This is a genomic window from Rhizobium bangladeshense, from assembly GCF_001662075.1.
Lineage (GTDB): Bacteria > Pseudomonadota > Alphaproteobacteria > Rhizobiales > Rhizobiaceae > Rhizobium > Rhizobium bangladeshense_B.
In genome coordinates, this window is record NZ_LYPL01000013.1 from 114,645 (window position 1) to 216,286 (window position 101,642).

Genomic DNA, 101,642 nt, shown 5'->3' on the forward strand with positions numbered 1-101,642 from the left:
CTTCCCGGTCATCCCGCTGATCGGGCCGCGCACCGTCGCGGAGCTGGAGGATAGCCTCTCGGCGCTCGACATCCGGCTGACAGCTGATCAGGTGAAGTGGCTGGAAGGCTGAGAAAAGAAGAAAGGGCGCGGTTGGAAGCCGCGCCCTTTCCATCACTATTTCAACGTTTCGGACGCCTTCTTCTTGGCGGCGTCGTCCATCAGTTCATACCACATGGCGTTGAGGACGGCGAAGGCGGCGGCCAGCGGCAGGCCGAGGATCCACGCGAAATACCACATCGTTTCGTCTCCCTCAGTAGGCGTGACTGTTCTTGTCGGTGACGGATTTCTCGTCGACCTTGCCCCACAAAACCTTGTAGACCCAGGCGGTGTAGGCGACGATGATCGGCAGGAAGATCACAGTCACGACAAGCATGATGAACAGCGTCATATGGCTGGAGGATGCATCCCAGACCGTCAGGCTCGATCGCGGATCGAGCGAGGAGGGCAGGATGAACGGGAACATCGCCAGACCGACCGTGGAGATGATGCCCAGTATCGCCACCTTGCTGAAGATGAGCGTCGTCACCTCGCGTCCTGCCCGCATTGCGAGGAAGGCCAGTGCCGCACCTGCAAAGCCTAGGACGGGCGCCAGGATCGTCCACGGATGGGCGTTGTAATTGGCAAGCCATGCACCATTCTCGATCACCACGCTCTTCAGCAGCGGGTTTGACGGTCCGATTGGGCTGATATCGCTGGTGATGCGATAGCCGCCAACGCCGGTCCATAGGAAGAGGCCGCCGAGGGCAAAGAGCACGATGGCGGCAAGGGCGGCGATGCTGCCATAGCTTCTCGCCCGCTCCGCCACCGGCCCGCTCGCCTTCAAGACCAGCCAAGCGGCGCCGTGCATCGTCAACATGGCGACGGACAAGAGCCCGCAAAGCAGCGCATAGGGGTTGAGCAGGGCGAAGAACGAGCCTTCGTAAAAAATCCGCATGTCGTCGGCAAAGCGGAAGGGCACGCCCTGCAGCACATTACCGACGGCAACGCCGAAGATCAGTGCCGGCACGAAACCGCCGACGAAGAGCGCCCAGTCCCAGCCGTTGCGCCAGCGGGCGCTTTCCCGTTTCGACCGGTATTTGAAGCCGACCGGGCGCAGGATGAGCGCGAGGAGGACCGCGAACATTGCCAGATAGAAGCCCGAGAAAGAGACCGCATAAAGCGGCGGCCAAGCGGCGAAGATGGCACCGCCGCCGAGGATCAGCCAGACCTGATTGCCTTCCCAGGTGGCCCCGATCGTGTTGATCGCCACGCGCCGCTCCGCGTCGGTCCTGGCGACGAAGGGCAGAAGCGTGCCGACGCCGAGATCGAAGCCGTCTGTCGTTGCAAAAGCGATCAATATCACGCCGAGCAGCAGCCACCAGATGAGGCGCAGGGTTTCGTAATCGATGAGTTCGTGAAGGATCATGGCAGGTCACTCCGCGGCCGGGACGAGGGTTTCGGAAATCAGCACCGCTTCCGGCTCGTCGTCCGGTTCCGGCCCCTGGCGGATCGCCTTGATCATCAGGCTCATCTCGATGACGATCAGCACGGTGTAAAGCGCAGCAAAACCGATGATCGTCAAAAGCACGGTGCCGGCGCCGAGGCTGGAGACGGCGGCAGCCGTCGGCAGCACGCCTTCGATCACCCAGGGCTGGCGGCCGAATTCGGCGACGACCCAGCCGAGCTCGATGGCGACCCAGGGTAGGGGGATTGCCAGCACGGCAACCTTCAGCAGCAGCGGATATTTATCGAGATGGCGCCGGGCCGACAGCCAGAAGAAAGTGGCGGTCAAGAGGATGAAGAAAATGCCGAGGCCGACCATGATGCGGAAGGACCAGAAGAGCGTCGGTACATGCGGGATCGTGTCACGCGCCGCCTGGGCGATCTGCGCGTCGGTCGCCTGGCGCGGATCGTCGACATAGCGCTTCAGGAGAAGCGCGTAGCCGAGATCATGGCCGAGATCCTCGAAGGAGCTGCGCACCTCCTGCGCGACCTGGTCCTGCTCCGGCGCCCCACGGATCTGCATCAGCGCCTCGTAAGCCTTGATGCCGTCGCGGATTCGCACCTCGGCCTGCTGTTCGAGCTTGTCGATGCCGGGGATTTCGGTCGTCAGCGACCGTGTGCCGATCAGGCCCATCACCCAGGGAATATGCACGGCGAAATGCGTCTCGCGCGCCTCCTGATCGGGGAAGCCGAAGGCGGTGAAAGCGGCCGGAGCCGCCTCCGTCTTCCACATGCCTTCGATAGCGGCGAGCTTCATCTTCTGGTTTTCGGTCGCGAGATAACCGCTCTCGTCGCCGAGCACGACGACTGAAAGGGCCGAGGCGAGGCCGAAGGCGGCGGCGACCGTCATCGAGCGCTTGGCAAGCTCGATATGGCGGCCCTTCAGCACATACCAGGCCGAGACGCCGAGCACGAAGATCGAGGCGCAGACATAACCCGCCGAGACCGTATGAACGAATTTCGCCTGGGCCACCGGATTGAAGACAACGTCGAAGAAGCTGGTGATCTCCATGCGCATCGTCTGCGGATTGAGCGCCGATCCCACCGGATTCTGCATCCAGCCGTTGGCAATGAGGATCCAAAGTGCGGAGAAGTTCGAACCGAGCGCCACCGCCCAGGTGGCAAGGAGATGGCCGACCTTCGACAGCTTGTCCCAGCCGAAGAAGAACAGGCCGACGAAGGTCGCCTCGAGGAAGAAGGCCATCAGGCCTTCGATCGCCAGCGGCGCGCCGAAGATGTCGCCGACATAATAGCTGTAATAGCTCCAGTTCATGCCGAACTGGAATTCCATGACGATGCCGGTGGCGACGCCGAGCACGAAATTAATGCCGAACAGCGTGCCCCAGAATTTCGTCATCTGCCGCCAGATCTGGCGGCCGGTCATGACATAGACGGTTTCCATGATCGCCAAGAGCACGGACAGGCCGAGCGTCAGCGGCACGAACAGGAAGTGGTAAAGCGCCGTCAGCGCGAATTGGAAGCGCGATAGCGCGACGATGTCTAGTTCCATTGTCTTCTCCCACGGTCCCACGGGGTACGGAGCGTTCCCAAGCGCCGGCCGGCGCTTGAGGGCATGCGATCTCACTCAATCCGGCCGAAGCCGGTCGAGCGCCTTTTCGAACGCCGCTTCTCCACGGCGCGAAATTTCTAAGATGCGGCCACCTTCGATGACGGCGATGCGGTCGGCGATCGCAGCCTCGCGGCGGATGTGAGTCGCGATCACCAGCGAGCGGCCTGCCGCCATCGCCGACAGACGACCGAGCACGTCGCGGGCGGTGGCACCGTCGAGGCCCTCGGTCGGTTCGTCGAGCAGCCAGAGCGGCGTGTCGCGCAGGAAGAGCCGGGCAAGCGCCAGCCGGCGCGACTGGCCGCCGGAAAGGCCAAGCCCGCCTTCGCCGAGCCGTGTATCGATCCCCCGCGGCATGGCCTCGACATCGGCAAGCAGACCGGCGGCAGCAAGCACCTCCCGAAGACGCGCCTCGCTTGCGTTCGGGTCGGCAAGGGTAAGGTTACCCCGCAGGCTATCCTCAAAGAGTTCCGTCCGTTGTGTCAGCAGCGTCGCCGGCGTCGCTGCAATGCTTCCCGTCCTGGCCGGCAACTCCCCGGAAAGCAAAGCAAGCAGGCTCGACTTGCCGGCGCCGCTGCTGCCGATGACGGCGAGGCGTTCGCCCTGGCGGAGCGCAAGATCAATATCCTTGAGCACCACCGCGTTGGAGCCTTCATGGAAGGCGGACACGTCAGCCAGCGAGACGGCGTATCCCGGGAGGGGAGGGGCCACTGGTTCGTATGCGACGGCGACGGCAAGCCGCGGCGCGAGGCGCCTTGCCGCAAGCAGCGTCCTGCCGAGGTCAAGGGCGCCGCGACGCAGCGCCGCAAAGGGTTCGACGGCCGCAAAGGCGACGAGCAGGCCGAGGGCTGCAACCGGCGTGGTAATCGCCTTGGTGTCCGCAAGGGCGGCGACGGCCAGCAGCGACGCCGTCAATAGCAGGGTGGAGACGAGGCCGAAGCCGAATGTCAGGCCGGTTTCGACGCGGTTCAGCTGGTCGTCGGCGCGGCCGGCATAGCGGTCGGCCGCAGCGATCGCGCTCCTCTGTGCGGCAAGCCGGCCGGCCATCAACAGGTCGGTCTGACCGGCGACGAGATCGATCGTCCGCGACCGCAGTGTCTCGATGCCATGGGCGCGCCTGTGGGCATGTTGGCGCGCCGCCCGAGCAGCAATCAAGGGCAGGCCGAGGCCGGCGCCGGCGAGAAAGACGCCGAAGAACAGGCCGAACAGCGGATGCATGAGGCCCAGCACGAGGCTTGCCGCAAGGGCAGCAGCGATCGCCACCGCGGCCGGCACAAGGATTCTGAGATAAAGAGAGTCGAGCGCATCGATATCGGCCGTCAGCCGGAAGAGCAGCCTTGCCGGACGATGCAGGAGCGTGCGTGCGGCACCCGGTTCGGCGAAGCCGCGAAACAATCTTTCGCGAAGAGCGGCCAGCACGCCGAGCGTCGCGTCATGGGTCGCCAGCCTTTCACCATACCGTGCCGCCGTCCTGATGATGGCGAGCAGGCGGATCCCGGCTGACGGTGCGAAGACGTCGAAGGTGACGGCGGCAGCGGTCGAAAGGCCGGCAAGCGACGTGGCGGTGATGAACCAGCCGGACAGGCCGAGCAGAGCAATGCCCGCCGTAACCGTCGCTGCCGAAAGTGCAGCGCCGAGCAGCAGCGCACGCCGGCGCTCGGCAAAGAACAGGCGCAGGATCGGCTTGAGGTCTGCAGTGAATGTGGTCACTCCGCGGCCTCCCTCACAATAAAGTCGGCGTCGATGCGCATGGTACGGTGCATGCGCGCGGCCAACAGCGGATCATGGGTGGCAACGATCAAGGTGCGCCCCTTGGAAAGCGAAAGCAGACTTTCCGTCACTTCGGCGGCGGTGGCGACATCGAGATGCGCGGTCGGCTCGTCAGCCAGGATGATCCTCAGATGCGGATTGCAGGCGGCGCGGGCGATCGCAAGCCGCAGTGCCTCGCCGCCGGAAATGCCGGTGCCGCCTTCGCCGAGCGGTCGGCCGCCATAGGCGGCGGCTACCTTTTCCAGTCTCGCCGCATCAACTGCACCCGTCACATCGCCGCGTGGGATGCCGGGCCTGCCGAGCGTGATGTTGCCTGTAATGGTGCCGGCAAAAATATGCGGCTTCTGGCCGATCCACGCCATGGCGCCGCGCAAGAGCGCGGCGGTGTCATCCGCAAGTTCAACGCCGCCGATGACGATGCGGCCGCCAGTGCAGGGCGCCAGCCCCGCCATCAGTGAAAGAAGCGTCGATTTACCGGAACCGCTGGCGCCGAGAAGCGCCAGATGTTCACCGGCGGCAATATCGAGATCGAAGCCGCAGAGGACCAGCGGCTCATCGGCGGCGTAGCGGAAATCGACATTCTCAAGACGGATGTCCGGCGCTGCGAGAGAAGGCGCTGTCGCGGCTTCGGCCGATCCTCGAATGGACAGACCACCGGCAGCCAAGGCGTCCATGGCTTTCAGCGCCGCTTCGCCGGCGGCCCGATCGTGCCAGACCGCCGAAAGCTCGCGCAGCGGCTCGAAGAAGGCCGGCGCCAGCAGCAGTATGAACAATCCCTCGGTCAGGTCGAGCCGGCCTGCCCAGGTGCCGAAGCGGATCTCGCCAAGCAGGCTGAAACCGACATAGACGGCGATCATCGCCACACCTAACGCGGCGAAAAGTTCGAGCACGGCCGAGGAAAGAAAGGCAATCTTCAGCACCGCCATGGTGCGCGCACGCAGCGACTCCGCCTCGCGGCGCAGCCTGAGCGCGGTCGCATCCACCGCCTCGAGCGCACGGATCGTCGCCAGTCCGCGCAGCCGATCGAGCAGGAAGCCGTTGAGGCCGCCAGTGGCAATAAGCTGTCTTTCGCCGGCCGCCTGAGCACGCCAGCCGATCAGCGCCATGAACATCGGGATCAGCGGCGCGGCGAACAACAGCACCAGCGCGGCAATCCAGGAGACCGGAAGGACAACGGCAAGGATGATGAGCGGCACGAGGCTCGCCTTCACCCGCGCCGGCTGGAAACGGGCGAGATAGGGCACGATGAGTTCAGCCTGCTCGCCCAGCACGCTGGCGGCTTTGCCGGAGGCCGGCCGGCCCCGATCGATCGGCGACGACGTGGAGAGCGCCGCAGCGGCGCTCCGCCGCCTGCGGCTAAGCTCGGCGCGCGCGACATGAAAGGCCAGGCGGCCGCCGGTCGCGTCGAGACAGCTTCTTGCCAGTCCGAGAAGAAGAATGCCGATGGCCGGCGAGACAACGCCTTGCAATCCGCCGCCATCGGCGATGCGGCCGACCGAGACGGCCAGTAACCCGGCCTGCGGAATCCAGATCGCGGCGGCGAGTGCCTGCAGCATCGCCGCTCGGCGCATCCCTCTTTTCGCATCATCCGGACCGGTGATGGGCGAGACATCGCCGTTCAGTGCCGGCTTGGTCTCCCCCCTGTCCTTCACGTCGAAGAAAGCAGTGCCCATGGCGCTAACTTTTGTTCGCAGGATTCGGCCGGCGGCTGCGGCCGAGCGAAACCACCCGGTCCTTGGCCTCCAGAAGCTTCGTCACTTTCGCGCCCAGCGAAAGGAGCGTCGCGAGCCTTTCGGTTTCCAGCTGTTTAACGTCCTCGTACCAATGGGTCAGCTGCTCGATCAGCGTGTGCATTTCGCTCATGCGCTGCTGCGCGTGCCGTTCGGCCTCGCTGGCGGGGCGCTGCATGAGGATCTCGCGCAGAACCGACAGTGTCGGATCCACTTCACGCTTCTTTCGTTCCTCGGCAAGCGTCTGCAAGATCAGCCAGACATCATCGGGCGTCGTGAAGAAATCGCGGCGGTCGTCCGGCTTGTGTTTGAGAAGGACGAGGTTCCATGCCTGAAGTTCGCGCAGGCTCATCGAAACATTGGAGCGCGAGATGCCGAGCGAGTCGGCAATCTCCTCCGCACAGAGCGGCGCCGGCGAGACGAAAAGCAGCGCATAGATCTGGCCGACCGTGCGGTTGATTCCCCAGCGAGATCCCATTTCGCCGAAGTGGAGAACGAAGGACTGGACGAGAGGCGGAAGGTTCATAGTGGTTTCCGTTGCATCTGTGATTTCAGAAATTTCTGAAATCACTATACTGACTCTCGCACCCCACCGACAACCGGCAAGGCGGCCCTGCGTCAATTTGGAAGTCCGTTCGTTGATCGTGCGTCAGCTATAGCCCGACGCGACAGGAGGGGATTTGATTTAGGTCAAGTCCGCCGCACTTTGCCGCGATGACGCAGGAACGCCCGGTTATGCCGCGCAAACCGGGCGTTCTCGTTGGACCATGATGTTTTGGACGCGTTTGCCGCCGGGGCGGCTGCAATGCCGTCAGGCTCAGATCAAGCCGGATAGGATGCCGACGCCCGCGATGGTGGCAATACCGCCGGCCGCGCGAGTTACGAAGACGCCCTGCCGCTCGCCGGCCCGGCCGATGACGTAACCAAGGGAGAGGCCGGCGACGTGAAGCAGTCCCGTGGCAATCATGAACCCAGCGGCATAGGCAGCGCCGGCCGCATCTTCCGGCATTTCGGCGCCATGCGCATGGCCATGAAAGATGGCGAAGAATCCGACCATGCCGAGCGCTGCGGCGAGCGGCGCCCTGACATTGAGGGCAACGACGGCCCCGAGAACGATGACGGAAAGCGCGATGCCGGCTTCAACAAAGGGAACATTGACGCCGGTAACGCCGAGAGCGCCGCCAATCGCCATCACCATGACGAAGGCTGCCGGCAGGAGCCAGAGAGCACGGCCGCCAAGCTGGAAAGCCAAAACGCCGACCATCACCATGGCGAGGACATGATCGAGTCCGGAAAGCGGATGAGCAAAGCCATGGCTGAAGCCGGCGGCTTCGCCAACGGCAGGATGGGCGGAAGCGACTGCCGGGAGCGCTACAGCAGCCAAGGCAAGCAGGCCGCTCTTCAGTGCTGGTTTCATTGTCGATTCCCTCGCGTTCTGGAAAATCCTGTGGCTGCCCAAGACCAGGGCTGGCTCGCGCTCCTCAAGCTAATTCAAGGGATTCGCAGCGTCAACGGAAAAATCATTAAATAACAAGTCAATTCAACTGCTTATCTGATAGGCAAATGCCGCTTTCCATTGCTTCTCGCCCCGCCGGCCGCTCAGGAGCGACGCCATTATACGGATCGCCGCTCTGTATTGCTCTTTGGCGAACTGGAAACAGCCGCAGGCAGGGGCTATTAACCCTTCAGCGAGAAGATGCAAGCCGCCCGCGATGGAGGACACACCCATGACGAATGTCGAACGGCCGCTGGCGATCAGTGCGCCCGAACCGCGCACGCTCGATCTGATCTTCAGCGATCAGGCGCGCGCCGAATTGCATGCGAAATACGACGTGGTCGAAGCCGATCCGGAGAATATCGTCGGGCTTGGCGACGAGATCCTCGGCAGGGCGCGCTATATCATCGGCCAGCCGCCGCTTTCGGCCGAAACGCTCGCCAGAATGCCGGTCCTGCGCTCTATCCTCAATGTCGAAAGCAATCTCCTGAACAACATGCCCTATGACGTGCTCTTCCAGCGCGGCATCCATGTCGTGACAACGGGCCAGGTCTTCGCCGAACCGGTCGCCGAAATCGGTCTCGGTTTCGCGCTGGCCTTGGCGCGCGGCATCGTCGATGCCGATATCGACTTTCGCCACGGCAGCGAACTCTGGGGCGGGGAGGGCAATGCGAGTGCGCGGCTGATCGCCGGTTCCGAGATCGGCATTATCGGCTTCGGCGATCTCGGCAAGGCGCTGCGCCGCGTGCTGTCCGGCTTCAGGGCGCGCATCAGGGTCTTCGATCCCTGGCTGCCCCGCTCGATCCTCGAGGAAAACGGCGTAGAGCCGGCAAGCCTAGAGGATGTTCTGACGAAGAGCGATTTCGTCTTCGTCGTTGCCGCCGTCACCAGTGAAAACAAGGGATTTCTCGGCGCCGAGGCCTTCGCCGGCATGCGCAGGGGTGCAGCCTTCATCCTGCTCAGCCGCGCCGATGTCGTCGATTTCGATGCGCTGATGGCGGCCGTCTCGTCAGGCCATATCGTCGCGGCCAGCGATGTCTACCCCGAGGAGCCGCTGCCGCCAGATCATCCAGTGCGCAGCCTGAAAGGCTTCATCCGCTCGGCGCATCGGGCCGGCGCCCTCGACAGCGCCTTCAAGAAGATGGGCGATATGGTGCTGGAAGATATGGACCTGATGGACCGTGGCTTGCCGCCGATGCGCTGCAAGCGGGCGGAACGCGAGACGGTCTCCCGCATGCGCTCCAAACCGGTCGCGGTGAATTAAGCCAGGGTAAGCGCGCCACCTCAGGCGGCGCGCTGCTCGGTGCCCTGGATCGCGGCGAGCTTCCAGTCAGCGCCCGATTTGCGCACGAAGGTCCATACCTCCGTGCTCTCGCTCGGGTGACGGTCGTCACCGGAAACGACACGGCCGCTTTCGCGTTCGACCATGGCGTCAATCGACGAGTAACGCATGGCGAGCGTCGCATATTCCTGGCCGTCTTCGCGCCAGGCCTCGGCAATATCGCCCTGCAGCAGCTTGACGTCGGAGACGCGGTTGCGCACGCCGTTGGTGGCGTTTTCGCCGAGTTCCTCGGCAAGATAGGACATGGCCTCGGGCGTCGTCAGCCGGCGCAGCGTGCCATAATCCTCAGCGCCGTAAGCGGTCTGAATGCTGGTCAGCAATTCCTCGAACTGGTCGAGATCGGCCTGTGCCAGCCCGATCTCGTCGCTCGGGCGGTTGCCGCGCGACGATTGGCCGAAAGAAGCACCCGAACCGATCGCCGGGATCTGGAAGGACGAATTCTTGGCAGGGGACATATCATAGGAGCGGCTCTGGCCGCTCACCCCGTAGGAGGGCTGGCGGCGATTGGCGAAATAACGCATCGCCAGCATGACGGCGCCGCCGATCAACGCGATCTGCAACAGCATGCCGAGGAAGCCGAAGGCGCCGCCGAAACCGTGGCCGAGCAGCATGCCGAGAAGGCCGCCGGCGATCAGGCCGCCGATCATCGACCGGCCGAAACCGCCGAAGAGGCCCGGGCGCTGGGCGCCGAAGGACTGTTGCGCGGCAGCGGGCGCCGTCGTCTGCGGGCGCGGCGTCATCGACCGTTCGATCGGCGCGGCCGGAGCAGGCGCAGTTTGAGTGACAGGCGGAGCCTGGAAAGTGCGCGTGCCGCGGCTTCCGAAACCGCCGCCGGCACGGCGCGCCTCGGCATCCCCGAGCGAAGCAAAAACAGTAGCGCTCGTCAGTACGGCAATCGCCGCGACCTTGGCAAAACGCGAAACGGCACTCATTCCTGATCTCCTGTCATGCACATCACGGCATGTCGAGATGTCATATAGGTATTCTTTCCCGCGTGTGAAGTTCTTCGGCGCCATTACTGGCAGACATCGACCCAGCTGGCGCCGGTCAACTCCGCCAGCCGTCCTGTGGCGATGCGCACCGCCGAATTGGTCGAGCCGGCCGCCGGGACGACTTCGTCGAAGCGTTTCAGCGAAATATCGCAATAGATCGGCAGCGGCGAGGGCAGGCCGAAGGGGCAGACACCGCCAACCGGATGGCTGGTGACCGCCACGACTTCTTCGGCATCGAGCATGCGCCCCTTGGCCCCGAACGTGTCCTTGAACTTGCGATTGTCGAGGCGGGCCAACCCGCCGGCGACAACCAACATCATCTGCTCGCCGACGCGCAGGCAGATCGTCTTGGCGATCTGGGCGGGCTCGACACCATGGGCCTCGGCGGCAAGGGCAACCGTCGAGGAACTCTCGGCGGTTTCGATGATGTCGATATCAGGGGCATGCGCACGGAGGAAGGCGCGGACGGATTCAAGGCTCATGACGTGATGCTAGCCCAGCATAAGCGCAATTTGAAGCACAAAACATGCCCGCTGAAAACCGTCGCTTGCAAGTCTTTCGGACATCGTCATAATAATTTTGCACACGTGCTCAATTTTGTCATTCGGCCGTTACGTTGAGCCCATAGAGCGGGACATGTCACGTTTTCGTGGGGTTTCGGAACGGCCGTCAAGCGACAGTGCTGACCCGTCAAGAGGCTTCACACTGCTCTTCCAGGGAGACGAAGAAAATGACCATTTTGCCGACGTTGAAATCCCTTACGATCGCGGCCGCCATCCTGGCCTCGACCTCCGCCTTTGCGCTTGCCAAGGACGTTACGATCAGCGTCTGGGCCGGCGGCACCGGCCCGAACGACACCTATCGCCTCGACGCTATCGAGATCGCAGCCCAGCAGTTGCAGCGCGAAGCCGCGCTCAAGGGTGAAGACCTGAAGATCACCATCGAGAAGAAGGCCTATTCCGGCTGGGACGATTTCAAGCAGGCGCTGACGCTTGCCGCGGAAGCCAAGACCGCACCGAACATCGTCGCCAGCGGTCATGAAGATATCGCTCCCTGGTCGCAGGCCGGCCTTATCGTTCCGATCGAGGATCACGTTGATCTCGACGCCTGGCCGCTCAACGGCATCTACGAAAACCTGATGCAGATCGCCTCGTACAACGGCACCGTCTACGGTATTCCGCAGGATGCCGAATCCCGCCCGATGTTCTTCTGGAAGCCTTACATGAAGGCGATCGGCTATAGCGACGCCGATCTCGATGCATTGCCGCAGAACGTTCAGGACGGCAAGTACACCATGAAGAACCTGCTCGAAGACGCCAAGAAGATGCAGGACAAGGGTCTCGTCCAGCCAGGCTACGGCTTCTACCCGCGCCCCAGCAACGGCCCTGACTACTGGCAGTTCTACACGAGCTTCGGCGGCACGATGGAAGAAAACGGCAAGCTCGTCTTCGACAAGGCGGCCATGACCCGCACCTATCAGTTCATCTCCGATGCCGTGAAAACGGGCGTCACCAAGAAGAACCATATCGGCATGCCGGGTGATCAGTGGTGGAAGGAAGTCGCCACCGGCAAGGCCGGTATCTGGGACGCCGGCACCTGGCATTATGCCCGCCTCGTCAACCAGGAGGGCCTGAAGGATTTCTTCGACAACATCGTCTTCACGCTGATCCCGGCCGGCGAGGGCGGCAAGGCCAACACGCTGACGCATCCGCTCGTCTACATGCTGACCGCAGGACATAGCGATGAAGATACGCAGATCGCCGCTCAGCTGATCACGATCGCCTCCGAACCGCGCATCAACGCGCTGCATGCGATCAAATCCGCCCATCTCGGCATCTCCAAAGCTGAAGCCGAAGTGGACTTCTATGCGGACGACCGCTGGGCTCGCGAAGCCACCGAGCGCCTGCTGCCGCATGCCAATGCGATGCCGAACAATTCCGATTTCGGCAAATATTGGAACATCATGTGGAAGAACCTCGAGGCATCCTGGACCGGCGCCAAGACCGTCGACGGCGCCATCGGCGATGCCGAGAGCGAGCTGAAGAACACGCTCGGCGACAAGATCGTCATCCGCTAAAACAGAAGCACTCTTCCGGGCGGCGGAGACCCCGCTGCCCGGTCCGTCCCGCGAGGAAGCTTCCATGAAATCGTCCAGAACGCTCGGACTGGTGATGATCGCGCCTGCGGCGATCATGATCGTCCTGTTCTTCCTGATGCCGGTGGTTCTGACGGCGGTCTTCTCGATGACAAATATGACGACCGCCACCGGCATTTCCGGCGGCGTCTATCAGATCGCACCCAATTCCCTGATCGCACTGAAGTCGGCCATGCCGGACATTGCCGCCGATATGGCCGAACCACGCTACGCGATCGACGAGGCGGGCCTCAAGGCCGTCGAGGACCTCGGCCTTGAGCCTGGTATCGCCGCGGAGCTGCGCGCCAGACATGCCGGCGAGGTCTTCCCGACGCGCCGCGAAGCCGAGCGTATGATCAAGGATCTCGCCGACCGGCCTTCGACGCGCGAGGTCAAACAGATCTCCGAACAGTTCAACCGCTCCGTCGTCAACACCCGCTTCGACAGCAAGGAACAGCTGTTTTCGGCGTTGGACACCCTCGGTCTCAAGCTGACGCAGGAACAGAAGGAAACGGTGGCCGAGGCCACCTATACCGGTTGGACCTGGACATCAGACAATTTCTCCCGCATCGCCACCTCGCCGGATATGGCGCGGGTGCTCTTCAACACTGCGCTCTACGTCGCGCTGGTGCTGACGCTCTTCAATGTCGGCTATGCGCTGCTGCTCGCCATCTGGACGCATTATATGCCGCCGACGCCAGCCTCGATCTTTCGTGGCATCTGGCTTCTGCCGCGCATCACCCCCGTCGTCATCTACGTCATGCTGTGGAAATGGCTCGCCTGGGATACCGGTTTCATTTCGATCCTGATGGGCAAGTTCGGCTATCCCCCGAAGAACTACCTGCTCGACAACGCTTATAATGCCTGGTTCTTTGTCGTGCTGATCAACGGCTTCATCGGCGCCTCGATGGGAATGCTGGTGTTCGCCTCGGCAATGAGGGCCATTCCGAAGAGCCAGTTCTATGCGAGCGAGGTCGATGGCGCCTCGCGCTGGCAGCAGATCCGCTACATCATCCTGCCGCAGATGCGCTGGCCGATCCTCTTCGTCACCTGCTACCAGACGCTGTCGCTGCTCGCCTCCTTCAATGAAATCCTCCTCGCCACCAACGGCGGACCGGGCAATACGACCGAGGTCTGGGCGCTCTCCGCCTATCACACCGCGCTCAGGAATTATGCCGGCAATCTCGAATACGGGCTGGGCGCGGCCATGGCGCTGGTGCTCGTCGTCATCGGCGTGATGCTGTCGCTCCTTTATCTGCGCGTCTTCAACTACGGCACGCTTGTCGCCAAGCCCCTGATCGAGGACTGACCATGGCCGAACAATCGCAGCCCTCGGCAAATTATCGCAGCTGGCCCGTCATAACGGCGCTCACCGTCGTCAGCCTGCCGCTGCTCCTGATGTATGTCTATCTCTTCCTCGACACCGTGACGGTGAAGCCGCCGGATGCGCTGCTGCCCTCCGGCCTGACGTTCAATCACTGGCGTTTTCTGTGGCAGACGACGGCGGGCAAGGCGAATATCTGGCAGGTGACGGTGAATACGCTGCTGTTTTCGGCCTGCACCACCAGCCTCGTGCTCATCGTCTCGTCGATGGCCGGTTATGTGCTGTCGCGGCTGAACGTGCCGGCACGCGGCTTCTTCCTTGCCGGCGTCATGGTGCTGCATGCCTTCCCGTCGGTCACGCTGATCATCGCTATCTTCATCGTGCTGCAGATGATCGGTCTCTACAATTCGCTGATCGGCGTCATCCTGGTGAAGGCGGCGATCGACCTGCCGCTCGGCATCTGGCTGATGAAGGGCTTCTACGACACCGTGCCCTGGGAAATCGAAATGGCCGGCGTCGTCGACGGCGCCTCACGCTTCCGGGTCTGGCGCAGCCTCGTGCTGCCGCAGGTCAAGCCCGGCATCATGGCGCTCGGCCTGTTCTCCTTCCTCTCCGGCTGGGGCGAATTCATCCTGCCGCAGGTCCTGGCGCCGGGCAATGACGTCCAGGTGCTGTCGGTCTATCTCGCCGGCTTCCTCGCCGACGACAACAATTACGATTTCAATATGTTCAAGGCCGTCGGGCTCTTCTACCTCATTCCGGTGCTGATCGCTTACGCGCTCTTCAACAAATATCTGATGAACATCTACGGCGGCGGGAGCAAAGGCTGATGCGCATCCTCCTCGACAATTTTTCGAAGAGCTTCGGCTCCACCAAGGTCATCGAGAACATGCAGCTCGAAGTCCGCGACGGCGAGATGCTGGCGCTGCTCGGGCCTTCCGGCTGCGGCAAATCGACGACGCTTTTCGCGGTCTGCGGCATCCACCGGCCCTCCAGCGGGCGCATCCTCTTCGGCGACCGCGACGTCACCGACCTGCCGAGCCAAGCCCGCAATGTCGGCGTCGTCTTCCAGTCCTATGCGCTTTATCCGCACATGACGGTTGCCGAAAACATCGCTTTTCCCCTCAAGGTGAAGGGCGTCAACGCCGCCGACATCCGCAAGGAGGTCGATCGCATTTCCGGGCTTGTCCATATCGACAATCTCATGGAACGCCGACCGGCGCAGCTTTCCGGCGGCCAGCAGCAGCGCGTGGCGCTGGCCCGCGCCCTGATCCGCAAGCCCGACGTGCTGCTGCTCGACGAACCGCTCGCCAATCTCGACGCCAAGCTGCGCCTCGAAATGCGCTCGGAAATCCGCCGCCTGCAGCGCGAGACCGGCATCACGGCCATTCTCGTCACCCATGACCAGGTGGAGGCGATGAGCATGTGCGACCGCATCGCCATCATGAAGGAAGGCGAGATCGTCCAGATCGCCACCCCGGCCGAAATGTACAATGACCCGAAAACCGCCTTCGTCGCCGGCTTCCTCGGCAATCCGCCGATCACCTTCCTGCGCGGCGTCATGGACAAAGGCGCCTTCATCATCCCCGAGAGCGAGATCCGCGTGCCGCTGCCGGGCACCGTCGGCGCCGCCGAAGGCAGCAAGCTGATGCTTGGCGTCAGACCCGAGCATTTTACACCGGCGGGTGATACCCCCGTCACGGGCAAGATCACCTTCGCCGAGACACAGGGCCGCGAAAACCTCTACGACGTGGCTCTTGCAGGTGGCCCGCTGCTGCGTTCGATTCAGCCGGTGCGCAACGATATCCATGTCGGCGACCATGTCACCTGGGCGATCGACAGCCGTGGCGTGTTCGTCTTCGACGAAAATGGCAGGAGGATTTGATGACCCGCGATTTTTCGGCTTTTTTCGAGCGCTATGGCTGGCCGGCGGCCAAGGGTCAGATCCCCTTCTGCATCGGCCATCGCGGTGCCAGCGGCCATGAACGCGAGAACACGCTCGCCGCCTTCCGCCGCGCTACCGAACTCGGCGCCGAGATGTGGGAGCTCGACACGCAGTTGACCGGCGACGGCGTGGTCGTCGTCTCGCATGACGACCATCTCGAACGCGTCTTCGGCATCGACCGACGCATTTCCGACATGACGGCCGCCGAGCTCGCCGCCCTCGACGGCGTCGACGTGCCGCGTTTTTCGGAGGTCGCCGCTCTCGCCCGGGAGACCGGAACCGGTCTCTATGTCGAGCTGAAGGCGTCCGGGACCGGCCTGCGCTGCTGGCGCCATCTAGCCGAGATGAACCAGCGTTTTGCCTGCCTCGGCTCCTTCGATACGGAGCAGGTGCGCGAACTCAGGGACGCGGGTTGCGACTTCCCGCTTTCGGTGCTGATCCGCGTCGGCCACGACCCGCATGCGCTGGGCGACGAGGCCGGCGCCGATATTCTGCACCTCTGCTGGGAGAGGGCAGTCGAGCGGCCGCAGGACCTGATAAACGACGCGCTGATGCAGCGCGCCTTCGAGGCGGGCCGCGAAATCGTGCTCTGGCACGAGGAGCGGCCGGCCATTCTCGACGACATCATCAAACTTCCGGTTCTCGGCATCTGCACGGATCTGCCCGATCTGATGCGGCCGTCGGCAGAGAGGGAAAACGCAGTTGCCAGACAGGGATAAGGGACCGCGCAAGGTAACCTCCTTCGACGTGGCGCGGGTGGCCGGCGTCTCGCGCGCGGCCGTCTCACGTGCCTTCACGCCGGATGCCAGCGTCTCGCCGAAGACCCGGGAAAAGGTCTATCAGGCCGCCAAGGAGCTCGGCTACCGGGTGAACTACCTTGCCCGAAGCCTCACCAACAAACGTTCCGATCTCGTCGGCGTCGTCGCCGCCGGCCTCGACAATCCGTTCCGCACATTGCAGATCGAGCATCTGGCGAGAGTGCTGCTTGCCCGCAATTTCCGCCCCATCCTGCTGCCGACCTCGCAGGAGGCGGATACCTCGACAGTCATCGGTCAGCTGCTGCACTACGCCGTCTCCGGCGTCATCGTTACCTCGGACGCACCGCCGACCACGATCTGCGAGCAATGTGCGGCCGAAGGCGTGCCGATCGTCTTGATCAACAAGGGCAATGACATTCCCTTTGTCGATCGCATCATCTCGGACGACCGCATGGCCGGCCATCTCGCCGCCACCCACTTGATCGAAAGCGGCGTGCGAAAGCCCGCCGTGATGGCCGCACCCGCCATATCCTATACGGCCCGGCGGCGCAGCGAGGCCTTCATTGCTCGCTGCAAGCAGCTCGGCGCCGAGCCGCAGTTTCTCCAGATCAGGATCAACGATTACCGCAGCGGCTATGATGCGGCCGGCGAACTTGCCGCATCCGGCATTGATGGCTTGTTCTGCGCCAATGACTACATGGCCTGCGGCGTCCTCGACCGCATCACGCAGGGCCGCGGCCGCGACGACGCGCCGCCGCTCTCCATCATCGGCCATGACGATATTCCGCAGGCGAGTTGGACCGCCTATGAGCTAACGACGATCCGCCAGCCTTGCGATATCCAGGCCGAACAGACCGTCGATCTGCTGATGAGCCGGATAGCCGAGCCGGACCTGACGGCGCGCGTCGAATTTACGCCGGTGACACTGATAAGAAGAAGGACTGCCTGATGAATTCCGCATTCGATGCCGCTGCCATCCGGGCCCGGGCGGAAGTCGCGATCGCCGTTGCCCTCGAGACCGGACGGGAAGCGGCCCGGTTTCGGCGCGACTCTGACCCCGGCATCCTCGCCGTCGAAAACAAGGGATTGCAGGACTTCGTCACTGTCGCCGACAAGAGGGCCGAACAGGCGATCCGCGACGGGCTCCTCTCGCGCTTTCCAGACGATACGTTCATGGGGGAGGAAAGCGGCGGACTGTCGGATGGGGTCGGCGTCTGGGTCGTCGATCCGATCGACGGCACGACCAATTACATCAGGGGCTTCCGGCATTGGGGCGTCTCGATCGCCTTCGTCGCCGGCGGCAGGATCGAGATCGGCGTGGTTTACGACGCTGCCGAGGACAAGGTCTTCCATGCCGTGCGCGGCGATGGCGCCTTCAAGGACGGGCTTGCCATTCATGCCGCCGCAACCGACGATCCAGCCAATGCGCTAGTCATCCTCGGGCATTCCCGCAAAACGAGTTTCGACGACTATCTCGCACTCTCCAGACGGCTGCACGAGAGCGGCATCGACTATCGCCGCATGGGCGCGGCTGCCATCGACCTGGTTCGCGTCGCCGAGGGTGCCGCCGACCTCTATTACGAACGCCATCTCAATGCCTGGGACATGCTTGCCGGCGCGCTGATCGCCGAAGAGGCCGGCGCTGTGGTGGCGATGCCGCCGATCGGCAAGCTGCTTGAGTATGGAGGGCCGGTCATCGCCCACGCGCCGGGGCTTGCCGGCGAATTCGCCTTCCTCCTCGAGAGCGAGGGGCTGTCAGTCGGCGGCTAAAAGCCCGTTGCTCAAGGCATGCCATCGTCCGGAACGGCTGCACATTTCCGGGCGGGTCAACCCGCCATGCGGCGGCTCCAGGCGCGTTCGGTCGCCGGCGCCTCGTCGGTGGTGATCTGATCCGGCTTCAGGGCCATCAGCGCCTGGAAGTTCCGCCATTCCGCTTCGCTAAAACCGACCTCGGGATGCTTCAGGGTAAAGGTCCAGGCATCGACGCGTTTGCCTTCGTCCTGGCAGAGCGCGATCATGTCGAAACCCTCATTGGCGGCATCAAGGATCAGCGGCCAGTGGAGATAGACCGTGTCCGGTTCAGTCGGACCGCGCAAATCGGCGCGCAATTCGATCTCGACAGCCTTCCAGCCGCCGGCCTTCCTGATCCCGTAGAGTTTGTCCGTGGGATCGATGCCGCGCAAGAGATGCGGAAGCTTCTCCTTGACCGCGACGATGAGGTCGAGACTGCCGGCGCTGACGATCACCGAGGCGGCGATCTCCTGGAAATGCACGGCAAGATGCGCGATGCCCTGCGCGCCGATCGCCTCGTAGTCGTCCTTCATGTCGAATTGCAGCAGTGCGGCCGGGTGGGCCGCTTGCAGCATGGCGGCGAGGTCTTCACTGAGGATCAGCGGCCGGTCGCCCCCCTGCATCCTGATATCGCGGAGGTCGCCGAGGCGCTTTTCGGCGATCGGTCCATGACCGGTCGTTTCCCCTTCGAGGTCCTCGTCGTGCAGAACGACGAAACCGCCGTCGGCGCGCACGCGCAGATCGAGTTCCATCGAGGCGCCTGCGGCAAATCCCTCCGCCATCACTTCGGCGGAGAACAGCGGATCGGCAAAACGTTTGCGCAGCCGGTGCCATTTCAGGCGGGTGCAATGCCCCTCGTGCAAAATCTCCAGGCCCTGCGCATCCAGCAATTTCGTCATCTGCACCAAATCTCCGCGACGCCACTCTCCTGCCTTGGACAGCCGCGATTTTCAAGGGTCAGATACGTCTCAGCGGCTGTAGGCCGCAGATATCGCCTCTGCAGCGGCGGCGATATCTACGGGACGGCCGGTCTGCCTGAGGGCTGCGCCGTAGCCCACGACATTCGATAGTACTGTCTGGAATGCGGCGCGCGGGCCCGTGTGGTTCAGCCGCACGAGGCGGGCGGGCGCGGTTCCCACGGCCTCCGTCAGCTCGACCCCCAGCCGCCCCGCGGCCGCGATCACCGAAGCAGGTTCCAGTGCCTCCGGCAACGGCACCGCCGTCACCAGGTTCGACGCTTTTGCCGCCGTCACCCAAGCGGGGGCGCCGAGTGCGGCGAGCCCGACCGACGTCGCCGATGCCGCCAGTGCATGGCGGGCAATAACATTCTCCAGGCCCTCGGCCTCGATGCGGTCGAGAGCCGCCTCCAGCGCAAAGAATTCCAGCGGCGCCGGGGTTCCGGGCAGGATGCGCCGACCGTCGTCGATCCAGAGCTTCAGATCGGCCAGGGACAGGATCGAGTCGCGCGGCGCGCCGGCCTTGAGAACGAGATCCCAGGCACGCTGACTGACGGAGAGCGCAGAGACACCCGCCGGACCGCCGATCGCCTTCTGCGGGCCGATCACCGCGATGTCGATGCCGAGATCGTCGACCTCGAGCCGATGCCCGCCGACCGAGGCGACCGCATCGACGACGGTGACGATGCCGCGGGTGCGCGCAAGCGCGAGTATCTCCGGCAGCGGGTTGAGAATGCCGCTCGCAGATTCCGCGTGAACCACGGCGAGTACATCGATATGAGGGCCTGCATCGAGCGCTTTGGCGACAGCGTCGATCTCGATCGGCAGGCCCGGCTCGGCGACGAGATTCCGAACGGTTGCGCTGCCTCGCCGCAGCCATTGCCCGAACCAGCCGCCATAGGAACTGGTGACGAGGTTGAGGGCAGAAAGGCCGGGACGCGCGAGACTGACCGCCACCGCTTCCAGCGCCACCACCGCCTCTGCCTGCACCAGCACGACGTCACCCCGGCATCGCAGAATGCGGCCGATTCTGTCAGCGAGCATGGCGTAGCGCTCCGCGGGGTACAAAGGCGCGCCGAGCAGGGGATTCCAACCGAGATCGAACATGGACGCCTCCTTCACAACGGTTCGGTCACAAGACGAGGAACGGCTGCCACGAGCGCGCGCCCGGCAGCCGATTGCGGGGCGGCAACAACCGCCGCGGCCGGACCGGTCTCGACGATCCGGCCGCCGTCCATGACGGCGATGCGGTGGGAAACCGCGCGCACCACGGCAAGATCGTGCGAAATGAACAGGCAGGCAATGCCGTGCTCCTTCTGCAGCTCGACTAAAAGTTCGAGGATCCTTCCGCGCACGGTGACGTCAAGCGCCGAGACCGCCTCGTCGAGCACCAGCAGCGACGGCCGTGTGGCGATCGCCCGGGCAATCGCCACACGCTGGCGCTGGCCGCCGGAGAGCGCGCGGACCGGCCGGCTGGCATAATCGGCAGGCAGGCCGACACGTTCGAGGAGCATGGCGATCTCGCCGGCACGCCGGTCTTTCGACATGACGCCGTGGATGCGCAAGGGGTCGTCAAGCACCGAGCCGACCGTCGCCAGCGGGTTGAAGGCGGCCAGCGGATCCTGGAACACCATCTGCATGCGCGCCCGCCTGCGGCGCAAGGCAGCACCTCTCAGCGTCAGCCAATCCTCTCCCTCAAAACGGATCGCACCGGCATCACAGGAGAGAAGCCGCAGCAGGATACGCGACAGCGTCGATTTTCCGCTGCCGGAGGCGCCGACCAGACCGAGCGTTTCCCCGGCTGCGATCGTCAGCGAAACATTGTCGAGCGCGGCGACCCGACGGCCCGCGGAGGAAAAGCCCTTCGAGATGTTTTCTATGGACAGCAGAGGATTCATGGCGCCAGCTCTTCGATCAGGGGTGGCGTCGCGAGATCGCGATGGCTGGCGATGAGAGCGGCGGTATAGTTGCTCGCGGGCGCCGAAAGCACCGAACGGACGGGACCTGCCTCGACGAGGCGCGCGTCGCGGAAGACGGCGATCCGGTCGACGAAGCCGGAGGCGAGCGCGATGTCGTGGGTGATGAAAAGCAGCGTCATGCCGTCCTCGCGCACCAGCCCGTCGAGCAGGCGGACGATCTCGGCCTGAACCACGACGTCGAGGGCGCTCGTCGCCTCGTCGGCAATCAGCAGAGCGGGCTTGGCAGCGATCGCTGCCGCGATCGCCACGCGCTGGCGCTGGCCGCCGGAAAGCTGATGCGGAAAGGCCCGCAGCGCCTTGTCGGGCCGCGGTATTCGCACTCGTCCAAGCAGTTCCTCGGCTCGGATAGAAGCCTGTTCCCAGCTGAGGCCGAGATGGCGCCTGGCGCCCTCGGCAATCTGTTCGCCGACCGTCAGGACGGGATTGAGGCTGGTGCCGGGATCCTGCAAGACGAAGCCGAAATCGCGGCCCGGGCGGGGCGGGTGACCCAGGGCGGGCCAGAGCATTTCCCCGGTGACTTTCGCTTCGTCGGGCAGCAGACCGGCGAGCGCCCGGGCGAGCGTGCTCTTGCCGGAGCCGCTTTCGCCGATGATCGCCAGCCTCTCGCCGGTGGCAATATCGAGATCGACACGATCGAGCGCCGCAGCATTGTTCCTGCCGCGCCGATAGGTGACCGAAAGCTGCCGGAGGCTGCAGAAGATGTCGCTCATGCCGCCCTCCCGCCAAGCGCCTTGCCGAGACCTTCGCTGAAGAGATGAACGCCGAGCACGGTGACGGCAAGTGCGGCGCCCGGCAGGACGGAGAGATAGGCGGCCGAGCGCAGCACGCTGCGGCCCTCGGCGATCATCGAACCCCAGGTGGCGATATTCGGATTGCCGAGGCCAAGAAAGGAAAGCGCTGCCTCGGTCAGGATCGCGCCGGCGACGATGGTCGCGGAAAGCGCCAGCACCGGCAGCAGGGCGTTCGGCAGGATCTCGCGAAAGGCGATCTCCGCGGGATGCATGCCGATCACCCTTGCCGAGGCGACGTAATCCTGCTCGCGGATCGCCAGCACCTGGGCGCGCGTCAGCCGCGCCGGATCGGCCCAGGCGCCAAGCGCGATGGCAAGCACGATGATCGGGGTCGACACCCCGATGGTGCTGACAAAGGCGAGGGCAAGCAGGAAGCCCGGCACGATCTGGAAGGCGTCGACCACGCGCATCAACGCCTCGTCGACGAACCCGCCGGAAAATCCGGCCGCCATGCCGACGCACACGCCGAGGACCATGGCCGAAAAGGCTGCCGCGAGGCCAACGGCAAGCGAGGTTCGCGCGCCATAGAGCAAGCCGGCGAGCACATCACGTCCGAGGCGATCCGTGCCAAGTGGAAAGGCCGGGTCGGTGAAGGGCGCAAGCAGCGCCCGCCCGGCGATCCTCAGCGGATCGCCGGGCGAAATGATGGGGGCAAGCAGCCCAGTCGACAGCAGGATGACCAGGATCGCAAATCCGGCCATGCCCTCCCACGTGCCGAGCAGACGCTGGAGACGGCTCATGCGCCACCCTCCGAAGCGCCGATGCGCGGGTCAAGCGCGGCATAGATAAGATCGACGAAGAAATTGACCGAAATGACAAGAACGGCGCTGGTGACGACGATGCCCATCAACAGCGGCGCGTCGCGGCCGTTGACCGCCTCCTGTGCCAAACGCCCGAAACCTGGGACCGCAAAGACGCTCTCGATGACCACGCTGCCGCCGAGCATGGCCGCCGATTGCAGCCCAAGCATGGTGACAAGCGGCAGCAGCGCATTGCGCGCCACATGGCGCAGCACGATGCGGCTGCGCGACAGGCCCTTGGCGCGGGCGAAAAGGACGAAATCCAATTTCCAGGCCTCGGCCATGCCGGCCCGCATCACCCGCAGGAACAAGGCTAGATAGATCAGGGCAAGGGCGCCGACCGGCAGGACCAGATGCTCTGATATGTCGAGGGCACGGGAAAACCCGGTCTTGCCCGAAGCAATCGTCTCGATGCCGGCGATGGGAAACAAGCGCAGCTTCACCGAAAAGGCAATGCTCAGGACCAGGCCGAGCCAGAAGCTCGGAATGGCATAGACGATCAGCGAGCCGATCGACAGCAGCCGGTCGCGCAAGCTTCCCGGCCGCGCCCCGGCGAGGATGCCGAGCGCGGAACCAAGGCCGAAAGAAAGCGCCGTCGCGCTGCCCATCAACAGCAGCGTATTGGGCAGGCGTTCGGCGATGAGCGCGCCGACCGGCCGGTCGAAGGCGACCGACCAGCCGAGATCAAGCTGCGCCAGCGAGGAAAGATAGAGCCAGAGCCGTGCCAGCACGGACCGGTCTAGGCCGTAGCTCTCGCGCAGCACCTGCCTGAGTGCCGCATCGCCGCCGCCGATCGCGCCCAGATAGGCATCGACCGCATCGCCTGAGGCGGATTCGAGCAGGAAAAAGGTGAAGATCACCACGATCAGCAGCACTGGAAGGCTGCTGATCGCCCTACGCCGCAGGAGGAGGATTGCGCGTTTCACGCCGGCTAAGGCCTCCGGAAGAGAATTGCCGCCGATCCTATCACGATTGTAGCGCGGTATCGCCCCAGTTCGAGACGGCCCAGCGCGGATTGTCCGCGACGTTGAGGACGGTGTCACGGGCGACGGTGATGAAGCCCCATTCCGCAACGTTGATCAGCGGCAGATCGGCGACGACGAGCTGCTGGAACTTGCGGTAGAGATCGGTGCGCGCCGCTGTGTCGACGGTTTCGGAGGCCTGCTTGATGATCTTGTCGAGCTCGGGATTGGCATAGCCGCCCTGGTTGGAGAAGGGAACGCCATCAGGCGTACCGGACTGAACGAGAATCGTGGTGGAGATCGCCGGATCGCCGCGGAACACCGGCGGGGCGACGGCGAGGTCGAAATCGTGGTCGGTGTAAACAGCCTTCTGGTGCGCGGCCGCATCGGCATTGACGATCTCGGCATCGATGCCGATCGCGGCAAGCGCCTGGCGAAGGTAATCGCCGAACTGGCGGGTCTCGTTGAAATAGGGCGCGGGGCGGAGCTTCAGTTTGAACCGGTTGCCGTCCGCCCCCTGGGCATAACCCGCCTTGTCGAGAATATCGTTGGCGGCCGCCGGATTGAAATCATAGGTCGCGACATCGGAGGTATAGAATTCCGGCGCATTCTTCGGCACCGGGCCTGTGGCGGCGGCGGCATAACCGAGGAAGATCGTGTCGACCACGAATTTCTTGTCGATGGCGTGCGCGATCGCCTGGCGGACCCTGAGGTCGGCGAGCTCCTTGCGGCGGTGATTGATCTCGACGACGAGCTGGTAGGTCAAGGCCTCGTAGCCTTTCGAAATCACCTTGATGCCGTCGACCTTGGAGATGCGATCGAGATCGGCCAGCGGCACGGCCGAGAAGGCGGCCAGCTGGATTTCGCCGGCTTCGAGCGCCGCACCCGCCGACGCCCGGTCGGGCAGCACGCGGAAGACGATCTCATCGAGTTTCGGCTGGTCCTTATCCCAATAAGTCTCATTGCGCGTCAGCCGGTAGTATTCGCCGGGTTTGTGTTCGGCGAACTTGAACGGCCCGGTGCCGACAAGCTTGTTATTACCAGGATTGGCGGCGATATCGCTGCCGTCGAAGATATGTTTGGCGACGACGCTGGTGACGACGGGGAGGGCATTGCGGATGAGCTGGAACGGCGTCGGCTTGGAGAAGCGGAAGATGGCGGTGTAGTCATCGGGCGTATCGACGGCTTCGAGATTGGCGAAGACCAGGCGGCCGAGATTCTGCAGCGGCTTCCAGATGTTTAGGGCGGAGAAGGCAACATCGACCGAAGTGAACGGCTTGCCGTCATGCCAGGTGACGCCGTCGCGCAGCTTGAAGGTGACGGAAAGGCCGTCGGCCGAGCCTTCCCAGGAGGTGGCAAGCCGCGGCGCAAGCCCGTCCTTGCCGTCGAACGAGGCTTCGGCCAGCGGTTCAATCACTTTGCTGGCGATGAAAAAGACGCCGTTCGAAGCGACGATGGCAGGGTTGAGGTTCTTGGGTTCGGAATCGGCTGCGACGACCAGTCTCCCGCCGCTCGGCGCGGTCTGCGCCAGCGCCTGGCGGGCGAGCGCCGTCGAGGCAAGCAGCAGAGCAGCGCCCTTCATCAGCGTGCGCCGCGAGATAGATGACACCGTCATGACCCCTCCTGATCGATCGAAACCGGCAACCATATTCGGCCCGAAATACCGCTTGGCATAGAGATTAAATTCGAATGATCGGGCTCCGCGAGACATTTTTTGTCACCCAGCCATTATATCCTCTGCCGCGCTCGCGCGGGAAGCCGAAGCCGGCACCCTTCAGGCCTCCGTCAGCTGAAACGCGTCGCTTTCCCCTGCCACCAGTTCGAGTGGCCAGATCATGTTGCTACCGGCATCGGAATAGAAGTCTCGATAGGCCGGCATGTGGGCGAGCAGCATTTGTCCGAGCGCAACGCCGAGATCGTAGAGCGACATGCGGAAGCAGCTGAGCGAGGGCTGCAGAAATCGTGCGCGCGGGGCATCGCGGAAGCCGATCACCGCAAGATCGCGGCCGGGCTGGACGCCCGATTCCATCAAACGGCGGTAGAGGCCGATCGCCATCAGCTCGTAGATCAGGATCACCGCCGTCGGCCGGTCTTCGAGCTGCAGCAGTTCATGGGCCGCCCGGTAGCCGCCTTGTTCACTCGATTTGACGCGGATGACGAGCGACGGGTCGAAGGGAAGACCGTGCTGCTCGAGCGCACGGCGATAGCTCTCGACAAAGACGTAGCCGAGGTTGACCTCACTCGACGGCGCCGTGATCGCGATCCGTCGGTGGCCGCGCGCGACCAGCCGCTCGACGGCACGCTCGGCGACGCCTTCGAAGTCGAGGTCGATCCAGGGGAAGTTGCCGGCGGAAAGGCTGCGCCCGACGGCGATGAACGGGATCCTTGCTCGCGAGAGCAAATCGACACGGCGATCGACGCGCTGCATATTGGAGATGATCATCGCATCGACGACACGCCGCGCTACCATGCGCTTCAGATATTCGCTCGGGTCTTCATCGCTCGGGCAGGGCAGCATAAGAAGGTCAAGCTTGTGGCGGGTAAAGACATGCTGCAGTCCGCTGGTGACGCCGAGGAAGAAGTTGTCAGCATTTTCGACCGCCTCCGCGCTCGATTCGATCATCAGGCCTATAACCTTCGTCTCTCCTTGTCTTAGGCTGCGCCCCGACTGATTGGCGACATAGCCGAGCGCCTCGGCCGCCGCCAGCACACGACGGCGCGTTTCCTCGTTGACGTCCGGCCTGCCGTTCAGGGCGCGGGACACCGTGCCGATCGAAATAGCCAGGTGTTCGGCAAGCTGGCGGATTCCCTTCATCGGCTGCGATTCCCTCCTGGGCCGTAATTTCGCAGTTGGCCTCTATTGACACCGCAAAATGTTTTCGCCTACAGTCGTAAACGTTTACGGAGTGCGTGTCACGAGGAGAGTTGGCGCCATTCCTTGGAGGAAATCGTGAAATTCAGTGCCATTCTGTGCGGGTGCGGAGCTATGTCCAAAGGTTGGTTGCGCGCCATCGCGTCCAACCCAGATCTCGCCGATTCCATCACCATCGTCGGCCTCGTCGACCTCAACCGCGAGACGGCGCAAAATCTCGCCGCCGAGTTCGGCCTCGACAGCGCCGTCATCGGTTCGGATCTCTCCGAGGTCATCGCGGCGACGAATGCCGATCTGGTCTTCGACATCGTCATTCCGTCCGCCCGTTACGATGTCGTGTCGACCGCACTCAAGGCCGGCTGCCATGTGCTCAGCGAAAAGCCGATGGCCGCCTCGCTTGCCGAGGGGGCCGCGCTGATCGATCTCGCCGCCGAGACCGGCCGAATCCACGCCGTCATCCAGAACCGCCGCTTCATCTCCGGCATCCGGCGCCTGCGCCGTTTCGTCGACAGCGGCGCCATCGGCGATCTCACCGCCATTCATTGCGACTTCTTCCTCGCGCCGCATTTCGGCGGTTTCCGCGAGGAGATGGACAATGTGCTGCTTCTCGACATGGCGATCCACACCTTCGATGCCGCGCGTTACGTCACCGACAGGAAGCCGCTGGCCGTCTATTGCGTCGAGCGTAATCCTGCGGGCTCGTGGTACCGGCACGGCGCCTCTGCCAATGCCATCTTCGAATTCTCCGACGACATGGTCTTCACCTATCGCGGCTCCTGGTGCGCCGAGGGCGAACGTACCAGCTGGGAAAGCCAGTGGCGTCTCGTCGGCTCGAAGGGGATGCTGACCTGGGATGGCGAGGAGAGTTTCAAGGCGACCGTGGCCGGCGAGGAGCCCGGCCTTCTGCGGGGCTCTGCTGCCGTAAACGTTCCCGGACCTGAGCACGATGCCGAAACCCACGGCCACGCCAGCGTCATCGCCGATTTCATTGCAGCGATCCGAACCGGCAAGCAGCCCGAAACGGTCAATTCCGACAATATCAGAAGCCTCGCCATGGTCTTCGGCGCGATCGAAAGCGCCAAGACCGGCCGGCGCATCGAAATTTCAGCATAGGATAAAGTGACGTGAGCAACCCTGCAAAATCCATTCGCATCGGCACCATGGTCAGCGGCAACAAGGGCGATGCCGCCGAGCGCATCGGCCAGATTGCCGACCTCGGCTTCGAGAGCTTCGAGCCCTTCTTCTGGCAGACGACCAAGGGCCAGGATCTCGCCGAGCTCGGCAAACGCTGCCTCGACGCGATCGGTGATCGCGACATCACCATCTCGACGCTCGGCATGTTCGGTAATCCGCTGGAAGAGAGCGCAATCGACCTCGAGACCCTGCAGGGCTGGAAAGACTGCATCGACAACGCCCATCATTTCGGTGCGACCTGCGTTGCCGGCTTCACCGGCCGCATCCGCGGCAAGCCGCTGACCGACAGCTTGCCGCGCTACAAGCAGATCTGGAGCGAGCTTGCCAAGCGTGCCGCCGACAAGGGCATCAAGATCGCCTTCGAGAATTGCGCCATGGACGGCAACTGGGAAAGCGGCGACTGGAATATCGCCCATAATCCGGATTCCTGGGAGCTGATCTTCAACGAGACGCCGGATGATCATATCGGGCTGGAATGGGAACCATGCCATCAGATGGTCTATCTGATCGACCCCATGCCGCAGATCCGCAAGTGGGCGCATAAAATCTTCCACGTCCACGGCAAGGACGCTACCATCCGCTGGGAGGTCATCAAGGAACACGGCATTTTCGGCAAGGAGAAATTCGTCTTCATGCGCACGCCGGGCTTCGGCGACAGCAACTGGATCGACATCATTTCCGAGCTGCGGCTTGCCGGCTGGTCGGGCTCGATCGACATCGAAGGCTGGCATGACCCGGTCTATCGCGACGAACTGGAAATGACCGGCCAGGTCTATGCGCTCAACCACCTCAAGCATGCCCGGGGCGGCGAATTCGTCGTCGATCCGGCCTGATGACATCGTTGCCGGCAAGGAGGAATTGCCGGCAACGGGGATAACCCAAAAGGAGGAGAACCATGGCTATCCGCAAATATGCAATTCTCGGCGCTCTGGCGCTAGCAGGCGTTTCGTTGTTCGGCCTTTCGGCCAAGGCGGAGGACGTCACCTTGACACTCTGGTCGCTCGATAAGGACACCCAGCCGGCGCCCAACCTCGTCAAGGAATTCAACGCCCAAAACAACGGCATCAAGATCGAATACCGGCTGATCCAGTTCGACGACGTCGTCACCGAGGCTATGCGCGCCTATGCCACCGGCCAGGCGCCCGACATCATCGCCGTCGACAATCCGGAGCATGCGATGTTCTCGTCGCGCGGCGCCTTCCTCGATCTCACCGACATGATCGCCAAGTCGACCGTCATCAAGCCGGATAATTATTTCCCCGGCCCGTTGAAATCGGTCGAATGGGACGGCAAATATTACGGCGTGCCGAAAGCGACGAACACGATCGCGCTCTACTACAACAAGGACATGTTCAAGGCGAAGGGCCTCGATCCGGCGAAGCCGCCGCAGACCTGGGACGAGCTGGTCGAAGATGCGCGCAAGCTGACCGACCCCGCCAAGAACATCTACGGTCTCGCATTCTCGGCCAAGGCCAATGAGGAGGGCACCTTCCAATTCCTCCCCTGGGCTCAGATGGGTGGCGGCAGCTATGAGCATATCAATGCCGACGGCGCGGTGAAGGCGCTCGGGATCTGGAAGACGATCATGGACGAGAAGCTCGCCTCTCCCGATAGCCTTACGCGCGGCCAGTGGGATTCGACCGGCACGTTCAACTCCGGCAACGCGGCCATGGCGATCTCCGGCCCCTGGGAACTCGACCGCATGATGCAGGAAGCGAAATTCGACTGGGGCGTCACCCTGCTTCCGGTTCCCAAGGAAGGAACAGAACGGTCCTCGGCCATGGGCGACTTCAACTGGGCGATCTTCGCCAGCAGCAAACATCCGGCCGAAGCCTTCAAGGCGCTCGAATATTTCGCCTCGCAGGACGACAAGATGTTCAAGAATTTCGGCCAGCTTCCGGCCCGCTCCGACATCTCGATCCCCGAAACCGGCCAGCCGCTGAAGGACGCCGCCCTCAAGGTCTTCCTCGAACAGCTGAAATACGCCAAGCCGCGCGGCCCCCATCCGCAGTGGCCGAAGATCTCCAAGGCGATCCAGGACGCCATCCAGGCGGCGCTGACCGGCCAGATGAGCCCGAAGGATGCGCTCGACCAGGCCGCGGATAAGATCAAGGCTGTCTTAGGCTGAGGCTTGCTCCCCCTTCTCCCGCCGGGAGAAGATGCCCGAGGGGCAGATGAGGGGGTGAGGAGCAAAACGGCGAACATCCTGAGCGTAAACGCGAAGGACAACCGCCGCCGAAACTCGGCGCCCCTCATTCGGCTGCCGCCACCTTCTCCCCGCTGGGGAGAAGGGACTACCCACCGATGGCGCAACGACCATCAACCATTTCCTCCCGGCAGGGGCCGCCTCCCGCATTATGCCAGGCGGCCCCGATCGGAGCATCGGAGGACGCATGAAAAGGATCCTGATGAGCGTCAGGGACGGCCGCGGTTTCGACATCGTGCTCGTCGCTTTTCCGCTCGGCTTTCTGTTCCTGATGGCAGGGCTGCCGCTTATCTACAATGTGGTGATGAGTTTCCAGGAGGTCGACATGTTCAGCCTCGGGACCTTCTCGCGTCCTTTCGTCGGCTTCAAAAATTACACCGACCTCTTCGCGCAGCCGGAAACCCTGCCGATCCTCTATAACACCCTCATCTTCGTCACCGGCTCCATCGCCGGCCAGTTCCTGATCGGCTTCGGCCTGGCGCTGTTTTTCTGGGTCAATTTTCCCGGCGCCTCTTGGATGCGCGGCCTGTTCCTCGTCTCCTGGGTCATGCCCGGCCTCGTCGTCGGCGCCATCTGGAACTGGATTCTTTCCGGCGATTTCGGCGTATTGAATTTCATCCTCAGGGAAAGCGGTATCATCTCCGGCAATATCTTCTGGCGCTCGGACCCGCATTATTCACTTTATGCCGTCATCATCGCCAATATTTGGCTCGGCACCTCGTTTAACATGATCCTGCTGTCCGTCGGGCTCGCCGGCATTCCGGCCGATCTCTACGAAGCGGCCGAACTCGACGGCGCCAATATCTGGCAGCGCTTCTGGACGATCACGCTGCCGATGATGCGCTCGACGATCGGCGCGATCATCGCGCTCGGCCTGATCTTCACCTTGCAGCAGTTCGATCTCTTTGCCGCGATCACCTCAGGCGGGCCGAACAATTCGTCGAACGTCACGCAATATTGGGCCTGGGATCTTTCCTTCCGGCAATACGACTTCGCCAAGGGCGCGACGATCTCCGTGATCATGATCGTCTTCGTCATGTTCGCCTCCGTCGTCTATGTCCGCTCCACACGTCATGAGGTGCGCGGATGAGCACGACCACGAACCGCGACCGGCTGATGCTGGTAATATCGATCGTCATGGCGGCGATCTATCTCTTCCCGCTCTACTGGATGTACATCACGGCGTTGAAAGGCGGCTCGGAGATGTTCGCCACGCCGCCGAGTTTCTGGCCGGCAGCACCCCAATGGAGCACCTACACCTATGTGTGGGAAAGCCGCGGCATGGGTCGCTATCTCTGGAATTCGCTGGTCATCGCGCTGGGCTCGGTAGCGCTGATCACGCTGCTCGGCGTGGGCTGCGCCTATGTGCTCGCCAGATACCGTAACGTCTGGGTGGACATCGGTCTGTTCCTGATCCTGATGCTGCAGGTCCTGCCGGCCTCGCTGATGATCACGCCGATCTTCGTCGGATTCTCGCAGATCGGCATGCTCTCGTATCCGCGGCTTGCCGTCATCATCGCGGTGGCGGCCAAGAGCATGCCTTTCTTCGTCATTCTGGTGCGCGCCACCTTCATGAGCGTTCCCCAGGAGTTGGAAGAGGCGGCCCTCGTCGACGGCAATTCGCGCGTCGGCGCCTTCTTCAACATCGTGCTGCCGCTCGCCCGCAACGGCATCCTCGTCAGCGCCATCCTGATCTTCATGCAGGCCTTCGGCGAATTCGTCTATTCGAAGTCGATGATCCAGGCAGTCGATCTTCAGCCGGCAAGCGTCGGTCTCAACTCCTTCATGGGGCCGAACACCAACGAGTGGAACAACATCATGGCCTACGCGACGATGTATGTGACGCCCATCCTCGCCATCTTCGTTCTCTTGCAGCGCCGCATCGTATCCGGCCTCACCTCTGGAGCCCTCAAATGACCACGCAGATCGAGCTCAGAGGCGTCAACAAATATTACGGCGCCTTCCACGCCCTGAAGAATATCGACCTGTCGATCGCCAAGGGTACTTTCGTCGCGCTTGTCGGCCCTTCGGGCTGCGGCAAGTCCACATTGCTGCGCTCGCTTGCCGGTCTTGAAAGCATTTCGACCGGCGACCTCCGGATCGCCGGCGAGCTGATGAACGGCGTGCCGCCGCGCAAGCGCGACGTCGCCATGGTCTTCCAGTCTTATGCGCTCTATCCGCACATGACCGTCGAGGATAACCTGACCTACAGCCTGCGCATTCGCGGCATCGCCAAGGCGGAAGCCAAGAAGGCGGCAGAGGAGGTGGCGGCGACAACCGGTCTTTCGCATCTCCTCAAGCGTTATCCGCGCGAACTGTCCGGCGGCCAGCGCCAGCGCGTCGCCATGAGCCGCGCCATAATCCGCCATCCCAAAGCCTTCCTGTTCGACGAGCCGTTGTCCAACCTCGATGCGGCGCTGCGTGTCCATATGCGCAAGGAAATTCGGTCGCTGCACGACCGGCTGAACGCAACCTTCGTCTATGTCACGCATGATCAGGTCGAAGCGATGACCATGGCCGATCATGTGGTGGTGATGCGCGACGGCATCATCGAGCAGCAGGGCGCGCCGCTCGATCTCTATGACCGGCCGGCAAACCGCTTCGTCGCCGGCTTCATCGGTTCGCCGGCGATGAATTTCGTTCCGGCGATCGTCGCGGAAGGCGGCAGGAGCCTGATCCTGGATTTCGGCGCCGTGAAGCAGAGGCTTGCCATCAACCGCGCCATCGAGCCCGGACGCAAGCTCATCGCGGGTGTCCGGCCTGAACATATCGAGGTTGTCGCTCCCGGGCAGGGCAGTTTCGACGTGCCGATTGCCTTCGTCGAATCGACCGGCTCCTCGACCTTCATCGTCGCGGCGACGGAGCCGGAGCTGACGATCGTCGAGACACGCCGAGACAGGGTCAAAACGGGAGACATGATCGGCCTTTCGGTCGATCCGGCTCAGATCCATCTTTTCGATGCGTCGACGGACCGGTTGATATAACAACCGGTGGACAGGGCCGGCGGTCGGCTTCATAAAACCATCATCGGCCTCTGCGAAGGGATTGCTTCCGCACGAGTCCCTTACGTAACATCTGCAGCATCCGGATCTTCACATGGCATCCTCCCCGGTATCCGCGCGTCTTTCGCCGACCGCGTCGCCCCGCCTCGTCGTTCTCGCCGAAGCCGTCTTGAAAGCGGGCGAAACCGCCCGCGCCTCGCTTCGGCGGCGGACATCGGCGGAAATGCTGGCCAAGGCGCCGCGCGACTATCAGACCGAGATCGATGTCGCCGTCGAGCGGATCATCGTCGACGAAATGACCAGGGCCTTTCCTGATTACGCGATCCAGGGCGAGGAAGCCGTCGGCAACCGCACGGCCGGGCCGGACATGCCGACCATCTACATCGACCCGATCGACGGCACCACCAATTACGCCTGGGGCGTCCCGCATTTCGGCATGACGATCGCGATCGCCGAAGGCGGCAGGCTGGTGGCCGGCGTCGTCTATGACGCCATGCAGGACGAGCTGTTCAGCGCCGAGCACGGCTGCGGCGCCTATCTTGATGGCGAGCGCATCCGCTGCGCCGCTGTCGGCGATATCGAAAACGTGCTCATCGGTGCCGGGCTGCCGATCCCTGGCCAGGTCAAGGCGGTGGCGGAAGAAACCTATTTCAACGCGATCAAGCGTCTGATGGCCAACACGGCCGGTGTGCGCCGTCTCGGCTCGGCGGCTTTGTCGATCGCCTATGTCGCCTGCGGCCGGCTGGACGGCTTCTTCGAGGATGGGCTTTCGATCCATGATTTCGGCGCCTCGGCGCTGATGGTCGAGGAGGCGGGCGGCATCGTCACGCGTTTTTCCGGCGCCGAGGTCGACGGCAAGGGCGATATACTCGCCGCCAGCAAGGCATTGCATCCCTGGCTCAAGCAAGGCTTTCTGACGACGGCGTGATTGTCTTAAACCGGCAAGAGACGCCCAGCCTCCGCAGCGTCTTTAACCGGTGTCGACTGATGAACGAGCGCATTGTCGCGGAAGACGAAAAAGCTCCCGAAGCCCGGCTCAACCCTCATCCCGGTCCGGACGCGGTCGTCCGGCGCCACCATGGCTTTCAGGCGGCTGCCATCGGCAAGATCGACATCGACCATCTTGTGGGTGCCGAAATCGACGATACGATGGACGGTCCCGGCATCCGGCCGGTCCGAGAGTTGAATCGTCAGCGCTTCCGGACGGGCGGCCAGCGTCACCGGCCCGTCTTCGACCGGAACAGCAAGTGGAAAGAGCGGATGTTCGCAGACGCCGTTCCTGGCGCGGCTCTGGACGAAATTCATCGAGCCGATGAACCCGGCGACGAAGGCCGTCTGTGGCTGCCGATATATGATGCTCGGCGGCGCGATCTGCTCGGTGCGTCCGTCGCGCATGACAACAATGCGGTCGGCAAGCGCCAAGGCCTCGTCCTGGCCGTGGGTGACGAAGAGCGTGGTGATGCCGAGGCGCTGCTGGATATCGCGCACTTCCTCCCTGAGCCTTTCGCGCAGGTGCTGATCGAGGCTGGCGAAGGGCTCGTCGAGCAGAAGGACCTTGGGCTCGAGCACCAGCGAGCGGGCAAGCGCCACGCGCTGCTGCTGCCCACCCGACAATTGCGTCGTCATCCGGCGCCCGTAATCGCCAAGGCCGACCAGCGTCAAAGCGTTCTCGACGCGCTCACGGATTTCGGATTTCGGCAGCCGGGGGAGCTTCAAGCCGAAGGCGATGTTGTTGAAGACATCCATATGTGTCCAGAGGGCATGGCTCTGGAACACCATTCCCGTCGGGCGTCGCTCGGGCGGCAGGCTCGTTACGTCACTGGCATCGATGCGGATCGTTCCGCCGCTCGGCCGCTCGAAGCCGCCGATCATCCTCAGAAGCGTCGACTTGCCGGAGCCGGATGGGCCGAGCAGGCAGACGAGTTCGCCGTCGCCGACTTCCAGGGAGAAGTCGCGAACGGCAAATGTGGTCCCGAACAGCTTCGAAACGCCTTCGATCGCCAGATGTGCCATGCTCAAATCCTTCCCTGTTTTGACGCGCGGCGCCTCACGCGCCAAAACCTCTCGCAAAGGCGCCGGTGCCGACCACGCGGCGCGCAAACATCAGCGCGATGAAGGACGGCACCCACAGCATGACCGAGAGCACCGCGCCGTATTGCACGACGATCTGATTGTTGATGAAGCTGATCATCAGCACCGGCATCGTGCGGACCTGAGGCGCGCCGATCAACCAGGCGCCTTCGGTCTCGTAGAAGGTGCCGACGAAGGTCAGGAGCAGTGCGGCTGATATCGTCGGTGCGGCCTGCGGCAGCGTGATCGACCAGAAGACGCGCAGCGGCGTGGCGCCCGCGTCGCGCGCCGCCTCCTCCATGCGCCGGTCGACATTTTGAAAGGCCGCCACCGGAATCCAGATCATCAGCATCAGCGTGCCGACGAGCTGGATCAGCACGACGCCCCAGAAGGTGCTGATCAGGCCGAGCTGCAGGAAAATGCCGGCAATGGCGACGAGCAAGCCAAATTTCGGAAAGGCATGCGATGCGAGGAACGAGAGGAACAGAATGTCCCTGCCGGGAAAGCGCATGCGCGCGAAGGCGTAAGCCGCAGGAAGGCAGATGATGGCGGAAAGAATGGTCACCGTGGTCGTCAGGCGCAGGCTGAGGAGCAGCGCGTCCCAGACATCCGGACGCGCCAGCGTCTGACCCCAGAAGCGCAGGCCGAACTGCTGCGGGATGACCGAAGGATAACGCCAGACCTCCGTAAAGGCCCATGTGCCGACGACGATGAGCGGCAGCGCGATGAACAGGGTCAGCAGGCATGCAAAGACGAGGCCGACCCAATCGAAGCGGAGCGCGATGCCCGGTTTGGCCGTTCTCATGCGCGTGCCTCGCGGTTCTTTGCGATCGACCGGACATAGAAGATACCGAAGAGCAGGCAGAAGCCGAACGTGATGACGGCTTGGGTCATCGCGTTCAACGGGTCGTTCATGTCGGCGAAAGTGCGCTGCATGAACGGCCCCATCATCTCAGGTGATGCGGGGCCGAGCACATAGGGAAGGGTGAAAGCGGAGAAGATGCCGAGCACGGCGAAGGAGGCAGTAACCAGCAGGGAATTGCCCATGCGCGGCAGGATGATCGAGACGAAGACCCGAAGCGGCCTTGCGCCGACGTCGCGCGCGGCCTCGATGGCGCTGTTCGAGACGGAGGAAAGCCCGGCCGTCAGCATCAGCACAGTGAGCGGAAGATTGTCCCAGACGAGGCCGATGACTGGGCCCCAGGGCGTCAGATAGGGCGTGCGCAGCTTGGGCAGGCCGACGGCGTTCAGCAGCAGGTCGACCGTGCCGTTCGGCCCGATCGTTCTGATCAGCGCATAGGCGAGGATGATCGACGGCACGAACATCGGAAAGATCGCCAGAGCCTGCACATAGGCGGCGAGCTGCCCTTGTGAAAACCTGAGGTAAAGCGCGATCGGAAGGCCGATCGCCAGCAGCAGACCACCGCAGACGGCGGTGGTCCAGAGCGTCAGCCATAGATTGCCGAGGCTATAGCGATCGGTGAAGAAAAAACGACAGGAGGCGAGCGAGACCTCGGTCGCGCCGTCAGGACCCAGAACGAGGATCGTGTCGACAACCGCCGAGAAGATCGGGAAGATGATCAGCCATGCGAGCAGGAACACCGGCATGGCAACCAGGAGGAGCCCGATCGAGCTCCCCCTGTTGATGGACCGGTGACGGCTAAGGGCCGCCGGCGCAGCATCGGCGGCGGACATCAGGTGCGGCTGATGCTCGGCGCGACGTTGCGATACCAGCCGTCATTGATCGCCTTTTCCCAATCGCCGCTCGGGAAGGTCGGGATGGTCGACGGAATGACGTCGGCATATTTCTTGCGCAGATCGTCGGAGATGTGGTCCCAGGAGACGGCGGGGAAGCCGCCGATCTGAGTGATGATCGCTTCCTGCACTTCCTTCGTCAGCATGAATGCGGCAAGTTTCAGGGCCGCGTCCTTGTTGGCGCCGTTCGAGAAGACCGTGATGCTGGAGAAACCGCCGCAAAGGGCGAGATCGCCGAGCTGCACCAGGCCGGTCGTGTCCGGCAGCACGCCCTGCGCAATCGCCTGCAGCACCTGGTCCGACCAGACCGGCACCATGGTGACGACGCCCTGGGCGAGCAGCTGGATCGATTGGGTATTGCCGGCGGTATAAGCACCCTTGTCGTAGAGCGAGGGGGCGAGATCGCTGAGGATCTTCCAGGCCGGCGTCAGCGCCTCGGTGGCGAGGTCTGCGGTGAAATTGTCGACTTTGAACTTCTTCGGATCACGGCCGTTCACTTCGTGGATCGCGCGGCGGACGAAGTTGCCGCCCGAGCCGCCCTTGTCGGGCCTGTTGTAGATGAACTGGCCCGGGTTCGCCTTGATCCACGCGGTCAGCTGCTCCCAGCTCTTCGGCGCATTCTTCGGGTCGAGTCTGGCCGTGTCGTAGGCGAGAAGCACCTGCGAACCGCGATAGGGAAGCGAATAAGGAGTGTCGAGGGCGAGCGGGTTGATGCGATCGTAGCCTTCGATATTCTCGGCGGAGAATTTGACCCAGAGGCCGGCATCGATGCCGCCGGACGGCAGACGCGGATCGAATTGCTCGAAGAGGTCGGCCTGCGGATCGGTCTTCGTCTTCAGCGCCGCGAGCGCGCGGTCGGCGATGGCGCGCAGGCCGTTATTGTCGCCGGCGTCAGTCACTTTCAGGGCGACGTCAGGGTACGCCTTTTGAAAGGCGGGGCGGATGATGTTGTTCCAGAGGTCGACGATATTGGCATCCGAGCCGCTGTAGAGGTCGATCGTGCCGGCCGCGGCCGATGCGAAACGCGGAAGAGCCAGAAGACCGGCCGCGGCCGAGGATGTGATCAGAAATTCACGTCTATTCATAACCCATCTCCATCAGGTGTCGAGGCTTTGCCTCCGCGGGATTGTCCAAGGCTTTGCTAACGCCGGCAGGTAACATCGACATGACAGGAGCGGGCATGTTTGTAGAGAAATTGCACAGCTGTGCTTGTTTCTGTCTTATGGAAATCGGCGGCGCGAGACACTATCTCTGGGCAAACAAGGAGACACCCAATGACCGAAGAACGTGCAGTGCTCGCCGGCGGCTGCTTCTGGGGCATGCAGGACCTCATCCGCCGCTATAAGGGCGTGATTTCGACCCGTGTCGGCTATACCGGCGGCGACGTGCCGAATGCCACCTACCGCAACCACGGAACCCATGCCGAGGCCATCGAAATCATCTTCGACCCCGCCAAGATCAGCTATCGGGACATTCTCGAATTCTTCTTCCAGATCCATGACCCCAGCACGCGCAACCGGCAGGGCAACGACGTCGGCACGAGCTATCGTTCGGCGATCTTCTATACCAGCCCCGAGCAGGAGCAGGTCGCCAGGGATACGATCGCCGATGTCGACGCATCCGGGCTGTGGCCCGGCAAGGTCGTCACCGAAGTCGTGCCGGCCAGCGATTTCTGGGAGGCCGAGCCCGAGCATCAGGACTATCTGGAGCGCATCCCGAACGGCTATACCTGCCATTTCGTCCGACCCGGCTGGAAGCTGCCGGCCCGCCAGAAGATCGCCTGAAGCCACGCGTGCCGGCGCCACAGCCGGCATGTGATGCAGGCAATCAGGGTCCCATCGCCGCACGGCTGGTTTCCAGAAGTGCGGCGACAAGATTAGCGCGCGGCGAAGCGCATGCCGCGACGATGCCGACTGTCCGTACGGCAGAGGCACGGGGAAGGGGCAGCTTGACGATATCGAGCCCGGCCGGCCACGGCGGCGCCCAATCCGGCACGATCGAGATCCCAAGACCGCGATTGACCATCACCGCGATCGCCTCCAGTGCGTCGAGCTCATAACGCTCGACCGGACGGATGCCGATCTCGCGCAGATATTCGTCGGCGATGTGGCCGCCCCACTGGTTGCGGTCGTAGCGGATGAACGGCATCGTCTTTAGGAGCTCGAGCGGATCCGCGCCCGCGCAGTCTCGCGGCGCGATCAGCACCAAAGGTTCCCGGCGTAGCGTGTTGAAGGTCAGCGTCTTCTGCATTGGAAATCGCGGTTCGATGATGAGGGCTGCATCGAGCATGCCGTTCAGAACCTCGGTATAGAGATCCATCGAAGCGCCCGGTTTGATGAAGATCTCGATCAGCGGATACTCCTCGGCGAGGCGGTGGAGAATGTCGGGAACAATGCCCGTCAGCGCCGTGTTGATCGCGCCGATCCGCATCTCGCCCGAAATTGTCACGGTGCCGGCCATCGCCTTCAGGTCGCGTGTATCGCGCACCAGATCCCTGCAGCGTTCGAGAATGGCAAAACCCGCCTCCGTCGGTCGCATGACGCGGCCGGAGCGCACCAGCAGCCGCACCCCAAGCTCGGCCTCCAGGGCGCGGATGCGCTGGGCAACTGCGGCCGGCGTGAGGTTCAGCCGCTGGGCCGCCTCCGCCAGCGAGTGCCGCTCGGCGACCACGATGAAGGTTTCGAGAAAACGTGTGTCCATCGATAGTTTTTCTATCTCTTGAACCAAGCAAAAGCGATATTTTATTTACAGTCCGATGCTCCGAAAGATGGCACGACCATGTGAGGACACGAGCGGAATGGATTTCGGCCTGAAGGACAAAACGGCCCTGGTGCTCGGCGCCGGCGGCGGACTGGGCAGCGCAATTGCCGCCGAGCTTGCGCGCGAAGGCGCCAGAATTGCCGCGGCGGATATCGACCTCTCCGCTGCCGAAAAGACCGTGGCCGCGATCACATCGGAAGGCGGCAGGGCTCTGGCGCTACAGTGGGATCTTTCCGACCTCGGCTCGATCGAGGCGCATGTCGCTGCGATCGAGCGCCAGTTCGGACCGGTCGACATCCTCGTCAACAATACAGGCGGCCCGCCGCCGACCACCGTCTCCGGCCAGGCCCCCGCGGTCTGGAGCCAGCATTTCCAGAGCATGGTGCTCTCGGTCATATCAATCACCGATCGCGTGCTGCCTGAGATGCGGGCGCGCAAATGGGGCCGCATCGTCACCTCGACCTCATCGGGCGTGGTCGCGCCGATCCCCAATCTCGGCATTTCGAACGCGTTGCGCCTGTCGCTGGTGGGCTGGTCGAAAACGCTGGCGCGCGAGGTCGGGCGCGACGGGATCACCGTCAACATCGTCCTGCCGGGCCGCATTGCCACCGGCCGCATCACCTTCCTCGACGAACAGAAGGCCAAGCGTGAAAACCGCCCCATCGATGACGTCGTCGCCGAAAGCACCGGCAGCATCCCGCTCGGCCGTTATGGCCGGCCGGAGGAATATGGCAATGTCGTCACCTTCCTGGCGAGCGAAGCTGCCTCCTATCTCACCGGCTCGGTGATCCGCGTCGATGGCGGCATGATCCAGAGCATCTGACAGAAACAACCGGATTGGACCGAAGAACCGATGGCCCTTACTTCTGAAGCGATAGCAACCCTCAAGACCGTCTCGACGGCGACACTGACGACCGTTCTCCTGAAGAAGGGGCTGCGGAATGTCTGGATCCGCGGCGCCGTTCCCTTAAAGCCCGGCCAGCCGCGCATCGTCGGCCCCGCCTTCACGCTGCGCTTCGTGCCTGCCCGCGAAGATCTGGCGACGCCGGCATCCTGGGCTTCGCCGATCTCGACGCGCGCCGCGATCGAGGCGATGCCGGAAGGCTGCGTTGCCGTCGTCGATGCGATGGGCGTGACCGATGCCGGCATATTCGGCGATATCCTCTGCGCCCGCATGCAGAAGCGGGGCGTCGCCGCCCTCGTCACCGACGGCGTCGTGCGCGACCTTCCCGGCGTGCTCGACACCAATCTTCCGGTCTGGTGCCGCGGCGTTTCCGCGCCGCCCTCGGTGGCCGGCCTCACCTTCGTCGCCTGGCAGCAGCCGATCGGCTGCGGCGGCGTGGCGGTCTTTCCTGACGACATCATCGTCGTCGACCAGGACGGCGCCGTGCTGATCCCGGCCGATCTGCTCGACGCGGTGCTTGCCGAAGCGCCGGAACAGGAGCGCATGGAGGCCTGGATCATGACCAGGATCGAGGACGGCGTGCCGCTGCCCGGCCTCTACCCGATGAACGCCGAAACCAAGGCGCTCTACGAGGCCTCGAAGGAATAAGCTCCAGGCCAAGGCGGATTGAAGAGGGTCGCGGCTTGCGGCCCTTTTGTTTTAATAGTGAGGTGCGTAATCCAGGCCGCCGTCGATCCGTGCCGGGCGCCCGTCCAGGAAAAGCTCGCCGATGCGCGGCGCCGAGCGGGCGATGACCCTGCCGCGGCGGATGACCGCCAGCCGGTTCGGCTTCAGCCGCAGCGCTTCCAGCGTGTCGCGCGCCTGGAGAATGATGAGGTCGGCGTTGCATCCCTTTTCCAGGCCGTAACCTGAAACCCCCATCGTCTTCGCCGAATTGACGGTCAGGGCGTCGAAGGTCCTCTTCTTGTCGTCAATGCCGGCCATTTGGGCGACATGGATTGCCATGTGGCCGACCTCCAGCATGTCGCCGGACCCCATCGAATACCACGGATCCATGACGCAATCGTGCCCGAAGGAGACATTCAGTCCGGCATCCATCAGCTCGCGGACGCGGGTCATGCCGCGGCGTTTCGGATAGGTGTCGTGCCGGGCCTGCAGCATGATGTTGATCAGCGGATTGGGGATCACGTTGATCTCCGCCTCCGCCATCAGCGGGATGAGCTTGGAAACATAATAATTGTCCATCGAATGCATCGAGGTCAGATGCGAGCCGGCGACACGCCCCTGCAGGCCGAAGCGGATGGTTTGCGCGGCCAGCGTCTCGATATGGCGCGAGAGCGGATCATCGGTTTCATCGCAATGCATGTCGACTGGCAGGCCGCGCTCGGCGGCGATGCGGCAGAGCGCCTCCACCGACTCCGTGCCGTCGCCCATCGTCCGTTCGAAGTGAGGAATGCCGCCGACGATATCGACGCCCATGTCGAGCGCGCGGTTGAGCGCGTCGATCGCCCCCGGCGAGCGGTAATAGCCGTCCTGGGGAAAGGCGACCAATTGCAGATCGATATAGGGCGCGACCCTTTCGCGCACCTCTATCATCGCCTCGACGGTCACCAGTCTGGGATCACTGGTATCGACATGGCTGCGGATGAAGAGCAGGCCCTGCGTCACCGCCAGATCGCAATAGCGCAGCGCGCGGTCGACCAATTCCTCCTTCGTCACGATCGGGCGTAGTTCCCCCCAGAGCGCGATGCCCTCCAGCAGCGTACCTGACACGTTCATCCGCGGCAGCCCGAGCGATAGCGTGGCGTCCATATGAAAGTGCGGATCGACGAAAGGCGGGCTGACCAGCCTGCCGGTTGCGTCGATTTCCTCTGGCGCCTGCGCCTGCAGATTGCGCTCGACGGCAATGATCCTGTCGCCCTCAATGCCGATGTCGATGCCGGTTCGGCCATCAGGGAGATTTGCGTTTCTGACGATCAGATCAAACATCGGAACCTCGTTTGGAAAAGGCGGCTTCACCGCTCACCGCGACGATAGGGCTGCATCAGCGCCTGCGGGACGCGGGCGCGGCGGGCCATGATGGCGAGAGCCGCAATGGAAAGGATATAGGGCGTCATCAGGAAGAGCTGATAGGGTACAAGTCCGCTTAACGCAGTTTGCAGCCGAAGCTGAAAGGCATCGAAGAAGGCGAAGAGCAGGGCCCCGAACAGCGCGCGGCCCGGCCGCCAGGAGGCGAACACGACAAGCGCAATGCAGATCCAGCCGCGCCCCTGCACCATGGTCGGGAAGAAGCTATTGAACGCCGACAATGTCAGGAAGGCGCCGCCCATTCCCATCAGCGCGCTGCCGATGATGACTGCACCATATCGCACCTTCATCGGATTGACGCCCTGGGCTTCCGCCGCATGCGGATTTTCACCGGTCATGCGGATCGCGAGCCCTACAGGAGTTCGGAAGATGATGTAGGCCATCAGTAGAGCAATCACGATCGCAAGATAGGTCGGCGCCGTCTGCGTAAAGAAGGCCGGACCGATGAAAGGCAGCGTCGAGAGATCGGGGATGGCGATCGGCTGGAACGGCACAATGGTGGGGGGCGTATTGGCAAGCGGCACGATCAGCCGGAAGACATAATAGCTGAAGCTGGAGGCAAAGAGCGTGACGCCGAGACCGGAGACATGCTGGGAGAGCCCGAGCGTCACCGTCAGCGACGCGTGCAGCAGGCCGAAGAAGCCGCCGGCAACCGCGGCAATCAGCAGGCCGGTCCAGAGATCGGCACCATGGTAGACGGAAAGCCAGCCGATCATCGCGCCAAAGGTCATGATGCCTTCGATGCCGAGGTTGAGCACGCCGGCTCGTTCGCAGAGCAGGGCTCCGAGCGTGCCGAAAATCAGCGGCGTGGCGATGCGCAGGATTGCCGCCCAGAGCCCGGCGGAGGCGATGATATCGAACAACTGCGTCATCGCCTTATCCTGTATTGGGTGAAGAACAATGCGATCAGCATCGTCAGGAGCGACAGCGCCACCGTGACGTCGGCAATATAGGTCGGGATGCCGAGACCCCGGCTCATGCCGTCGGCGCCGACGAACATCGTGGCCGTGAAAATGGCGGCGAAGACGACGCCGAGCGGATTGAGGTTGGCAAGCATCGCCACCACGATGCCGGCGTAGCCGAAGCCGGGCGACAGGTCGGTCGTCACGTAACCCTTGACGCCCATCACTTCGATTGCTCCCGCAAGCCCTGCAAGCCCACCGGAGAGACAGGCAACCTTCACCAGTGTTCTTCCGAGCGGCACACCAGCAAAAACGGCACCGGCGGGATTGAGGCCCGCGGCGCGCGACTGCATGCCGAACACCGTGCGGGACTGGACGAAGTGGACGAGGACCGCCAGGGCGATCGCGATCGCCAAACCGATATGCAGGCGCGAACGGGCGATCAGCTTCGGCAGCATGGCATGATCGCTGACGGATTGCGACTGCGGCCAGCCGAAGGCGAGCGGATCCTTGAGGACGCCATCGATCAGCATCGAGACGAAAAGCACGGCGATGAAATTCATAAGCAGGCTGGTGACGACCTCATCGACGGAAAAGCGCAGTCTCAGCCACAGCGGGAGCAAAATCAGCACCATGCCGGCGATCGCACCAATCAGCAGCAGGAGTGGAATCAGAATGGGTGCCGGAAGAGCGCCGAGCAGTTTCGAGCTTGCCGCCGCAACGGCGATGGCGCCGAGATAGAACTGGCCCTCGGCGCCAATATTCCACAGCCGCGCGCGGAAGGCGACGGCAGCGGCAAGTCCGGTCAGCATCAGCGGCGTTGCCCGTGTCAGCGTTTCGGTCGCCGAAAGCCGCGAGCCGAAGGCGCCGGTGAGGATGCGCCAATAGGCATCGAGAACAGGCGCGCCGGCGATCGAGATCAGGATGCCCGCCAGCGCAAGCGCCGCGATGACGGCGATAACGGGCGTGACGATCAGCAGGTAAAGCGGGCGGTGTTCGCGGCGCTCAAATCGCATGGCCGGCCTCGCGGGTCTCTTGCCATTCCCCGGCCATCATCAGCCCCAGCCTGCGGGCGTCGGCGCCATTGGCGTCGACGGGCGGCGACAGCCGGCCGCCGACGATCGCCTGTATGCGGTCTGCGAGCGCGATCACCTCGTCAAGATCCTCCGAGATCAGCAGCACCGCAGTCCCCTGCCGGCGGGCTTCGAGCAGGCGCGCATGTACGGCGGCCACGGCCCCTTCATCGAGGCCGCGGGCAGGCTGGGCGGCAATCAGAATGCGCGGCCGCCGATAGAGACTGCGCCCGAGTATGAGCTTTTGCATATTGCCGCCGGAGAGCAGCCGCGTGCGGATCCCCGGGCCGCCGCCGCGAACGTCGAAGCCATCAATGATCTCGCGCGCGAAGGCCATGCCGGCCTTCCGGTTGACGAGTCCGTGGCGCGAGAAGGCCGGCGAGGCAATCCGCTCCAGCACGGCGTTTTCCCAGATCGCCATTTCCCCGATCACGCCCTCATGGCTGCGGTCCTCGGGAATGCGGCCGATGCCGGCTTCGACGACATCGGCGACGCCAAGATCGCCGATCACTTCGCCGAACAGTCTGAGGTCGCCGCCGCCGCGCGCCAGCGTGCCGGAAAGAAGATGCGCCAATGCCGCCTGGCCGTTGCCGGAAACGCCGATAATGCCGAGGATCTCGCCCTGATGCAGCCGGAAGCTGATCGATTTGAGGCGATCGATGCCGCCGACTCGTACGGTCACGCCTGAAGCCTCGAGTGCAACGGCGCCGGGTGTCGATGGTTCGCGCACGGGCCGCATCACACGGTGCCCGACCATCAACTCGGCGAGTTCCGCCTTGCTGGTTTCCGACGCCCGGCGCTCGGCGACCATCTTGCCTGCGCGCAGCACGACGATGCGGTCAGCCGCCGCCATCACCTCGTCGAGCTTATGCGAGATGAAGATCAGCGACAGGCCTTGGCGGGCCATTTCCTTCAGCGTCGTGAACAGCCGCTCGGCTTCGATGTTGGTCAGTACCGCCGTCGGCTCGTCGAGGATCAGGATGCGGGCATCATTGTAGAGCGCCTTGAGGATTTCCACTCTTTGCTGCTCGCCGACCGAAAGGTCGCCGAGACGGGCATCCGGATCGACTTGCAGGCCGAAGCGCTCCGAAATCGCCATGAGTTTCTTGCGCGCCGCCGATGTTGCCGATCGCCAGGACCAAAGTCCTTCCGTGCCGGTCATGACGTTTTCGAGAACGGTCAGATTGGGCGCGAGCGAGAAATGCTGATGCACCATGCCGACTCCGGCGCGGATCGCCGCGCGCGGCTTGCCCTGCGGCAACTCGGCGCCGTCGATCAGAATTCGGCCGGCATCAGGCACGTAGTGGCCGAAAAGGATGCTCATCAGCGTGGTCTTGCCCGCGCCGTTCTCGCCGAGCAGAGCGACGACCTCGCCTTTGGCCAGCGTCATGGAAATATCGTCATTGGCAAGATTGGCGCCGAAACGTTTGCTGACACCGACAATTTCGAGAACAGGCTCGGTCATGACGGCAACCCCGCCACCGGAAAACGGTGCTGCCACCGCCCCTCCGCCTCCAGGCGGGCCGCCAGCGACAGAAGCCGCGGCTCGTGACCCATCGGCATCATGAGTTGCACCGGCAGCGGCATGGCGTGCTCATCCTGTCCGAAAGGCAGCGTCAAAGCAGGAAAACCCGAAACATTGGCAAGGCAGGCAAGCGGCGCAAACGCAGTCATTCGCTCCAGATGCAGACCGGTGTCGGCATGATCGGACGGAAAGGAGCCGATCGCAAGAGGCGCGGAGGCGAGCATCGGCATGAGAATGCAATCGACCTTGTCGAACAGCGCCCAGACAGCGTGGCTCACCAGCACCGCATCGTTCAGCGTTTTCCAGAGTTCGGTGGCCGTGAGCGCTCGCCCGCGTATCGCGAAAGCCTGCGTAAGGGGCTCGGCCCTGCTTTCCTCAAGGGCTGCCGCCTCGATGAGCGCGGCGAGGTTGACGGAAACGATATCGGCAAAGGCACGGCTGCTGGCAGCGACGCTCCATTCCAAATCGGCCCAGGCCAAGGGAAAGATGATGTGCCCGTCCTTTTGGAGCACACGTGCGGCGTCCGCGACGGCTGCAAGGCGGCGATCCTCGGTCGGATAGGCCTGTCCGGTGTCGGTCAACAGGCCGATCCGCAAACGGCCGGTGTCGACATCGGCGGGAGAGGGATCCGGAACGGGTCCGCGTGCATTGCCGCTCAGCCGATCAAAAATCAGCGCCGTATCCCGCACCGAGCGGCAGACCGCCAGTTCGCTCGCGATTCCAGCAAGGTGATTGCCGAAAGAAGGTCCGCCGGGGATGGCGCCACGGGTCGGCTTCATTCCGACGAGACCGCAACAGGCGGCAGGCACGCGGATCGAGCCGCCGGCGTCAGTGGCATGGGCAATCGCCACGATCCCGGCGGCAACGGCTGCCGCCGCACCGCCCGACGAGCCGCCGGCGGTGCGGGCCGGATCGAGCGGGTTGCGACAGACAGGTCCGATCGCCGGTTCGCTGGCAAGCGAAAGGCCGAATTCCGGGCTCGTCGTCAGGCCGAACAGACAGAAGCCGGCCTCGCGGAACCGCGAAGCGAGATCGGAATCGGCGTCGCCGCCCTTTCTCTCGAAGAGGCGGGAACCGGCGATTGCCGGCAGTCCGCGGAAGGGACCGCCAAGATCCTTCGCCAAGGCCGGCACGCCGGCAAAGGGCCGCGCCGAAAAATGCTCGGGCGCGCGCTGCCGCTCCCGGTCGCAGGCCTGCGCTGCGGCGACACCCATAGCGGCGTCGAGATAGGCGATCGCGCCGAGCGGCGCATGCCGCGCGGCGGCGTCGAGGGAAATCTGCATCGCTTCTGCAGCGCTCAAGCTGCCGTGCCTGATCGCTGCCGCCAGTTCCGTCGCGTCGCCCTGCATCAGCCGAACTACTTCGGCTCTTCCATCATCTTCGGAACTTCGAAGGTGCCTGCCTTGATCTCCGCCCGCTTGGCCTCCATAGCGGCCTCAGCCTCGGCAGGCGCCACACCCTTCACGAAGACGATATCGCTGCCGCCTTCCTTCATCAGGCCGTAAGACGTGTAGTTGCGGCCGACCGGTTTACCCGCGGCGACATCGGCGATTGCAGCATTGAGGATCGGGCGGAAATACCACATGGCATTGGCAAACACAGTATCGGGATAACGCGGCGTGTAATCGACCAGCGAACCGACCGACTTGATGCCGCGTTCCTTGGCGGCATCGGCGGTGCCGATGCGCTCGCCGAACAGAATATCGGCGCCGGCGTCGATCTGGGCGAGGCCGGCCTCGCGGGCCTTCGGCGGATCGAAGAAGGTGCCGATGAACGAGACCAAGTGCTTGGCGTCGGGATTGACAGCCTTGACGCCCGCGGCAAAGGCGTTGATCAGCATGTTGACTTCGGGAATCGGGATGGCGCCGACCGAACCGACGACGTTCGACTTGGTCATCTTGCCCGCCAGCATGCCGGCCAGATAGGCGCCGTCATGATTCCATGTGCCGAAGACGCCGAAATTGTCGCCGGCCTGGTCGCCGCTGGAGCCCAGCACGAAGGCGGTCTCGGGATAGTCGGCCGCGACCTGCCGGGCCTCCTTCTCCACCGCATAGGCTTCGCCGATGATCAGCTTGTTGCCCTGTTCGGCATATTCGCGCATGGCGCGCGGATAATCGGTGCCGGAGACACCTTCGGAAAAGACATATTCGATGACGCCTTCCTTGGCAGCATCCTGAAGGGCCTTGTGAAGACAGGAATTCCAGGCGTTTTCGACCGGCGACGCATGAATGCCGGCAACTTTCAGCGGGGCGGCAGCCCTTGCGAGCGGGGCCAGGCTGCTCACTCCGAGCGCAATGCCCGATGCGATCACTGCCCGGCGCGAAATCAGCATGTCTTTGGTCATCGATTGCTCCCCTTTTTTTACCATCTGGTTCAAAAATCATAGTAGCGCCTAAAAATGTGTCAAGGAGAGAGCGGGCTTAAAAATCAGGCTGATCAACCCCTTTTGGCTCTTTCCTCGCCCGCCGAATTTTTACGTGCTGCAGGGCGTCGCGACATGGCGGAAAGAAACGCGGCGCGGCAGCCTGCACCTCGATCCCGCCGCTCCTCCTGGTTGAGAATTTCCATTCCAACAAACGCCTTCTTCGCTTCGGCGCAAGGGGCGCTCGGACCGGACCTGCATGGGCTTGGCGCGACGATATTTGCAGGATATGCAGAGAACTGTCGGGTTGGGGAAACAAGAAAATGGGTGAAGAACAGGACGTCTCGCGGCGGCCGATCGCGAGCCGGCCGCCGTCCTGGGCGATCGGCTTAAGTGCGTGGCTAGCGCGCACCGGCGTCACGCTGAACAGCATTTCGCTTCTCTCGATCCTGCTTGCCGGCATCGGCGCGGCGCCCATCCTGTTCATCTCACATCCGATCGCCCCCTCCATCATCGCGGTCGGCAGCCTCGTCACCTGCATCACCCGTACGATAACGCTTTCCCATTCGCTGGAGAGACTATGACCGCGCTTGTCCGTCGCCTCCTTGTGTTGTTCGTCCGTATCTTGGTCGGCGCCCGAAGCGAATGGCGGGGCTGCACGCCCGACACGCGCCGCCGCATCTATTTCGCCAATCACAACAGCCATGTCGATACGGTCGCCGTCATGGCCGCCCTGCCGTATCAGGTGCGACGGCTGACCCATCCGGTTGCGGCGCGCGACTATTGGGGAACCAGCGCTCTCCGCCGTTTCATCGCGGAGAAAGGCCTGCGCGCCGTCCTGATAGACCGCAAGCCTCTGCCGGACAGCAACCCGCTGGAGCCGCTCGAGCGCCTGCTCGAGGAAGGGCGTTCGATCCTGATATTTCCCGAGGGGACGAGAAGCGCCACCGAGGAGATCGCTCCGTTCCGCAGCGGCATCTATCGCCTTGCCTGCCGCTTCCCCGATGTCGATCTCGTACCGATCCATCTCGACAATCTGCAGCGCATCCTGCCGAAGGGAAGCATATTGATCGTGCCGATCACCTGCACGGCGCGCTTCGGCAAGCCGCTGCGTGTCGAACCCGGCGAAGGCAAGGACGCATTCCTGGCGCGGGCCCGCGCCGCGATCATCGAGCTGGCAGATGGAGGGCGCACCGCATGACCAGCCTTTTCTCCATCGTCCTTGCCGCGATCCTCGGCCTGCTCGCCGTCGCATCCGCCATCGGCTTCATCTTGCAGCGGCGCGCGACCGAGCCCGGCTCCGTCGCCACCGTCCAGAACCTCAACGCCCGCATCCGTTCCTGGTGGATCATGGTCGCGGTGTTCGGCGGCGCGATCCTGCTCGGCGATACGGCGGTGGTCATCCTGTTCGCGTTCCTGTCCTTCATGGCGCTACGCGAATTCTGGACGCTGACGCCGTCACGGCGCGGCGATCACCTGGCGCTGTTCCTGTCCTTCTTCGTCGTCCTGCCGCTGCACTATGTGCTGCTCGGAACGTTATGGTACGGCCTCTTTGCGATCTTCATTCCCGTCTATGCCTTCCTGATCCTGCCGGCGGTGGCGACGCTCACCGGCGACGTCAAGGAATTCCTGGCGCGGACCGCCAGGGTGCAATGGGGCTTGATGCTGACGGTCTATTCGATCAGCCATGCGCCCGCGCTCCTAATGCTTGAGACCGGCACGCCGCCGGCGCTTCTTCTCGTCTATCTCGTTATCGTCGTGCAGCTCAGCGACGTCTTCCAGTATGTCTGGGGCAAGCTTCTGGGAAAACATCGTTTCTCCCCGAACATCAGCCCGTCGAAGACGCTCGAGGGCCTGATCGGCGGCGGCGCCTCGGCGATCCTGGTGGGAACGCTGCTCTACCGGCTGACGCCTTTCTCACCCCTTCAGGCGGCAGCCGTCAGCACTGTTATCGTCGTCGCCGGCTTCTTCGGTGGCTTCGTGCTCTCGGCGATCAAGCGCGATCTCAACGCCAAGGACTGGGGCTATGTGATCGAAGGCCATGGCGGCGTGCTCGACCGGCTGGATTCCATCACTTTCGCCGCACCGCTGTTCTTCCACATCGTCCGCTACTGGTTCGCAATGTGAGGATATCCGCCGCATTCGGCCGGTTCCTCAAAAGCGGTCGATATCCTCGAGGCTCTCGATGAGCCGCTGCTGAACCTGCCGGTCCTGCCGGCCGATGGCCGTCACCAGCTTGCCCATCGTTCCCCTGATTCCGTGAAGCTGGTCGATCAGATTCATGACGACATCGACGCCGGCTTCGTTGACGCCCATATTGCCCATGAGATCGAGGATGAGCCGGCCGCGGGCGACATCGGCCTCGCGAAACTGCCGCCCTTCGCCTGACATCTCCGGGATCAGCCAGCCCCGTTCGACCCAGAAGTCGAGCTGGACGACATCGATTTTCAGGCAAAGACGGAACTCATGATCATCCATGATCAGGCCTCCATATTCTTCCTCGGATCGTATGGATTTGCCGCCGCCCATTCCTTCACCAGGGAGGTCAGCCGTTCGTCTGATTTATCGGGCAGCACGATCTTCAGGGAGACATAGACGTCGCCGTGTCCGCCGCCGCGTTTTGGAACGCCCTTGCCCCTGAGCCGCAGGACCTTGCCCGTATTCGAGTGCGGAGGCAGCGTCACGTTGACAGGTCCCGACGGTGTCGGCACGCGGACCTTGCCGCCGAGCACCGCCTCGCCAAGCGAGATCGGCAGTTCCAGGCGGATGTCGTCGCCCTCGCGCGTGAAGAAGCGGTGAGGCCTCACCCGGATTTCGATAAGGGCATCGCCCGGCGGCCCGCCTCCAAGGCCCGGCTCACCCTTGCCACGCAGCCGCAAGGTCTGGCCGTCGCGGGTTCCAGGCGGGATCTGCACATCGAGCTGCGGCCCATCCGGCAGCTTGATCTCGGTCCTGGTGCCGTTGACGGCCTCGAGAAAATCGACCTCCATGGAAAAACGCCGATCCTGGCCTTGGCTGCGCGTCCTGCCGCCGCCTGCGCGACGCGAAAAGAAATCGGCAAAGGTATTGTCGATGTCGGCGAAGTCGGCAAAGCCGGAATTGTTGCGGTAGGGATCGTTGGCACCGCTCGCCGAGGCATAGTCGCGGTAATAGCTGCGCTGCGCCCGCTCGGCGCCCGTCATATCGATCTCGCCGCGGTCAAAACGTCGCCGCTTCTGTTCGTCGCTCAAAATCTCGTAAGCGGTCGAAATATCTTTGAATCGATCCTCCGCCTTTTTATCGCCGGGGTTAAGGTCGGGGTGAAGCTTCTTGGCGAGCTTGCGGAACGCGCTCTGAATATCCTTCTGCGTCGCATCCCGCTTCACGCCCAGAAGCTCATAGGGATCCTGGCTCATGCATATCTCCGGTCGGGCAGTCCATGCTGCTGGTTGGCTTGGCACTGATATAGGTTGCCGGGCCGCCGCCGGGGAGAGGCAACCCACGGGGCACTTCAAGCCGGCGGTCGTATGATCGGCGGGAAGTTGCCAGAGCTCAGAGCAGAGCGGCGTCTTCGGTTTGGGATGCGGAGCCCTCATGCGCGTCGTCTGAACGCCCATCGACCAGAACCGAGCATCCCGCATGACGCACGACCTTCTCGACGATCGAGGAGAAGACGTAGTCGGTGATATCGGGCACGTGGGATGACAACAGAATGAGATCGGCCGCTCTCTCCCTTGCGACCGACACCAGCAGGGAGGCGGCAACGCCGATGCGAACCTCGATCATCACAGGGATTCCCAACTCCTTGCAGAGCGACACAAGCTTCCTTTCGGCATCGACGATGGCGGCCGTTTCAGTTTCCTCGGGAATACCGGTCAGACGACGCTGCGGGACATTCTCGATGACATGCATCACGAGGATGGTTCCGCCTTCGTCCACAAGTGCCGCAGCCCGGCGCAGCAGACGGTTTGCCGTCCGCCTCGAACCCATGCCGATGCCGCAGATGATCGTGCGATACATTGAATCAATATCCTCGAATGCCAGCCATTGCTGTGATCTTACCTTGATCGACGACGCCTGCTTTGACCAAAATCAAGTCGGAATGCCGCCCGTCAGTGAAACGGCGGCGTGCGCGGAAAACCGTCGCCCCGCTTCAACACGAGCATCCTGCCGCCTTGTCGCAGTTGACGGCGGTCCGATCGGCCATAGCTCTGATGCAATTTCGTCGTCACACCAAAGAGGTTTCACATGCCGAATTTCGCAATCATCGGAGCGGGCGCAATGGGAAGTGCTGTCGCCAGACGGCTGATCGACCATGGCGCCACGGTGCTGACCCATCTCGACGGTAGAAGCGATCAGACGATTGCGCGCGCCAAGTCAGCCGGCATGGTGCCTGTCGAACACTGGGCGCTGGGGCAGGCCGAGCTGATCCTGTCGATCGTTCCGCCGGCCGAAGCGATCGGTGTCGCCGAATTGGTCGCGGAGATATCGTCGGGGATGCCGGCGCCGCCGCCCTTTATCGACCTCAATGCGATCGCGCCGAAAACCATGCAGGCGCTGGCGGCGCGGTTCGATGGCAGCCGGGTTGACGTTCTCGACGGCGCCATCATCGGCGGGCCGCCGGTTCCCGGCAAATCGGGGCCGGCCATCTATATCAGCGGCGATAGCGCGGAGCGAAGCAGGCCGCTTGAGAATTACGGCTTGAATATCCGCAGGCTCGACGGCCCGCTCGGCGCGGCTTCGGCGCTGAAGATGTGTTATGCCGGCATCAACAAGGGCTTTATTGGCCTCGGCGCCGCAATGCTGCTGGCCGCATCCCGCTCTGGCGCTGCCGAAAGCCTGAAGGCCGAACTCGCCGAAAGCCTTCCCGACGTCGACCGCAAACTGTCGAAATCCATTCCCGACATGTATCTGAAAGCCTATCGTTGGGTCGCCGAAATGCAGGAGATCGCCGACTTCCTGGGAAAGGACGATCCGGCAGCGGAGATTTTTCGCGGCATGGCTGATGTTTTCTCCAGGCTGGCCGACGACGTCAAGGGCAGCCGCGTGCTGGTCAGGCAGTTGGACGAGATCCTTGGCTCCCCGGAAACCGCCGGTGCGATGGTCATGCCATAGCTTTTCGTCGCGGCCGGCGCCCCACATCGGGGGACGCCGGCAGCTGGCGTACGGCCGGTCCAAGTCGCGCCTAAATCCTTGCGAAATCCTCGACCTGTGCCCGGATCGCAACTTCGGTCGGCAACCGCTCCATCGAACTTGCGCCGTAGAAGCCGTTGCATCCCTTGCAGCGGGCGAGCACGTATGCGGCATCCGCCGGCATGGCGATCGGACCGCCGTGGCAGAGCACGATGACGTCGTCGCGCACGGATTTGGCGGCATCCGTCCAGGCGTTGATCTTCTCCACGCATCCGTCGAGCGTCAGCGCCGTTTCGGCGCCGATCGCGCCGCCGGTGGTCAGGCCGAGATGGCAGACGACGATATCGGCGCCGGCCCTGGTCATGGCCATGGCGTCCTCGGCACTGAAGACATAGGGCGTCGTCAGCATGTCCTTGGCGTGTGCGCGGGCGATGATATCGATCTCGAGATCGAAGCCCATGCCGGTTTCTTCGAGATTGGCGCGGAAGGTGCCGTCGATCAGCCCTACGGTGGGAAAGTTCTGGATGCCGGCAAAGCCCATTGCCTTCAGTTCGTCGAGGAAGTGATCAGGCAGCATGAAGGGATCGGTGCCGTTGACTCCGGCAAGCACCGGTGTGTGGCGCACGACCGGCAGGACCTCGCGGCCCATCTCCTTGACGATCTCATTGGCATTGCCATAGGCGAGCAGGCCGGCCAGCGAGCCGCGCCCGGCCATGCGGTAACGCCCGGAATTATAGATCACGATCAGGTCGATGCCGCCGGCTTCCTCGCTCTTGGCGGAGAGGCCGGTGCCGGCGCCGCCGCCGACGATCGGCCGGCCCTCGGCGATCTTGCGGCGAAGCCTGTTCAGAATGTCGTTTCTGTCGATACGGGTCAAAATTCCCTCCTTGAGGCATGGATGTCATGGAAGTTGGCAACGAGTGCCGCGGCGAATTCCGGGCTGTTGATATGGGCGTCTATCTCGACAAGGCGCCTGTTTTCCGCATCGCGCCAGCCGTCGCGGATGGCGGCAAACAGCGCCGCGTCTGCTTGGGCGTCGTGGAACGGCTGACCGGCGGCGTCGATGGCCGAAACGCCCTGGAGCGGCAGCAGGAAACGGACCGGACCCTGCATCCGGTTCAGCCGCTCGACGATGAAGGCGCCGATCCTGCCGTTTTCCTCCGGCGTGGTGCGCATCAGCGTCACCTGGGCATTGTGGACATGTAGCCTGCGGTCGCGGAAAGGCGCCGGCACGGTTTCCCGCGCGCCGAAATTCACCATATCGACGGCGCCGACCGAGCCGACATAGGGCAGGCCGGTGCGGATGATCGCGCCGAAGCGATCCATGGTCGCCGGAAAGACGCCGCCGACGAGGAGATCGGGAACCTCGGTCGTCGTCACGTCGATCACGCCCTGCAGCAGGCCGGAATCGGCAAGTTTCTCCATCGACTGGCCGCCGACGCCGGTCGCATGGAAGACGTAGATTTCATGCGTCTTGCCGAGCATCTCACGGATCTGCGTGACGCAAGGCGTGGTGACGCCGAACATGGTCATGCCGATACCCGGCCGATCATCGCTCGAGGTGGGAATGGCGTTGCCGGCCATGCCGGCCGCCGCGTTCGCCGCATTGCCGATCACCTTGCGCGAGATCGCATTGAGGCCCGCGACGTCGACGACCGAATACATCATGGTCAGATCGTTCGGCCCGACATAGGGCGCGACGTTGCCCGAGGCGACCGTCGAGACCATCAGTTTCGGCAGGCCGATGGGAAGTGCGCGCATCGCTTCCGTGACGAGCGCGGTATTGCCGGTACCGCCGAGACCGAGAACGGCACCGATGTCGCTGCGTGATGTCAGGAATGCCGTCAGCGCCCTGGCCATGGCCGAAACCGCCGTTCCCCGATCGGCCTGCCCCAGCACGGCCGCCGCGCCCTCGGGATGAAATTCGGCCACTTCCCGCGCCCGGATATCGGCGCCGGCGCTATCCCCGAGCGTTCCGACATCGACCAGGATGGCATCGGCGCCGGCCAACAGAACCACCTCCCTGGCGTAATTCAGTTCCGCGCTCTTGGTGTCACAGGTGCCGACGATATAGACCGTTCCCATTGTTTTTCCTCCTCTTTTCAAACTTCTCTGTGAGCTTTCGATAAAATTCCTGTTTTTGTATTTTTCATATTGTATATTATTTCGCATATTGCATACTTAAATTATCAACGCCAGACGGAAATGGAAACCATGAACGCACCGCGCCACCTCACCCTTCGCGAGCGGATCTACGAGGAAATCGTTCGCCTGATCGTCTCGGGCGAGCTGCCGAGCGGCGTCTCAATCGACGAAAAAGAACTGACGGAACGGCTGCAGGTCAGTCGCACGCCATTCCGGGAGGCGATCGGCACGCTCGCCAAGGAAGGGCTGATCGAGATCAAGCCCTATCGCGGTTTTTTCGTGCGCAGCTTCACGCCGAAAGAGATCGACGACCTCTATAATTTGCGCAAGACGCTCGAATGCTTTGCCGTCGAGCTCGCCGTTCCGGAGATGAGCGACCGGCATATCGCAAACTTCGAGCGTATCCTGGATGAAGCAGTGGCCGCATTGCGCCGCGGCGACATGGAAACCTACGGCATTCGCGACAAGGAATTCCACGAGACCATTGCCGAGCTTTCGGGGAGCGCGCCGCTGATCGAAACGCTGGCGCGGCTCGCACTGCAGATTCAGATCTGCCGCTCGATCGCCAATGAGAGCCGCGATCTGGCCGAAAGGGCGGCCGAGGAGCGCGATCAGATCCTGCAGGCTTTCAGGGCGCGCGACATTGCCCGCGCCAAAGCGCTGATGCACGCGCATATCAGCGATGTCCAGCAGGCCGTCATGGCGCGCTTTCAGAAGGGTTAGCCGAAGGACATGAAGGAGAGGGAGGTCTCCTTCAGCAACCGAAAAACATGGGCCGAGGAGCGGTCCGGAGGAGGGAACAATGCTGAAATTTCTTGCCCGCAGCACCGCACTTGCGGCGATGATCGCCGCAAGCTCGCTGGCGGCACATGCCGAAGCCCTGAAGATGTGGGGGCCCGAGCAGATCACCGAGCCGCTGGTCGCGCAGCTCTGGAACGGCATCAAGGCCGATTTCGAAAAAGCCAATCCCGGTGTGACCGTCGAATTCATGCCGCCGACCGGCACGATCAGCAACGGCGCGGTGCAGGCGGCGATCCAGTCGGATGCCGGACCGGACGTGATCCTCACCAACTCCGGCATCGGCCGCATCAGCGTCGTCAAGAACGCCAAGCAGGTGATGCCGCTCACCGAGCAATATGAAAAGCGCGGCTGGAAAGACAAGATCTATCCCTGGCTCTACACCGAGCTGAAGGGCCAGTTCGCCGGCGAGATCTATGAGGTTCCCGATGGGCTCGATGCGCTGGGCATCTGGTACCACAAGGACATTTTCGCGCAGGCCGGCTGGAAGATCCCAGCCACCTGGAGCGAATTCGAAGCGCTGATGAAATCGATCGAGGAGACCGGCTTGCAGCCGATCGCCATCGGCCCGCGCACGACGGGCAGCGCCGGTCATCTCTTCGGCAGCCTGCTGCAGTCGGCGAGCGGTAAGGAGGTGATCGGCAAGGCGCTGCGTCGCGAAATTGCCTGGGACGATCCCTCGGTCGCCGCCGGCGCCATCCGGCTGCAGAAGCTGGTCGAGGCAGGCGACATCAAGAAGGAAATGGCCGGCCTCGATCTCGACGGCGCCTCGCGGCTCTGGTTCAACAAGCGCGCCGCCATGTTCGTTGCCGGCCCCTGGTTCACCGCCAATGCCCGCAAGGCCGGTTATGACCTCAAGAATGCCGGTTATGCGCCGATGCCCTCCGACATCAAGGGCGCGGCCATGCCGACCGGCGGCGTCGGCTGGAGCTGGCTGGTGCCTGTCAACTCCAAGCAACCGGAACTCGCGATGAAATGGATCGACTTCATGCTGTCGGATGCCGTGATGAAGAAGCGTGCGCAGGATCCGGCAAGCACGATGATTTATCCGCGCGAAATCCCGGGCCTCGAACCGCCGACCCCTGTCCTGAAGGAGATCTTCGCGGCCGCGGCCGGAGGCGTCGGCTATAATCCGAGCGTCTATCTGCCCGGGCCGGTGCTCGACACCTATTTCCAGGTCATCCAGGGCCTGATCTCCGGCCAGATCGGCGGTGAAGACGGCATGAAGCAGATCCAGGCGAAGATGGCAGAGGCGAAATAGTGGCCATCCCCGAAACATCAGGCAGCAAGGTCGTGGCTTCTCTCAGCACTACCCCTGCCGCGGCAGGACATACGGGCGGAACATTCGCCCATATGTCCAAACCCCGGGCGGCCGGGTCCGGCTCAGCCGATCGGGATGCCGGCACCGCATTCTGGCTGATGGCGCCGGCGCTCGCGCTTTACGCCGTCTTCACCCTGCTGCCGATCGCCGCGACTTTCTGGCTGAGTTTCAACAGCTCGGCCGGTTTCAACACCTCCGCGAGCTTCGTCGGCTTCGGCAATTATGCGAAGGCGGCGCATGATCCGATCGTCTGGAAGAGCCTCGTCCATACCTTCGTCTGGCTCGCCTACCATGTGGTGATGGCAGGCGGGCTCGGCCTTCTGCTGGCCCTCGCCGTCAGCAGGCTGCGTTTCACCCAGGTCTTCTTCCGCACCGCCTTCTTCCTGCCGCATCTGGTGTCGCTGGCCGTCGTCGGCGTCATCTGGGCCAATATCTACGATCCCTTTTTCGGCCTCCTGAACACGGCCCTGACGCGGATCGGGCTTGGTGCCTTCACGCAAGGCTGGCTTTCCGATCCGGCCCTGGTGCTGTTTTCCGTCAATGTCGCGAGCTCGTGGCAGGGCTTCGGCCTCTACATGCTGCTCTTCATCGCCGGCCTGCAGAATATCGACCGCTCGCTCTACGACGCGGCTGAGGTGGACGGCGCCAACGCCTTCCAGCAGTTGATCCATGTGACGCTGCCGGGGCTTCGCGAGGTGATGACCTTCGTCGTCTCTCTGGCGATGATCAACGGCCTGAAGGGCTTCGCCACGGTCTTCGTCATGACCAATGGCGGCCCCTTCTACCAGAGCGAACTGATCACCACCTATATTTACCGGCTCGCCTTCCAATCCCAGGATCACGGACTGGCAGCGGTCCTCTGCATCCTGCTCAGCCTCCTGGCCATTGCCATCACCATCGTCTTCAACCGCTGGCGCGCGAGGCAGTCCCAATGAGTGTGCGCAATCGCGAATGGCCGGTGGCGCTGGCGCTGACCCCAGTTCTAATCCTGATCCTCGCCCCCTTCATCTGGCTGCTGGTCTCGAGTTTCAAGACCGAGGCCGAAATCGGCCGGGCCGATCCCTTCACCTGGCCCGCCGACCTGATGTGGCGGAATTATCTGGATGCCTGGCAGATCGGCGGATTCGGCGATCTCGTCGGCAACAGCCTCATCAATCTCGTCGGCGTCGTCATCCTGTCGCTGCTGACATGCGCGCCTGCCGGCTACGCACTCGCCAAGATCCGCTTTCCCGGCCGGGAATGGCTGTTCTACGCCTTCATCCTCGGCCTCACCGTGCCGGTCCAGGCGATCGTCATTCCGCTCTATCAGGTGCTCTTCGGGCTCAACCTTGTCAACACACTTGCTGGAATCGTGCTGGTGCAGGTGAGCAACGGCATTCCCTTCGGCCTATTCCTGATGCGGAGTTTCTTCATCGGCGTGCCGGATGACCTGATCGAGGCCGCCAAGATCGACGGCGCCTCGCATCTCCAGATCCTCACCAAGGTTTTCCTGCCGATCTCGACGCCGGCGGTGCAGGCGCTCGTCATCATCAGCGCGCTCTCCACCTGGAACGACTTCTTCCTGCCGCTGATCGTGCTGATCAGCCCCGAGGTCCAGACACTGCCGCTCGGGCTGGTCCGTTTCGCCAGCACCTACGCCTCCGACTACCGCCTGGTCTTTTCGGGCACCGTCATTTCGTTCCTGCCGATCATTCTTCTCTACATCCTGATGCAGCGCCGCTTCACCGAAGGGCTGACGCAGGGAGCAATCAAGGGCTGACCATGTCGCATCATGTCCAGCGGGAAATCCGCTACAATTTCGAATTCGATCACCGCATCAAGGCCTGCTTCATCGGCGCCGGCGGCCATGCCTATCGCAACGTCTATCCGGCGCTGCGTTATGCGCCGGTCGAACTCGCCGGTATCTGCGATCTCGATCTCGGCCGCGCCGAGATATTCGCCAAGCTCTTCGGCGCCGGCAAAGCCTATACCGATCACCGCGAGATGCTGGAACTGGAAAAGCCGGAACTGGTCTTTCTCGTCACCGCCTATCATCCCGATGGCCGGGTGCAGGCGACCGATCTGGCGCTCGACGCGCTTGCAGCAGGCGCCCATGTCTGGATGGAGAAACCGACGGCAGCAAGCATCGAGGACATCGAACGGCTGCACGCGGCAAGTGCGGCGGCCGGCCGTATGGTGATGACCGGACTCAAGAAGACCTTTTTCCCCACGATCGAGAAACTTAGGGATTTGATCGGTTCCCCCGGTTTCGGCAGGCTGACCTCGATCAACGTCCGTTATCCCCAGAGCCTGCCGAAGCCGGAAGAGCGCGCCGATCTCGTCAAGATGCAGAGCTTCCTCGACCACATCTATCATCCGGGGGCGATCCTCAATTTCCTCGGCGGGGAGATCGAGCGCGCGGGCTATGAATGGGAGCCGCTGACGGGCGCGAGCGTCACCAGCCTGCGCTTCCGCTCCGGCGCGATCGGCACGCTGCATCTTACCGCCGGCCAATCCGGCGGCAGCATCTTCGAGCGGGTCGAGATCATCGGCGAGGGCGCCAACGCCATCGTCGAAAACGGCAGCCGGCTGACCTATTTCCGCAAGGCGGAGCTGCCGTCCTACGGCCGCGCCGCAAGCTTCATCCAGCCGGACGAGAATGCCGCGCTCCTCTACGAGCCCGAACATTCGCTCGGCCAGCTCTACAACAACAACCTCTTCTATCTCGGATATGTGCCCGAAATCCTGCACCTGACCGACGCGATCCTTGCGGGTACGCCGATCACGAGGGGCACGCTCGAAATCGCCCGCGAGATCATGAAGCTCTTCGAATTCTACAGACGCACGGATGCCGGCGTCACCACCAATCTCTGATAGGGGAGGGACAGCCTTGACCGACAGCGAAGTCATTTTCCGGAAAGCCGGCGGCGAATTCATGCCGACCTCCTGGGGCGAGCTCAACTGGAAAATCACTGGCGACAGTACGCCCGGCGCCGAGATGACCTTCGGCACCTGCCGCATCAATCCCGGCGAGCGCAACCAGCTGCACTCACATCCCGACTGTGAGGAGATCCTCTATGTCGTTTCCGGCAGTTGCGAACATAAGCTCGGCGATGTCCTTTATCGGCTGAAAGCTGGCGACGCCATCCGCATCCCCCGCAATGTCCGTCATTGGGCGCGCGCCCTCGGAACCGAACCGCTCTTTGCCCTGATCATCTTCTCCTCCGGCACCAGGACGGCAGTCAATCATGAAGGCGAAGGCGCAGCCTGAACGCTGCGTCCGAGAGGGGTATCATGAACTTTGCCAAGGCGCTGACGATTGCGTGAAACCGCGCCAACACCTGTGACAAGAGCTCTTCGCCTCTGCTATGTCAGGAAAAATGCGGCAACCCAACCTGCGCCGCACTCCGTCCGACCAATCCCAGGAGTTTTGAAAGATGAGCGGTTCTCCCGACTATACCCCCCCGAAAGTCTGGACCTGGAACAAGGCGAATGGCGGCCAGTTCGCCAACATCAATCGCCCGATAGCAGGACCGACACATGAGAAGGAGCTTCCGATCGGCCGTCATCCGCTGCAGCTCTATTCGCTCGGAACGCCGAACGGACAGAAGGTCACGATCATGCTCGAGGAGCTGCTGGCCCTTGGCCATAGCGGTGCGGAATACGACGCCTGGCTGATCCGGATCGGCGATGGCGACCAGTTCGGAAGCGATTTCGTCAAGATCAATCCCAACTCGAAAATCCCGGCGCTGATGGACCGCAGCGGCGAAAAGCCGATCCGCGTCTTCGAATCCGGCGCCATCCTCACCTATCTCGCCGAAAAGTTCGGCGCCTTCCTGCCGACCGAGCCGGCCGCCCGCGCCGAATGCCTGTCGTGGCTGTTCTGGCAGATGGGAAGCGCGCCCTATCTCGGCGGCGGCTTCGGCCACTTCTACGCCTATGCGCCGATGAAGATCGAATATGCGATCGACCGCTTCGCCATGGAGGTGAAGCGTCAGCTCGACGTGCTCGATCGCCGTCTCGCCGAAAGCGAGTATCTGGCCGGCAGCGAATATACGATCGCCGATATTGCCGTCTGGCCGTGGTATGGCGGGCTGGTGAAGGGCTGGACCTACGGCGCGGCCGAATTCCTGCAGGTCGAGGATTATAAGAACGTCCAGCGCTGGGCCGATGCGATCTTCAGTCGCCCGGCCGTGCAGCGCGGACGCATGGTCAACCGGACTTCCGGCGAACCGTCGGGCCAGTTGCATGAACGCCACGACGCCAGCGACTTCGACACCAGGACGCAGGACAAGCTCGCGGCGGCCGCCGAGTAAGCTCGCCCCGGCCAGGTGTCGCAGCAAAGATGAAGCTCCGCCGCCTTACGGCGACGGAGCATTTGCATGCTGCCCGAACTCAGTTCTTGACCGTATCCTCCAGGAAGAAGCGGCCGAGCGGGTTCTGGTAGAAATTCTCGATATTCTTGCGCGAGACGTTGATGTAGGGGCTGTAATAGAGGTCGATCCAGTTGACGTCGTCCTTGGCCATCTTCTGCAGATCGACATACATGCCTTCACGCTTCTTGGGCTCGAGCTCGAGACGGGCTTTCGCGACCAGCTCCTTCACCGCCTCGTTCTTGTAGTTGGTCAAATAGTTGTTGTTGGAATCGTGGCCGAGGACGAAGGTGGTCTTCTGGTCCGGATCGAGGATGTCGTTCGTCCAGTAGTTGACCGAGATGTCATAGTCGCCGGCAACCAGCATATCCCATTCCTGGCTCGGATCAACCTTCTGCAGATTGGCGGTGATGCCGGCCTTCTGCAGCTGCTGCTGGACCAAGACGGCCGTCTGCTCGTCCACCTCGTCGCCGGCGCGAACCACGTAATTCAGCGTCAGGTCGGATGCGCCGGCAGCCGCCAGCATTTCCTTGGCCTTCGCGGGATCATAGGGCCGCTGCAGATTGTCGGCGTAATAATAGAGTGCGCCCTTTGGAATGTAGGAATTGGCCACAGTGCCCTGGCCGAAGGTGACGGTATCGACGATTGCCTTCCTGTCGATGGCAAGATCCAGCGCCTGGCGGACCTCCTTCTTGCCGAGCGCGCCATGCGCGTGATTGATCAGCAGATGGTCCTCGCGGGTCGAAGCGTCGATGCCGACATTGAGATTTGGGTCCTTCTTCAGTTCCTCGACGCGGGAGAAGGGAACGAAAATCGCCGCATCCAGTTCGCCGGCCTGAACGTTCAGCATTCGCGTATTGTCGTCGGGCACCGAGATCCATTCGACGCCGTCGAGTTTGACGCGGTCGGCTTCCCAGAAATTCGGGTTCTTTTTGAGGATGACGCGGTCACCGCGCCGCCATTCGTCGATCACGAAGGCACCGGATGCGATCGGCTTTTCCGCATAGGCATCTGCGCCCAGAGATTCCATGCCTCTCTTCGAGATGACCGACGCGTTCGGCAGCGCCAGCGTCGACAGGAACGGCGCGGACGGGTTCTTGAGCTTGATCGTCAGCGTGTGCGGATCGGTCGCCACTGCCGTGTCGATCACCTTGTAGGAATCGCTCCAGAGGGAGGCGGCATCGTCGCGGATGCGCAACAGACTGAAGGCCGAATCCTCCGCCGTCAGCGGCGAACCGTCGGAGAATTTCGCTTCACGGATCTTGAGGGTGTAGGTCAGTCCGTCATCCGAGATCGTCCAGCTTTCGGCAAGCCCCGGTTCCAGCTTGGTGCCCGTCTTGTCGACGCGGATCAGCACGTCGTAGACGTTGGAAAACACCCAGTTGTCGATGTTCTGTGCGGTCTTGATCGGATCGAATGTCGTCGAATCTTCGCGGCGGCCGATAGTGAGCACGCCGGCGGCCTCGGCATAACTTGCGCCGAGCGTCAGCCCGGCGAGCAGGGCGGCAAGCCCGATCGATTTCCAGTTATTCGTCATGAGTTCGTTCCCTTCGTTGTTATGGCATGCGCTTGCTTGATGTGGTTTGCGGATCGTGGCTGCGGCCGGCGCCCTGCAGCAGCGGCTTGTCGGGATCGATATCGGGGATCGCTGCGATCAGCGCCGCGGTATAGGCGTGCTTCGGCCGGGCGAAGACCTCTTCCGAGCCGCCTTCCTCTATGATCTCGCCGCGATACATGACGACCACGCGTTCGCAGAGATTGCGAACGATCGCGAGATCATGGGCGATGAACATCAGCGTCAGGTTCATCTTCGCGGTGAGCTGCCGGAAAAGCTCGATGATCTGCGCCTGGATGGTGACATCGAGTGCCGCCACGCATTCGTCGGCGATGATCAACTTCGGATCGACGGCGAGCGCGCGAGCAATGCCTGCACGCTGGCACTGGCCGCCGCTCATGCTGCGCGGCTTGCGGTCGGCGAATTCGCGCTCGAGGCCGACGAGATCGAGCAGTTCGCCGATGCGCGCCGGGATCTCGGCCCTAGCGACCTTGCCCTGGACCTTCAACACCTCCGCCAGCATCTGCCCGATCGTCAGCCGCGGGTTGAGCGCATTGTAGGGATCCTGGAACACCATCGCCGTTTCGCGCCTGAGCTTTGCCAGGCCCGCCTTCCTCTGCTGCGCCAGGTCGACACCGTCGAAGGTAACGTGGCCGGCGGAGAGCGGCGTCAGCCCGAGCACGGCGCGGGCAAGCGTACTCTTGCCGCTGCCGGATTCGCCGACGATGCCGACGGTTTCGCCCGGCATGATCCTCAGGCTGACGCCGGAGACGGCACTGATCGTCTTGGCACCGCCCTTGAACAGGCCGCCGCCCCTGAAGCGCACATGCAGATCGTCGACCTCCAGTAGCGGCCTGGCCGATCTGCCTGCGTCCCCATGAACGGATGGCGGCGCGGGCTGCTCGCCTGAAATTGAAGGGTGGCTGTCGATCAGGCTGACCGTATAGGGATGCTGCGGCCGCGCCAAGATCGCACGCTTCGGCCCCGCTTCAATAAGCTTGCCTCCGCGCATCACGGCAATGCGGTCGCAGGTCTGGGCGACGATGCCGAGGTCATGGGTAATGAGAATGATCGACAGGCCGCGCCGGTCGCGAATGTCGATCAACAGCCGCAGGATCTGCGCCTGGATGGTCACGTCGAGCGCCGTCGTCGGCTCGTCGGCGATCAGGATCTTCGGATTGCAGGACAGCGCAACGCCGATCATCGCCCGCTGGCGCATGCCGCCGGAAAATTCATACGGATAGCTGTCGTACTGGCGGGCGGGATCGGGAAAACCGACCTGCGACAGAATTTCCACCGCCGCGGCGCGGGCCTCGCGGGCGCTGAGGCCCTGGTGGTAGCGAATGCCCTCGGCGACCTGGTCGCCGATCCGCATGACCGGATCGAGGTGGCTCGTCGGGTTCTGGAAGATCATGCCGATCTCGCCGCCGCGCACTTGCAGCATTTCCCTGTCGTCGATCCGCGTCAGATCCCTCCCTTCGAGCAGCACGGAACCGCTCTCGATCTTCAGCAGTGAGGAGGGCAGCAGCCGCACCAGCGAGCGGCAGAACAGGCTCTTTCCCGAACCGCTCTCACCGACGAGACCGAGAATTTCTCCGCTGCCGAGATCGAGGGAGACCGCGTCGAGCAGCGTGCGCGTGCCGGAATCGAGATGCGCCCTCACGGTCAGATCGCGGACGGAGAGCACGGAGCCGCTCATTCATGCACCCCCAGCAACTCGCCGAGAGCATCGCCCAGCATGCTGAAGCCAAAGGCGAGGCAGACGATGGAAAGGCCGGGAAACAGCGTGATCCACCATGCCGTGGTGATGAAGCTCTGCCCCTCCGCGACCATGACGCCCCATTCGGCGATCGGCGGCTGGACGCCGAGACCGAGATAGCTGACGGCGGCGCCGCTCAGCAGCACCAGCGTCGCATCCGACATCGAAAAGACGATCGAGCCAGCGATCGCGTTCGGCAACAGGTGCCGGAACATGATGCGCGGACGGCTGAAGCCGAGGCTGACGGCGGCGACCGCGTAATCGCTGCTTTTTAGCACCAGCATCTGCGCCCGGATCAGCCGCGCATAGGAGACCCAGCCGACCAGCGACATGGCGATATAGAAGCTGCCGAGGCCGGGACCGAGGATCGCGATGATCGACAGCATCAGCACCAGGAAGGGGAAGGCGAGGATGATATCGACGAGGCGCATGAACAGCGCATCGACGATACCGCCGTAAAAGCCTGCGATCGAACCCACCGTCGTACCGATCAGGAAGGGGAAGGCGACGCCGATGAGAGCCATCTGCAGATCAAGGCGCGCGCCCCAGATGACGCGGGAAAGGATATCACGGCCGAAATTGTCGGTGCCGAAGGGGTGCAGCAGCGACGGCGCCTGCAGGCGCACCTCGGCATTCTGAGTGATCGGATCGTAGGGCGCGATGATGGGCGCGCCGATCGCCAGCAGGAGGAAAAACAGCAGCATGCCGGCGCCGACGGCAAACATTAACCGCCGGCCGACGAACCGGCGCCAGCCGTGGGATGCGGGGGCGGTCGCCTGGATGCTCATAGCTTCACCCTCGGATCGACGGCGACCGTGACGATGTCGGCGATGAAGTTTATGAGCACGGTGGCGCAGGCAAAGACCATGGCGACGCCCTGAACCACCATGTAGTCGCGCGAAAAGATCGCCCTGACAAGCAGTTGCCCCATGCCGGGCAGCGCAAAGACGCTCTCGACCACCACCGTGCCGCCGATCAGCCAGCCGATGTTGACGGCAAGCAGATTGATCGTCGGCACCAGTGAATTCGGCAGCACATGCCGCCAGAAGACGATGCCTTCCGGCATGCCGCGAGCGTGCGCCGCCGTCGCGACGTCCGACTTCAGCGCTTCGATCATTGCCGCACGCAGGCTTCGCGTCAGAACGGTCGAGAGCGACAGCGCCACCGTCAGGCTCGGCAGCACGAGATGCGCAAGCTTGTCGCCGAGCGTGGCGCCATAGCCGGAAACCGGCAGTACACCGAGTTCGACGCTGAAGAGGATGATCAGCATCAGCCCCAGCCAGAAGGGCGGAAAACCGATGCCGAAGGTCGAGACGATGCGCACCGCATGGTCGGGCGCACGGCCGGCGTTGCGCGCGGCGATCGCCGCCATCGGCACCGCAATCAGAACAGACAGCACAACGCTCGCGGCAACGAGCGCGAGCGTCGGTTCGATGCGGGTCGCAATCAACTTCAGCACGTCGATCTTGTAGAGGATCGACTTGCCCATCTCGCCATTGGCGAGGTTCTTGAGAAAATAGACATATTGCAGCCACATCGGCTGATCGAGACCGTATTGGGCGCGGATGCTGGCAAGTGCCTCCGGCGTCGCGCGCGTGCCGAGGATATTGCGTGCGGGATCGCCGGGGATCAGCCGAACCAGAATGAAGGTGATGACACTGATGCCGAAAATGACGGGCAGGAACTGCAGCGGTCGCGTCAGAACGAATTTATAGCGATGCATGGCGGCGATCGCCCCTCTGTCTTCGTCGGGTTGGAGCCGCTTTCATTTGCATCAAGCTGCCTTGTGCCGGGATAGAAAATCGAGAAGCGCCGGATAATAGTCCTGCGGGTTTTCATAAAACGGCATGTGGCTGGCATTGGCAAATACCTTGAGTTCGGCATTCGGCAGTGCGAGCTTCATTCTCAGCGCGCAGGCCGGCGTCAGCTCGTCATGCTCGCCTGCGGTGATCAGCACCGGCAGCGTCAGCCGCGGCAGATCGGGGATGCGGTTCCAGTCCTTGAGGTTGCCGATGTAGAGAAACTCGTTCGGGCCCTGCATGGTCGCGTAGGGCGCCATGTTCCAGTCGTCGAGCGAGCGGCGAACCGGCGCCGGCCATTCGGCCAGGCGGCAGACGTGGCGGTAGTTGAGGATGGTGACGGCGGCGAGATATTCAGGATGATCGTAGGTGCCCTCAGCCTCATGCTTCTGCATCATCGACACAGTCTCGGGACCGAGTGCCGCCCGCAGCCGTTCCAGTTCCGAGATCAGATGCGGCATGTCGGCGACGGTATCTTCGAGGATCAGTGTCTTGAGGTTCTCGGGATAGGTCAGCGCATAATCGATCGCCAGCCACCCGCCCCAGGAATGGCCGAGCAGGTGAACCTCGCCGAGCCCAAGTGCCTTGCGCACCGTCTCGGCCTCCTCGACATAACGGCCGATCGTCCAGAGCGAGAGATCGTCCGGCCGATCGGAGGCGCCCGTGCCGAGCTGGTCGAAGGCGACCACACGGTAGCCCTTGTCGATCAGGCAGGAATGCGCCTCGCGCAGGTAATCGCAGGGCAGGCCGGGACCGCCGTTCAAGCAGAAAACCGTCTCGGCGCCGGTCCCGAAGCTATAGGCGACGACGCGGTAGCCATCGACATCGATTTCGAAACGGGCGTCCGGCTGGATTTCACGCCACATTGATTGCTCCGGCAGAAGAATTCGCTTGCTCAATATTTGGGCATGGTTAAATTTTTACCGGAAAACGCGTCCCGTGCCAGCTATAAGAAGTGATAGGGTAGGGCGCATGCGAACCGGGGAACTGCCCATGCTTGATGATATCGGGACGATCAGACGGCAGTTTACAGCGCATGAAACGCTGGACGGCCGGATCGACCAGGCCTTCGAGGCGATGAAGCGGTTGGGCTTCGAGGCCCTGATCTATGACTATACGCCCGTGCCCTACGATCTCGACGGCGCGATCATGATACCCTCGCTGCTGAAACTCCGGAACATCGCCGAGGACATGCACGATTATTGGTTCGGCCGCGGTTATTTCCGCATCGACCCGGTCCAGCAGGTGGCGCTGCGCAGCAGCGCGCCCTTCTTCTGGAACTACGATACGAATGCCGACACGCTGATCAACCGCTTCATGAGCGATGACACCGCGCCGGTGACGCGCTATCTTCGCGAACGCGACATGTCGACGGGCGTCACCGTGCCGGTCCATATGCCGGGCGGCGACTATGCGACCGTCACCGGCATCCGCTTCGGCGAAGACAGCGACTTCGAACGGCATGCGCTGCGTTATATCGCCGACTTCAACCTGCTCGCCCATGTCTTCCACGAGACGGCCTATTCGCTTTTCGACAGGAAGGCGCGCAGCGTCGGTACCATCCATCTGACCGAGCGGGAACGCGAATGCCTGCGCCATTCGGCGGAGGGCTATTCTGCCAAGGAAATCTCGCGCATCATCGGCCGCTCGGTGCCGACCGTGGTGATGCATCTCAATGCCGCGGCCAAGAAACTCGGCGCCCGCAACCGCACCCAGGCCGTCGTGCGCGCCACCCACTACCGCCTACTCGAAGGGCGCGACCGAAACTAGAGCGTGTCGCGCAAAAGTGTGCGCGGCTTTGCGATAACGACACGCGTAAAAACACAGACCTAAAGCACGACGAGCGAATCTGAAAGATCGCGACGTGCTTTAGAGCGGCTCCTGGCCACCCTATAAGTTGTGATAGCTGCCTTCGTCGCTGCCGCCGCTTTATGGTCTCCAAACGCCCAAGAGATGGAGACGCCGGTGGCCGAAATCGCAACGAGTGAAGCCTATCTGCCCTTTCGCGAATATCGCACCTGGTATCGCGTGACCGGTTCGGTGGAAAGCGGCAAACTGCCGCTCGTCGTCGCCCATGGAGGGCCCGGCTGCACACATGATTACGTCGATTCCTTCAAGGGCATTACTGAGCTCGATGGCCGTCCTGTCATTCATTACGACCAACTCGGCAACGGCAATTCCACGCGTCTACCCGAGAAAGGCCCGGATTTCTGGACGGTCGGCCTCTTCCTTGAGGAGCTGGATGCGCTGCTTGCCCATCTCGGCATACAGGATCGTTATGCCCTTCTCGGCCAGTCCTGGGGCGGCATGCTCGGCGCCGAACATGCGGTGCGTCGGCCACCAGGCCTGAAAGCGCTTATCATCGCCAACTCGCCGGCCAACATGCATACCTGGGTTTCGGAAGCGAACCGGCTGAGGCAGGAACTGCCGAAAGAGGTACAGGACACGCTGCTGAAACATGAGAAGGCGGGAAGCCTCACCGATACGGACTACATCGCCGCCTCCCGCGTCTTCTATGATCGCCATGTCTGTCGCGTGGTGCCGTGGCCGCCGGAAGTGGCGCGGACCTTTGCGATCATGGACGATGACAACACCGTCTACCGCAACATGAATGGCCCAACCGAGTTTCACGTCATCGGCACGATGAAGGACTGGACGATCGAAGACCGACTCGACCGCATCGAGGCGCCGACGCTGTTGATTTCGGGGAAATATGACGAGGCGACGCCCTTGGTTGTAAAGCCCTACCTCGAACGCGTTCCCGGCTGCGAATGGGTGCTCTTCGAAAATTCCAGCCACATGCCGCATGTCGAGGAAAAGCAGCTTTGCCTGGCGACCGTTTCCGGCTTTCTGTCGCGCTACGACTGAAGCAGATGCCGGCTCGTCACGATCGGCGGACCAGCCATTTCTTCGCGACACGGCAGGCCATTGTATAGGCCGGATCGAAGACATTGCCGACATCATAACGCACCACCTGTCCCAGCAGATGGCTTGCCGCCGTTCTGTCGAGGCCGTAATCCGAGGCCAGCCAATTCAGCATTTCGCTGGTGGCATGCTGAAGCGCCTGATCGAGGGGCCTGGCATTGCCGATGGTGAAGATGTCTTCGGCGGTTTCTCCGCGTGGCCAGACCAGTCCGGCCTTCTTTTCCACCGTCAGCCGAACCGTGACTTCGAAAGTGGTTTCGACGCCGGTGCCAACGATCTCACCATCGCCCTGCACGGCATGGCAATCGCCGAGAAAGAACAGCGCGCCGGGAGCCGATACCGGAAAACGAACGGTCGTGCCGGGGCCGAACAGGCGATAATCCATGTTGCCGCCATATTCGCCGCTGGTCGCCGTCGAGATCGCCTGACCGAGGCTGGGCGCCACCCCGAAACAGCCGATCATCGGGGCGAGCGGCAGAACGAATTTTTCGAGGCCGGCGACCGGCTCGGACAGCCGGACGGTCAGCGCTTCGCGGTCAATGGCCCAGATCGCCATGCTACGCGGCGGCAGGTCGCGAACCGTTTCGGGATCGATGACATTGGCCGCGACGATGCTCCGGGTAAAGCCGGTGCCCCTGGTCGGAACCATGCTGATGATCTCGACCTTCAACGCATCTCCGGGCTCGGCGCCCTCCACGAAGATCGGGCCGTTCATCGGGTTCGGACCGGATGTCCGTCGGATGCCGTCCTTGTCATAGCCGATGGCATCGATCGTCTCGGTGACGACGGTATCGCCGTCGGCGATATGCAGGGCAGGCGGAAGCGAGCCGATGACATTGTGAAAGCGCGTCGGAATGAAGCGGTGAGTGGTCATGAGTATACGGCTCTCGCTCGTTTCGAATATCATAGTCCGCGCTGGCCTGCCCGGCGGAGTGTCCAGACTAGATCAGAGATTACCTGGGAAGCCAACACGCCCAAGCGCAGGCTGTCTGATCTTGCCTTGCATCCTTCGAATACTATATGTAGGTAAGTACCTACATGGAGATGCGTTATGAATGTGACAAGCCTTTCCAGCCGCGAACTCAATCACGACGTGAGCAGGGCAAAGAAGGCGGCGCAAAATGGTCCTGTCATCATTACGGATCGAGGCAAACCATCCCACGTGTTGATGACTTATGACGAATTCGAGCGTCTCACCGGCAAGCGCCGCAGCCTGGTCGATGCTCTCTTCATGCCGGGTTTGTCAGATATCGACTTCGACCCGCCTCGTGTTGAGATCGCACCACGCGGGGTCGATCTGTCTTGAAATATTTGCTGGATACCAATGTTGTTTCCGAACTGCGAAAGGTCGGAGACGGCAAGGCAGATGCCAATGTGGTCGCATGGGCCGGGGCGCAAGATACCGCGAGCTTATGCATCTCCGCCATCACGATCCTGGAGCTGGAACGGGGAATACTCGGCGTGCAGCGCCGAGATGCGGCGCAGGGGGCTCGCCTGCGTGCATGGCTGGAAAATCAGGTGCGGCCCGCATTCGCCGGCCGTATCCTGCCGGTCGATGACGCGATCGCCACACGCTGCGCGCATCTGCATATTCCGGATCGGCGCAATGAAGTGGATGCTCTGATTGCCGCAACCGCCCTGGTTCTCGGCCTGACCGTGGTTACGCGTAATATCAGGGATTTCGAAGGCGCGGGCGTTGTCGTATTGGATCCGTGGCAGGGTTGATGTCTTTGCGTCCGGTCATGGCAGCTGGTGTATGGCCACATCAGGAACAACATGCCGCGCGATCTCGCAGAGATGCCAGTGATGGGTGAGGTAGATGACCTGCCCGACCTTTGCCATTGCGCCGAGCAGGCGGAAAACCTCTTCGGAGCGGGGATTGTCGAAGCTCTCCATAATGTCGTCGGCGATGAAGGGCACGGGCGGGCGAAGCGCTGCGAATTCCTCGTAACCCGCCAGCCGAAGCGCGAGATAGAGCTGGAACTGCGTGCCGGTCGACATCGCGTCCGCAAGCTTCGAGCCGCCGTCGCGCGACACGCCGATCAGTATTTCCTTGTCCCGGTCGGGCTGGGTCGTCAGGCCGGAATAGTTGCCGCCGGTGATCAGGTGAAAAGCTTCCGATGCGCGGTTCATCATCGAGCTGCGGTGTTTTTCGCGATAGATGCGCAGCGCCTGTTCGGCTGCGAGCGTGCCGGCGCGCAGCGTCAGATGCCGCACGGCCAGTTCCTCGATCTCGAGGAAGATGGTTCGGCGCTTGGCCTCGATCCGGGCTACCGCGTCGTCTCCGCCGACGGCCTCGAGCTTCTGCCGCGCCAGCGACACGTCGGAATAGAGAAGTTTCGCCCGCTCGGTGAGATCCTCGATCCGGGCGCCGAGCTCCATCGCGTCGCGTTCGACGGCATCGGCATCGATATCGGCAAGGCGGCGTTCGGCTTCGGAAAAACTTGCCGCGCGCAATGCCTCGGTGATCTGGCCGCGCAAGGTGGCGGCGCGCGCCTCCAGCCGGTCCCGCTCCCGCGCCTGGTTGAGGAATGCTTCGACTGAGGCAAGCGAGTCCGTGCCGAAATAGCCGGTCAGTTCATTCTTGCGGGCATTGTGAACGGCCAGTTCCTCCTCCAGCGCCCGGCGTTTCTCCAACTGTTTTTCGAGATCCGCCTGCCGATCTGCCCGAAGTTGCGCCGCATGTCGCGCTGCCTCATGGCGTTCCACCAGCGCATTGGCGGAGGCGAGCGTATCGGATGCCAACCGGCTGAGGCCGCAGTCCGCGAGAAGCCCGGCAATATCCCCACGGAATTGCTCCTGATCGCGCTCCATCGCGGCAACGCGGCTTGCGAGGTCATCCCGCTCCTTCAGGATGGCGGGCAGTGTGGCGAGCGCATCCAGCACGGCGCGGACGGCGGCCATCGAGCCGGCCTTGTCGGCAAACCAGGTTCGCGACAGAGCCTCCGCCCATTCCCGGTTCCAGGCCGCGACCGCGGCTTCCGCCTCCTGCTGGTCGCGCTCACGTTCCCTGACATCGCGGTCGAGATCGCCGATTGCCTTCTCGTGCGCCTGCCGCGCCGCCTGTTCGGCTTTGCCGGCGGCAAGCATATCGCTCGCCGCCTGCATCAGCGCAGCGACCGGCAGATCGTCGGCGCCGCCACGGCCGGCATCCGCAAGGCTCGCCGCAAGCGTCGCGGCATGGCTGTCCAGTTCGCCGCGAAGCGCGTCCACCGCCTCTTCGGCCCGCTGCAGTTCGTCCCAGACGGCCAGCGCCACGGCTCGCTTGGTGCTCCATGCCTCGAGCGTTGCAATGCGCGCCGCAGCTTCGGCGTCATACTCGATTGCCTCGGGCAGCAGATCACGGATGCGGTCGGCAAGCCCATCATGTTCGGCGCGCGCCTCGGCAAGCAATTCCCTTTGCCGTTCGATCGCTGCCGCCGCCGCCGCTTCGGTCAGGCGGAGCTGGCGGAGCTCAGCCAGTTCCTGCGCGCGTGACAGCCGGCCGGCGGACATCACATCGTCCTGGCGCATCCGCTCCTCGAATGTCCGGGCGGTGGCGGCGTTCAAGCTGGCAAGATGCGCCTGCCATGCGGCATCGCGTTCATCGCGCAGCCTCGCGGCCTCGGCATCGTCGATCGAACCGCCGGCGACGAAAGCGGCAATCCGGGCTTTGGTCAGCGCCTGTTCGGTGCCGAGATCGCGCAGCCGTGCCTTGTGATCCGCGATCCGCTTCTCGATGGAAATTGCCTGGCCACGCCAGGCCTCGGTCTGCCGAGGCTCGGCCGCGCTCGTCCGCTGCAGGGCGACGGCATCACCTGTCCAGGGCGCAAGCTGTGCGAACTGCTTCTCCTGTATTCGCTTCGCCTGCACGAGGGTGCGTTCTTCCAGGGTGAGCCGCGTTGCGAGATCGGACCCGGCCAGCCGGCTCAGGGCGACTTCGATGCGGCCGAGACGCGCGGGATCAACGACCGCGGCTCCGTTTTGCGAGTCGCCTTCCTTGTTCAGCCTTTCGAGATTCTCGCGCGCTCGCACCAGTTCGCGGCCTGCGGCAGCCAGGTTGGCCTCGACGCCGGAACGTCGCTCGATGAGATCGCGGATGATGCCGATCAGCGAGGCGGGCAGCAGCAGCGCCTCGGGCATCGCATGGCCAGCCTGTTCGAGATCGGCCAGCAGCCGCACCAGCTCGCCTTCCTGTTCGGCCAGAGCCAGCCGGCGCTTCGGCAGGTCGCTCTCTGCCGCGAGATAGCGCGCCCGCCCCTGATCCAGCATGTCCATATGCGCGGCGATCGCCAGCGCCTTGTCGTCGATCGTGATCGCCTCGATCTCGTCGGCAAGCTGGCGCAGCGTGCGGTCGGCGGTTTCGACAAGCGCCTGCAGCCGCGTCTCGTCGCGGAAAAGCTGCGGCAGCAGTGTGAACCACTCGGCCGGCGGCCGCGGCAGGTCGCCCATGCCGGCTGCATCGCCATCCAGCCGCCGGAGTTCCAGCGCCGCCGGCAGGGCGCCGAGAAGACGCGTCAGCTCCTGATGCCGGGCCTTGGCCTCGGCCAGTTCCCGCGTCGTCGCGGCATAGGCGGCGTCGGCCTGCTCGTGGGTCGATTTCAGGCCCGAATAGGTGGAGGCAAGCGTGTCGATGGCATTGCGCTCGGCCTTCAGCGCATCGAGCGAGCGTTTGAGTTCCGCAAGCTTCGTGCTCGACGACCGCTTCCGGTAAATCCCATTGGCTTCGTCGACGGCCGTCACCAACGACCGGCTCAGGCCCGCAAGACCCGAGCTTGCCGAGAACAGCAACTCGCCGAGCTCACCCTTGCTTTGGATGATGGCGTTGCCGCCTTCCTTGAGCGACTGGTCGTCGAGCGAGAACATGGTGCGATAGGCCTCGCGGCCGACGCCGCCGAGCGCGCCGGCGAGCAGCGCCTCGTTCACAGCCTGTCCCCGATCATCGACGAGGCTGCCGGTCCGCAATTTGAGCCGCGCCAGCTCGTGGTCCGCGCCACCGAATTCCAGCCGCGCACCGACCTTCATCGTATTGTAAGGATGCAGGAAATTGTAGGTGCTGCGCTCGCCTATGCCGTAGAGCAGATCGAGATAGGCCGCGAAGGTGGTCGACTTGCCCGCTTCGTTGAGGCCATAGACGATGTGCAGATCGGGCGAACCCGGTCGGACCGGGCCGAAGTCGATCGAGTGGTCGGTGAACTTGCCATAACGGATGAGGTCGAGACGCCGCAGGCGCATCAGCTGTCTCCCCGCTCCGCGGCCTTCATCCGGGCGGCGATGTCCTCGGCGCCGTCGGCGAGAAGGCTGTCGATGAAGCGTTCGAAACCCGCCTCGTCATACCCGGCAAAGGCCCGGCTCTCGGGCGGCAAGTCGGCAAGCAGGTCCCTGACCACCTCTCTGACATCGTCGCGAAAGCCGCTGCGGGCGATGACCTCGTCCCGCATCAGCGCGCCGAGTTCGATGACGGGATCGGCAGCGGACTCCGCTGCGAGGATCGCGGGAGCTTCGAAGGCGAGTTCGAGCTTCTCGATCCAGGTTCGGCCGATCCGCTCACCGCGCTGCTCGGCTTCCGCCTGCATGAGGTCAACATCGCGGCGAAGCTGCCAGGAGAGCGGCGTTCGGCCGGAAAGCCTCAGGCGCGCGACGAGATGTGGCGAGGCCGTATGGTCGCGCTGCACCGTCAGTGCCGCTTCGATCGCCATGGCCGCATCACGCCAATCATCGACACCCGTCAGGTCGATATCGACGCGCTCGAACTGCGCGATGCTGGTGCGCCGCTCCTCGACTGTCACCGTTCGGTCATCCGCCACCGTTACCAGCGACACGGTCTTGACGCCCGACTCGTTGATGTCGCGGCCTTGCGGCATGCCGGGCATGATGATCGTCGCCGTGCCGGGATAGTGGCTGCGCTGATGAAGATGCCCGAGCGCCCAGTAGTCGAATCCCGAGGCGTGAAGGTCGAGCACGTTGGAGGGCGCATAGAGGTCGTGGCCGGCGGATCCGGCAAGGCTCGTATGCATGATGCCGATATTGACCGCTCCCGCCACCGGCGGCTTGTACTTCGGCAGAAGCGGGTCCGGCGCTTGCGGCTTGGCGAAGCTCAAACCGTGGATCGCGATCGACAGGCTGCCTTTCGTCGCCTCCACGGTCTCGGCGTGGCCGCCGAAGATCTTCACCGTATCGGGCATCACCAGCTCCCTGGCGATCTTCGACATCGCATCGTGATTGCCGCGGATCTTGAAGACGACAATGCCCGCCCGGTGCAGCCGCTCCAGCTGACCCGCCAGGAAGCGCGCCGTCTTCATCGACGTCTGCTCCCCGTCATAAAGATCGCCGGCGATGATGAGCGCATCGACCTGTTCCTCAAGACACAGATCGACGACCGCGATCAGCGCCTGTCGGCTGGCGTCGCTGACGAGATCGGCCAGCTCGGCGTTGCGAAGCGCGAGTGACCGCAGGGGAGAGTCGAGATGGAGATCAGCGGTGTGTACGAAACGATAAGCCATGAATGCAAGAATGGTGTTGCGATAGGGTGATCCAGCAGGTGCCGTCTGACAAATAAACGGACGCTTGTTATCGCCCGGCAGCAAAACATCAGATCATGCCACGAATATTCAGAGCATGACGGCAGCGTCCTGGCGAGTAAAATGGGCCGGCGGAACCGGCCATCCACAATCAATGCTGCTCGATCGTCGCCGACGCTGCCGCCTGCGCCCGCTGCTGGCCGAGCCGATCGGCGACCAGCATCGACAGCATCATTTCCACCAGACCGTGGATCTGGATCTGCGGCACGAGCGGCAGCCGGCCGTTTTCGATCGCTTCGGCAAAGCGCATGAGGACCTGCGAATTGAGCTGATAGTCCGGCCCGCCAAAGACCGCGACCTACTTCTTGGTGGCCTTGAGCCGCGCCGCACGCATGCGTGAAGCGCACGGCAGCCATGCGTTGCTTCTGAAGACATGCATCTCCATCTGACAGTCACAGCCAATCTGACTCACATCGAGAAAATCGGTGCTGCGGCCCGCCTCGGGCTCGCGCGAGGAGACAATCATGAACGGCATTTCGAAGACTCTGAACGACATGACGCTTGTTGAACGGTCGAGTCTGCTCGACACCGTCGCCGACGCCTTGGAGGCGACCGCCGAGGAGGCCGAAGGGGAGGGCGACGCCCGTTTCGTCGCCAACTCCGTCTGCATCGCCAATACGATCCGCGGACTTTCGGGGGAGCTTGCGCCACACAATCTGCGGGCGGCCGAACTGCTGCTTGAGCAGGGCATCATGCTTGTCCACCAGTTCGCCAACAGGGCGAAACCTGGAATGGTTCATTAGTAGTTGTCGGCAGGTTCCGGATGGCACCCGCCGACAATCCGGCCATCAATCAGCCATTTTACGGTACAGCAACGTCATGAGTGCGAGGATGCATCCCATGGCTCCGACCGAAGCGAAAATGTAGAAGTTCCACTGCGGAGCGAGGCCCGCACCCAGCACCGCACCGCCGATGGCCGGTCCTATCATGCCTCCGATACGGCCGATGCCGAGCGAGAAGCCAAGGCCGGTTCCGCGGATCTCGACCGGATAGAGGTTTCCAACGAGAATATTGGCGAGGATCTGCGTGCCGATCGTTCCCGTCCCGGCAAGTGCGACGAGAGCGTAAACCCGGAGGCCCTGATCCACCTGCGTCAGCAACCAGATCGAGCAGGCTCCGAGAAGAAACAGACCTGCCACGACGATTTTGACATTTCCACGGTCGGCAATCCTTGCGCCAATCAGCAGGCCGACTGCGGCTCCGAGATTGAGCGTCACGGAGAACAGCAGGGCAGAACCGAGGTCGTAGCCCATCTTGTTCATAATGGTCGGGAGCCAGTTGACCATGCCGAATGTCAGCAGAAGCGAACAGAAGTGGATGCCCCATGCGTTCAAGGTCGGCAGCAGGCGACCTTCGGAAAACAGCGACCGGATGCCGACCTGGCGTTGTCCAACGGGCGTGGCTATGGGATTGGGCAGTCCGTACTGGTTTGCAATCTGGTTGGCTTCGGCCTGGCGGTTTTTCGTTGCCAGCCATTCGGGGGACTCGGGGATGAGGCGGATGAAGAAAGGCAGAAGTAGGATCGGTGCGCCGCCGATGATCATCAATGGACGCCATCCGTATTTCTGTATCAGCAACATTCCGAGCATACCCGAGATGATGCCGCCGGCGAGATAACCGAGAAGAGCAATCGAATAGGCGATCGCCTTCCGTTTCGGCGGGGAAAACTCGATGATCAACGCGGTTACTGTCGGAAAAAGAGCGCCAAGGCCCAGACCGGCGAGAAAGCGGGTTGCCTCGAAAACGAGAAAGTTGGGCGCCAGACCGCTGCCGATCATCATAACGGAGAAGCTCAGCAGGCTGCCGATGATGACCTTGCGACGGCCTATCCTGTCGGCGAGTGTTCCCGCAACAAGCGCGCCGAGCAGCATGCCGAACAGGGTGATGGAAGCAGCTCGTCCGACCATGCCGGGCGTCAGGCCCCAGCTTGCTTCCCCGAGCAGCGCCGGCGCGACTGCGCCGTAAACGATCAGATCATAACCGTCGAACAGGATCAGCAGACCGCAAAGGGCGATGATGATATTCGGGCTGCGAACCCGTTCGTTGAAAATAGCGAGATCTTGTATGGCCAATTTTCCCTCCCCATACATTGCGTACAGGAAGTACGCTCCTGCCAGCGGCAGGTCCGCACCGATCCATGTACAAATCCTCCTGGATCATTGCCGGCGTGGTTCCTCCCAGCGCCAGACTCACCCGCGAGCGGTCGATGTCAAGACAACGATAACACGCTATTAAATACTTGCGAATAAAATATTTGCAACTGCAAACTTTTCAGCCCGCAACTTTTCCCTTTGCGGATATTGCCGGCAGGTTGCTGTGCATGCGGCGCAGCGCATTCTTCAGGGCTGCGACCTCCTCGGCCGACATGCCCTGAACCGCGGTGCGTTCAAGCTCCACGGCAAGCGGCATGAGCCTTTCCGTCAGCTGCTCGCCCTGCGGGGTCAGCCTGACGATGACGATCCGGCCATTGTCTTCCGGGCGTGTCCTCGACACCAGCTTGCGCTTGGCGAGTGTGCCGACGAGGCGCGAAAGCGTCGAAATCTCGACAGAGACGACGTCGGCGAGATCCCCCAGGGTGCTTTCCCGGCGCTCCTTGAGCATCGCCAGAACCCGGTACATCGCCACGCTGAGATCGTCTTCGGCAATTCTCTGCGCGAATACCTCGGCTATCCGCACGCCGGCGCGATTGAGAAGATACGGAACGGAATCGGTAAGTTTGTACATAACTCTGTCTGCTGGCGGGATTCGGGGCGCTTGGCTGGTCGTTCTCTCCGACATGCACCTAAATGACCGGGATGACAACATGATTGGCTTTCAGCCGCCGACAATGGCGGGGTAGATCAGACTTTTTCCCGCCTGACTTCCAGATTTGCGTTGACAACAGTTGCAAATGCAATAATTTGACGACAAGGAAACTGGGAGGAAATCATGTCTGCAACTGCTGCTCTCGGCATAGTGCCGCCCCCCGCACCGATCAGCGATGCGTTTCGATCGACCATGCGCCGTTTCCCGGCGACGGTGACGATCATTTCTGCCTGCCGCAACGGTACGGACCATGGAATGACGGCAACCGCCGTCACCTCACTTTCGATGGATCCGCCATCTCTCCTCATCTGCCTGAACAATCGCACCTACCTGCATGACATGCTGCTTGAGGTGCCGGAATTTGCAGTCAGCATTCTGACCGACAGACAGGTCGCCCTGTCGGAAGGTTTCAGCGGCAAGATTGCGCCTGAGCGGCGGTTCGAAGCTGCCGATTGGGTTCGCCATGCGCGCGGCATGATGGTGCTGGATTCCGCTCATGCCTCGGTCGTCTGCCGCCGCATGGGCGCGGTTCCCTACGGGACGCACACGATCTTCATCGGGCAGGTGGTGGATACACGCTTTTCCCAAGACACGATCCCGCTAATGTACGAAAACTCGAAATATTGCGCGCCACAGCACGCGCTTCCCACATCCCAGAACTGAGGTCGTTCCATGAACAATACAGCTGCCCTGTTTCCCGCCGCAGCGCGGGTCGAGAACGCATGTCTTGCAGATCGCATCGCCCCGGTGCTGGACGAAATCCGTGCCGGCGCACGCGATACCGAAAAATCCGGCCGTGTGCCGGCGCGCAATATCGATCTACTGCGCTCCGCCGGCTACTTCGATATCGTCAAGCCTGCCCGTTTCGGCGGCGCCGAAGGATCGTTTGCCGAGCTTGTCGATGCAAATATCGAACTGTCGGCGGCCTGTGCCTCGACCGGCTGGGTTGCCGGCCTCCTTTCCGCACATCAATGGCTCCTCGCCATGTTCGAGGAAAGGGTCCAGCAGGACGTGTGGGGCAACAATCCGGATGCACTGCTCTGCGGTTCCTATGCGCCGGTCCGCATGGCTGAACGCGTAGAGGGCGGTTTCCGTCTATCCGGCGATTGGGCCTTTGCGAGCGGCTGCGAAAATGCGCAGTGGGCCCTCTGCGCGGCCATCATTCCGCCAAACAGCGAGGGCGAGCGTCCTATCCCGGCGTTCCTTCTGGTTCCCGCCAGCGATTATACTATTGCCGAGACCTGGGATGTGGTCGGCCTTGCGGGTACCGGCTCGAAAAGCCTGATCCTCAAGGATGTCTTCGTTCCGCAATATCGCATACTGAGCTTTCCGGACGCGACCTCCGGCAGAACGCCGGGCGGGCGCTTCTATGAGGGTATCGGCCTTTTCAACATGCCGCTCCTCATGGGAATTCCGTTCTGCCTCGGCAGCGCGGCCGTCGGTGCGGCGAAGGGCGCATTGGATAGCTATATCGACCACATCGGCACCAGGGTGACACGGGGTGCGGTTGCCGGCGGCAACAACAAGATCGCCGAATTTCCGACGATCCAGCTCCGCGTGGCGGAAGCCTCCGCATCCGTGGATGCTGCCCGCGAAATCATCCTGCGCGATATTGCCAGGGCGCAGCAATTGGCCCAGGCCCGCGCGGATGGCACCGGCGAGATCACCGAGGAAGATCGGATTCTTGCCCGCCGCAGCCAGTCTTTTGCGGTCAGCCTGGCGCTTCGGGCCGTCGAAGCACTCAATGCATCGACGGGCGGCCTCGGCCTCCAGATGTCCAATCCCGTGCAGCGGGCATGGCGCGATGCAAATGCCGTCGGGCGCCACATTTCCATGAACTGGGATGCCGTCGGAACCATGGTCGGCCAGCAACTGCTCGGTCTTCCGCCCAAGGGACAATTCTGATCCGCCATCCTCATTATTTCGATTGAAGACAGGAAAGAGAGCATATCGTGCAAGGCAAGATCGCGCTTGAAGAACATTTCGCCATTCCCGAGACGCTGCAGGATTCGGCCGGATTCGTGCCGGGCGACTACTGGACGGAACTGTCCGCCCGTCTTCTGGATATCCAGGACAAGCGTTTGCGGCTGATGGATGCTCACGGCATCGAGAAAATGATCCTGTCGCTGAACGCACCAGCCGTGCAAGCGATCCCGGATAGGGCTAAGGCCTTGGAGATTTCCCGACGCGCCAACGACTTTCTGGCCGAGCAATGCGCTAAAAACCCGAACCGTTTCCTCGGATTTGCAGCTTTGCCGCTGCAGGATCCGGATGCCGCTGCACAAGAATTGCAGCGCTGCGTGACAACTATGGGTTTCGTCGGCGCATTGGTCAACGGCTTCTCGCAGGAAGGCGACGGAACAACGCCGCTCTACTACGACCTGCCGCAATACCGTCCGTTCTGGGCCGAAGTCGAAAAACTCAATGTTCCTTTCTATCTGCACCCGCGCAACCCGCTGCCGCAGGATAGCCGGATCTATGCCGGCCATTCCTGGCTGATGGGTCCGACATGGGCGTTCGCGCAGGAGACCGCTGTTCATGCGTTGCGCCTGATGGGATCCGGCCTGTTTGACGAGCACCCGGCTTTGCGGATCATCGTCGGTCACATGGGCGAGGGACTGCCGTACATGATGTGGCGCATCGACAACCGGAATGCGTGGGTCAAGGTAGAAAAGAACTATCCGGCCAAACGCCCGATTGCCGATTATTTCAACGAGAATTTCTACATTACCACGTCGGGGAATTTCCGCACGCAATCGCTGATCGATGCTATGCTGGAAATCGGCGCGGATAGAATTCTGTTTTCGACAGACTGGCCATTCGAGAACGTCGACCATGCTGCAAACTGGTTCGACAGCACCACCATCTCCGAAGCCGACCGTCTGAAGATCGGTCGCACCAATGCAGTTTCACTATTCAAACTCGATCGATAATATGGTCGCACCTTTCAGATACACGGTCAGTGCAGCCCAGGTCATCTTCGGGAGCGGTTCGGTCAGTCGCCTCGCCGAGGCGATTGCCGGGCAGGGCGGTAAGCGCGCCCTGATCCTTTCGACCCCGCACCAGAAAGCCGATGCTCAACGCATCGCCGCGTCCCTCGGCCCGCTTGCGGCGGGACTATTCGACGGTGCTGTCATGCACACGCCGGTCGATGTGACCGAGCGCGCGCTGGCGGCATACGAGAAGGCCGGTGCCGATTGCGTGGTCGCGATCGGCGGCGGGTCGACGATCGGTCTCGGCAAGGCAATCGCCTATCGCAACGACGCACCACAGATCGTGGTGGCGACGACCTATGCGGGGTCGGAGGTTACTCCGATCCTCGGCCAGACGGAGAACGGACAGAAGACCACGGTCCGCGGCCCCGCCATCCTGCCTGAGGTGGTGATCTACGACCCCGAATTGACTTTGGGATTGCCGGTCAACATCAGCGTCAGCAGCGGGCTCAATGCCATGGCGCACGCAGTCGAAGGGCTCTATGCGCGGGATCGCAATCCCATTTCGTCGATGATGGCGCTCGAGGGCTTGCGCGCGCTGAAGCAGGCGTTGCCGCAAATTGTCAATGCCCCGAGGGACATCGAATCCAGAAGCGAAGCGCTTTACGGCTCCTGGCTGTGCGGCACGGTGCTCGGAGCCGTTGGAATGGCCCTGCATCACAAGCTTTGCCATACGCTGGGCGGCAGCTTCGATCTGCCGCATGCAGAAACCCATGCGGTCATTCTGCCCCATTCCGCTGCCTACAACGCCGCAGCCGCAACGGATGCGCTCAAGCCCGCTGCCGATCTTTTCGGCGGCTCGCTGGGCAGCGGTCTTTATGATTTTGCCGCTTCGATCGGTGCCCCGATGGCGCTGCGGGATCTGGGTATGAAGGAAGCTGATCTGGACCATGCGGCAGAACTTGCCGCTGGGAACCCCTACTGGAATCCGCGCCCGATCGAAGGAAAAGCGATCCGGGCTTTGCTGCAGAGCGCCTGGGAGGGCGCACGGCCGCATTAACGCGTTAGGAGGAGGGCCACGTGCCTGAATATTTCAGCGAAGAGAGATCGGCGGAAGCCGTCAACACGCGGATGGGGCCGGACATCAATCCACGTCTGGCCGCAGTCATGGCGTCGCTTGTCAAGCATCTGCATGCCTTTGCCAAGGATATCAGCCTCACCCAGGAGGAATGGGAGCTGGCCATAGGCTTCCTGACCCGCACCGGCCATCTCTGTCACGACCAGCGACAGGAATTCATTCTGCTCAGCGATACGCTGGGGTTCTCGATGCTGGTGGATGCGATCAACAACCGGCGTCCGCCGGGCGCCACGGAAAATACCGTGTTTGGACCATTCCATATCGAAGGGGCGCCCGTCCGGCAGATGGGCGAAGCCATCTCACTCGACGGCAAGGGCGAGACTTGTCTCTTCATCGGACGAGTGCTGGATCTCGACGGCAAGCCGATCGAGGGAGCCCGGATCGACGTATGGTCGGATAATGCCGATGGCTTCTACGACGTCCAGCAGCCGGATATCCAGCCGAAATGGAACAACCGGGGCATTTTCATCACCGGCGCAGATGGCGCCTATAGCTTCGTCGGCATCAAGCCGGTCTCCTATCCGATTCCGAATGACGGTCCGGTCGGCCAGATGCTGACCTCACTCGGCCGCCATCCCTACCGTCCCGCCCATACCCATTACCTGATCACGGCTCCAGGTTACCAGAAGCTCGTCACCCACACTTTTGTCGGCGACGATCCCTATCTGGAATCCGATACGGTGTTTGGTGTGAAAAACAGCCTGGTCGCGCCTTTCAAGCGTGTCGATCGTCCGACGGTCTGGCGCTCCGATTTCGATTTCGTGCTGACGCCGGTTGAGGACAGATAATGATCGTTGTCCGCTATGCGGTATCCGACCCCGGCAAGGCTGCCGAGCGTTCCCGGTTGCTCGAGGAACACAAGGCCTATCTGCGCGGCGCGGCGATCCGCATCCTGCTTTCAGGCCCGTCTGCACCGCCAGCGGAGGGTAGGGCTTCTACCGCCGTCGTCATCGCGGAAGTCGAAACGCTGGCCGAGTTCGAGGCGTTCAGCGCGGGAGATCCCTTCGTCGGCTCCGGCGTGTACACCAGCGTCGATCTATTCGAATGGCGGCCCAGTACTGGGCTTCTTCTCGAGAGTTTCCGACCAGCGTTTCAGGCAGGATGAAAAATGGGCCGGCATGACCGGCCCATCCACAATCCATGTTATTCAGCCGGCGCCGGCGCCACAGCCGGGGCGCCCTGTCGTCCAAGCCGGTCAGCGACCAACATCGACAGCATCATTTCCACCAGGCCGTTGGCGCCGCCATGTCTCGCCGCCGACTCGAAAGGTCCCGATGAGAGCCCGTGAGCGTTGGCTTGACATCAGGGCCACTCCGGTCTTTGATGCCGAGCATTCACCAGGGGTGTCCCGGCAAGGGGCTGAGATTCTGCTAGACGATACGGCTTTGCCGATTGTGGCGCAGTGACCCGTTGAACCTGATCCAGTTCATACTGGCGTAGGGACGGTGCGGACGCTGCGGCAGTTGGGCGGATTTTCGCTTTGTCGCGCAAGGCGTCTTTCCATCATTCCAACACTGGAACTGGGTCTCCAAACGTCAAACCTTGGAGCCTCATCCATGAATATTGTTGCACCCCAGCTTACTCCCGTCGTCACCACCGGCTCGCTTCCGGCCTCGACCAAGATCGTCAAGCCCGGAACGCTCTATCCGGATCTGCGCGTGCCGATGCGCGAAATCAGCCTTCACCCGACCTCCGGCGAGCCGCCGGTTACGGTCTATGATTCCTCCGGCCCCTATACCGATCCGGCCCATGTGGTCTCAATCGACGCCGGGCTGCCGCGTTTGCGCGAAGGCTGGATCACGGCGCGTGGCGACGTCGAAGCCTATGAAGGCCGGGTGGTGAAGCCTGAAGACAATGGTTTTGTCACCGGCGAGCGGCTGACGCCGGAATTTCCCATTCGCAACACGCCGCTAAAGGCAAAGGCCGAACGCGCCGTCACCCAGCTCGCCTATGCGCGTGCCGGCATTATCACCCCGGAAATGGAGTTTATCGCGATCCGCGAAAACCTCGGCCGGCAGGCCGCCAAGGAGGCGCTCGCGCGCGACGGCGAGAGCTTCGGCGCGCATGTTCCGGATTTCGTGACGCCCGAATTCGTGCGGCGGGAAGTCGCCGAGGGCAGGGCGATCATCCCCGCCAATATCAACCACCCCGAATCCGAACCGATGATCATCGGCCGCAATTTCCTGGTGAAGATCAACGCCAATATCGGCAATTCGGCAGTCACCTCGTCGATGGCGGAAGAGGTGGAGAAGATGGTCTGGGCGATCCGCTGGGGCGCCGACACAGTCATGGACCTTTCCACCGGCCGCAATATTCACAACATCCGCGAATGGATCATTCGCAATTCACCGGTTCCGATCGGCACGGTGCCGCTTTACCAGGCGCTCGAAAAGGTCAACGGCATTGCCGAAGATCTGACCTGGGAAGTCTATCGGGACACGCTGATCGAACAGGCCGAGCAGGGCGTCGATTACTTCACCATCCATGCGGGCGTGCGACTGGCCTATATCCCGCTCACCGTCAATCGCGTCACCGGCATCGTCTCACGCGGCGGCTCGATCATGGCCAAGTGGTGTCTGCATCACCACAAGGAGAGTTTCCTCTACGAGCATTTCGAGGAAATCTGCGACATCTGCCGTGCCTATGACGTCTCCTTCTCGCTCGGCGACGGTTTGCGTCCGGGGTCGATCGCGGACGCCAATGACGCAGCGCAATTTGCCGAACTCGAAACCCTCGGCGAACTGACCAAGATTGCCTGGGCGAAGGACTGCCAGGTGATGATCGAGGGTCCCGGCCATGTGCCGATGCACAAGATCAAAGAGAATATGGACAAGCAGCTCAAGGTCTGCGGCGAAGCGCCCTTCTATACGCTCGGACCGCTGACGACCGATATCGCACCGGGCTATGATCACATCACCTCCGGCATCGGCGCCGCCATGATCGGCTGGTTCGGCACGGCCATGCTCTGCTACGTCACGCCGAAGGAGCATCTGGGACTGCCCGACCGCAACGACGTCAAGACCGGCGTCATCACCTACAAGATCGCCGCCCATGCCGCCGATCTTGCCAAGGGACATCCTGCCGCCCGCATCCGCGACGACGCGCTGTCGCGCGCGCGGTTCGAATTCCGCTGGGAGGATCAGTTCAACCTCTCCCTCGACCCGGATACGGCCCGTTCTTTCCACGACGAGACCCTGCCGAAGGAGGCACACAAGGTGGCGCACTTCTGTTCGATGTGCGGCCCGAAATTCTGCTCCATGCGAATTTCCCACGACATTCGCGCCGAAGCTCAGAAAGAGGGATTGGAAGCCATGGCGGCCAAGTACCGCGATGGCGGCGATCTCTACATGCCGGTCGCAGAGGTCGCGAAAACTCCCGCCGGAGAATGACCATGCGCGTTCTTGTCAAAGGGGCCGGCGTTGCCGGCCTCACCGTGGCCTGGCAGCTCTATCGCCACGGCTTCCGCGTCACCCTTGCGGAGCAGGCCGACAAGGCCGGCGCCGGCGCATCCGGCTTTGCCGGCGGCATGCTGGCGCCGTGGTGCGAACGGGAAAGTGCGGAGGAGCCGGTGCTGACGCTCGGTCGCCTTGCCGCCGATTGGTGGGAGGCAGCATTGCCCGGCCATGTCAATCGCCGGGGAACGCTTGTCGTGGCGGGCGGGCGCGATGCCGGCGAGCTCGACCGCTTTTCCCGTCGGACAAGCGGATGGGAATGGCTGGACGAGGCGGAAGTCGCAGCGCTGGAGCCTGACCTCGCCGGCCGCTTCCGCAGGGCGCTGTTCTTCCGGCAGGAAGCGCATCTCGATCCGCGACTGGCGCTCTCGGCCTTGGCAGCAGGACTTGAGGATGCCCGTATGCGTCTGACGTTCGGCGAGCCCGGCGAAGCGGATGTTGATCATAACAGGGTGATCGACTGCACCGGTGCCGCCCAGATCGGCCGGCTGCCCGGATTGCGCGGTGTTCGAGGTGAGATGCTCTGCCTCGAAACAAGCGAGCTCAGTCTCTCCCGCCCCGTTCGCCTGCTGCATCCGCGCCACCCGATCTATATCGTGCCGCGCGCAAAAAGCCGCTTCATGGTCGGAGCGACGATGATCGAAAGCGACGATGCCGGCCCGATTACCGCGCGTTCGCTGATGGAATTGCTGAACGCCGCCTACGCCCTGCATCCTGCCTTCGGCGAGGCACGGGTTACGGAAACCGGCGCAGGCGTGCGGCCCGCTTATCCCGACAATCTGCCGCGTGTGACACAGGAGGGACGCACCCTCCATGTCAACGGCCTCTACCGCCACGGCTTTCTGCTAGCGCCGGCCATGGCCGCAGAGGTCGCGCGGCGTCTTCTCACAGAACAAGGACAACCGGAAAGGAGGGCGTCATGACCTTCATCATCAATGGCGAGGAACAGGAGGTCGCAGCCGCGACGCTCGCAGATCTGCTTCTCGCTCTGGACTACGAAGGCGGGTGGCTCGCAACCGCGGTCAACGGCGAACTCGTGCACCGCGAGGATCGCGCCGATTTCGTGCTCAGCGAGCACGACCGCATTGAAATTCTCTCACCGATGCAGGGAGGCTGACATGCTGAAACTCTACGACGTCGAGGTCCATTCCCGGCTGCTGCTCGGCACCGCCCGCTACCCGTCGCCAGCCATCCTGGCGGAAGCCGTGAGACGCTCGAAGGCGGAAATTGTCACCGTCTCGCTGCGGCGCGAGGCCGCCGGCGGCAAAGCGGGCGGCGCCTTCTTCGAGCTGATCCGCGAGCTCGGCGTGCGGGTGCTGCCGAATACGGCCGGGTGCCACAGCGTGCAGGAGGCTGTGCTGACGGCGAAGATGGCGCGCGATGTTTTCCGCACCGACTGGATCAAGCTCGAAGTGATCGGCCATCACGATACGCTGCAGCCCGATGTCTTCGGCCTTGTCGAAGCGGCACGCATCCTGACCGGCGAAGGCTTCCAGGTCTTCCCCTATACGACCGACGACCTTGTCGTCGCCGAAAAGCTGCTGGAGGCCGGCTGCCGCATCCTGATGCCCTGGTGCGCGCCGATCGGCTCCGCCATGGGACCGGTGAACCCGATGGCACTGCGGTCATTCCGAGCGCATTTTCCTGAAGTGCCGCTCATCGTCGATGCCGGCATCGGCCGCCCGTCTCATGCCGCCGCCGTCATGGAATACGGTTACGACGCCGTTCTTCTCAACACTGCCGTTGCCGGCGCAAGTGACCCTGCCGCGATGGCCGAGGCCTTCGCACTTGCCATCGATGCCGGCCACCTCGCGCATGGCGCAGTGCCGCTGGAGCCGCGTGACATGGCCGTTCCCTCCACTCCCGTCATCGGAAAGGCCGTCTTCTCATGAAGCTCGACCCCTTCTATCTCATCGTTGACAGTGCCGAATGGATCGAGCGTCTCGTGCCGCTCGGCGTCAGACTCGTCCAGCTGCGCATCAAGGACCGGCCGGAGCCGGTGCTTCGCGAGGAGATCCGGCGTGCGAAAGCCGCCTGCGCAGCAGCGGACTGCCAATTGATCATCAACGACTACTGGAGGCTGGCGATCGACGAGGGATGCGATTTCATTCATCTCGGGCAGGAAGACCTGATGGCTGCCGATCTGGCTGCCATTCGCCGCGCCGGCCTAAAGCTCGGCCTTTCGACACATGACCCTGCGGAACTGGAAACGGCGCTGGCCGCCGCGCCGGATTATGTTGCGCTTGGCCCGGTCTGGCCCACGATCCTCAAGGAGATGAAATGGGCGCCGCAAGGCGTCGAACGCCTCGCGGACTGGCGGCGGCGCGTAGGCCCGATGCCGCTCGTTGCCATCGGCGGGATTACCGCCGAACGCGCGCCTGTGGTGCTGGAAAATGGCGCCGATAGCGCTGCCGTGGTCACCGACATCACTCGCAACCTCGACCCCGAGGCCCGCACGCGACAGTGGCTGGCCGTGACGGCGCCTTGGCGCTCTGGCGAATGAGTCATATACAGTTGATTGAAATATATTTCATCGCATGAATTTTATTGACAGGCGGGGAGCTTTGGGCTTACCTGCCCATACCGGATTTCGAGGAGGAAATCCGGGCTTCAACGCGATCAGCGGCGTCGTTTCGGCGCCCTCGGGCTTTTGGGAGGGGCTTCGGCCTCGAGGAGGACTTTTGCGCACTTTTCTCACGACGACCGCAATGGCGGTTATAGCAACAACCCTTTTTGCCGGCTCCGCGGCCGCCGCGACGGAGAATCCGTTCCGTTGCAAGCCCGGCGAAAAATACGTCATGAACGTCATGGTCTCGGGCGTCGAATACTGGTTCCCGGTTTACGAGATGTTCAAGCAGGCGGGGCAGCAGCTCGGCTGCGAGACGGAATATACCGGCACGCCGGAATATGACGTCAACAAGCAGATCGCCACCTTCGACCAGGCGCTGGCGCAAAATCCGGCCGGCATTCTCGTTCATCCGATGAACTCCGATCCGTTCATCGAGCCGATCAATCGCGCCATCGGCCAAGGCACCGCGGTCGTCACCTTTGCCGCCGACTCGCCGCTGTCCAAGCGTGTCTCGTTCATCACCTCGGACAATACCCGCGAAGGCACCTATGCTGCCGACGCGATCGCCGAGAAGATGGGCGGCAAGGGCGAATACGCGGTTCTGGAAAATCCCGGCCAGGACAACCACGACAAGCGCATCGCCGCCTTCATCGCCCGTATGGAAGAGAAGTGGCCTGATATGAAGCTCGTCGGCCGCGCCGCATCCAACCAGGACCCAACCAAGGCCTATCAGGGGCTTTCGAGCCTCATCCAGGCCAACCCGAACCTTGGGGCGGTCTTCATGCCGGAAGCGAACTCCGCGATCGGCGCCGCGCAGGCCAACAAGGAGACCGGCGGCAAGGTTCTCGTCATGTGCGCCGACGTCAATGCCAACATTCTCGACATGATCAAGGCCGGCGAAGTCTTCGGCTCGATCAACCCGAACCAGGGCATGCAGGGTTACATGGGCTTCATGCTGCTATGGCTCGCCAAGCACCCGGAACTGATCGACCCGATGAACGACGCCAAGCGCTCGGGCTTCAACCCGATGAGCATTCCGGTCGTCGACAACGGCCTCTCGATCGTGACCGCGGCAAATGCCGACGACTTTTACTGGGACAAGTACCTGAAGCATCGCGGCACGAAAGGCATCGAGGAATAAGGCCCCGACAGGCCATCCGCACTTTCGGTGCGGATGGCCGAGATGGAGAGGGAGGAAGATGATGGCGGAGCCCGTGCTCACCATTCATGGCATAACCAAGCATTTCGGGGCGGTGAAGGCGTTGACGGATGTCGACTTCACGCTCGAGCGCGGTGAAGTCCACGCGCTTTGCGGCGAGAACGGCGCCGGCAAGTCGACGCTGATGAACATCATCGCCGGCGTGCTGCAGCCGACCGAAGGCGAGATCCGCGTCGACGGCAAGGCAGTGCGCATTTCCTCTCCCGCCGCCGCCCAGCCTCTCGGCATCGGCCTGGTTCACCAGGAAATCGCGCTCTGCCCGGACGCGACGGTTGCCGAAAACATGTTCATGGCGGCAACCAACCGCCGCCGGGCGCCCTTCATGAATTACCGCGCGCTGGAGCGCGATGCGCAGGCGGTGATGAACCGGCTTGCCGCGATCGATGTCCGCCGCAAGGTCGCCGACCTGCCGATATCAAGCCAGCAGCTGGTCGAGATCGCCAAGGCGTTGACGCTCGACTGTCGCGTGCTGATCCTCGACGAACCGACCGCGGCCCTGACCGAGACCGAGGCGCAACAGCTCTTCTCGATCATCCGCGACCTCAAGGCGAACGGCATGTCGATCATCTATATCAGTCACCGCATGGCTGAAATCTTCAGCCTCTGCGATCGGGTCACCGTGTTCCGTGACGGCCGCTATGTCTGCACCGACCGCATTGCCGACGTGACGCCTGACGACGTGGTGCGCCGCATGGTCGGCCGCGAGATCACGCAGCTCTATCCCGACAAGCTCGATGCCGGCGAAACGTCAGGCGAGATCATTCTCGAGGTCGACGGCATTAGTGACGGGATGCGTTTTCACGACGTCAGCTTCGGCCTGCGCAAGGGCGAGATCCTCGGCATCGGCGGCCTTATCGGCTCCGGCCGCACGGAAATCGCCGAGGGCATCTGCGGATTGCGGCCGCGCACGGCAGGCACCGTCCGCCTGCACGGCGACGTGAGGCCGATCCGCGCCTATTCCGATGCAGTGAAAGCGGGCATCGTCTACCTGTCCGAGGATCGCAAGGGGTCGGGCGTCTTTCTCGAAATGTCCATCGCCCAGAACATATCGGTGCTGGATCTGAAGGCGCTTACCAATTCGGTCGGCCTGCTGAACGGCCGCGCGGAGGCCGCGCTTGCCGACGATTCCGCCCGGCGGTTAGCCGTGCGCATGAGCGGCATCGAGGCGCCGGTGAAATCGCTTTCCGGCGGCAATCAGCAGAAAGTGGCGATCGCCAAGCAGCTTGCGGTAAAGCCGAAAGTCATCCTGATGGATGAACCCACGCGCGGCATCGATGTCGGCGCGAAGGCGGAGATCCACCGTCTGCTGCGCGAGCTCGCAAGCGCGGGCATCGGCATCATCGTCATCTCCTCGGAAATGCCGGAGCTGCTCGGCCTTTCCGACCGTCTGCTGGTCGTCCGCGAGGGAGGCATCGCCGGCGAACTCGGTGCCGACGAGATGTCGGAAGAGGCCGTGATCCGCCTTGCTTCCGGCATGGGCAGCGCAAGGGCGGCAGACCATGCCGCGTGAAGAGAAAATGGGAGAGAGGGAAATGGCAATCGACACGATGGCAGGCATGCCCAGGACGTCGTCCTTCAAACGCATCGGCACGATGCGCGAGGCAGGGCTGATCGCGATCATCCTGGCGCTCGGCATCATCATGAGTTTCGCCTCGCCGCACTTCCTGACGCTCGGCAATTTCCGCGCGATGCTGATGAGCTTTTCCGTGGAAGGCATCGTCGTCGTCGGCATGACGATCCTGCTCATTGTCGGCGGCATCGATCTTGCGGTCGGCTCCGTCGTCTGCTTCGCGATGGTGCTCTCAGGCTCGCTCTTTCTCGCCGGGCTCGATCCGTGGACGGCCTCGCTTGCCGGCATTCTTGCCAGCGGCGCCATCGGCGCCATCATGGGCTTCTTCGTGACGGTCGTCGGCCTCAACCACTTCATCACGTCGCTGGCGGGCATGGTGATCGTGCGCGGCCTTTGCCTCATCATCACCAAGGGCACGCCGCTCTCGCTCTTCACGCTGCCGACCGGCTTCAAGGCGGTGGGGCAGGGCACGTTCTACGGCATTCCCTATGTCATCCTGATCTTCGTCGCCGTCGTCATGCTGTTTGATTTCCTGCTGCGCCGGGCGACCGCCTTCCGCAAGGTGTTCTACACGGGCAGCAATGAAAAGGCGGCGCTTTATTCCGGCATCAAGACGAATCAGGTGAAGTTCTGGGTGACGGTGCTGTGCTCGACGCTCGCCGGCGTCGCCGGTGTCATCTACATGTCCCGCTTCGGCGCTGCGACACCGACGTTCGGCGTCGGCATGGAGCTGAACATCATCGCAGCCGCGGTGATCGGCGGAGCCTCGCTCAACGGCGGCTCGGGAACCATCCTCGGCGCCATTCTCGGCATCGCGCTTCTTTCCCTCGTCACCTCGTCGCTGATCCTGCTAAATGTTTCCGTCTATTGGCAGGACATGATCAAAGGATGCATCCTGCTTGCCGCCGTATCCATCGACCATTTCCTGCACAAGCGGAAGGCCGCCTGACATGCCGATCGCCAAACTGAAACCCAGGACGACAGCCCCGCGCGAAGAAATCGTCATCGCCCGCCAGATGCACCAGGCGCTCGTCCTGCATTTTCTGGAAGGTCTGACGCAGGCGCAGATCGCCGATCAGCTCGGCATCTCGCACGCCACCGTCAACCGCCTCATCAAGCGGGGCCGTCAGCTCGGCCTGGTCGAGATCAAGATCAAATCGCCGATCGAACCGCTTGTCGATATGGAGGAGCGGCTTCTGGCGCTCGGCGGCATCAGCCGCGCGGTCGTGGTCCCGACGGTCTCCGACAATCCGCAGACCGCGCTGCAGGCGGTCGGCGAGGCGGCGGCCCGCCTGCTGCTCGAAGAAATCGCCGATGGCGACACGATCTGCATCACCGGCGGCAAGGGCGTCAGCGCCGTCGTCGCCGGCCTCCAGGCGCCGCGCCGCTTCGATGTCGAGGTCATCCCGGCAACCGGATGCGTGCAGGGCAAGCACTATACCGACGTCAACCACGTCTCGACCCTGATGGCCGACCGGCTCGGCGGGCGCTCCTACCAGATCCACGCGCCGCTTTTTGCCGATGACGCCGAGCAGCGGTCGATGCTGATCAATATGCGCTCCGTCGCCGACGTCTTCCGGCGGGCGCGGGAAGCGAAGGTCGCGGTGGTCGGCATCGGCTCGATCCTGACCGACGATTCGAGCTATTACGACTTGCACCCCTCCTCCAGCACCGATCGCGCGGCGATCGAGCGTTCGGGCGCCAGCTGCGAACTGCTCGCCCATTTGCTCGACGATCACGGCCGCGTCTGCGACTACAGCCTGAACCGGTCGCTGGTTTCGCTGACGCTGCCGGAATTCGCCTCGATCCCGACGAAGATCGGCGTCGCGAGCGGCCCGAACAAGGCCGGGCCGATCCTCAGCATCCTGCGCGGCAATCACCTCGATACGCTCGTCACCGACGAGGCGACCGGCGCGCGCATTCTTGAACTCGCATCCGAGGAAGGATTTTCCGCATGAGCGGCGAACAATTGACCCGTGAAATCGGCCGCTCCGGCGTCAAGGCCTCGGCCGTCGGCCTCGGTACCTGGGCAATCGGCGGCTGGATGTGGGGCGGCACGGATGAGGCGGAATCCATCGCCGCCATCCAGTCCTCGCTCGATGCCGGCGTAACCCTCATCGACACTGCGCCGGCCTATGGCCTGGGCCGATCCGAAGAAATCGTCGGCAAGGCGCTTGCCGGACGCCGCGACAAGGCGGTAATCGCCACCAAATGCGGACTGGTCTGGCATACGCAGAAGGGCAATCACTTCTTCGATCAAGACGGCAAGCCGGTGCACCGCCATCTCGGGCGGGACTCGATCGTTCACGAGGTAGAGGAAAGCCTGCGTCGCCTCGGCACCGACCATATCGACCTCTACATAACCCACTGGCAGGATCCGACGACGCCGATCGAGGAGACCGTCGCGGCGCTGGAAGAGTTGAAGCAGGCCGGAAAGATCCGTGCGATCGGTGCCAGCAACGTCAACCGGCTGGAACTCGAGCAGTATATCGCGACCGGCTCGCTCGATGCGATCCAGGAGCGGTTCAGCATGATCGATCGGCGGATCGAGGCGGACCTGCTGCCGCTCACGATCGCCAACGGCGTATCGACGCTCAGCTATTCCTCACTGGCGCTCGGCCTGCTTTCCGGCGCCATCGGGCCCGAGCGCGTGTTTTCCGGCGACGACCAGCGCAAGGACAATCCGCGCTTTTCCGTCGCCAACCGCCGCAAGGCCAAGAATTTTGCCGAGGCGATCCGCCCTGTTGCAGAGCACCACGGCGCCAGCATCGCGCAGACGGTGATCGCCTGGACACTGGCCCAGCCGGGCGTAACCTTCGCGCTTTGCGGCGCAAGAAACCCGGCGCAGGCGCTCGACAATGCGCGGGCCGGAACGCTTCGCCTTTCAACCGCCGATCTCGCGACCATCGAAACCGCCATATCGGCGCAGTTCGCCACCATGGACGCATAACGGACGCCATCATGAACCGACTGGAAACAATGAACGGGCTTCGCCAAAGCCTGAAGGTGGACGTTTGCGTCCTCGGCGGCGGCATCAACGGGCTCAGCGTCTTCCGCGAGCTGGCGCTGCAAGGCGTGGACGTGCTGCTCGTCGAGCAAGGTGACTATTGCTCCGGTGCGAGTGCCGCCCCCTCGCGCATGGTCCATGGCGGGCTGCGCTATCTGGAGAATGGCGAATTCAACCTCGTGCAGGAGTCTCTCGTCGAGCGAGACCGGCTGCTGCGCAACGCCCCCCATTATGTGGCGCCCTTGCCGACGACGGTTCCGGTTTTCGACGTCTTCTCCGGCCTCGCCAACGGCATCGTGCGCTTCCTCGGTCTCACCCGTCGTCCGAGCCGCCGCGGCGCCGTGGCCATCAAGACGGGCCTCGCCATCTACGATTTCCTGACGCGCAAGCGGGCGCTGATGCCCCGCCACCAGTTCCGTGGTCGCCGGGCGACGCTCTCAAAATGGCCGGCGCTCAATCCTGGCATTCGCAGCTCCGCTACCTATTACGATGCCTGGGTGAGCCATCCGGAGCGGATCGGCATCGAGTTGCTGCGCGACGGCCTGTCTGCCGGCCCGAATGCCCGAGCCTTGAACTATGCGACGATCGAGCAGGCCGGGGCGGGGGACTTCCTGCTGCGCGACGGCATTGCCGGGGGGACGTTTCGCATTCAGCCGACGCTGATCGTCAACGCGACCGGCGGCTGGATCGACATCGCGAATGGATCGCTCTTTCCCGAAGGCGCACGGCCTGCCCCGCTGATGGGCGGCACCAAGGGGTCGCACCTCATCATCGACAATCCCGCGCTCCGCGACATGCTCGACGGACACATGATCTATTACGAGAACGAGGACGGGCGCATCTGCATCCTCTTTCCCTATCTCGGCAAGGTGCTGGTCGGCTCGACGGACATTCGCGTCGATGACCCCGGCACTGTGCGCTGCGAGACCGACGAGCGCGACTATATCCTGCAGTCGCTTGCCTTCGTGCTGCCCGGCATTCGCATCCGGCCGGACGAGATCGTTTTCCAGTTCGCCGGGGTGCGCCCGCTGCCGGCCAGCAAGGACAGTTTTACCGGACGGATCCCGCGGGATCATTTCTGCACCGTGATCGCAAGCCATGATGGCGGCCCGCAGGTGCTCTGCATGATCGGCGGCAAGTGGACGACGTTCCGCTCCTTCGGTGAGCTGGCGGCCGACATCGCGCTGGAACGGCTCGGCCGGCACCGGCGCATCGATACGGCGGAGAGGGCATTTGGCGGCGGACGTGCCTTTCCCAAAGATGGCGGCGGCTGGGTGCGTGATCTTGCGGCCTCGACGGACATCCCCATCGATCGCGCCGCAATCCTCTTCGAGCGCTACGGCACCGATGCAGAGCATGTCGCCCGCTTCATCGCGGCCGGGCCCGACCATTCTCTGCCACATGCCGGCTATAGCCTCCGCGAAGTCCAATATCTGATCGGCGCCGAAGCCGTCGAGCATCTCGACGATCTGTTGTTGCGCCGCACGACACTGGCCATTTCCGGCGAGCTCTCGCTCGACATGGCTGACGCCGTGCTCGGCCTGCTGGCCGCCGAAAGAGGCTGGTCGGCCGAGCGCGCCGCCGAAGAGCGCGTCCGTTTTCTCACCATCATGCGCGAGCGCCACGGCGTCGCCGAAGCAACCCTTTCCGCAAGGAACGAACGAAGGAGTGAATTATGCGAGACAACCGCAAGGTCCGGATGAACCGGCTGTTCGGCAACGGCCGTTGCCTTGATGTGGCGATCGATCACGGAGTCTGCAACGAACCGTCTTTTCTCGACGGGCTGGAGAACATGCCGGCCGTCGTCAAGGCGCTGGTCGATGCGAAGCCGGATGCGATCCAGATGAATTACGGCCAGGCCGATCTGCTGCAGGATCTGCCCGGCAAGGACAAGCCGGCGCTCGTCATGCGCATCGATATGGGCAACCCTTATAACCGCATCCGTCACCGCGACATGTGGGCGGTGCTGCAGAATGAAGCAGAGCCGCTGGTCGGCGCCTTGCAGATGGATGCCGCCTGCGTGGTGGTCAACCTGTTCATGCTGCCGGATGAGCCCGATCTGTTTCGCCAGTGCGTGCAGAATATTTCGCGCGTCCGGGCGAACTGCGAGAAATACGGCATGCCGCTGATGATCGAACCGCTCGTCATGCAGCCGGTCACCGAACGCGGCGGCTACATGGTCGACGGTGATGCCGACAAGATCGTCACCTTGACGCGGCTTGCGCGCGAAATGGGCGCCGATATCGTCAAGGCCGATCCGACGACGAATGCGGAGGATTTCCACCGCGTGGTCGAGGCGGCACGATGCCCGGTGCTGGTGCGCGGCGGCGGCAAGGAGGATCTCGCCGCCGTCTTTGCTAAATCCGCTGCCTTGATGCGGCAGGGCGCGATGGGCATGGTCTATGGCCGCAACATCTACCAGCATGCCAATCCGAGCGCTGTCGTGCGCGGGCTGATGGCGATCATCCATCAGGATGCGAGCGGCGAAGAAGCCGTTGCGATCTATCGGCAAGGCTGAGACGCCGGAGCAATTCCCGGAAAGGCGTGAAGCGGTTTATCTTTGGAATTGCGTAAGCAATGACAGACCCTTGGGAGGGGTTCGCAATGGGAGACTATCTGTTGGGGCTCGACGCCGGCAACACCGTCATCAAGGCGGTGATCTTCGATCGCGCCGGCCGGGAAGTGGCCTATGCTGGGGAAGAGGGACATAGCCGGATGCCATGTCCCGGCCATGTCGAGCGGGATCTCGGCGAGCTTTGGGCCAACGCCAAACGCGTCATCCGCACCTGCCTCGACCGAGCAGGCATCGCTGCGGCTGATATCGCCGCTATCGGCTGCGCCGGTCACGGCAACGGGCTGTATGCGCTGGATCGAAATGGCCAACCCTTCCTCGGCATCCAGTCGCTCGATACGCGGGCGACCGGGCTCGTCGAGGAATGGGCGGCCGAGGCTGTCGGCGATCGCACCTATCCGATCGCCCGCCAACGGCCCTGGCCCTCGCAGACACCGACACTGCTCGGCTGGCTGAAACGTCATCGACCGGAGATTTTCCAGCGCATCGGCACGGTGTTCTGCTCCAAGGATTTCGTCGTCAACCGGCTGACCGGCGAGCGGGTCAGCGAGATGTCGGATATGTCGGGGGCAGGGCTGCTGGATCTCGCCGCCCGCCGTTATGACCGCACGTTGATGGAAGCTTACGGCCTTGGCGACTGCATGGACCTGCTGCCGCGGCTGATCGAAAGCGCGGACATCGCCGGCAGGGTGACGGAAGAGGTTGCCGTGGAGACCGGTCTTGCCGCCGGCACGCCGGTTGTCGGCGGGCTCTTCGACGTCGTCGCCTCGGCCCTCGGCTCGGGCGTCTCGCGCACCGGCAGCGCCTCGATTATCGCCGGCACCTGGAGCATCAACCAGGTCATCATCGAAGGGCCTGATCTCGGCGGACCCGTCTTCATGTCCTCAACCTTCGATCGCACGCGCTACATGGCGATGGAAAACAGTGCCACGTCGGCCGCCAATCTCGAATGGCTGGTGCGGGAATTTTTCGATGGTGAGCATGCGGAGGGCGTCTCGCCCTTCGACGCCTGCTGCGCACTGGCGGCGGAAATTCAGCCGACTGCCGACGATCCGCTTTATCATCCCTATCTCTACGGCGCCCAGCAGGACGGCCATGCGCGGGCCGGCTTCTACGGCATTGCCGGCTGGCACACCAAGGGACACCTGATCCGCGCCCTCCTCGAAGGTGTTGCCTTCGGCCACCGCCAACACGTCGAGACGCTCCGCGGAGCAGGGGCGACCTTCGACCAGGCGGTGCTGTCGGGCGGCGGATCGCGCAGTCGCCTCTGGCCGCAGATCTTTGCCGATGTGCTCGGCGTGCCGGTTTCGGTCGCCATCTCCAGGGAAACCGGGGCTCTCGGTGCGGCGATTGCGGCGGGAACCGGAGTCGGCTTGTTTGCCGACTTTACGGAAGGTGCGGATGCCATGGTGCGTATCGACCGGCACTATCGGCCGAATATCGCGCTCGCTGCGCATTACGACCGGCGCTACGCGCTCTACAATGACATAGCGGAAGCCATGGCGCCGCTCTGGCGGCGGCTTTCGGCAGCCGAACCTACGGCGACGGGAGCTGCAGCGTGACGATGCAAGGCAATGAAACGCCGATAGACGAGGGAAGCTACGACTACATCATCGTCGGCGCCGGCTCCGCCGGCTGTGTTCTGGCAAACAGGCTGTCGGCCGATCCGAAAACCCGGGTGCTGCTGCTCGAGGCCGGAGGCACGGACCGCTATCATTGGGTCCATGTGCCGATCGGCTATCTTTACTGCATGGGCAATCCGCGCACCGACTGGATGATGAAGACGGCCGCCGAGGCCGGCCTCAATGGCCGCGCACTGAACTATCCGCGCGGAAAACTTCTCGGCGGCTGTTCGTCAATCAACGGCATGATCTACATGCGCGGCCAGGCGGCCGATTATGACGGATGGCGGCAGGCCGGAAACGCCGGCTGGGGCTGGGACGATGTGCTGCCCTATTTCCTGAAATCGGAAGACAATTACCGCGGCACATCCGCCATGCATGGCGCCGGCGGCGAATGGCGCGTCGAGCGCCAGCGCCTTTCCTGGCCGATCCTCGACGCCTTCCGCGATGCGGCGGAAGAACTCGGCATTCCGAAGACTGATGATTTCAACGATGGCGACAATGAAGGCTCGGGCTATTTCGAAGTCAATCAGAAGGGCGGCCTGCGCTGGAACACGACGAAAGCCTTCCTGCGGCCGGCGATGAAGCGCGGGAATCTTCGCGTCCTGACGGGTGCTGAGACCGAGCGGTTGGAGTTCGACGGCAAGGCCCTTGACGGCGTGTGCTTCCGCCTCCGCGGCCGGCTCTGTATCGCCCGCGCGGCCCACGAGATCGTGCTGTCGGCAGGCGCCATCAACTCGCCGAAAATCCTGGAACTCTCCGGCATCGGCCGGCCGGAGGTTCTTTCGGCGCTTGATATTCCGGTTCGTCACCCCCTGAAGGGCGTTGGCGAAAATCTCCAGGATCACCTGCAGATCCGCACGGTCTTCAAGATCGAAGGCGCGCGAACGCTCAATCAGCTTTACCACAACCTCTTCAGCCGCGCCGGAATGGGCCTTCAATATGCCATCAACCGGTCCGGCCCTCTTTCCATGGCGCCGAGCCAGCTCGGCATCTTCGCCAAAAGCGATCCCGCCGTCGCCACGGCGGACCTCGAATATCATGTCCAGCCGCTCAGCACAGACCGGCTCGGCGAACCGTTGCACCGCTATCCCGCGGTAACGGTATCCGTCTGCAGCCTCCGGCCGGAAAGCCGCGGCACTGTACATGTCACGACACGCGACGCCAGCCAGCCGCCGGAAATCCATCCAAACTATCTTTCGACGGCCGGCGACCGGCTGCTTGCGGCAAAGTCCATCCGCCACGCTCGGAGACTGATGCAGACGAGGGCCATCTCCCGTTTCAACCCGCAGGAAATGCTGCCGGGCCGGGAATATGAGAGCGACGACGATCTGATCCGCCGCGCCGGCGACATCGCCACGACGATCTTCCATCCCGTCGGCACCTGTAAGATGGGCAGCGATCCGATGGCGGTGGTGGATGCGCAGCTGCGCGTGCGCGGCATGTCGAAGCTTCGGGTCGTCGACGCTTCCATCATGCCTGCGATCGTCTCAGGCAACACGAACTCGCCGGTGATCATGATTGCTGAGAAGGCGGCAGAAGCCATCATCAAAGGCGATTAGAGAGGACCATGCCCGCGCAACCAATCGGCCGTCGCGTCGCTCGATGCCCGCCGGAGCGTCTCTGCGTTGATATCTCGGTGGCGTTGGTTTTGGCGCAACGAGCACAGCACTGTTCGCCCCCATAATCGAGTTCCATAATAGAACTTACGCCAGATTCGCATGTAGCGGGGTGGGTTCAAGGATGAAGTGCGACTTGCGATAGATGCCAATGGGTTATCACTCGCAAGGAATGGCTGATGAGACGCACCTACTCCCAGATCGACATGGATGAACGTCGCAGGATCGCTCGCTGGC

General features: G+C 63.0%; 98 protein-coding genes, 2 pseudogenes and 1 riboswitch (1 of these 101 only partly in view). Of the genes and pseudogenes, 55 read left to right on the plus strand and 45 right to left on the minus strand.

Annotated features, from left to right (window positions below; genetic code table 11):
* A protein-coding gene (locus A7X77_RS23480) for an aldo/keto reductase (protein WP_064685243.1) crosses the window boundary here: on the plus strand, positions 1-112 show its end. The gene continues 1,892 nt to the left of window position 1, outside the view; only the last 112 of its 2,004 coding nucleotides appear in the window; the start codon falls outside the window, past its left edge; it ends in the stop codon at positions 110-112.
* A gap of 44 nt (positions 113-156) precedes the next feature.
* Here A7X77_RS23480 and cydX read toward each other — a convergent pair whose 3' ends face one another.
* The 7 genes from cydX to A7X77_RS23515 all read right to left on the minus strand — a co-directional run bounded on the left by cydX (position 157) and on the right by A7X77_RS23515 (position 8,008).
* Positions 157-279: a cytochrome bd-I oxidase subunit CydX gene (gene cydX, locus A7X77_RS23485; protein WP_040143024.1), complete on the minus strand. Its 123-nt coding sequence runs from the start codon at positions 277-279 to the stop codon at positions 157-159.
* A gap of 13 nt (positions 280-292) precedes the next feature.
* Positions 293-1,447, minus strand: coding sequence for a cytochrome d ubiquinol oxidase subunit II (gene cydB, locus A7X77_RS23490; protein WP_064685244.1), 1,155 nt, complete (start codon positions 1,445-1,447; stop codon positions 293-295).
* Between the two features lie 6 nt (positions 1,448-1,453).
* Positions 1,454-3,034: a cytochrome ubiquinol oxidase subunit I gene (locus A7X77_RS23495; RefSeq protein WP_064685245.1), complete on the minus strand. Its 1,581-nt coding sequence runs from the start codon at positions 3,032-3,034 to the stop codon at positions 1,454-1,456.
* A gap of 75 nt (positions 3,035-3,109) precedes the next feature.
* The gene (locus A7X77_RS23500) at positions 3,110-4,801 is read right to left on the minus strand and encodes an amino acid ABC transporter ATP-binding/permease protein (RefSeq protein ID WP_064685246.1); all 1,692 of its coding nucleotides are present in this window, start codon (positions 4,799-4,801) and stop codon (positions 3,110-3,112) included.
* Positions 4,798-6,534 carry a thiol reductant ABC exporter subunit CydD gene (gene cydD / locus A7X77_RS23505; RefSeq protein WP_064685247.1) on the minus strand — a complete coding sequence of 579 codons (1,737 nt, stop codon included), beginning with the start codon at positions 6,532-6,534 and terminating at the stop codon, positions 4,798-4,800. Before cydD ends, A7X77_RS23500 begins: the two co-directional genes overlap by 4 nt.
* Before the next feature lie 4 nt (positions 6,535-6,538).
* Positions 6,539-7,117, minus strand: a complete 579-nt coding sequence (locus A7X77_RS23510) for a GbsR/MarR family transcriptional regulator (RefSeq protein WP_064685248.1) — start codon at positions 7,115-7,117, stop codon at positions 6,539-6,541.
* A 291-nt stretch (positions 7,118-7,408) separates the two neighbouring features.
* The gene (locus A7X77_RS23515; protein WP_064685249.1) at positions 7,409-8,008 is read right to left on the minus strand and encodes a HupE/UreJ family protein; all 600 of its coding nucleotides are present in this window, start codon (positions 8,006-8,008) and stop codon (positions 7,409-7,411) included.
* Positions 8,009-8,318: 310 nt separating this feature from the next.
* On the opposite strand from A7X77_RS23515, the gene A7X77_RS23525 reads away from it, so the two are divergent.
* Positions 8,319-9,350 (plus strand): hydroxyacid dehydrogenase, encoded by a 1,032-nt coding sequence (locus tag A7X77_RS23525; protein WP_064685251.1) that lies wholly within the window; start codon positions 8,319-8,321, stop codon positions 9,348-9,350.
* Between the two features lie 20 nt (positions 9,351-9,370).
* Here the strand turns inward: A7X77_RS23525 and A7X77_RS23530 are convergent, their stop codons facing one another.
* Both A7X77_RS23530 and A7X77_RS23535 read right to left on the minus strand, forming a co-directional pair.
* The gene (locus A7X77_RS23530; protein WP_064685252.1) at positions 9,371-10,360 is read right to left on the minus strand and encodes a Tim44 domain-containing protein; all 990 of its coding nucleotides are present in this window, start codon (positions 10,358-10,360) and stop codon (positions 9,371-9,373) included.
* An 83-nt stretch (positions 10,361-10,443) separates the two neighbouring features.
* Positions 10,444-10,902 carry a YbaK/EbsC family protein gene (locus tag A7X77_RS23535; RefSeq protein ID WP_064685253.1) on the minus strand — a complete coding sequence of 153 codons (459 nt, stop codon included), beginning with the start codon at positions 10,900-10,902 and terminating at the stop codon, positions 10,444-10,446.
* Between the two features lie 248 nt (positions 10,903-11,150).
* Here A7X77_RS23535 and A7X77_RS23540 point away from each other — a divergent pair, with 248 nt between their 5' ends.
* The 7 genes from A7X77_RS23540 (at position 11,151) to A7X77_RS23570 (ending at position 18,351) form a co-directional block, all read left to right on the plus strand.
* On the plus strand, positions 11,151-12,497 hold the full coding sequence (locus A7X77_RS23540; RefSeq protein WP_064685254.1) for an extracellular solute-binding protein: 1,347 nt from the start codon (positions 11,151-11,153) through the stop codon (positions 12,495-12,497).
* 64 nt (positions 12,498-12,561) lie between these two features.
* Positions 12,562-13,863, plus strand: coding sequence for a carbohydrate ABC transporter permease (locus A7X77_RS23545; protein WP_064685255.1), 1,302 nt, complete (start codon positions 12,562-12,564; stop codon positions 13,861-13,863).
* Between the two features lie 2 nt (positions 13,864-13,865).
* Positions 13,866-14,708 (plus strand): carbohydrate ABC transporter permease, encoded by an 843-nt coding sequence (locus A7X77_RS23550; RefSeq protein ID WP_064685256.1) that lies wholly within the window; start codon positions 13,866-13,868, stop codon positions 14,706-14,708.
* Positions 14,708-15,763: an ABC transporter ATP-binding protein gene (locus A7X77_RS23555; protein ID WP_064685257.1), complete on the plus strand. Its 1,056-nt coding sequence runs from the start codon at positions 14,708-14,710 to the stop codon at positions 15,761-15,763. Before A7X77_RS23550 ends, A7X77_RS23555 begins: the two co-directional genes overlap by 1 nt.
* Positions 15,763-16,542: a glycerophosphodiester phosphodiesterase gene (locus tag A7X77_RS23560; protein ID WP_064685258.1), complete on the plus strand. Its 780-nt coding sequence runs from the start codon at positions 15,763-15,765 to the stop codon at positions 16,540-16,542. Before A7X77_RS23555 ends, A7X77_RS23560 begins: the two co-directional genes overlap by 1 nt.
* A complete protein-coding gene (locus A7X77_RS23565) occupies positions 16,526-17,530 on the plus strand; it encodes a LacI family DNA-binding transcriptional regulator (RefSeq protein ID WP_064685259.1) in 1,005 nt (334 codons plus the stop codon). Before A7X77_RS23560 ends, A7X77_RS23565 begins: the two co-directional genes overlap by 17 nt.
* Positions 17,530-18,351 carry an inositol monophosphatase family protein gene (locus A7X77_RS23570; RefSeq protein ID WP_064685260.1) on the plus strand — a complete coding sequence of 274 codons (822 nt, stop codon included), beginning with the start codon at positions 17,530-17,532 and terminating at the stop codon, positions 18,349-18,351. The genes A7X77_RS23565 and A7X77_RS23570 overlap by 1 nt, the downstream gene beginning before the upstream one ends.
* A 56-nt stretch (positions 18,352-18,407) precedes the next feature.
* Here the strand turns inward: A7X77_RS23570 and A7X77_RS23575 are convergent, their stop codons facing one another.
* The 8 genes from A7X77_RS23575 to A7X77_RS23610 form a co-directional block, all read right to left on the minus strand.
* The gene (locus A7X77_RS23575; protein ID WP_197486883.1) at positions 18,408-19,271 is read right to left on the minus strand and encodes a glycerophosphodiester phosphodiesterase; all 864 of its coding nucleotides are present in this window, start codon (positions 19,269-19,271) and stop codon (positions 18,408-18,410) included.
* A 69-nt stretch (positions 19,272-19,340) separates the two neighbouring features.
* The gene (locus A7X77_RS23580) at positions 19,341-20,435 is read right to left on the minus strand and encodes a pyridoxal-phosphate-dependent aminotransferase family protein (RefSeq protein ID WP_064685262.1); all 1,095 of its coding nucleotides are present in this window, start codon (positions 20,433-20,435) and stop codon (positions 19,341-19,343) included.
* Between the two features lie 11 nt (positions 20,436-20,446).
* The gene (locus A7X77_RS23585) at positions 20,447-21,226 is read right to left on the minus strand and encodes an ABC transporter ATP-binding protein (protein ID WP_064685263.1); all 780 of its coding nucleotides are present in this window, start codon (positions 21,224-21,226) and stop codon (positions 20,447-20,449) included.
* Entirely contained in the window at positions 21,223-22,017 is a 795-nt protein-coding gene (locus A7X77_RS23590) for an ABC transporter ATP-binding protein (RefSeq protein ID WP_064685264.1), read from the minus strand. The genes A7X77_RS23585 and A7X77_RS23590 overlap by 4 nt, the downstream gene beginning before the upstream one ends.
* On the minus strand, positions 22,014-22,838 hold the full coding sequence (locus A7X77_RS23595; RefSeq protein ID WP_064685265.1) for an ABC transporter permease: 825 nt from the start codon (positions 22,836-22,838) through the stop codon (positions 22,014-22,016). The genes A7X77_RS23590 and A7X77_RS23595 overlap by 4 nt, the downstream gene beginning before the upstream one ends.
* On the minus strand, positions 22,835-23,824 hold the full coding sequence (locus A7X77_RS23600) for an ABC transporter permease (RefSeq protein ID WP_064685266.1): 990 nt from the start codon (positions 23,822-23,824) through the stop codon (positions 22,835-22,837). The genes A7X77_RS23595 and A7X77_RS23600 overlap by 4 nt, the downstream gene beginning before the upstream one ends.
* A gap of 40 nt (positions 23,825-23,864) precedes the next feature.
* Positions 23,865-25,475: an ABC transporter substrate-binding protein gene (locus tag A7X77_RS23605; protein WP_064685267.1), complete on the minus strand. Its 1,611-nt coding sequence runs from the start codon at positions 25,473-25,475 to the stop codon at positions 23,865-23,867.
* A gap of 159 nt (positions 25,476-25,634) precedes the next feature.
* Positions 25,635-26,675, minus strand: coding sequence for a substrate-binding domain-containing protein (locus A7X77_RS23610; protein ID WP_064685268.1), 1,041 nt, complete (start codon positions 26,673-26,675; stop codon positions 25,635-25,637).
* A 135-nt stretch (positions 26,676-26,810) separates the two neighbouring features.
* Between A7X77_RS23610 and A7X77_RS23615 the strand changes: the two genes are divergently transcribed.
* From A7X77_RS23615 to A7X77_RS23645, 7 genes are all read left to right on the plus strand, one after another.
* Entirely contained in the window at positions 26,811-27,845 is a 1,035-nt protein-coding gene (locus A7X77_RS23615; protein ID WP_064685341.1) for a Gfo/Idh/MocA family protein, read from the plus strand.
* 11 nt (positions 27,846-27,856) lie between these two features.
* Positions 27,857-28,759, plus strand: coding sequence for a sugar phosphate isomerase/epimerase family protein (locus A7X77_RS23620; protein WP_064685269.1), 903 nt, complete (start codon positions 27,857-27,859; stop codon positions 28,757-28,759).
* A 62-nt stretch (positions 28,760-28,821) separates the two neighbouring features.
* Positions 28,822-30,054 carry an ABC transporter substrate-binding protein gene (locus tag A7X77_RS23625; protein ID WP_064685270.1) on the plus strand — a complete coding sequence of 411 codons (1,233 nt, stop codon included), beginning with the start codon at positions 28,822-28,824 and terminating at the stop codon, positions 30,052-30,054.
* 265 nt (positions 30,055-30,319) lie between these two features.
* Positions 30,320-31,222, plus strand: a complete 903-nt coding sequence (locus A7X77_RS23630; protein WP_064685271.1) for a carbohydrate ABC transporter permease — start codon at positions 30,320-30,322, stop codon at positions 31,220-31,222.
* On the plus strand, positions 31,219-32,049 hold the full coding sequence (locus A7X77_RS23635; protein ID WP_064685272.1) for a carbohydrate ABC transporter permease: 831 nt from the start codon (positions 31,219-31,221) through the stop codon (positions 32,047-32,049). Before A7X77_RS23630 ends, A7X77_RS23635 begins: the two co-directional genes overlap by 4 nt.
* The gene (locus tag A7X77_RS23640) at positions 32,046-33,116 is read left to right on the plus strand and encodes an ABC transporter ATP-binding protein (RefSeq protein ID WP_064685273.1); all 1,071 of its coding nucleotides are present in this window, start codon (positions 32,046-32,048) and stop codon (positions 33,114-33,116) included. Before A7X77_RS23635 ends, A7X77_RS23640 begins: the two co-directional genes overlap by 4 nt.
* 112 nt (positions 33,117-33,228) lie before the next feature.
* Positions 33,229-34,062, plus strand: coding sequence for an inositol monophosphatase family protein (locus A7X77_RS23645; RefSeq protein ID WP_064685274.1), 834 nt, complete (start codon positions 33,229-33,231; stop codon positions 34,060-34,062).
* Positions 34,063-34,067: 5 nt separating this feature from the next.
* Here A7X77_RS23645 and A7X77_RS23650 read toward each other — a convergent pair whose 3' ends face one another.
* From A7X77_RS23650 to A7X77_RS23665, 4 genes are read right to left on the minus strand one after another with little or no spacing between them, the layout of a single operon-like run.
* A complete protein-coding gene (locus A7X77_RS23650) occupies positions 34,068-35,147 on the minus strand; it encodes an ABC transporter ATP-binding protein (RefSeq protein WP_064685275.1) in 1,080 nt (359 codons plus the stop codon).
* Between the two features lie 34 nt (positions 35,148-35,181).
* Positions 35,182-36,009 carry an ABC transporter permease gene (locus A7X77_RS23655; protein ID WP_064685276.1) on the minus strand — a complete coding sequence of 276 codons (828 nt, stop codon included), beginning with the start codon at positions 36,007-36,009 and terminating at the stop codon, positions 35,182-35,184.
* Positions 36,006-36,899: an ABC transporter permease gene (locus A7X77_RS23660; RefSeq protein WP_064685277.1), complete on the minus strand. Its 894-nt coding sequence runs from the start codon at positions 36,897-36,899 to the stop codon at positions 36,006-36,008. The genes A7X77_RS23655 and A7X77_RS23660 overlap by 4 nt, the downstream gene beginning before the upstream one ends.
* Complete coding sequence (locus tag A7X77_RS23665) at positions 36,899-38,044, minus strand: extracellular solute-binding protein (protein WP_064685278.1); 1,146 nt, start codon at positions 38,042-38,044, stop codon at positions 36,899-36,901. Before A7X77_RS23665 ends, A7X77_RS23660 begins: the two co-directional genes overlap by 1 nt.
* A 189-nt stretch (positions 38,045-38,233) precedes the next feature.
* Between A7X77_RS23665 and msrA the strand changes: the two genes are divergently transcribed.
* Positions 38,234-38,743: a peptide-methionine (S)-S-oxide reductase MsrA gene (gene msrA, locus A7X77_RS23670; protein ID WP_064685279.1), complete on the plus strand. Its 510-nt coding sequence runs from the start codon at positions 38,234-38,236 to the stop codon at positions 38,741-38,743.
* A gap of 43 nt (positions 38,744-38,786) precedes the next feature.
* Here the strand turns inward: msrA and A7X77_RS23675 are convergent, their stop codons facing one another.
* Positions 38,787-39,659 carry a LysR family transcriptional regulator gene (locus A7X77_RS23675; RefSeq protein ID WP_064685280.1) on the minus strand — a complete coding sequence of 291 codons (873 nt, stop codon included), beginning with the start codon at positions 39,657-39,659 and terminating at the stop codon, positions 38,787-38,789.
* Between the two features lie 97 nt (positions 39,660-39,756).
* Here A7X77_RS23675 and A7X77_RS23680 point away from each other — a divergent pair, with 97 nt between their 5' ends.
* A complete protein-coding gene (locus tag A7X77_RS23680) occupies positions 39,757-40,542 on the plus strand; it encodes an SDR family oxidoreductase (RefSeq protein WP_064685281.1) in 786 nt (261 codons plus the stop codon).
* A gap of 30 nt (positions 40,543-40,572) precedes the next feature.
* The gene (locus A7X77_RS23685) at positions 40,573-41,271 is read left to right on the plus strand and encodes a ribonuclease activity regulator RraA (RefSeq protein WP_064685282.1); all 699 of its coding nucleotides are present in this window, start codon (positions 40,573-40,575) and stop codon (positions 41,269-41,271) included.
* A gap of 51 nt (positions 41,272-41,322) precedes the next feature.
* Here the strand turns inward: A7X77_RS23685 and A7X77_RS23690 are convergent, their stop codons facing one another.
* Genes A7X77_RS23690 through A7X77_RS23715 form a run of 6 tightly spaced genes read right to left on the minus strand, consistent with a single transcriptional unit; the run spans position 41,323 to position 48,555 of the window.
* Positions 41,323-42,612 carry an amidohydrolase family protein gene (locus tag A7X77_RS23690; protein WP_064685283.1) on the minus strand — a complete coding sequence of 430 codons (1,290 nt, stop codon included), beginning with the start codon at positions 42,610-42,612 and terminating at the stop codon, positions 41,323-41,325.
* 26 nt (positions 42,613-42,638) lie between these two features.
* A complete protein-coding gene (locus A7X77_RS23695) occupies positions 42,639-43,583 on the minus strand; it encodes an ABC transporter permease (RefSeq protein WP_064685284.1) in 945 nt (314 codons plus the stop codon).
* Positions 43,580-44,629: an ABC transporter permease gene (locus tag A7X77_RS23700; protein ID WP_064685285.1), complete on the minus strand. Its 1,050-nt coding sequence runs from the start codon at positions 44,627-44,629 to the stop codon at positions 43,580-43,582. The genes A7X77_RS23695 and A7X77_RS23700 overlap by 4 nt, the downstream gene beginning before the upstream one ends.
* Positions 44,619-46,151 (minus strand): ABC transporter ATP-binding protein, encoded by a 1,533-nt coding sequence (locus A7X77_RS23705; RefSeq protein ID WP_064685342.1) that lies wholly within the window; start codon positions 46,149-46,151, stop codon positions 44,619-44,621. The genes A7X77_RS23700 and A7X77_RS23705 overlap by 11 nt, the downstream gene beginning before the upstream one ends.
* A complete protein-coding gene (locus tag A7X77_RS23710) occupies positions 46,148-47,560 on the minus strand; it encodes an amidase (protein ID WP_064685286.1) in 1,413 nt (470 codons plus the stop codon). Before A7X77_RS23710 ends, A7X77_RS23705 begins: the two co-directional genes overlap by 4 nt.
* 8 nt (positions 47,561-47,568) lie before the next feature.
* Positions 47,569-48,555, minus strand: a complete 987-nt coding sequence (locus tag A7X77_RS23715; protein WP_064685287.1) for a BMP family protein — start codon at positions 48,553-48,555, stop codon at positions 47,569-47,571.
* 341 nt (positions 48,556-48,896) lie between these two features.
* Between A7X77_RS23715 and A7X77_RS23720 the strand changes: the two are divergent.
* From A7X77_RS23720 to A7X77_RS23730, 3 genes and pseudogenes are all read left to right on the plus strand, one after another.
* A pseudogene (locus A7X77_RS23720) lies at positions 48,897-49,076 on the plus strand (CDP-alcohol phosphatidyltransferase family protein); the annotation flags it as partial.
* A gap of 77 nt (positions 49,077-49,153) precedes the next feature.
* Positions 49,154-49,774 carry a lysophospholipid acyltransferase family protein gene (locus A7X77_RS23725; protein ID WP_064685289.1) on the plus strand — a complete coding sequence of 207 codons (621 nt, stop codon included), beginning with the start codon at positions 49,154-49,156 and terminating at the stop codon, positions 49,772-49,774.
* On the plus strand, positions 49,771-50,700 hold the full coding sequence (locus tag A7X77_RS23730; RefSeq protein WP_064685290.1) for a phosphatidate cytidylyltransferase: 930 nt from the start codon (positions 49,771-49,773) through the stop codon (positions 50,698-50,700). The genes A7X77_RS23725 and A7X77_RS23730 overlap by 4 nt, the downstream gene beginning before the upstream one ends.
* A 27-nt stretch (positions 50,701-50,727) precedes the next feature.
* Here A7X77_RS23730 and A7X77_RS23735 read toward each other — a convergent pair whose 3' ends face one another.
* The 3 genes from A7X77_RS23735 to A7X77_RS23745 all read right to left on the minus strand — a co-directional run bounded on the left by A7X77_RS23735 (position 50,728) and on the right by A7X77_RS23745 (position 52,572).
* Entirely contained in the window at positions 50,728-51,051 is a 324-nt protein-coding gene (locus A7X77_RS23735; protein WP_064685291.1) for a chaperone modulator CbpM, read from the minus strand.
* Positions 51,052-51,053: 2 nt separating this feature from the next.
* On the minus strand, positions 51,054-51,968 hold the full coding sequence (locus A7X77_RS23740) for a DnaJ C-terminal domain-containing protein (protein ID WP_064685292.1): 915 nt from the start codon (positions 51,966-51,968) through the stop codon (positions 51,054-51,056).
* A gap of 136 nt (positions 51,969-52,104) precedes the next feature.
* Positions 52,105-52,572 carry a universal stress protein gene (locus tag A7X77_RS23745; RefSeq protein WP_064685293.1) on the minus strand — a complete coding sequence of 156 codons (468 nt, stop codon included), beginning with the start codon at positions 52,570-52,572 and terminating at the stop codon, positions 52,105-52,107.
* Between the two features lie 228 nt (positions 52,573-52,800).
* On the opposite strand from A7X77_RS23745, the gene A7X77_RS23750 reads away from it, so the two are divergent.
* Complete coding sequence (locus A7X77_RS23750; RefSeq protein ID WP_064685294.1) at positions 52,801-53,667, plus strand: NAD(P)-dependent oxidoreductase; 867 nt, start codon at positions 52,801-52,803, stop codon at positions 53,665-53,667.
* Between the two features lie 70 nt (positions 53,668-53,737).
* On the opposite strand, the gene A7X77_RS23755 is transcribed toward A7X77_RS23750, so the two are convergent.
* Together A7X77_RS23755 and A7X77_RS23760 are read right to left on the minus strand one after the other, a co-directional pair.
* Positions 53,738-54,562: a phosphoenolpyruvate hydrolase family protein gene (locus A7X77_RS23755; RefSeq protein WP_064685295.1), complete on the minus strand. Its 825-nt coding sequence runs from the start codon at positions 54,560-54,562 to the stop codon at positions 53,738-53,740.
* Positions 54,559-55,770, minus strand: coding sequence for a Tm-1-like ATP-binding domain-containing protein (locus A7X77_RS23760; protein WP_064685296.1), 1,212 nt, complete (start codon positions 55,768-55,770; stop codon positions 54,559-54,561). The genes A7X77_RS23755 and A7X77_RS23760 overlap by 4 nt, the downstream gene beginning before the upstream one ends.
* 129 nt (positions 55,771-55,899) lie before the next feature.
* Here A7X77_RS23760 and A7X77_RS23765 point away from each other — a divergent pair, with 129 nt between their 5' ends.
* The 7 genes from A7X77_RS23765 to yghU all read left to right on the plus strand — a co-directional run bounded on the left by A7X77_RS23765 (position 55,900) and on the right by yghU (position 62,244).
* Positions 55,900-56,553, plus strand: coding sequence for a GntR family transcriptional regulator (locus A7X77_RS23765; RefSeq protein ID WP_064685297.1), 654 nt, complete (start codon positions 55,900-55,902; stop codon positions 56,551-56,553).
* Between the two features lie 79 nt (positions 56,554-56,632).
* Positions 56,633-57,889 carry an ABC transporter substrate-binding protein gene (locus A7X77_RS23770; protein ID WP_064685298.1) on the plus strand — a complete coding sequence of 419 codons (1,257 nt, stop codon included), beginning with the start codon at positions 56,633-56,635 and terminating at the stop codon, positions 57,887-57,889.
* A 92-nt stretch (positions 57,890-57,981) separates the two neighbouring features.
* Positions 57,982-58,884, plus strand: a complete 903-nt coding sequence (locus tag A7X77_RS23775) for a carbohydrate ABC transporter permease (RefSeq protein WP_082928857.1) — start codon at positions 57,982-57,984, stop codon at positions 58,882-58,884.
* On the plus strand, positions 58,881-59,708 hold the full coding sequence (locus A7X77_RS23780; protein ID WP_064685300.1) for a carbohydrate ABC transporter permease: 828 nt from the start codon (positions 58,881-58,883) through the stop codon (positions 59,706-59,708). The genes A7X77_RS23775 and A7X77_RS23780 overlap by 4 nt, the downstream gene beginning before the upstream one ends.
* Before the next feature lie 2 nt (positions 59,709-59,710).
* On the plus strand, positions 59,711-60,802 hold the full coding sequence (locus A7X77_RS23785; RefSeq protein ID WP_064685301.1) for a Gfo/Idh/MocA family protein: 1,092 nt from the start codon (positions 59,711-59,713) through the stop codon (positions 60,800-60,802).
* A gap of 16 nt (positions 60,803-60,818) precedes the next feature.
* Positions 60,819-61,199 (plus strand): cupin domain-containing protein, encoded by a 381-nt coding sequence (locus A7X77_RS23790; RefSeq protein ID WP_064685302.1) that lies wholly within the window; start codon positions 60,819-60,821, stop codon positions 61,197-61,199.
* Positions 61,200-61,365: 166 nt separating this feature from the next.
* Positions 61,366-62,244 (plus strand): glutathione-dependent disulfide-bond oxidoreductase, encoded by an 879-nt coding sequence (gene yghU, locus A7X77_RS23795; RefSeq protein WP_064685303.1) that lies wholly within the window; start codon positions 61,366-61,368, stop codon positions 62,242-62,244.
* A gap of 79 nt (positions 62,245-62,323) precedes the next feature.
* Here the strand turns inward: yghU and A7X77_RS23800 are convergent, their stop codons facing one another.
* Genes A7X77_RS23800 through A7X77_RS23820 form a run of 5 tightly spaced genes read right to left on the minus strand, consistent with a single transcriptional unit; the run spans position 62,324 to position 68,280 of the window.
* Positions 62,324-63,838 (minus strand): ABC transporter substrate-binding protein, encoded by a 1,515-nt coding sequence (locus tag A7X77_RS23800; RefSeq protein ID WP_064685304.1) that lies wholly within the window; start codon positions 63,836-63,838, stop codon positions 62,324-62,326.
* Between the two features lie 19 nt (positions 63,839-63,857).
* Positions 63,858-65,555 (minus strand): dipeptide ABC transporter ATP-binding protein, encoded by a 1,698-nt coding sequence (locus A7X77_RS23805; protein WP_064685305.1) that lies wholly within the window; start codon positions 65,553-65,555, stop codon positions 63,858-63,860.
* Complete coding sequence (locus A7X77_RS23810) at positions 65,552-66,403, minus strand: ABC transporter permease (protein WP_064685306.1); 852 nt, start codon at positions 66,401-66,403, stop codon at positions 65,552-65,554. The genes A7X77_RS23805 and A7X77_RS23810 overlap by 4 nt, the downstream gene beginning before the upstream one ends.
* Complete coding sequence (locus A7X77_RS23815) at positions 66,400-67,338, minus strand: ABC transporter permease (protein ID WP_064685307.1); 939 nt, start codon at positions 67,336-67,338, stop codon at positions 66,400-66,402. The genes A7X77_RS23810 and A7X77_RS23815 overlap by 4 nt, the downstream gene beginning before the upstream one ends.
* A gap of 51 nt (positions 67,339-67,389) precedes the next feature.
* Positions 67,390-68,280 (minus strand): proline iminopeptidase-family hydrolase, encoded by an 891-nt coding sequence (locus A7X77_RS23820; protein ID WP_064685308.1) that lies wholly within the window; start codon positions 68,278-68,280, stop codon positions 67,390-67,392.
* A gap of 127 nt (positions 68,281-68,407) precedes the next feature.
* Between A7X77_RS23820 and A7X77_RS23825 the strand changes: the two genes are divergently transcribed.
* Together A7X77_RS23825 and A7X77_RS23830 are read left to right on the plus strand one after the other, a co-directional pair.
* Positions 68,408-69,184, plus strand: coding sequence for a helix-turn-helix transcriptional regulator (locus tag A7X77_RS23825; RefSeq protein WP_064685309.1), 777 nt, complete (start codon positions 68,408-68,410; stop codon positions 69,182-69,184).
* A gap of 183 nt (positions 69,185-69,367) precedes the next feature.
* Positions 69,368-70,282 (plus strand): proline iminopeptidase-family hydrolase, encoded by a 915-nt coding sequence (locus tag A7X77_RS23830; protein WP_432431349.1) that lies wholly within the window; start codon positions 69,368-69,370, stop codon positions 70,280-70,282.
* A 16-nt stretch (positions 70,283-70,298) separates the two neighbouring features.
* On the opposite strand, the gene A7X77_RS23835 is transcribed toward A7X77_RS23830, so the two are convergent.
* A complete protein-coding gene (locus A7X77_RS23835) occupies positions 70,299-71,213 on the minus strand; it encodes an acetamidase/formamidase family protein (RefSeq protein ID WP_064685344.1) in 915 nt (304 codons plus the stop codon).
* Positions 71,214-71,390: 177 nt separating this feature from the next.
* Here A7X77_RS23835 and A7X77_RS23840 point away from each other — a divergent pair, with 177 nt between their 5' ends.
* Together A7X77_RS23840 and A7X77_RS23845 are read left to right on the plus strand one after the other, a co-directional pair.
* Complete coding sequence (locus A7X77_RS23840) at positions 71,391-71,645, plus strand: type II toxin-antitoxin system Phd/YefM family antitoxin (protein ID WP_004677292.1); 255 nt, start codon at positions 71,391-71,393, stop codon at positions 71,643-71,645.
* On the plus strand, positions 71,642-72,064 hold the full coding sequence (locus A7X77_RS23845) for a type II toxin-antitoxin system VapC family toxin (protein WP_064685310.1): 423 nt from the start codon (positions 71,642-71,644) through the stop codon (positions 72,062-72,064). Before A7X77_RS23840 ends, A7X77_RS23845 begins: the two co-directional genes overlap by 4 nt.
* Positions 72,065-72,079: 15 nt before the next feature.
* On the opposite strand, the gene A7X77_RS23850 is transcribed toward A7X77_RS23845, so the two are convergent.
* The 4 genes and pseudogenes from A7X77_RS23850 to A7X77_RS34445 all read right to left on the minus strand — a co-directional run bounded on the left by A7X77_RS23850 (position 72,080) and on the right by A7X77_RS34445 (position 77,374).
* Positions 72,080-75,553 (minus strand): AAA family ATPase, encoded by a 3,474-nt coding sequence (locus tag A7X77_RS23850; protein ID WP_064685311.1) that lies wholly within the window; start codon positions 75,551-75,553, stop codon positions 72,080-72,082.
* A complete protein-coding gene (locus A7X77_RS23855) occupies positions 75,553-76,821 on the minus strand; it encodes a metallophosphoesterase family protein (RefSeq protein ID WP_064685312.1) in 1,269 nt (422 codons plus the stop codon). The genes A7X77_RS23850 and A7X77_RS23855 overlap by 1 nt, the downstream gene beginning before the upstream one ends.
* 169 nt (positions 76,822-76,990) lie before the next feature.
* Positions 76,991-77,197: pseudogene (locus A7X77_RS32605) on the minus strand (flotillin family protein); the annotation flags it as partial.
* A complete protein-coding gene (locus A7X77_RS34445; RefSeq protein ID WP_432431350.1) occupies positions 77,198-77,374 on the minus strand; it encodes a hypothetical protein in 177 nt (58 codons plus the stop codon).
* Between A7X77_RS34445 and A7X77_RS23860 the strand changes: the two genes are divergently transcribed.
* Positions 77,364-77,642, plus strand: coding sequence for a hypothetical protein (locus tag A7X77_RS23860; protein WP_003574886.1), 279 nt, complete (start codon positions 77,364-77,366; stop codon positions 77,640-77,642). The two genes, A7X77_RS34445 and A7X77_RS23860, sit on opposite strands and share 11 nt — an antisense overlap.
* 45 nt (positions 77,643-77,687) lie before the next feature.
* Here the strand turns inward: A7X77_RS23860 and A7X77_RS23865 are convergent, their stop codons facing one another.
* Both A7X77_RS23865 and A7X77_RS23870 read right to left on the minus strand, forming a co-directional pair.
* On the minus strand, positions 77,688-78,989 hold the full coding sequence (locus A7X77_RS23865) for an MFS transporter (RefSeq protein ID WP_197486884.1): 1,302 nt from the start codon (positions 78,987-78,989) through the stop codon (positions 77,688-77,690).
* Positions 78,990-79,170: 181 nt separating this feature from the next.
* A complete protein-coding gene (locus A7X77_RS23870; protein ID WP_064685314.1) occupies positions 79,171-79,623 on the minus strand; it encodes a MarR family winged helix-turn-helix transcriptional regulator in 453 nt (150 codons plus the stop codon).
* Between the two features lie 204 nt (positions 79,624-79,827).
* On the opposite strand from A7X77_RS23870, the gene A7X77_RS23875 reads away from it, so the two are divergent.
* The 20 genes from A7X77_RS23875 (at position 79,828) to A7X77_RS23970 (ending at position 101,348) form a co-directional block, all read left to right on the plus strand.
* Positions 79,828-80,367, plus strand: a complete 540-nt coding sequence (locus tag A7X77_RS23875; protein WP_064685315.1) for a flavin reductase family protein — start codon at positions 79,828-79,830, stop codon at positions 80,365-80,367.
* Positions 80,368-80,376: 9 nt separating this feature from the next.
* Positions 80,377-81,609 (plus strand): flavin-dependent monooxygenase, encoded by a 1,233-nt coding sequence (locus A7X77_RS23880; protein WP_064685316.1) that lies wholly within the window; start codon positions 80,377-80,379, stop codon positions 81,607-81,609.
* 47 nt (positions 81,610-81,656) lie between these two features.
* A complete protein-coding gene (gene tsdA / locus A7X77_RS23885) occupies positions 81,657-82,637 on the plus strand; it encodes a gamma-resorcylate decarboxylase (RefSeq protein WP_064685317.1) in 981 nt (326 codons plus the stop codon).
* A 1-nt stretch (position 82,638) separates the two neighbouring features.
* Entirely contained in the window at positions 82,639-83,697 is a 1,059-nt protein-coding gene (locus A7X77_RS23890) for a maleylacetate reductase (protein ID WP_064685318.1), read from the plus strand.
* 20 nt (positions 83,698-83,717) lie between these two features.
* On the plus strand, positions 83,718-84,563 hold the full coding sequence (locus tag A7X77_RS23895) for an intradiol ring-cleavage dioxygenase (RefSeq protein ID WP_064685319.1): 846 nt from the start codon (positions 83,718-83,720) through the stop codon (positions 84,561-84,563).
* Positions 84,563-84,880, plus strand: a complete 318-nt coding sequence (locus A7X77_RS23900) for a YciI family protein (RefSeq protein ID WP_064685320.1) — start codon at positions 84,563-84,565, stop codon at positions 84,878-84,880. The genes A7X77_RS23895 and A7X77_RS23900 overlap by 1 nt, the downstream gene beginning before the upstream one ends.
* A 224-nt stretch (positions 84,881-85,104) precedes the next feature.
* A riboswitch (TPP riboswitch) is annotated at positions 85,105-85,236 on the plus strand.
* A 95-nt stretch (positions 85,237-85,331) separates the two neighbouring features.
* On the plus strand, positions 85,332-87,164 hold the full coding sequence (thiC, locus tag A7X77_RS23905; protein WP_064685321.1) for a phosphomethylpyrimidine synthase ThiC: 1,833 nt from the start codon (positions 85,332-85,334) through the stop codon (positions 87,162-87,164).
* Between the two features lie 2 nt (positions 87,165-87,166).
* Positions 87,167-88,150, plus strand: coding sequence for a glycine oxidase ThiO (thiO, locus tag A7X77_RS23910; protein ID WP_245293786.1), 984 nt, complete (start codon positions 87,167-87,169; stop codon positions 88,148-88,150).
* Positions 88,147-88,344 (plus strand): sulfur carrier protein ThiS, encoded by a 198-nt coding sequence (gene thiS / locus A7X77_RS23915; protein WP_064685323.1) that lies wholly within the window; start codon positions 88,147-88,149, stop codon positions 88,342-88,344. The genes thiO and thiS overlap by 4 nt, the downstream gene beginning before the upstream one ends.
* A gap of 1 nt (position 88,345) precedes the next feature.
* Positions 88,346-89,119, plus strand: a complete 774-nt coding sequence (locus A7X77_RS23920) for a thiazole synthase (protein WP_064685324.1) — start codon at positions 88,346-88,348, stop codon at positions 89,117-89,119.
* Positions 89,116-89,730 (plus strand): thiamine phosphate synthase, encoded by a 615-nt coding sequence (locus tag A7X77_RS23925; RefSeq protein ID WP_064685325.1) that lies wholly within the window; start codon positions 89,116-89,118, stop codon positions 89,728-89,730. The genes A7X77_RS23920 and A7X77_RS23925 overlap by 4 nt, the downstream gene beginning before the upstream one ends.
* 178 nt (positions 89,731-89,908) lie before the next feature.
* Positions 89,909-90,937, plus strand: a complete 1,029-nt coding sequence (locus A7X77_RS23930) for a substrate-binding domain-containing protein (protein WP_064685326.1) — start codon at positions 89,909-89,911, stop codon at positions 90,935-90,937.
* Positions 90,938-90,998: 61 nt separating this feature from the next.
* The gene (locus tag A7X77_RS23935; RefSeq protein ID WP_064685327.1) at positions 90,999-92,525 is read left to right on the plus strand and encodes a sugar ABC transporter ATP-binding protein; all 1,527 of its coding nucleotides are present in this window, start codon (positions 90,999-91,001) and stop codon (positions 92,523-92,525) included.
* 22 nt (positions 92,526-92,547) lie between these two features.
* Positions 92,548-93,534, plus strand: coding sequence for an ABC transporter permease (locus A7X77_RS23940; protein ID WP_064685328.1), 987 nt, complete (start codon positions 92,548-92,550; stop codon positions 93,532-93,534).
* A 1-nt stretch (position 93,535) separates the two neighbouring features.
* Positions 93,536-94,543 carry a sugar-binding transcriptional regulator gene (locus tag A7X77_RS23945; protein ID WP_064685329.1) on the plus strand — a complete coding sequence of 336 codons (1,008 nt, stop codon included), beginning with the start codon at positions 93,536-93,538 and terminating at the stop codon, positions 94,541-94,543.
* Complete coding sequence (locus A7X77_RS23950) at positions 94,540-95,535, plus strand: aldo/keto reductase (RefSeq protein ID WP_064685330.1); 996 nt, start codon at positions 94,540-94,542, stop codon at positions 95,533-95,535. The genes A7X77_RS23945 and A7X77_RS23950 overlap by 4 nt, the downstream gene beginning before the upstream one ends.
* A gap of 11 nt (positions 95,536-95,546) precedes the next feature.
* On the plus strand, positions 95,547-97,295 hold the full coding sequence (locus tag A7X77_RS23955; protein ID WP_064685331.1) for a glycerol-3-phosphate dehydrogenase/oxidase: 1,749 nt from the start codon (positions 95,547-95,549) through the stop codon (positions 97,293-97,295).
* Positions 97,268-98,110, plus strand: a complete 843-nt coding sequence (locus A7X77_RS23960) for a class I fructose-bisphosphate aldolase (protein WP_064685332.1) — start codon at positions 97,268-97,270, stop codon at positions 98,108-98,110. The genes A7X77_RS23955 and A7X77_RS23960 overlap by 28 nt, the downstream gene beginning before the upstream one ends.
* Before the next feature lie 86 nt (positions 98,111-98,196).
* Positions 98,197-99,726, plus strand: a complete 1,530-nt coding sequence (locus A7X77_RS23965; RefSeq protein WP_064685333.1) for an FGGY-family carbohydrate kinase — start codon at positions 98,197-98,199, stop codon at positions 99,724-99,726.
* A 2-nt stretch (positions 99,727-99,728) separates the two neighbouring features.
* Entirely contained in the window at positions 99,729-101,348 is a 1,620-nt protein-coding gene (locus tag A7X77_RS23970) for a GMC family oxidoreductase (RefSeq protein ID WP_156668152.1), read from the plus strand.
* Positions 101,349-101,642: the final 294 nt, after the last annotated feature.

Bases quoted from the DNA above. Each gene is read 5' to 3' on its own strand.
- A7X77_RS23595 (WP_064685265.1), bottom strand. From the start codon at position 22,838: ATGAGCCGTCTCCAGCGTCTGCTCGGCACGTGGGAGGGCATGGCCGGA.
- A7X77_RS23605 (WP_064685267.1), bottom strand. From the start codon at position 25,475: ATGACGGTGTCATCTATCTCGCGGCGCACGCTGATGAAGGGCGCTGCT.
- A7X77_RS23650 (WP_064685275.1), bottom strand. From the start codon at position 35,147: ATGGCACATCTGGCGATCGAAGGCGTTTCGAAGCTGTTCGGGACCACA.
- A7X77_RS23770 (WP_064685298.1), top strand. From the start codon at position 56,633: ATGCTGAAATTTCTTGCCCGCAGCACCGCACTTGCGGCGATGATCGCC.
- A7X77_RS23555 (WP_064685257.1), top strand. From the start codon at position 14,708: ATGCGCATCCTCCTCGACAATTTTTCGAAGAGCTTCGGCTCCACCAAG.
- A7X77_RS23800 (WP_064685304.1), bottom strand. From the start codon at position 63,838: ATGACGAATAACTGGAAATCGATCGGGCTTGCCGCCCTGCTCGCCGGG.
- A7X77_RS23805 (WP_064685305.1), bottom strand. From the start codon at position 65,555: ATGAGCGGCTCCGTGCTCTCCGTCCGCGATCTGACCGTGAGGGCGCAT.
- A7X77_RS23965 (WP_064685333.1), top strand. From the start codon at position 98,197: ATGGGAGACTATCTGTTGGGGCTCGACGCCGGCAACACCGTCATCAAG.
- A7X77_RS23590 (WP_064685264.1), bottom strand. From the start codon at position 22,017: ATGAGCGACATCTTCTGCAGCCTCCGGCAGCTTTCGGTCACCTATCGG.
- A7X77_RS23545 (WP_064685255.1), top strand. From the start codon at position 12,562: ATGAAATCGTCCAGAACGCTCGGACTGGTGATGATCGCGCCTGCGGCG.
- A7X77_RS23780 (WP_064685300.1), top strand. From the start codon at position 58,881: ATGAGTGTGCGCAATCGCGAATGGCCGGTGGCGCTGGCGCTGACCCCA.
- A7X77_RS23655 (WP_064685276.1), bottom strand. From the start codon at position 36,009: ATGAGAACGGCCAAACCGGGCATCGCGCTCCGCTTCGATTGGGTCGGC.
- A7X77_RS23765 (WP_064685297.1), top strand. From the start codon at position 55,900: ATGAACGCACCGCGCCACCTCACCCTTCGCGAGCGGATCTACGAGGAA.
- A7X77_RS23815 (WP_064685307.1), bottom strand. From the start codon at position 67,338: ATGCATCGCTATAAATTCGTTCTGACGCGACCGCTGCAGTTCCTGCCC.
- A7X77_RS23855 (WP_064685312.1), bottom strand. From the start codon at position 76,821: ATGGCTTATCGTTTCGTACACACCGCTGATCTCCATCTCGACTCTCCC.
- A7X77_RS23675 (WP_064685280.1), bottom strand. From the start codon at position 39,659: ATGGACACACGTTTTCTCGAAACCTTCATCGTGGTCGCCGAGCGGCAC.
- A7X77_RS23810 (WP_064685306.1), bottom strand. From the start codon at position 66,403: ATGAGCATCCAGGCGACCGCCCCCGCATCCCACGGCTGGCGCCGGTTC.
- A7X77_RS23680 (WP_064685281.1), top strand. From the start codon at position 39,757: ATGGATTTCGGCCTGAAGGACAAAACGGCCCTGGTGCTCGGCGCCGGC.
- A7X77_RS23865 (WP_197486884.1), bottom strand. From the start codon at position 78,989: ATGTATGGGGAGGGAAAATTGGCCATACAAGATCTCGCTATTTTCAAC.
- A7X77_RS23900 (WP_064685320.1), top strand. From the start codon at position 84,563: ATGATCGTTGTCCGCTATGCGGTATCCGACCCCGGCAAGGCTGCCGAG.
- cydD (WP_064685247.1), bottom strand. From the start codon at position 6,534: ATGGGCACTGCTTTCTTCGACGTGAAGGACAGGGGGGAGACCAAGCCG.
- A7X77_RS23665 (WP_064685278.1), bottom strand. From the start codon at position 38,044: ATGAATAGACGTGAATTTCTGATCACATCCTCGGCCGCGGCCGGTCTT.
- A7X77_RS23585 (WP_064685263.1), bottom strand. From the start codon at position 21,226: ATGAATCCTCTGCTGTCCATAGAAAACATCTCGAAGGGCTTTTCCTCC.
- yghU (WP_064685303.1), top strand. From the start codon at position 61,366: ATGAGCGGTTCTCCCGACTATACCCCCCCGAAAGTCTGGACCTGGAAC.
- A7X77_RS23700 (WP_064685285.1), bottom strand. From the start codon at position 44,629: ATGCGATTTGAGCGCCGCGAACACCGCCCGCTTTACCTGCTGATCGTC.
- A7X77_RS23610 (WP_064685268.1), bottom strand. From the start codon at position 26,675: ATGAAGGGAATCCGCCAGCTTGCCGAACACCTGGCTATTTCGATCGGC.
- thiS (WP_064685323.1), top strand. From the start codon at position 88,147: ATGACCTTCATCATCAATGGCGAGGAACAGGAGGTCGCAGCCGCGACG.
- A7X77_RS23510 (WP_064685248.1), bottom strand. From the start codon at position 7,117: ATGAACCTTCCGCCTCTCGTCCAGTCCTTCGTTCTCCACTTCGGCGAA.
- A7X77_RS23710 (WP_064685286.1), bottom strand. From the start codon at position 47,560: ATGCAGGGCGACGCGACGGAACTGGCGGCAGCGATCAGGCACGGCAGC.
- A7X77_RS23925 (WP_064685325.1), top strand. From the start codon at position 89,116: ATGAAGCTCGACCCCTTCTATCTCATCGTTGACAGTGCCGAATGGATC.
- A7X77_RS23560 (WP_064685258.1), top strand. From the start codon at position 15,763: ATGACCCGCGATTTTTCGGCTTTTTTCGAGCGCTATGGCTGGCCGGCG.
- A7X77_RS23760 (WP_064685296.1), bottom strand. From the start codon at position 55,770: ATGGGAACGGTCTATATCGTCGGCACCTGTGACACCAAGAGCGCGGAA.
- A7X77_RS23950 (WP_064685330.1), top strand. From the start codon at position 94,540: ATGAGCGGCGAACAATTGACCCGTGAAATCGGCCGCTCCGGCGTCAAG.
- A7X77_RS23550 (WP_064685256.1), top strand. From the start codon at position 13,866: ATGGCCGAACAATCGCAGCCCTCGGCAAATTATCGCAGCTGGCCCGTC.
- cydB (WP_064685244.1), bottom strand. From the start codon at position 1,447: ATGATCCTTCACGAACTCATCGATTACGAAACCCTGCGCCTCATCTGG.
- A7X77_RS23580 (WP_064685262.1), bottom strand. From the start codon at position 20,435: ATGTTCGATCTCGGTTGGAATCCCCTGCTCGGCGCGCCTTTGTACCCC.
- A7X77_RS34445 (WP_432431350.1), bottom strand. From the start codon at position 77,374: ATGCCGTTCATGATTGTCTCCTCGCGCGAGCCCGAGGCGGGCCGCAGC.
- A7X77_RS23690 (WP_064685283.1), bottom strand. From the start codon at position 42,612: ATGTTTGATCTGATCGTCAGAAACGCAAATCTCCCTGATGGCCGAACC.
- A7X77_RS23920 (WP_064685324.1), top strand. From the start codon at position 88,346: ATGCTGAAACTCTACGACGTCGAGGTCCATTCCCGGCTGCTGCTCGGC.
- A7X77_RS23685 (WP_064685282.1), top strand. From the start codon at position 40,573: ATGGCCCTTACTTCTGAAGCGATAGCAACCCTCAAGACCGTCTCGACG.
- A7X77_RS23645 (WP_064685274.1), top strand. From the start codon at position 33,229: ATGGCATCCTCCCCGGTATCCGCGCGTCTTTCGCCGACCGCGTCGCCC.
- A7X77_RS23715 (WP_064685287.1), bottom strand. From the start codon at position 48,555: ATGACCAAAGACATGCTGATTTCGCGCCGGGCAGTGATCGCATCGGGC.
- A7X77_RS23630 (WP_064685271.1), top strand. From the start codon at position 30,320: ATGAAAAGGATCCTGATGAGCGTCAGGGACGGCCGCGGTTTCGACATC.
- A7X77_RS23820 (WP_064685308.1), bottom strand. From the start codon at position 68,280: ATGTGGCGTGAAATCCAGCCGGACGCCCGTTTCGAAATCGATGTCGAT.
- A7X77_RS23705 (WP_064685342.1), bottom strand. From the start codon at position 46,151: ATGACCGAGCCTGTTCTCGAAATTGTCGGTGTCAGCAAACGTTTCGGC.
- thiO (WP_245293786.1), top strand. From the start codon at position 87,167: ATGCGCGTTCTTGTCAAAGGGGCCGGCGTTGCCGGCCTCACCGTGGCC.
- A7X77_RS23570 (WP_064685260.1), top strand. From the start codon at position 17,530: ATGAATTCCGCATTCGATGCCGCTGCCATCCGGGCCCGGGCGGAAGTC.
- A7X77_RS23730 (WP_064685290.1), top strand. From the start codon at position 49,771: ATGACCAGCCTTTTCTCCATCGTCCTTGCCGCGATCCTCGGCCTGCTC.
- A7X77_RS23850 (WP_064685311.1), bottom strand. From the start codon at position 75,553: ATGCGCCTGCGGCGTCTCGACCTCATCCGTTATGGCAAGTTCACCGAC.
- A7X77_RS23740 (WP_064685292.1), bottom strand. From the start codon at position 51,968: ATGAGCCAGGATCCCTATGAGCTTCTGGGCGTGAAGCGGGATGCGACG.
- A7X77_RS23870 (WP_064685314.1), bottom strand. From the start codon at position 79,623: ATGTACAAACTTACCGATTCCGTTCCGTATCTTCTCAATCGCGCCGGC.
- A7X77_RS23970 (WP_156668152.1), top strand. From the start codon at position 99,729: ATGCAAGGCAATGAAACGCCGATAGACGAGGGAAGCTACGACTACATC.
- A7X77_RS23825 (WP_064685309.1), top strand. From the start codon at position 68,408: ATGCTTGATGATATCGGGACGATCAGACGGCAGTTTACAGCGCATGAA.
- A7X77_RS23640 (WP_064685273.1), top strand. From the start codon at position 32,046: ATGACCACGCAGATCGAGCTCAGAGGCGTCAACAAATATTACGGCGCC.
- A7X77_RS23745 (WP_064685293.1), bottom strand. From the start codon at position 52,572: ATGTATCGCACGATCATCTGCGGCATCGGCATGGGTTCGAGGCGGACG.
- A7X77_RS23735 (WP_064685291.1), bottom strand. From the start codon at position 51,051: ATGGATGATCATGAGTTCCGTCTTTGCCTGAAAATCGATGTCGTCCAG.
- cydX (WP_040143024.1), bottom strand. From the start codon at position 279: ATGTGGTATTTCGCGTGGATCCTCGGCCTGCCGCTGGCCGCCGCCTTC.
- A7X77_RS23935 (WP_064685327.1), top strand. From the start codon at position 90,999: ATGGCGGAGCCCGTGCTCACCATTCATGGCATAACCAAGCATTTCGGG.
- A7X77_RS23515 (WP_064685249.1), bottom strand. From the start codon at position 8,008: ATGAAACCAGCACTGAAGAGCGGCCTGCTTGCCTTGGCTGCTGTAGCG.
- A7X77_RS23695 (WP_064685284.1), bottom strand. From the start codon at position 43,583: ATGACGCAGTTGTTCGATATCATCGCCTCCGCCGGGCTCTGGGCGGCA.
- A7X77_RS23530 (WP_064685252.1), bottom strand. From the start codon at position 10,360: ATGAGTGCCGTTTCGCGTTTTGCCAAGGTCGCGGCGATTGCCGTACTG.
- A7X77_RS23725 (WP_064685289.1), top strand. From the start codon at position 49,154: ATGACCGCGCTTGTCCGTCGCCTCCTTGTGTTGTTCGTCCGTATCTTG.
- A7X77_RS23535 (WP_064685253.1), bottom strand. From the start codon at position 10,902: ATGAGCCTTGAATCCGTCCGCGCCTTCCTCCGTGCGCATGCCCCTGAT.
- A7X77_RS23875 (WP_064685315.1), top strand. From the start codon at position 79,828: ATGTCTGCAACTGCTGCTCTCGGCATAGTGCCGCCCCCCGCACCGATC.
- A7X77_RS23635 (WP_064685272.1), top strand. From the start codon at position 31,219: ATGAGCACGACCACGAACCGCGACCGGCTGATGCTGGTAATATCGATC.
- A7X77_RS23880 (WP_064685316.1), top strand. From the start codon at position 80,377: ATGAACAATACAGCTGCCCTGTTTCCCGCCGCAGCGCGGGTCGAGAAC.
- A7X77_RS23775 (WP_082928857.1), top strand. From the start codon at position 57,982: ATGTCCAAACCCCGGGCGGCCGGGTCCGGCTCAGCCGATCGGGATGCC.
- A7X77_RS23945 (WP_064685329.1), top strand. From the start codon at position 93,536: ATGCCGATCGCCAAACTGAAACCCAGGACGACAGCCCCGCGCGAAGAA.
- thiC (WP_064685321.1), top strand. From the start codon at position 85,332: ATGAATATTGTTGCACCCCAGCTTACTCCCGTCGTCACCACCGGCTCG.
- A7X77_RS23750 (WP_064685294.1), top strand. From the start codon at position 52,801: ATGCCGAATTTCGCAATCATCGGAGCGGGCGCAATGGGAAGTGCTGTC.
- A7X77_RS23575 (WP_197486883.1), bottom strand. From the start codon at position 19,271: ATGACGAAATTGCTGGATGCGCAGGGCCTGGAGATTTTGCACGAGGGG.
- A7X77_RS23840 (WP_004677292.1), top strand. From the start codon at position 71,391: ATGAATGTGACAAGCCTTTCCAGCCGCGAACTCAATCACGACGTGAGC.
- A7X77_RS23525 (WP_064685251.1), top strand. From the start codon at position 8,319: ATGACGAATGTCGAACGGCCGCTGGCGATCAGTGCGCCCGAACCGCGC.
- A7X77_RS23860 (WP_003574886.1), top strand. From the start codon at position 77,364: ATGAACGGCATTTCGAAGACTCTGAACGACATGACGCTTGTTGAACGG.
- msrA (WP_064685279.1), top strand. From the start codon at position 38,234: ATGACCGAAGAACGTGCAGTGCTCGCCGGCGGCTGCTTCTGGGGCATG.
- A7X77_RS23495 (WP_064685245.1), bottom strand. From the start codon at position 3,034: ATGGAACTAGACATCGTCGCGCTATCGCGCTTCCAATTCGCGCTGACG.
- A7X77_RS23960 (WP_064685332.1), top strand. From the start codon at position 97,268: ATGCGAGACAACCGCAAGGTCCGGATGAACCGGCTGTTCGGCAACGGC.
- A7X77_RS23890 (WP_064685318.1), top strand. From the start codon at position 82,639: ATGGTCGCACCTTTCAGATACACGGTCAGTGCAGCCCAGGTCATCTTC.
- A7X77_RS23955 (WP_064685331.1), top strand. From the start codon at position 95,547: ATGAACCGACTGGAAACAATGAACGGGCTTCGCCAAAGCCTGAAGGTG.
- A7X77_RS23940 (WP_064685328.1), top strand. From the start codon at position 92,548: ATGGCAATCGACACGATGGCAGGCATGCCCAGGACGTCGTCCTTCAAA.
- A7X77_RS23785 (WP_064685301.1), top strand. From the start codon at position 59,711: ATGTCGCATCATGTCCAGCGGGAAATCCGCTACAATTTCGAATTCGAT.
- A7X77_RS23830 (WP_432431349.1), top strand. From the start codon at position 69,368: ATGGAGACGCCGGTGGCCGAAATCGCAACGAGTGAAGCCTATCTGCCC.
- A7X77_RS23540 (WP_064685254.1), top strand. From the start codon at position 11,151: ATGACCATTTTGCCGACGTTGAAATCCCTTACGATCGCGGCCGCCATC.
- A7X77_RS23660 (WP_064685277.1), bottom strand. From the start codon at position 36,899: ATGTCCGCCGCCGATGCTGCGCCGGCGGCCCTTAGCCGTCACCGGTCC.
- A7X77_RS23625 (WP_064685270.1), top strand. From the start codon at position 28,822: ATGGCTATCCGCAAATATGCAATTCTCGGCGCTCTGGCGCTAGCAGGC.
- A7X77_RS23835 (WP_064685344.1), bottom strand. From the start codon at position 71,213: ATGACCACTCACCGCTTCATTCCGACGCGCTTTCACAATGTCATCGGC.